The sequence below is a fragment of the Flavobacterium sp. SH_e genome (assembly GCF_025717045.1).
Taxonomy (GTDB): domain Bacteria; phylum Bacteroidota; class Bacteroidia; order Flavobacteriales; family Flavobacteriaceae; genus Flavobacterium.
In genome coordinates, this window is record NZ_JAOVZN010000003.1 from 318,680 (window position 1) to 434,022 (window position 115,343).

Annotated in this window: 78 protein-coding genes (1 of these 78 cut by a window edge); 27 read left to right on the forward strand and 51 right to left on the reverse strand. The window is 33.7% G+C overall.

Annotation, left to right across the window (positions count from 1 at the left end; genetic code table 11):
* Positions 1–36: 36 nt before the first annotated feature.
* From OD917_RS06300 to OD917_RS06335, 8 genes are all read left to right on the forward strand, one after another.
* Positions 37–1,668 carry a DUF4955 domain-containing protein gene (locus OD917_RS06300; RefSeq protein ID WP_263522704.1) on the forward strand — a complete coding sequence of 544 codons (1,632 nt, stop codon included), beginning with the start codon at positions 37–39 and terminating at the stop codon, positions 1,666–1,668.
* Between the two features lie 427 nt (positions 1,669–2,095).
* Positions 2,096–6,190, forward strand: a complete 4,095-nt coding sequence (locus OD917_RS06305) for a two-component regulator propeller domain-containing protein (RefSeq protein ID WP_263522705.1) — start codon at positions 2,096–2,098, stop codon at positions 6,188–6,190.
* Positions 6,191–6,585: 395 nt separating this feature from the next.
* Positions 6,586–9,588 carry a SusC/RagA family TonB-linked outer membrane protein gene (locus OD917_RS06310; RefSeq protein WP_263522706.1) on the forward strand — a complete coding sequence of 1,001 codons (3,003 nt, stop codon included), beginning with the start codon at positions 6,586–6,588 and terminating at the stop codon, positions 9,586–9,588.
* A gap of 12 nt (positions 9,589–9,600) precedes the next feature.
* Positions 9,601–11,121 (forward strand): RagB/SusD family nutrient uptake outer membrane protein, encoded by a 1,521-nt coding sequence (locus tag OD917_RS06315; protein WP_263522707.1) that lies wholly within the window; start codon positions 9,601–9,603, stop codon positions 11,119–11,121.
* Between the two features lie 260 nt (positions 11,122–11,381).
* Positions 11,382–12,557, forward strand: a complete 1,176-nt coding sequence (locus OD917_RS06320; protein WP_263522708.1) for a glycoside hydrolase family 88 protein — start codon at positions 11,382–11,384, stop codon at positions 12,555–12,557.
* Positions 12,558–12,624: 67 nt separating this feature from the next.
* Positions 12,625–15,033, forward strand: a complete 2,409-nt coding sequence (locus OD917_RS06325; RefSeq protein WP_263522709.1) for a glycoside hydrolase family 2 protein — start codon at positions 12,625–12,627, stop codon at positions 15,031–15,033.
* Positions 15,034–15,179: 146 nt separating this feature from the next.
* The gene (locus tag OD917_RS06330) at positions 15,180–16,985 is read left to right on the forward strand and encodes a glycoside hydrolase family 2 protein (RefSeq protein WP_263522710.1); all 1,806 of its coding nucleotides are present in this window, start codon (positions 15,180–15,182) and stop codon (positions 16,983–16,985) included.
* A 98-nt stretch (positions 16,986–17,083) separates the two neighbouring features.
* Positions 17,084–17,647 carry a DUF2911 domain-containing protein gene (locus OD917_RS06335; RefSeq protein WP_263522711.1) on the forward strand — a complete coding sequence of 188 codons (564 nt, stop codon included), beginning with the start codon at positions 17,084–17,086 and terminating at the stop codon, positions 17,645–17,647.
* Between the two features lie 51 nt (positions 17,648–17,698).
* Here OD917_RS06335 and OD917_RS06340 read toward each other — a convergent pair whose 3' ends face one another.
* Genes OD917_RS06340 through OD917_RS06350 form a run of 3 tightly spaced genes read right to left on the reverse strand, consistent with a single transcriptional unit; the run spans position 17,699 to position 21,526 of the window.
* Positions 17,699–19,903: a xanthine dehydrogenase family protein molybdopterin-binding subunit gene (locus OD917_RS06340; RefSeq protein WP_263522712.1), complete on the reverse strand. Its 2,205-nt coding sequence runs from the start codon at positions 19,901–19,903 to the stop codon at positions 17,699–17,701.
* A 7-nt stretch (positions 19,904–19,910) separates the two neighbouring features.
* On the reverse strand, positions 19,911–20,891 hold the full coding sequence (locus OD917_RS06345; RefSeq protein WP_263522713.1) for an FAD binding domain-containing protein: 981 nt from the start codon (positions 20,889–20,891) through the stop codon (positions 19,911–19,913).
* Positions 20,888–21,526, reverse strand: a complete 639-nt coding sequence (locus OD917_RS06350; protein ID WP_263522714.1) for a 2Fe-2S iron-sulfur cluster-binding protein — start codon at positions 21,524–21,526, stop codon at positions 20,888–20,890. Before OD917_RS06350 ends, OD917_RS06345 begins: the two co-directional genes overlap by 4 nt.
* A gap of 317 nt (positions 21,527–21,843) precedes the next feature.
* Here OD917_RS06350 and OD917_RS06355 point away from each other — a divergent pair, with 317 nt between their 5' ends.
* Positions 21,844–22,995, forward strand: coding sequence for a cysteine desulfurase family protein (locus OD917_RS06355; protein WP_263522716.1), 1,152 nt, complete (start codon positions 21,844–21,846; stop codon positions 22,993–22,995).
* A gap of 331 nt (positions 22,996–23,326) precedes the next feature.
* Here the strand turns inward: OD917_RS06355 and OD917_RS06360 are convergent, their stop codons facing one another.
* The 4 genes from OD917_RS06360 to OD917_RS06375 form a co-directional block, all read right to left on the reverse strand.
* Positions 23,327–23,944, reverse strand: coding sequence for an NTP transferase domain-containing protein (locus OD917_RS06360; protein WP_263522717.1), 618 nt, complete (start codon positions 23,942–23,944; stop codon positions 23,327–23,329).
* The gene (locus OD917_RS06365) at positions 23,919–25,043 is read right to left on the reverse strand and encodes an XdhC family protein (RefSeq protein WP_263522718.1); all 1,125 of its coding nucleotides are present in this window, start codon (positions 25,041–25,043) and stop codon (positions 23,919–23,921) included. Before OD917_RS06365 ends, OD917_RS06360 begins: the two co-directional genes overlap by 26 nt.
* 146 nt (positions 25,044–25,189) lie before the next feature.
* The gene (locus OD917_RS06370) at positions 25,190–25,660 is read right to left on the reverse strand and encodes a copper resistance protein NlpE (protein ID WP_263522719.1); all 471 of its coding nucleotides are present in this window, start codon (positions 25,658–25,660) and stop codon (positions 25,190–25,192) included.
* A gap of 61 nt (positions 25,661–25,721) precedes the next feature.
* Positions 25,722–26,498 carry a response regulator transcription factor gene (locus OD917_RS06375; RefSeq protein WP_263522720.1) on the reverse strand — a complete coding sequence of 259 codons (777 nt, stop codon included), beginning with the start codon at positions 26,496–26,498 and terminating at the stop codon, positions 25,722–25,724.
* Positions 26,499–26,599: 101 nt separating this feature from the next.
* Between OD917_RS06375 and OD917_RS06380 the strand changes: the two genes are divergently transcribed.
* Together OD917_RS06380 and OD917_RS06385 are read left to right on the forward strand one after the other, a co-directional pair.
* Positions 26,600–27,343, forward strand: coding sequence for a DUF1349 domain-containing protein (locus tag OD917_RS06380; protein ID WP_263522721.1), 744 nt, complete (start codon positions 26,600–26,602; stop codon positions 27,341–27,343).
* Between the two features lie 159 nt (positions 27,344–27,502).
* On the forward strand, positions 27,503–27,835 hold the full coding sequence (locus tag OD917_RS06385; RefSeq protein WP_129748184.1) for a YegP family protein: 333 nt from the start codon (positions 27,503–27,505) through the stop codon (positions 27,833–27,835).
* A 79-nt stretch (positions 27,836–27,914) separates the two neighbouring features.
* Here the strand turns inward: OD917_RS06385 and OD917_RS06390 are convergent, their stop codons facing one another.
* From OD917_RS06390 to rhaT, 17 genes are all read right to left on the reverse strand, one after another.
* Positions 27,915–29,849, reverse strand: coding sequence for a family 43 glycosylhydrolase (locus tag OD917_RS06390; protein WP_263522722.1), 1,935 nt, complete (start codon positions 29,847–29,849; stop codon positions 27,915–27,917).
* A 36-nt stretch (positions 29,850–29,885) separates the two neighbouring features.
* Positions 29,886–32,363, reverse strand: coding sequence for an alpha-L-arabinofuranosidase C-terminal domain-containing protein (locus OD917_RS06395; RefSeq protein WP_263522723.1), 2,478 nt, complete (start codon positions 32,361–32,363; stop codon positions 29,886–29,888).
* A 77-nt stretch (positions 32,364–32,440) separates the two neighbouring features.
* Positions 32,441–33,811, reverse strand: coding sequence for a glycoside hydrolase family 27 protein (locus OD917_RS06400; protein WP_263522724.1), 1,371 nt, complete (start codon positions 33,809–33,811; stop codon positions 32,441–32,443).
* Positions 33,812–34,021: 210 nt separating this feature from the next.
* A complete protein-coding gene (locus OD917_RS06405) occupies positions 34,022–36,445 on the reverse strand; it encodes a sugar-binding domain-containing protein (protein ID WP_263522725.1) in 2,424 nt (807 codons plus the stop codon).
* A gap of 126 nt (positions 36,446–36,571) precedes the next feature.
* Positions 36,572–38,155 carry a glycoside hydrolase gene (locus tag OD917_RS06410; RefSeq protein WP_263522726.1) on the reverse strand — a complete coding sequence of 528 codons (1,584 nt, stop codon included), beginning with the start codon at positions 38,153–38,155 and terminating at the stop codon, positions 36,572–36,574.
* 120 nt (positions 38,156–38,275) lie between these two features.
* Positions 38,276–39,913 carry a glycoside hydrolase gene (locus tag OD917_RS06415; RefSeq protein WP_263522727.1) on the reverse strand — a complete coding sequence of 546 codons (1,638 nt, stop codon included), beginning with the start codon at positions 39,911–39,913 and terminating at the stop codon, positions 38,276–38,278.
* A 1-nt stretch (position 39,914) separates the two neighbouring features.
* On the reverse strand, positions 39,915–41,516 hold the full coding sequence (locus OD917_RS06420; protein ID WP_263522728.1) for a RagB/SusD family nutrient uptake outer membrane protein: 1,602 nt from the start codon (positions 41,514–41,516) through the stop codon (positions 39,915–39,917).
* 12 nt (positions 41,517–41,528) lie between these two features.
* Positions 41,529–44,540 carry a SusC/RagA family TonB-linked outer membrane protein gene (locus tag OD917_RS06425; RefSeq protein ID WP_263522729.1) on the reverse strand — a complete coding sequence of 1,004 codons (3,012 nt, stop codon included), beginning with the start codon at positions 44,538–44,540 and terminating at the stop codon, positions 41,529–41,531.
* A gap of 46 nt (positions 44,541–44,586) precedes the next feature.
* Entirely contained in the window at positions 44,587–45,984 is a 1,398-nt protein-coding gene (locus tag OD917_RS06430; RefSeq protein WP_263522730.1) for a hypothetical protein, read from the reverse strand.
* 633 nt (positions 45,985–46,617) lie between these two features.
* Positions 46,618–50,649: a two-component regulator propeller domain-containing protein gene (locus OD917_RS06435; protein WP_263522731.1), complete on the reverse strand. Its 4,032-nt coding sequence runs from the start codon at positions 50,647–50,649 to the stop codon at positions 46,618–46,620.
* 200 nt (positions 50,650–50,849) lie between these two features.
* Positions 50,850–51,437 (reverse strand): lactate utilization protein C, encoded by a 588-nt coding sequence (locus tag OD917_RS06440; RefSeq protein ID WP_263522732.1) that lies wholly within the window; start codon positions 51,435–51,437, stop codon positions 50,850–50,852.
* Positions 51,430–52,830 carry a lactate utilization protein B gene (locus tag OD917_RS06445; RefSeq protein ID WP_263522733.1) on the reverse strand — a complete coding sequence of 467 codons (1,401 nt, stop codon included), beginning with the start codon at positions 52,828–52,830 and terminating at the stop codon, positions 51,430–51,432. Before OD917_RS06445 ends, OD917_RS06440 begins: the two co-directional genes overlap by 8 nt.
* Positions 52,831–52,995: 165 nt before the next feature.
* A complete protein-coding gene (locus tag OD917_RS06450) occupies positions 52,996–53,736 on the reverse strand; it encodes a (Fe-S)-binding protein (protein WP_263522734.1) in 741 nt (246 codons plus the stop codon).
* Positions 53,737–53,832: 96 nt separating this feature from the next.
* The gene (locus OD917_RS06455) at positions 53,833–55,194 is read right to left on the reverse strand and encodes an FGGY-family carbohydrate kinase (protein WP_263522735.1); all 1,362 of its coding nucleotides are present in this window, start codon (positions 55,192–55,194) and stop codon (positions 53,833–53,835) included.
* Between the two features lie 130 nt (positions 55,195–55,324).
* Positions 55,325–56,599, reverse strand: coding sequence for a TIM barrel protein (locus tag OD917_RS06460; protein WP_263522736.1), 1,275 nt, complete (start codon positions 56,597–56,599; stop codon positions 55,325–55,327).
* 416 nt (positions 56,600–57,015) lie between these two features.
* Positions 57,016–59,160: a bifunctional aldolase/short-chain dehydrogenase gene (locus OD917_RS06465; RefSeq protein WP_263522737.1), complete on the reverse strand. Its 2,145-nt coding sequence runs from the start codon at positions 59,158–59,160 to the stop codon at positions 57,016–57,018.
* Between the two features lie 27 nt (positions 59,161–59,187).
* Positions 59,188–60,237: an L-rhamnose/proton symporter RhaT gene (rhaT, locus tag OD917_RS06470; protein ID WP_263522738.1), complete on the reverse strand. Its 1,050-nt coding sequence runs from the start codon at positions 60,235–60,237 to the stop codon at positions 59,188–59,190.
* A gap of 387 nt (positions 60,238–60,624) precedes the next feature.
* Between rhaT and OD917_RS06475 the strand changes: the two genes are divergently transcribed.
* Complete coding sequence (locus OD917_RS06475; RefSeq protein ID WP_263522739.1) at positions 60,625–61,665, forward strand: GntR family transcriptional regulator; 1,041 nt, start codon at positions 60,625–60,627, stop codon at positions 61,663–61,665.
* 130 nt (positions 61,666–61,795) lie between these two features.
* Here OD917_RS06475 and OD917_RS06480 read toward each other — a convergent pair whose 3' ends face one another.
* The 4 genes from OD917_RS06480 to OD917_RS06495 form a co-directional block, all read right to left on the reverse strand.
* Entirely contained in the window at positions 61,796–61,972 is a 177-nt protein-coding gene (locus tag OD917_RS06480; RefSeq protein WP_008467640.1) for a histone H1, read from the reverse strand.
* 418 nt (positions 61,973–62,390) lie between these two features.
* Positions 62,391–63,674, reverse strand: a complete 1,284-nt coding sequence (locus OD917_RS06485; RefSeq protein WP_263522740.1) for a DUF4861 domain-containing protein — start codon at positions 63,672–63,674, stop codon at positions 62,391–62,393.
* Between the two features lie 183 nt (positions 63,675–63,857).
* Positions 63,858–64,295, reverse strand: coding sequence for a hypothetical protein (locus tag OD917_RS06490; RefSeq protein ID WP_263522741.1), 438 nt, complete (start codon positions 64,293–64,295; stop codon positions 63,858–63,860).
* Positions 64,296–64,394: 99 nt separating this feature from the next.
* On the reverse strand, positions 64,395–64,871 hold the full coding sequence (locus OD917_RS06495) for a hypothetical protein (RefSeq protein ID WP_263522742.1): 477 nt from the start codon (positions 64,869–64,871) through the stop codon (positions 64,395–64,397).
* Between the two features lie 403 nt (positions 64,872–65,274).
* Between OD917_RS06495 and OD917_RS06500 the strand changes: the two genes are divergently transcribed.
* From OD917_RS06500 to OD917_RS06515, 4 genes are all read left to right on the forward strand, one after another.
* Positions 65,275–66,366 (forward strand): sensor histidine kinase, encoded by a 1,092-nt coding sequence (locus OD917_RS06500; RefSeq protein ID WP_263522743.1) that lies wholly within the window; start codon positions 65,275–65,277, stop codon positions 66,364–66,366.
* Between the two features lie 7 nt (positions 66,367–66,373).
* Entirely contained in the window at positions 66,374–67,693 is a 1,320-nt protein-coding gene (locus OD917_RS06505; protein ID WP_263522744.1) for a sigma-54-dependent transcriptional regulator, read from the forward strand.
* 396 nt (positions 67,694–68,089) lie between these two features.
* Complete coding sequence (locus tag OD917_RS06510) at positions 68,090–69,070, forward strand: helix-turn-helix domain-containing protein (protein WP_263522745.1); 981 nt, start codon at positions 68,090–68,092, stop codon at positions 69,068–69,070.
* Positions 69,071–69,103: 33 nt separating this feature from the next.
* Entirely contained in the window at positions 69,104–70,117 is a 1,014-nt protein-coding gene (locus OD917_RS06515) for a helix-turn-helix domain-containing protein (protein WP_263522746.1), read from the forward strand.
* Between the two features lie 11 nt (positions 70,118–70,128).
* On the opposite strand, the gene OD917_RS06520 is transcribed toward OD917_RS06515, so the two are convergent.
* From OD917_RS06520 to OD917_RS06560, 9 genes are all read right to left on the reverse strand, one after another.
* Positions 70,129–70,872: a rhamnogalacturonan acetylesterase gene (locus tag OD917_RS06520; protein ID WP_263522747.1), complete on the reverse strand. Its 744-nt coding sequence runs from the start codon at positions 70,870–70,872 to the stop codon at positions 70,129–70,131.
* 191 nt (positions 70,873–71,063) lie between these two features.
* Entirely contained in the window at positions 71,064–72,419 is a 1,356-nt protein-coding gene (locus tag OD917_RS06525; protein WP_263522748.1) for a glycoside hydrolase family 28 protein, read from the reverse strand.
* A gap of 49 nt (positions 72,420–72,468) precedes the next feature.
* Complete coding sequence (pelA, locus tag OD917_RS06530; RefSeq protein WP_263522749.1) at positions 72,469–74,469, reverse strand: pectate lyase; 2,001 nt, start codon at positions 74,467–74,469, stop codon at positions 72,469–72,471.
* A 7-nt stretch (positions 74,470–74,476) separates the two neighbouring features.
* A complete protein-coding gene (locus tag OD917_RS06535) occupies positions 74,477–76,066 on the reverse strand; it encodes a glycoside hydrolase 43 family protein (protein ID WP_263522750.1) in 1,590 nt (529 codons plus the stop codon).
* 144 nt (positions 76,067–76,210) lie between these two features.
* Complete coding sequence (locus tag OD917_RS06540; RefSeq protein ID WP_263522751.1) at positions 76,211–77,437, reverse strand: glycoside hydrolase family 105 protein; 1,227 nt, start codon at positions 77,435–77,437, stop codon at positions 76,211–76,213.
* 20 nt (positions 77,438–77,457) lie between these two features.
* On the reverse strand, positions 77,458–78,681 hold the full coding sequence (locus tag OD917_RS06545) for a glycoside hydrolase family 105 protein (protein ID WP_263522752.1): 1,224 nt from the start codon (positions 78,679–78,681) through the stop codon (positions 77,458–77,460).
* Between the two features lie 12 nt (positions 78,682–78,693).
* On the reverse strand, positions 78,694–79,659 hold the full coding sequence (locus tag OD917_RS06550) for a DUF4861 domain-containing protein (RefSeq protein WP_263522753.1): 966 nt from the start codon (positions 79,657–79,659) through the stop codon (positions 78,694–78,696).
* 12 nt (positions 79,660–79,671) lie between these two features.
* Positions 79,672–80,607 carry an alpha/beta hydrolase gene (locus tag OD917_RS06555; RefSeq protein WP_263522754.1) on the reverse strand — a complete coding sequence of 312 codons (936 nt, stop codon included), beginning with the start codon at positions 80,605–80,607 and terminating at the stop codon, positions 79,672–79,674.
* Positions 80,608–80,734: 127 nt separating this feature from the next.
* Positions 80,735–82,171 (reverse strand): glycoside hydrolase family 28 protein, encoded by a 1,437-nt coding sequence (locus OD917_RS06560; RefSeq protein ID WP_263522755.1) that lies wholly within the window; start codon positions 82,169–82,171, stop codon positions 80,735–80,737.
* A gap of 289 nt (positions 82,172–82,460) precedes the next feature.
* Between OD917_RS06560 and OD917_RS06565 the strand changes: the two genes are divergently transcribed.
* Positions 82,461–83,489 carry a LacI family DNA-binding transcriptional regulator gene (locus OD917_RS06565; RefSeq protein WP_263522756.1) on the forward strand — a complete coding sequence of 343 codons (1,029 nt, stop codon included), beginning with the start codon at positions 82,461–82,463 and terminating at the stop codon, positions 83,487–83,489.
* A gap of 270 nt (positions 83,490–83,759) precedes the next feature.
* Here the strand turns inward: OD917_RS06565 and OD917_RS06570 are convergent, their stop codons facing one another.
* The 8 genes from OD917_RS06570 to OD917_RS06605 form a co-directional block, all read right to left on the reverse strand.
* A complete protein-coding gene (locus OD917_RS06570) occupies positions 83,760–85,382 on the reverse strand; it encodes a UxaA family hydrolase (RefSeq protein WP_263522757.1) in 1,623 nt (540 codons plus the stop codon).
* Between the two features lie 40 nt (positions 85,383–85,422).
* A complete protein-coding gene (locus tag OD917_RS06575; protein ID WP_263522758.1) occupies positions 85,423–86,871 on the reverse strand; it encodes a tagaturonate reductase in 1,449 nt (482 codons plus the stop codon).
* A gap of 221 nt (positions 86,872–87,092) precedes the next feature.
* A complete protein-coding gene (locus OD917_RS06580) occupies positions 87,093–87,761 on the reverse strand; it encodes a bifunctional 4-hydroxy-2-oxoglutarate aldolase/2-dehydro-3-deoxy-phosphogluconate aldolase (RefSeq protein ID WP_263522759.1) in 669 nt (222 codons plus the stop codon).
* 12 nt (positions 87,762–87,773) lie between these two features.
* The gene (locus tag OD917_RS06585) at positions 87,774–88,796 is read right to left on the reverse strand and encodes a sugar kinase (RefSeq protein WP_263522760.1); all 1,023 of its coding nucleotides are present in this window, start codon (positions 88,794–88,796) and stop codon (positions 87,774–87,776) included.
* Positions 88,797–88,972: 176 nt separating this feature from the next.
* Positions 88,973–90,373 carry a glucuronate isomerase gene (gene uxaC / locus OD917_RS06590; RefSeq protein WP_263522761.1) on the reverse strand — a complete coding sequence of 467 codons (1,401 nt, stop codon included), beginning with the start codon at positions 90,371–90,373 and terminating at the stop codon, positions 88,973–88,975.
* A gap of 24 nt (positions 90,374–90,397) precedes the next feature.
* Entirely contained in the window at positions 90,398–91,189 is a 792-nt protein-coding gene (locus tag OD917_RS06595; protein ID WP_263522762.1) for a gluconate 5-dehydrogenase, read from the reverse strand.
* 1 nt (position 91,190) lies between these two features.
* On the reverse strand, positions 91,191–92,030 hold the full coding sequence (kduI, locus tag OD917_RS06600; protein WP_263522763.1) for a 5-dehydro-4-deoxy-D-glucuronate isomerase: 840 nt from the start codon (positions 92,028–92,030) through the stop codon (positions 91,191–91,193).
* Between the two features lie 98 nt (positions 92,031–92,128).
* Entirely contained in the window at positions 92,129–93,595 is a 1,467-nt protein-coding gene (locus OD917_RS06605; RefSeq protein WP_263522764.1) for an MFS transporter, read from the reverse strand.
* A 406-nt stretch (positions 93,596–94,001) separates the two neighbouring features.
* Here OD917_RS06605 and OD917_RS06610 point away from each other — a divergent pair, with 406 nt between their 5' ends.
* Complete coding sequence (locus tag OD917_RS06610; RefSeq protein ID WP_263522765.1) at positions 94,002–94,940, forward strand: alpha/beta hydrolase; 939 nt, start codon at positions 94,002–94,004, stop codon at positions 94,938–94,940.
* A gap of 87 nt (positions 94,941–95,027) precedes the next feature.
* Here the strand turns inward: OD917_RS06610 and OD917_RS06615 are convergent, their stop codons facing one another.
* The 3 genes from OD917_RS06615 to OD917_RS06625 all read right to left on the reverse strand — a co-directional run bounded on the left by OD917_RS06615 (position 95,028) and on the right by OD917_RS06625 (position 100,164).
* The gene (locus tag OD917_RS06615; RefSeq protein WP_263522766.1) at positions 95,028–96,440 is read right to left on the reverse strand and encodes a PepSY-associated TM helix domain-containing protein; all 1,413 of its coding nucleotides are present in this window, start codon (positions 96,438–96,440) and stop codon (positions 95,028–95,030) included.
* A 73-nt stretch (positions 96,441–96,513) separates the two neighbouring features.
* Positions 96,514–97,746, reverse strand: coding sequence for a DUF4374 domain-containing protein (locus tag OD917_RS06620; RefSeq protein WP_263522767.1), 1,233 nt, complete (start codon positions 97,744–97,746; stop codon positions 96,514–96,516).
* A gap of 24 nt (positions 97,747–97,770) precedes the next feature.
* Positions 97,771–100,164: a TonB-dependent receptor gene (locus OD917_RS06625; RefSeq protein ID WP_263522768.1), complete on the reverse strand. Its 2,394-nt coding sequence runs from the start codon at positions 100,162–100,164 to the stop codon at positions 97,771–97,773.
* A 107-nt stretch (positions 100,165–100,271) separates the two neighbouring features.
* Here OD917_RS06625 and OD917_RS06630 point away from each other — a divergent pair, with 107 nt between their 5' ends.
* The 7 genes from OD917_RS06630 to OD917_RS06660 all read left to right on the forward strand — a co-directional run bounded on the left by OD917_RS06630 (position 100,272) and on the right by OD917_RS06660 (position 108,138).
* Positions 100,272–101,303 (forward strand): helix-turn-helix domain-containing protein, encoded by a 1,032-nt coding sequence (locus OD917_RS06630; protein WP_263522769.1) that lies wholly within the window; start codon positions 100,272–100,274, stop codon positions 101,301–101,303.
* Between the two features lie 547 nt (positions 101,304–101,850).
* On the forward strand, positions 101,851–102,165 hold the full coding sequence (locus OD917_RS06635) for a hypothetical protein (RefSeq protein ID WP_263522770.1): 315 nt from the start codon (positions 101,851–101,853) through the stop codon (positions 102,163–102,165).
* Positions 102,166–102,270: 105 nt separating this feature from the next.
* The gene (locus tag OD917_RS06640; protein ID WP_263522771.1) at positions 102,271–104,532 is read left to right on the forward strand and encodes a CocE/NonD family hydrolase; all 2,262 of its coding nucleotides are present in this window, start codon (positions 102,271–102,273) and stop codon (positions 104,530–104,532) included.
* Positions 104,533–104,547: 15 nt separating this feature from the next.
* Positions 104,548–105,105: a 2'-5' RNA ligase family protein gene (locus OD917_RS06645; RefSeq protein ID WP_263522772.1), complete on the forward strand. Its 558-nt coding sequence runs from the start codon at positions 104,548–104,550 to the stop codon at positions 105,103–105,105.
* Positions 105,106–105,271: 166 nt separating this feature from the next.
* Positions 105,272–106,195 carry a helix-turn-helix domain-containing protein gene (locus OD917_RS06650; protein WP_263522773.1) on the forward strand — a complete coding sequence of 308 codons (924 nt, stop codon included), beginning with the start codon at positions 105,272–105,274 and terminating at the stop codon, positions 106,193–106,195.
* 303 nt (positions 106,196–106,498) lie between these two features.
* Positions 106,499–107,224 carry an SDR family oxidoreductase gene (locus OD917_RS06655; RefSeq protein WP_263522774.1) on the forward strand — a complete coding sequence of 242 codons (726 nt, stop codon included), beginning with the start codon at positions 106,499–106,501 and terminating at the stop codon, positions 107,222–107,224.
* A gap of 149 nt (positions 107,225–107,373) precedes the next feature.
* Complete coding sequence (locus tag OD917_RS06660; protein ID WP_263522775.1) at positions 107,374–108,138, forward strand: SDR family oxidoreductase; 765 nt, start codon at positions 107,374–107,376, stop codon at positions 108,136–108,138.
* Between the two features lie 301 nt (positions 108,139–108,439).
* Here the strand turns inward: OD917_RS06660 and OD917_RS06665 are convergent, their stop codons facing one another.
* The 3 genes from OD917_RS06665 to OD917_RS06675 all read right to left on the reverse strand — a co-directional run bounded on the left by OD917_RS06665 (position 108,440) and on the right by OD917_RS06675 (position 110,775).
* Positions 108,440–108,844, reverse strand: coding sequence for a hypothetical protein (locus tag OD917_RS06665; RefSeq protein ID WP_263522776.1), 405 nt, complete (start codon positions 108,842–108,844; stop codon positions 108,440–108,442).
* Positions 108,845–109,036: 192 nt separating this feature from the next.
* A complete protein-coding gene (locus tag OD917_RS06670) occupies positions 109,037–109,741 on the reverse strand; it encodes a LytR/AlgR family response regulator transcription factor (protein ID WP_263522777.1) in 705 nt (234 codons plus the stop codon).
* On the reverse strand, positions 109,738–110,775 hold the full coding sequence (locus OD917_RS06675; RefSeq protein ID WP_263522778.1) for a sensor histidine kinase: 1,038 nt from the start codon (positions 110,773–110,775) through the stop codon (positions 109,738–109,740). Before OD917_RS06675 ends, OD917_RS06670 begins: the two co-directional genes overlap by 4 nt.
* Positions 110,776–110,949: 174 nt before the next feature.
* Between OD917_RS06675 and OD917_RS06680 the strand changes: the two genes are divergently transcribed.
* Positions 110,950–112,335 (forward strand): TolC family protein, encoded by a 1,386-nt coding sequence (locus OD917_RS06680; protein WP_263522779.1) that lies wholly within the window; start codon positions 110,950–110,952, stop codon positions 112,333–112,335.
* A gap of 12 nt (positions 112,336–112,347) precedes the next feature.
* Positions 112,348–115,343 carry the 5' portion of an efflux RND transporter permease subunit gene (locus tag OD917_RS06685; RefSeq protein WP_263522780.1) on the forward strand. The gene runs 289 nt beyond the window's last position, so 2,996 of the gene's 3,285 nt are visible here — the first part of the coding sequence; it begins with the start codon at positions 112,348–112,350; its stop codon lies beyond the right edge, outside the window.

Below are 115,343 nucleotides of genomic sequence, written 5' to 3' on the forward strand. Positions count from 1 at the left end.
ACTAACTAACTAACTAACTACAAAACCACAAAAACCATGATTCGCCAAGCCATTATTCTCTCCTGTGGCTTTTTTATGAATACCATATTGGCGCAGGAATTACCTAAAATTATTACTTCAAAAACAAACTATTTACCTGATTTTAGTTATGCAGGTTATCACTTCGGCGAAAGCCAGATTCCTGAAACTAATGGAAAAATCATTAATGCAACAGATTTTGGCGTTAAAGCAAACGATGAGTTAGATGATTCTAAAGCTCTTTTAAAAGCTTTCAAAGCTGCTAATTCAGTTGAGGGAAATGTAATTTTACAATTACCCGCAGGAAAAATTATTCTTAGCGATATTCTCTATATCGAAAGAAGCAATTTTGTACTTCGCGGCGCTGGTTCTGCTCAAAACGGAACAGAAATCTATTGTCCAAGACCGATGATGTATCTTAAAGACCCTGAAGTTCTGGCAGAATTACGTGAATATTTAACCACTTTCGATAAAAGACAACGAGAAGCTGAAAACAATATTGATCTTCCTTTTTCGCAATATGCTTGGTCGGGAGGTTTTATCTGGACACAAGTTCCTGGCGAACGCGTAAAATCGTATTTGGATAAATATGAACCCGAATCTGCTCCATTGGCGAAAGTCAGTTCTGGGAAAATAGGTGAACATATTATCAACGTTTCAGATATTAAAGGCTTGAAAGTCGGCGATGTTGTCGAATTGCAATTGTTTAATAAAGATGGTGAAAACGGAGAAATCATCAAAGATTTATATCAGGGAGCTAAAGTAAAACCGGGTTCTCATCACTGGAAATTTCCAAAACTTCCTATTGTGAGACAACAAGTTCAGATTATTAAAATTTCAGGCTCAAAAATTACTTTAAAAACACCTTTAACCATTTCGATTAAACCAAGTTATGAAGCTCAATTCGTGGAATGGAAACATTTGAATGAAGTTGGAATCGAACATCTTCGCTTTACTTTTCCTGACATTCCGAGAGTTGCACATCACGTTGAGCCTGGAAATAACGGTATTTTCTTAACTCGTTTATTTAATAGCTGGGTTAAAGATGTAAAAATCACTAACGCCGATAGCGGTATTCTAGCTGAAGAAGTTGCCAATGTAACGATTCAAGATATTACAACTGACGGGGCTCATTTAGCACATTATACCGTAACTTTAGGCGGTGTTCATAATGTTTTGGTTAAAAATCTAAAGATTTACAATTCAGCTGTTCATCCTTTGAGTTTCAATACTTTTTCAACTAAAAATGTATATCAGGATTGTGAGATTTTTGCAGATCCGCTTTTAGATCAGCATTCGGGTGCCAATCATCAAAATTTATTTGATAATATTACTGTTCATATTACTCCAGATAAAAATAATAGTTATCTTTTATTTGGTGGTGGCGGAGCAGATTATTGGAAACCTTCACACGGACCTTTCAGCACGTTTTGGAATTTAGATGTACAAGTCGAAAATCCAGATGCATCAAAATCGGTTTTATTATACGGAATGAAAGATGGTGCTTTGGCTAGAATTATTGGTGTTCATGGAAATACTAAATTTGAAATCAAATACGACGTTGATCCGTATATTGAGCTTTTGAATATGCCTATAGAAAAAATTCCGTCTTTGTACGATTATCAATTGAATAAACGTTTGAAAAAATAAATTTAAACACATAGAAACATAGTTTTTAGGAGCGCAAAAAAAGGCGTTTCACTTGCATTAACAATCATAGATTTTACGTAAAGCTATGTGTGAAAAACTAGTTTTTTTCAATAGAACTAAAAAAAGAAAAATTCTATGTTCCTATGTGTTTAAAAAAATAATCTCGCAAAGACGCGAAGTCGCAAAGTTATATTTGTTTATATTAATAAATTAAGTGTAGTTTGTCATTTCGACGAAGGAGAAATCACACTAGAAACTCCACAAAGTGAATTGCCAATCTTTGTCAAATCCCGCGTGTGATTTCTCCTTCGTCGAAATGACAAAAATGAGAAACCTTTGCGTTTTAGCGACTTTGCGAGATTACATTATAAGTTAAAAACCTTTGAACCTCTGCTCCTCTTCAACTTTGAACCTAAAATCAAACGCTATGAAACTCAAAATAGCTCTTTTATTATTTGTATTTATTTTCGGAAACTTATTTTCCCAAAATAAATATCGTCTTAAAAATTTTTCTACAACCGACGGACTTTCGCAGAGTTCTGTGATTGCTATACATCAGGATAAATTTGGGCAAATGTGGTTTGGAACGCGCGACGGTTTGAACAAATACGATGGTAGTCGATTTACGATATTTCGAAATGATGCTTCAAATAAATTTTCTATCAGTAACAATGATATTTTGGCAATTGAAGAAGATAATTCAGGAAAAATCTGGGTTGGAACATACAACGGATTAAATTGCTACAACCCAATCTCTAACCGTTTTACAAGATACCTTCATACAAAAGCCAATCATACCATAAGCAATAATGCAGTGTGGAGCATTAGAGAAATTGGTGGCGAAATGTGGTTCGGAACTTCAAAAGGATTAACGATTTTAAATAAAAAATCAGGCTTATTTACTTCCGTTTTTCATTCTGATGATGATGTTTCTACTCTTCCGAGCAATAATATTTTGACAATTTTAAAGACAAAAAAAGGCGAAATCTGGATTGGAACTACCAAAGGTTTATGTCAATTGACAAATAGAAAAAATGGCAAATTATCCTTTAAAAATTACGCTTTAAATACTACTGATTTATTAAATGTACAATCGGTTATTGAAGATAAAAATGGTGATTTATGGATTGGAACAAAAAACAAAGGTCTTTTGAAATTTGATCAGAAAGAGAAAGTTTTTGTTTCTTTTTTATCAAATGAAAAGTATAGCGAAATCAATACTGATATTCGATCTTTAATAATTGACAATCAAGGTTCTTTATGGGTTGGAGCTTATGATGGAATTTATATTTTAGGGCAAGATAAAAGTCTTCAAAAAATAAACAACAGCAATAATAGTAACGGAATTGATAAGGTAAAGTCTGTTTTTATGGACAAAAAAGGCTCTATCTGGATTGGATGTTATTACAAAGGGGTAAATCTTTGGGATGTTTCTAATGTTAATTTTTCTAATTACAATCAAACCTCAAAAAAAATTCCGATGAGTTTTGATGTTGTAAGTTCTATTATTGCAGATCAAAACGATAATATTTACTTTGGAACTGAAGGTGGAGGAATTACCATTTACAATAAAAAATCTGAAGCCGTAAGTTACATCAACAGCAAAACGGGGCAAACTCATAAAAATGATATCAAAGCCATGTCTTTATCAGAGGATCATATTTTATGGATTGGAACTTTCTCTAAAGGATTATCGGCATATAATACCATTTCTAAAAGAATTGAAGACAACAGAATTGCACCAGATTTAACCGATTTATTAAAAGAGAGCGGTGTTTATTCGCTTAAAGCGGAAAACAAAATCTTATGGATTGGAACTTTTGGCAAAGGTTTAATTCGTTATAATACATCAGACAAAACTTTTCAAATTATTGGAAATGACATTTCTAAACCTACTTTTCTAACTAATAATATGGTTCGCAGTATTTTGATCGACAAACAAAATTCAATTTGGCTTGGCACACAAAATGGTTTAAATCGTATTTCGCTTCAAAATTTTAATCCTAAGAAATATAAAATACAGCATTTCTTTTACGATCATTCGGCTTTATCAGGCGATGATATTTTGACTTTATTTGAAGATTCTCAAAATAAAATCTGGGTCGGAACAAAAGCAAAAGGTTTATATTATTTTGATGGGAAAAAATTCAATCAAACTAGTCTTAAAGTCGGAAATACCGTTATCACTTCTATTCATTCCATTTTAGAAGACGATTCCAAAAACTTATGGATCAGCACCAATCAGGGAATTATAAAATACAATCAATCTAAAAAAACGGTTGTTATTTATGATCAGAAAGATGGTTTGGCAAGTAATGAATTTAATGATAATTCGGCTTTAAAATTAAACTCGAATCAGTTTTACTTTGGAAGTCCGTCAGGCGCTACATTTTTTGATGCCTCAAAAATCTCTTTGAACAATTATGCTCCACAGCTTTTAATTACTGATTTGAAAATTAAAAACGAAATTATTAATGCGCATGATAAAGATGGTATTTTAGAGAAAAGCATCGGTTTTACCAACACGATTACTTTAGATTACGACAAAGCCAATTTCTCAATCAATTTTGCAATTCCGAATTACATTCGATCAAAAAATAATCAATACAGTTATCGTTTGGTTGGTTTGGAAAATAACTGGACAACAACTAAAAATAGCGAAGCCAATTTTGCGATTCAAAATCCAGGAACTTATACTTTTGAAGTTCGTGGAGCAAATAACGATGGGGTTTGGAATAAAAATCCGACAACATTAACTGTTATTGTAAATCCAGCTCCTTGGCGCAGTATTTGGGCATTTTTATTGTACGGAATTATAATTGGTTTAGGATTATACGGCTTGATTTGGATTATGAAATCGAAAGCCAGATTGAAGCAAAAATTAGAATTAGAATATCTGGAAACACAGCGAATTGAAGAAAACAACAAACTAAAATTGGATTTCTTTACCAATATTTCGCATGAATTCAGAACGCCATTGACTTTGATTTTAGGTCCGTTACAGCAAATTTTAGCCGATTATAATGGTACAAATGAAATGTACAAAAAGCTTTTGGTTATTGAAGGAAGCGCGAATCATCTTCTAAGTTTGATTAACCGTTTAATGGATTTCAGAAAATTAGAAAATCATCAAGTTTCGCTAGAATCAGCAAATGGAAACATTGTCAAATTTACCAAAGAAATCTTTTTATCTTTTATAGAATATGCCAAAGACGGAGATTACGATTATACCTTTGAAACTTCCGATGAAGAAATTTTGGTTTATTATGATCGCTACAAACTCGAACGTGTTTTTTATAATTTGATTTCGAATGCTTTTAGATATACTCCAAAAGGCGGTTCTATTCACATTAAAATCAATCACGATCAGCAAAATCTTTTTATTGAAATTGAAGATTCAGGTGTAGGAATTTCAGAAGAACACATTGATAAGATTTTTGATTTGTTTTTTGAAATTCCGACGCATAATCAAGTCCAGAAAAATTACAATAAAGGAACCGGAATCGGTCTTTCGATTGTGAAAAATATTGTCGAGCTTCATAAAGGAAAAATCGATGTTACCAATAAAACAACTGGCGGTGTTATTTTTAAAGTGACTTTACCGCTTGGACGCGAACATCTTTTGGATAGCGAAATTATTCCTGACTTTAAAATCAGTGATGATATTGCGCAATATTCTGCACAATTAGAATCTACAGAAATCATTGAAAATGATGATATTGAAGACCTAATTGTAAACGAAGAAAAACAAACCATTTTATTGGTTGAAGATCATAAGGTTTTGAGAAAATTCATGAAGAATCTTCTCAAAAAAGATTATAACATTATTGAAGCCGAAAATGGTAAAGTCGCTTTAGAAAAGGCATTAAAATTTGTTCCGAATCTAATTATAAGCGATGTTATTATGCCTGAAATGGTTGGAACTGAATTGTGTTCTAAAATTAAAGAAAACATCAAAACTAGCCATATTCCGGTTATTTTATTGACTTCTCGATCTTCATTGGTTTATAAATTTGAAGGATTAGAAAGCGGTGCAGACGATTATATCAGTAAACCATTTAATTTAATGGAATTCAGACTTCGAGTTAAAAACCTATTGAATACAACAGAACGTTTAAAAATTAAGTTTTCTAGTGGAGACAGTTTTATTCCATCAGAAATTACGGTTTCTTCTTTAGACGAAGAATTGTTGAAAAAGGCTTTCAAAATTGTAGAAGAAAACATTTCCAACGAGCAATTTGATATTCCGTTTTTCTGTTCCGAATTAGGTGTAAGCCGAACCATGTTGTTTTTAAAAATTAAAGCTTGGACCAATTGCACTCCAAACGAATTTATTCATGAAATAAGATTAAAACGCGCCGCTCAATTATTAGAACAAAACAAATTAACCGTTTCTGAAATTAGCTATAAAGTCGGTTTTAATAATCCGAAATACTTTAGCAAATGCTTTCAGAAAAAGTATGGAGAAACTCCTTCTCAATACGCCGACAAATTTTATAAATCTTTAAATTGTGAAATGTGAGATGTCAAATGTGAGATGTCAAATGTAAGATGTCAAATGTAAGATGTTAGAGGTAACTAATCTTTCTACTTTCTACTTTCTACTTTCTACTTTTCACTTTTCACTTTTCACTTTTCACTTTTTACAACTCACATTTTACAACTCACATTTTACAACTCACATTTCACATCTTACATAAATAATCCACTGTTTTAAAAGGCTTCAAAAAGGGTATCTGTATTTTTAGATACCCTTTTTTGTATTTCTATTTCTTTTTTGGCTTCTACATTTGCGATATGAAAATCAAAAAAACAAGTTTCCTTTTACTCCAAATTTTGTTTGCCATTATCATAATCGGAATGAGTTTATTGCTTTTCTACTTTATCTAACTTATTAACCTTAAAACCAAAAAATGAATGTTTACAAACCACAAAAACAAATCGTTTAAATGGTGTTTGCTGGTATCTTTTTTACTAGTAAATATCGTGATACATGCGCAAGAACGAAAAGTGACTGGAAAAATAACTTCCAGTGATGATTTACTCGGACTTCCTGGCGCAAATGTTTATATCAAAAATTCCTCTGTTGGCGCAGCTGCCGATATGGACGGAAATTATACTGTAATTGTTGGAGAGAAAAATGCTGTTTTAGTTTTCAATTTTGTTGGATTTCAGACTGTTGAAATTCCTGTTGGAACAAAAAGTGTAATCAATGTAAGTTTAAAACCAGATACGAAAGCGCTAGATGAAGTTATTGTAGTAGGTTACGGAACTCGTAAAAAAAGTGACATAACTGGTTCTGTTTCTTCTGTAACGGCAAAAGAATTGACTGCTTTTCCTCTTTTAAATGCCGAACAAGCTTTACAAGGCCGTGCAGCGGGTGTTTCCGTAATGACAAATAACGGTGGTGAACCTGGAGCTCCTGTAAAAATCAGAGTTCGTGGAGGGACTTCTATTAACGCAAGTGGCGATGCTTTAATTGTTGTTGACGGATTTGCGGGTGTTTCTATGCCAGCACCACAAGATATTGCTTCTATCGAGGTTTTAAAAGATGCCTCAGCAACTGCAATTTATGGATCTCGCGGATCAAATGGAGTTATCATGGTTACTACTAAAAAAGGTAAGCCAGGAAAACCAGTAATTGAGTTCAGCAATTCAACTTCTGTACAATCTGTAAACAATAAATTGCATTTATTGAACGCTGACCAGTTTGCTGCCTACAGAAAAAGTTTTACTACGCATACACAAGGTCCAGCAGATACAGATTGGCAAGATGTAATTTACCGTGAAGGAATGATTTCAAACACCCAATTATCATTTTCCGGCGGTTCTGAAAATGTGAAATATTATGTTTCTGGAACGTATTTCAATCAAAATGGGGTTGTAATTAATTCGGGAATTGACAAATACACTATCGTAGCCAATCTTGAAGCAGATTTATCTCCAAAGTTAAAAGTTGGTTTGAATACTTTCACAAGCAAACAAAACAAAGAAGGAATCGTGAGCCAGACAAGCGCTGGAGGAACTGGAGCCGCAGGTGTAATTGCATCGGCTTATCGTTTTATGCCAGATAAAGGAATTTATAATGCAGACGGAACTTATACTACAACTGCTCCAATTGGAGACGACATTGATAATCCGTACGCAACAGCAATGGAAAATATTTTAGAAACTGTTTCTATCGTAAACCGAAATAATTTCTTTGCTCAATATCAAATTACTAAAGATTTAGATTTTAAAACTACTTTAGGTTTAACCGATAATAATTCGCAAACAGGAAGATTTATTCCGTCAACTTTAATTGCGGGAAAAAATATTAAAGGAGAAGCTTCAGTAAACAACACAAGATTCTCTTCTTTCTTGACAGAGAATTATTTGACTTTCAAACGTGAGATTATCTCAAAAGGAATTTTGACAGTTTTGGGTGGTTATTCATACCAAAAAAATAAAAACGAAAGTTCATATGCTGCTTCAAGAGGATTTTTAACGAATACCAACTCTTATAGAAATTTAGGCGCTGGAACAGTTTTCTTAAAACCTGATTCTGGATTGTCTGAAACAGAATTGATTTCTGCTTTTGGAAGGTTGAATTTTGATTTTGACGATAAATATCTGTTTACGTTTACTGCTAGACGAGATGGTTCTTCAAGCTTTAGTCAAAACTACAAATACGGAACTTTTCCTTCAGGAGCAATTGGATGGAACATTAGTAAAGAAAATTTCTTAAAAGACAGCAAAACGGTTTCAAACTTAAAATTAAGAGCTAGTTACGGAGCAACAGGAAACCCATCAATTGGGGCTTACTCTACTCTTTCGAGATTTTCTGAAATCTATTATGTAAGCGGTGATGTGATTACAAATGCGGTGCAATTAACTTCATTAGATAATCCAAACTTAAAATGGGAAACTTCGTATCAGCAAGATTACGGAATTGATTTAGGTTTATTTGATAACAGAATCAGTATTACAGCAGATTATTATAAAACAATTACCAAAGATTTATTGTTTAACAGACCGCTTCCAGGAATTTCTGGCATTGCTTCTCAGCTTCAAAACGTTGGAGAATTGGAAAATAAAGGATGGGAATTAGGAATTAATACCAGAAATTTTATTGGCGCTGATTTTACTTGGTCAACAAACTTTAATATTTCTTCTAACAAAAACAAAGTTTTAAAATTGGCTGATAATAAAGATCTTTTGATCAACTCTGCTCCAGGACATTTCTTAGCAACTGAATCGCAGATTTTGAGAGTTGGACAGCCAGTTGGTTCTTTCTTCGGATTCATTTATGATGGAGTAATTCAGCAAGGTGAAACGGTTTTACCAGGAAACTTTGAAACGGCTCCAGGAGGAGAAAAATTCAGAGATTACAATGGCGATGGAAAACTGGATTCTCAAGATAAAACAATCATCGGAAATCCAAACCCAGATTTCATCTTCGGTTTCAACAATGATTTTACCTATAAAAATCTTGATCTAAACATTTTCTTTCAAGGTTCACAAGGAGGTCAAATCTTAAACTATACTTTGATGGAATTGGCTTCTGGAAATAACAATGCTACCACAGAAGTTTTAGATGCTTGGACACCAACCAATACTGACACCAATGTTCCTGCAAATGCAGCCAGAACCAAAAGAATCACTTCAAGATTTGTTTATGATGGAAGTTACATCCGTTTAAAAAACATCTCTATTGGATACAGTTTAGATGAAAAAATTGTTTCGAAAATGGGATTAAGCAAAGTTCGTTTTTACATCAGCGCTCAAAACCTTTGGACAATTACAGATTATCCAGGAACAGATCCAGAAACGAACTACTTAAACGACACGAACTCAAGAAGTAATACCAATTTAGGATTGGATTATGGAGGATATCCAAACGTAAAAACATTTACAGCAGGATTCAATTTAAAATTTTAATCTAAGACAATTATGAAAAAATATATAGCTCTTCTTTGCTTCGGAACATTCGCTTTTTTCAGCTGTTCTGATCTGGAAGAAAAACCAGTAGGAATTATTCGCCCAGCAAACTTTTTCAACAATACAGACGATTTACAGGCTGCTGTAAATGGCGCTTTTGCTAACATTGGTCACAATAATTATTGGGGAAGAGAATTTACAATTGCCCTTATGCTTCGTGATGATATGGCCGATATTGGAGACAGAACAACGCAAGCAGCTCGTATTGATGTAAACGATATGTCAATGAATGATACTAATGCGCTTGTCTCAAACTTTTGGCCTCAGTCGTATGTCATTATCACAGCAGCAAATCAGGCTATTGAAGGTGCTAAGAAAACACCTGGAGATCCTGCAAAAGTCAATGCTATTGTGGCTCAAGCACATTTTGCAAGAGCTTTTGCATACTATCATTTGGTTCGTCTTTTTGGTGATATTCCGTATGTAGATTTTGTTGTGAATGATGTGTCACAAGTTAATTCTTTAAGTAAAACAAAAGAAGCTGACGTTTACCCAAAAATCATTGCCGATTTAGAATTTGCCAAACAATGGTTAGATGACAAACCAAAAGTAAAAGCTGTTCCGGGAAAAGGTACTGCTGCTGGATATTTGGCTTCTGTTTACCTGACTTTAGGAAATTTTCAAAAAGCCTATGATGAAGCCAAATTTGTCATTACAAATGAAGTTAAGTTTGGTTTAGGTTTAGATGCCGATTTTCAGGATCTATTCAACGCTACAAAAGCAGCTTCATTAAAAGAACCACTTTTTACAATTGATTTTAATAACTTAACTTCAGGAAATTACGGTCAGGATTATACAGCTTTTTTCACTGGATCTTTAAAAGATGACAGTTATAGCTATGGACAAGGATTTTCGGTTGCTGTTCCTTCTTTAAAAGTATTCAATACTTGGGATCAGAGAGATTACAGAAGAGCGGTAAGTTTTGATACAATTATCAGAAAGAAAACTGGACCAGGCGGATCTCTAGAAATTTATCCTTCAAGTGATAACGAAAAAGCGCCTCGCCCACATATTGCAAAATATTTCCGTTTTCCGGGAAAAGCTGGCGCGAACGGAAGAACTTCTCAACATAATTATATCACAATGCGTTATGCAGAAGTTTTATTAACTGCTGCCGAAGCTTTAAATGAAATTAATCCTGGAACTATAGAAGCTGACGGATACGTAAATCGCGTTCGCGCAAGAGCAAGAAACAAAGCTGGAAAATTGGTTTCTTTTCCTGCAAATGTAACACCAGGACTTTCTCAAACAGACTTTAGAAAAATGGTTATTGATGAAAGAAGATTAGAATTAGCTTTTGAATACATTAGATGGTACGACATTAAGAGACTTAAAATTGGGCCAGAAGTATTCGGCGCAAATGGTTTAGAACCACATGCTAATTTTGATCCAAACAGAGATTATTTATGGCCATTGCCAGGAACTGAGTTAGCTATTAATCCGAATTTAAAACCAAATAATCCTGGTTATTAATAATACGGAACGAGGATAAAACGGGTTTGCTATCGCAAAAGCGCGGATTTACACTGATTTTTATTACTTAACGCGTTATTTGGTTTCACGCAGATTTAAAAATATTTAAGCTTATTAAAAATTGATTTAAAAAAAATCTGCTTTATCTGCCAAAATCCTTTTAAATCTGCGTGAAATAAAAAATCCGTGTAAATCAGTGTTTTTGCGATAGCGAATCCGTACAATCCGCGTCTAAAAATCACGATTACAAAATATTTATTATGAAGAATGTCAGTTCCATTTCTTTAATTCTTGGTTTTGCATCGCTGGTAACAGCATGCAAATCAAGAATTAATTCTCAATCAAAAAATACCTTAGCTGCGACAGAAAAATTGGAAACGCGTTATAAAATGCTATTAGATTATCCAGCCGATTCGATGTCGATGCCAAGAAGTATGAATATTAAAACTCTTGAGATTCGCAAAGTGCCTTCAAGAGATTGGACAAGCGGTTTTTTTGCTGGAAATCTTTGGCAATTGTACCGATTAACAGGCGATTCAAAGTATAAAGAACAAGCTCAAAAATGGACACCTTTTAGCAAAAAAGAAAGTGTCAACAGTAATTCGCATGATGTAGGTTTTAAAGTGTTTTGCAGTTTTGGAGAAGCGCTGAAAGTGGAAAACAAAAAAGAATACGAAGCGGTAATTATTAAAGGCGCAGAAACTTTATGCACGAGATTTAATCCAAAAGTGGGTTCTATTCGTTCTTGGGATTTCAATAAAGAAATTTGGGATTATCCTGTCATTATCGATAATATGATGAATTTGGAATTGCTTTTTGAAGCTTCAAAATTATCTGGAAATCCAAAATATCGCAACATTGCCATCCAACATGCCAACACCACTTTAAAAAACCAATTTAGAGAAGATAACAGCTGTTATCACGTTATCGATTATAATCCAACAACAGGAGAAGTTAGAAAGAAAACAACACTTCAAGGTTACAATGACGATTCGGTTTGGGCGCGTGGTCAAGCTTGGGCAGTTTATGGATTTACAATGTCGTATCGATACACAAAAGATCCCGCTTATTTAAATCAAGCCGAAGGAACAGCTCTTTATTTTATGACAAATAAAAATCTGCCAGAAGACGGAATTCCGTATTGGGATTTTAAAGATCCTAGTATTCCAAATGCGGCACGAGATGTTTCTGCTGCAATGGTTATGGCATCAGGATTATACGAATTGTATAGTTATACCAAAAATAAAAATTATTTGGCTTTCGCCGATAAACTGATGGCATCAGTACAAACAGATCAATATATTTTAGATACTAAAATTAAAGCACCTTTCTTATTCGATCACAGTACCGGAAACTGGCCAAAACATGACGAAATTGATGAACCAATAATTTACGCCGATTATTATTTTCTAGAAGCACTTCTTAGAAGAAAGTAACAAAAGGACAAAGTTACAAAGGTGCAAAGGCTCTCTACCTTTGAACCTAAAAAAGCCTTATTATCCTATGAAGAAATTACACTTTAATACATTTTCAATTTTTGCGCTTTTTGTTTTGTTTCAGATTTGTCTGGGCAGTTTTGCTCAGACAAAAATGAACATTAACGACAATTGGCTTTATCTAGAAAATCATACTACAAACCTCAGCGAAGCACAAAAAGCTTCAAATTGGATTACTTTAAACTTGCCTCATACTTGGAATGCCGAAGATGCTACCGATTTAAATCCAGGCTATAGACGCGATGCGAGTTGGTATCAAAAGAAAATCAATATTACCAAAATAGATCCTAATCAGGTTTATTCTTTATATTTTGAAGGATCAAATGTAACGACTAAAGTGTATGTGAATGGCAAAGAAGCTGGTTCTCATATTGGTGGTTATATTGGTTTTTCGATTGATATAACCAATTTCATTAAAGAAGGAAACAACGATATTTTTGTTCGTGTAGATAATAGTTATGATATTGAAATTATTCCGTCTCAAAAAAGCGATTTCTTTATTTATGGCGGAATTACTCGTGATGTCTGGTTAGTTTCTAAATACAAAAATCATATTGAAAATTTAAAAATCACGACTCCACAAGTTTCAGCAAAAAAAGCTACGGTTCAGATTGTTTCTTCTTTTGTAAATTCTGAAAACTCAAAAGATTTATCATTAACTGTGACGCTTCAAAATCCGAAAGGTAAAAAAGTAGCAAGCAAAACCATTTCGGTTGCAGATAAAACGGCAACAATTACTTTTGAAAATATTAAAAACCCAGAACTTTGGGATACAGAAAAACCTAATTTATACAAACTGACAGCCGTTTTATCAGAAAAAAATCAAATCAGAGATAGCCTGTCTGAAAAAGTAGGTTTCAGATGGTTTGAGTTTAAAGACCATGGTCCGTTTTATCTTAACGGAAAGCGTTTGCTTATTCGCGGAACTCATCGTCATGAAGAACAAGCCGGAGTTGGTGCAGCAATGAGCAACGAGCAACATTGGGCAGATATGAAATCAATTAAAGAAATGGGCGCAAATTTCGTTCGGTTGGCGCATTATCCGCAAGATCCAGAGATTTATAAAGCTTGCGACGAATTAGGTTTGTTGGTTTGGGATGAATTGCCTTGGTGCCGTGGCGGGATTGGAAATGATGCTTGGAAAACCAATACCAAGAACATGCTGAAAGAAATTATCAATCAGAATCATAATCATCCGAGCATTATTATCTGGTCTTTAGGGAATGAAATAAACTGGCTTCCTGATTTTCCCGATGGCGATAATGCAGATAGAACCAATGCGTTTTTAAATGAATTGAATGATATTGCACACCAACTCGATCCGACCAGAAAAACGGCTATCAGAAAATACTATGAAGGTTCGCATATTGTCGATGTTTTTTCTCCTTCAATCTGGTCTGGCTGGTATTCAGGAAGTTATAAAAGTTATCAAAAAGCAATTGATGTTTACAAGAAAGAATACAAACATTTTATTCATGCCGAATATGGCGGAGATAGTCATGTTGGACGTCACAGTGAAAATCCAGTTACGGGCGAAAATGTCATAAAAGCTGAAGGTTGGGAAGAAGCGATTGTTCAAACTAAAATTGCAAACATTGCTCAAATTGGCGACTGGAGCGAAAATTATATAGTCGATTTATTTGATTGGCATTTGCATGTATCGGAAAATGATCCTGATTTTGTGGGTAATATTCAATGGGCATTTAAGGATTTTGCAACTCCGTTACGTCCAGAAGATGATATTCCGTACATGAACCAAAAAGGACTTACAGACAGAAACGGAATTCCAAAAGATGCGTATTATGTTTTTAAAAGTTATTGGGCAAAAGCCCCTTTCGCTTACATCGAATCGCATACTTGGACAGAACGCCAAGGTCCAGAAAATACACCGAGAACAATTAATGTTTTCAGTAATTGCGAAAAAGTGACTTTATCTCATAACGGAAAATCGCTTGGAGAGAAACAACGAAATCTTTCTCTTTATCCTGCAAATGGTTTGACATGGGATGTTAATTTCAAAAAAGGAGAAAATGTTTTATTAGCTGTTGGAAAAACAAAAGATGGTAAAACAGTTTCTGATACGTTGAAAGTGAATTATCGTTTTACTAAAAATGATACGGCGGTTTCGTTACAATTATCATCAGAAAAACTAAAAAATGGTAATTATCTGGTAACTGCAATTGCAATTGACAACAATAATTTGCGCTGTCTAGATTATGAAGCTAGTGTCTATTTTCAATGTTTAAAAGGCGGTAAAACTTTAAAAAATCAAGGAACACCAACTGGAAGCGAATCGATAAGAATGGCAAACGGAAAAGCTTCTATCGAAGTAATTCCTGATGGTTCTGGAAATCCGATTGAAATGACAGCTTTGAATCAGAGCTTTAAAGGGGAATATTTGAAGATTGAGCCTTGAGAATTTAACCGCAAGGTTCGCAAAGGTTTACGCAAAGGACGCAAATTATTTATGCTTTGCGTAAAAAAACTTAGCGAACCTTGCGTAAACCTTTGCGTCCTTTGCGGTTAAGCCACACACAATTACAAAAACAAATTAATACAAAAATGAAAAAACTATTAATCGCATTACTCCTAACCTCTTCTGTTCTGGGATTTTCACAAAACCTAATCTCCAACGTTCCCAATCGAAATACCACTTCGTTAAACGGAGTTTGGAATTACATTATTGATCCGTATCAAACTGGCTTTTATAGTTTTCACTTGGATCAATACGACAAACAGGAAAAACCTGCAAAAGGAGCTTTTTTCAGTAATTATCATGCTCAAAACAAACAGGAATTGGTAGAATATGATTTTGATAAATCGCCTACAATTAATATTCCTGGAGATTGGAATTCGCAAGTACAGGAACTAAAATATTACGAAGGAAATGTTTGGTTCAAAAAGTCTTTCGATTATAATTTAACAGCTAATAAACGCCTATTTTTATATTTGGGTGCAATCAATTACAAAGCCGATGTTTATTTAAACGGAAAAAAGCTAGGAACACATGAAGGCGGTTTTACTCCGTTTAATTACGAAGTGACTTCGATTATACAGCCAAAAGATAATTATTTGGTTATAAAAGTTGATAATACGCGTCACAAAGAAGATGTTCCGACTGTAAATACCGATTGGTGGAATTATGGCGGAATCACGCGCGATGTCACTTTAATTGAAGAAGAAGATTCATTTGTTGAAGATTACACGATTCAACTGAAAAAAGGCAATGCAAATGTTGTTTCTGGTTTTATTAAAATCAATAATTTAGAAGCTTCACAAAATAATATTTCGATTTCAATTCCTGAATTAAAAATCAACTTTAAAGGAAAAGCTGATAATAAAGGAATTTTAAACTTCGAAATTCCAGTTAAAAAGATTTCATATTGGTCACCAGAAAATCCAAAATTATATGAGGTTATAGTTGACTTTAACGGAAAAAAATTAAAAGATCAAATTGGTTTTAGAACTATTGATACGAAAGAAGATAAAATTCTACTAAATGGAAAACCAATCTTTTTACGTGGAATTTCCATTCACGAAGAAAATGCAAAAGGCGGACGCGCGAATTCTCAAGAAGATGCTTTGCGTTTGCTAAATTGGGCAAAAGAATTGGGTTGTAATTATGTTCGTTTAGCACATTATCCGCACAACGAAAACATTATCCGTGAAGCTGATAAAATGGGATTGATGGTTTGGGAGGAAATTCCCGTTTATTGGACAGTTGAATTCACCAATAAAAACACCTATCAAAATGCCGAAGATCAGTTAACTGCTTCTATTAAAAGAGATAAAAATAGAGCGAGTATTATTATTTGGTCAATGGCAAATGAAACTCCAATTTCTGATGCTAGAAATACGTTCATTAAAAATTTAGCATCACACACGAGATCATTAGACAACACCAGATTAATCAGCGCTGCTTTATTAACCAAAAAAGAAACTATTGATGACCCGATTGGTGAAGTTTTAGATGTTGTGGCTTTCAATCAATATTTGGGTTGGTACGGCGGAAATTTGGAAGATGCTGAGAAGATAACATGGAAATCGAAATACAATAAACCTATTGTGGTTTCTGAATTTGGCGGTGATGCTAAAGCTGGTTTTCACGGAGAAAAAAACGAACGCTGGACAGAAGAATATCAAGAATATTTATACATTCAAAATTTAAAAATGATTGAAAAGATTCCACATCTAAGCGGAACTAGCCCGTGGATTCTGGTTGATTTCAGATCGCCAAAAAGATTGCTTCCAGGTATTCAGGACGGTTATAATCGTAAAGGTTTAATTTCAAATGACGGCGAAAAGAAAAAAGCGTTTTACATTATGCAGGATTGGTATGCTAAGAAGAAAAAGGAATATCAGAATTAATTCATTATTACCAATTCATTAACAAAAAACAGGCTTCAAATTATATGATTTTTCTTCATTATTAATTTACTTTGTAGTTAATCTAAAAATTGTAAACCATGAAAAAATTCTATTTACTAGCAGTTACTTTGTTTGCTGCTTTTACAGTTCAGGCTCAAGACATAGTAAAATTTGCTCCGCTTGATGCAAGTCCGGTTGATATTTCGTATTTCCCAAACAAAGCGGTGAAATTCAAAAAAACGGATAATCCAAATCCTGTTATTAAGGTGCTTTACGCAAGACCTTCTGCAAAAGGAAGAACAATTTTCGGTGATGTGGTAAAGTTTGGCGAAGTTTGGAGAGTTGGTGCTAATGAAAACACAGAGATTAAATTCTACAAAGATGTAACAATTGGCGGGAAAAAAGTTCCTGCAGGATACTATAGTTTATTTGCTATTCCTGAAAAAGATAAATGGACGATCATTATCAACAAAGAGTTGGATTTATGGGGCGGTTATGCTTACGATGAAAGCAAAGATGTAGTTAGAGTTTCTGTTCCTGTTAAATCTGTGGGAGAAACTATTGAAGCTTTATCTATTGCTTTTACAACTCAAGGCAACCTAGCAAACCTTGTTATTGGCTGGGATAAAACAACTGTTGAATTACCAATTACGGTTAAATAATTAATCGGTTTTAAAACAAAAAAGAGGCATTAAAAATGCCTCTTTTTTGTTTTAAACCTTAACAGTTTCTATAATTTTATCCAACGTAATTGGTAAATCTCTAACACGTTTTCCAGTAGCATTAAAAACAGCATTTGCAATTGCAGGCGCCATTCCAACCAAAGCCGTTTCACCCAGACCTTTCGTTCCCATTGGATTACTGATTGGATCTTTTTTATTCACGAAGAAAACTTCCTGTTTTTCGATATCTGCATTTACAGGAACATGGTAATCAGCGAAATTATTATTGATTGGACGGCCAAAACGATGATCAATTTCTAGTGCTTCCATCAATCCCATTCCGATACCTCCTACTGCTCCACCAAACATTTGTCCCGCAGAAGTTTTCTGGCTGATTACAGTTCCAATATCAGCGCAAGAAACGACATGAGCCAATCTTATTTTACCCAAATTCGGATTCACTAATACTTTTACAAAATGAACCGAAAACGAGTAGATTGAATATTTTTTTGCTTCTTCAGCAGCTTTAGAAAGATTTTCAACTTCAAAATCTTCTAATTTATTGCTGCTCAAAAGTGCTGCTAACGTAACCGACTTCGATTTGTCTTTTTTAGAAGAAACCGCACCATTTTCAAAAGTTAAATCAGTGAGAGCGATTCCTTTCAAAACAGGATTTTTACTTCCCAATTCAATTATTTTATTTAATAATAAATTACAAGCATCATGAACCGCAGAACCAACAGATGAAGTCGTCGCCGAACCACCTTGCGTTGGGCCTTTTGGAAGTCCGCTTTTACCCATTTCGATAATTACGTTTTCCGCAGGCAAACCTATTACTTCAGCTCCAATGGCAGTCATCATAGTTGCCGTTCCCGGTCCCATATCGTTTACACTACATTGCAAAACTAAATCACCATTGGCCAATAATTTTGCTTTTACAGAAGTTGGACTTCGATAACAGCCGAAAGTTCCTGTTCCCATTCCGTAGCCCACCAGCCAATTTCCTTCTTTAACAGAACCTGGTTCATTTTTACGGTTTTTCCAGCCAATGCGTTCCATTCCGCCTTCGTAACATTCCAAAAGATATTTACTGCTCCACGGTTTATTTTGTTCTTGATCTTTTTCGGCATAATTCAGTTTACGGAATTCAATCGGATCTAAGTTTAATTTATATGCCATTTCATCCATTGCACTTTCTAAGGCAAAAGAACCTGTTGCTTCACCTGGCCCACGCATCCAGATTGGTGTACAAGTATCCAAAGGCACAATTCTGTAACGTGTTGAGACATTAGGACAATCATAAATAAATCGCGACATGTTTACGGTTCCTTCCATGAAATCCTCGTAACTCGAAGTCATCGCAACAGCTTCATGTGTTAAACCTGTCAATTTTCCATCTTTAGTTGCACCAAGTCCCATTTTCTGAATGGTGTAAGGTCTAAACCCAACATTGGTAAACATCTGTTCGCGATGCAACACTAATTTCACAGGACGATTTAATTTTTTTGCTCCAATTAAAGCTGCAATTTCATACGGCCAAGTGTGCAATCCCATTCCGAATGCGCCTCCAAGATATTCAGCATGAACCTCAACATCTTCTACAGGTACTCCAAAAACTCCCGCTACACTTCGGCGCGTTCCCTCTACACCTTGACTTTTTGTATATAAAATTGGTTTGTTTCCGTCCCATTTGGCAATGATATTGGCCAATTCCATCGGGTTATGCACCTCGGTTGGAATTGTATATTCGGTTTCCAGAATAACCTCAGCATTTTTATAGCCGTCATGTTCACCGCGATGATAATCATTTCCTTTATCGGTTTCGACTTTCTTTTCTTTTTCAGCTGCTTTTTTAAGTTCTGTAGAATGTTCTTCCTTAAGATAATCGGCTTTAATTAGACTCGCCGCATATCGCATACGTTCAAAAGTATCGGCAATCACCAAAGCAATTGGCTGATCGTAATACAAAACCGAATCATCTTTGAAAATCTGCAATGGCTGACCAAAATTGTGCTTGTCCTTTGCTTTTTCATAGCCAGACGGTTTATCTACATTCAAATGCGTAATTACTGCCAAAACTCCTGGCGCCCATTCTGCTTTTTTTGTGTCAATGGTTTTGATTCTTCCTTTTGCAATCGTACTTCCCACCAAGCAGGCATAAACTACACCAGATGTTTTATATTCAGCCGAATAAGTTGCAGAGCCTGTTACTTTAGCAAATCCGTCAACTCTATTAATATTACTTGTCTTGCTCATAATCTAATTATTTTGATGCTGCTATTGCAAGTGCTTCTGCTACCGCATTCTCTCCAAGCGTTTGTTTAAAGTTATTGTCGCCGTATCCTTTTGCTCCTTTCATAGACAAATGACCAGCTTGTTTAAATAGATCTTCTGAAATTGTTTTTCCTTTCAGGAATTTTTCTGTTTCAGTCAATCTCCATGGTTTATGTGCCACACCGCCCATAGCAAGTCTCGCATCATTGATGGTATTGTTTTTTATATCTAAAGCCACTGCAACAGATACTAATGCAAAAGCATAACTCGTTCTGTCACGAACTTTTAGATAATGCACATTTTTAGTAAAATTATTATCTGGAATTTCAACAGCCGTAATCAATTCTCTACTGTCAAGTGTATTGTCTTTTTCTGGTGTGTTTCCTGGAAGTCTATGAAAATCGGTGAAGTTAATCTCTCGTTTTCCTTTTGGACCTTCTACCAAAACTGTTGCATCAAGTGCTGCCAAAGCCACACACATATCACTTGGATGAACTGCAATACAACTATCTGAAGCTCCAAAAATTGCCGACATTCTATTTGCACCCCCAATTGCGCCACATCCGCTTTTTGGTGTTCTTTTATTACATGGCATATCAGTATTGTAATAATATGAACAACGTGTTTTTTGAAGCATATTTCCGCCAACCGTTGCCATGTGTCTGATTTGCTGAGAAGCTCCAGCCGCTAATGCTAATGCCAACAAAGGGTGTTTTTCTTTAATAGCAGAATCTTCTGCAACCTGACTATTTTTTGCTAAAGCGCCAATTGAAACTTTTCCCTTTAAAAATTCTATTTTCTTTAAATCCAATCCGTTGATGTCAACCAGTTTGTCTGGAGCTACAACATTTTTCTTCATTAAATCGACCAAATTAGTTCCTCCAGCAATAAACATGGTAGAATTATCTTTGGCTTTCCCTGTAACTGCCGACGAAGAAGACAGCGCTTTAATTATCTGAAAATTTTTCATATCTCCTTTCCTCCTTCCTTCACTTCAGTTATAGCGTCAACAATATTATGATAAGCTCCACAACGGCAGATATTTCCGCTCATGTATTCGCTGATTTCTTCTCTGCTGTTGGCGTGACCTTCTTTAATACAAGCAATTCCCGACATAATTTGTCCCGGCGTGCAATAACCACATTGAAAGCCATCATGCTTGATAAAAGCTTCCTGCATTGGGTGCAGTTTTTTTCCTTTCGAAAGTCCTTCGATTGTTGTGACTTGTGCGTTTTGCTGCATCGTTGCCAGAGAAAGGCACGACAAAATTCGAGTTCCGTTTACGTGAACTGTACACGCACCGCATTGACCGTGATCACAGCCTTTTTTCGTTCCTGTAAGATGCAGTTGCTCGCGAAGTAAATCAAGCAAAGTGGTTCTTGGCTCGATGTTCAAATTGTGTTTTGTGCCATTTACTTCAATAGAAAGCGGTACAGTTTCTAAATACTCCGCTATTTTTTCATCCCATTTCTTTTCTGATGCCATAACCAATGAAGGCGGCGTCAGAGCAAGAGCGGTAAAAAGTCCTGATTTCTTTATAAAGTCACGACGGGAACTAGCATCTTCCTGTGTTACTTTATCCTGATTTGTTTTTTTAGAAGCCATTCAATCTATTTGTTAAATTAGCAAATTCACTTTTGTCATTCTAACAAATTTAGCGATCTTATGTAAGAAAAAATTATAAAATTCAAACATTACTCTTATTTAGAATAATTACAATTTCTTTCTTTTTTTTAACCGCAAAGAACGCAAGGATTTTTACTTTTTGAACTTTTATAAAATCGCAAAGTTCGCAAAGCTTTATCAATTCCAACTTTGCGAACTTTATATTTATTTAGCATAACTATAATTAAAAACTTTGCGCTCTTTGCGGTTAAAATAACTCATACAAAATTGTATTTTTACCATATTAAGCCTAAGCTATGCCACAACCAAAAATCATTTATCTTGATAACAATGCCACAACTCGTGTTGATGAACGAGTTGTGAATGCAATGCTTCCCTATTTTACTGATTTTTATGCCAATTCAACAAGTACACATTTGGCTGGATTAACAGTAAAAGAAGCCATTGAAAACGCAGCTTGGCAAACGGCTGATTTAATAAATGCTGATGCTGATGAAATCCTATTTACTTCGGGCGCTACTGAAGCTATAAATCTGGCAATAAAAGGTCTAGCAGATCAAGACAGAAAACATATCGTTACCATTCAAACCGAACATAAAGCTGTTCTGGAAACTTGCCGTTTTATGGAAAGCATTGGTTTTGAAGTTACTTATCTTCCAACTGATTTCGACGGGCTTTTAAATCTTCAACTTTTAGAAGAAATAATTACAGATAAAACACTGGTTTTCATAGGAATGTTTTCTAATAATGAAACTGGTGTCATACAAAATATCAGTGCGATTTCTAAAATATTGAAAGCCAAAAATGTGCTTTTTATGTGTGATGCAACACAGGCGGTTGGGAAAATTCCTATTGATGTAAAAACTTTAGAAATTGATCTTTTGACTTTGTCTGCTCATAAATTTTACGGACCAAAAGGAATTGGCGCTTTATATATTTCGGCAAAAGCCAAAATAAAATTGTCTCCTCAAATTCTTGGAGGCGGACAACAAAGAAAATTAAGAAGCGGAACGTTAAATGTTCCCGGAATTATCGGTTTAGGAAAAGCATCGGAAATTGCTGTAAATGAATTAGAAAAAGATCAAAATAGAGTTTCTTTATTACGAGACAAACTTGAAAAAGGTTTGCTACAATTTGAGGGTTCTTTTGTAAATGGAAATACAGAAAACCGAATTTACAATACTTCTAATATTTGTTTTCCAAACATAAATTCAGAACAACTAATTTTAGCTTTAGGAAATATTTCTGTTTCAAATGGCGCTTCGTGTTCGTCGGTAATTTCTGAGCCTTCTCATGTTTTAAAAGCAATGGGTATATCTGATGAAGAAGCTTTGAGTTCAGTTCGTTTTAGTTTGGGAAGATTTACTACTTCTGAGGAAATTGATATTGTTGTTGAGCGTGTTTTGAGTTTAGCTAGACAGTTTGTCACTAAGGCGCTATCCCGATAACTGTCGGGACTAAGCTTTTTATTTTTTAATCTCGCAAAGTCGCCGAAACGCAAAGATTTTTATGAATTGGCTCCAGTTTTAACTGGAGTTTTTGATGGATTACAAATTAAAAGGCTTTAGCCAAACTAAGTCTTGTTTGGCTAAAGCCTTTTCTGTACGCTCTCTTTCTTAATCCAGCTAAAGCTGGACGCAATTCAAATTAAGTTTCATGAATAATCTTTGTCGATTACCGCGTGTGATCCTTCCTTCGTCAGGATGACAAACTGGATCTAGAAAATCTATGTAAAAAAAACTTTGTCACTCTGCAACTTTGTCCCTTTGTCCCTTTTGCTTAAGAAATCAACTTAAAATAATCTTCCTCTGTATCAATATCAATATTCCCTTTTTCGAAAAGAACTGAAACCACATCGTGAGTATATTTTTTAATGAGTTTTTTAGCGCCTTCCTGCCCTTTTAATTCCAGAAGTTCTTGGAAGTATTTTTTATGAAATAAAACTGGTGTTCCTAAAGTTTCTGCATACGCTGAAGCTGCAATTCCTTTTTTGGTTTTATTAGATTCAAAAATTAAATTTTCAAAGACAGAAACCGTTACAAAAGGCTGATCGCAAACTGCTAAAATGCATTGTTCGCATTCTGGATTTAAAAGCAATAATTCACTAATTCCTTTTACGATTGAAGATGACATTCCATTTTCCCATTCCGAATTGAAAGAAAATGTTATTTCAGGCAAATTAAGCTCTTTTTCGATTAAATCATGATTTGAACCTGTCACCACTATTACAAACGAATTTTTGGCCTTCAAAGCTTCTGAAATGGTGTTTTTCAGCAAAGTTGATTCTTTATATTCCAGCAATTGTTTTGGCCTGCCTAATCTGGAAGAATTACCCGCAGCCAAAATAATAATGCCTGTTTTATTTTGAAATCTATTCTCCATAATGAATTTCATCATGTATTTTGCCTTCTTTATATTTCAGCGAAGTTCCTATTCTTCCTGAAGCCACAGCTTTTATTTCGGAAACAATCGATAAAGCAATTTCTTCTGATGTTTCTGCCCCAATATCGAGCCCAATTGGAGTATGAATTCTTTTTAGCTGTTCTTCGCTTACTGTAATTCCTTCGTTCAAAAGATCGTCCAGCATTCGGTTAAATTTTGATTTTGGGCCAAGAATTCCAATATAATGAAAATCGGTTTTTAGCAACTCTTTTAAAACTGCTAAATCATATTTGTAATTGTGCGTCATCAAAGCAAAATAAGTCTGATCGTCAATAACAATATTTTCTAAAAATTGTTCTGGTTTTACAACTGAAACTTGGCTTGCTTTAGGAAAACGCTTTGCTGTGGAATGTGTCGCTCGTCCTTCGCCAATAGTAATTTTCCAACCTAAAATTGAAGCCATTTTTACTAAAGGCTGAATATCGTTTCCTGCGCCAGCAATTACCAGCGAAATAGAAGGTTTTATGTATTCGATTAAAGCTTCGTTGTCGTTTTCTTCCTGAAGTTTTTTCACTACAGAAGTTTTAGTTTTCAATACTTCTTTTACATCAGAAATTAAACTTAAAGCTTCATTATTATGGTTTAAAACAGGACTGTCTTTTCTAAAAAACAAAGTTGTTCCAATCTGAAAAGCATTTCTTTTTAAAGAAAAAACGGTTACAATTACGGCTTCTTTTCTTTCTAATTCCAATTGCTGCAAAAGCTGAATTGGGTTATTTGAAACCTCTTCGTCAATATATTCAAAAAGAATATGAACTATTCCGTTGCATCCAAGCTGTAAACCAACTTCTGCATCATCTTCGTTATTCGTATTGTAAGTAACTAATTTATTTTGCTTTTGATTAATTGATAGAAGTGCTTTTCGCAGTGCATCGCCTTCTAAACAGCCACCGCTTATTGCGCCTGTCAATTGTCCGTCTTCTGTAACCAGCATACGTGCACCAGGCTGCCGATACGACGAACCTTCAACTTTAACGACCGTTGCTAAAGCTGTTTTTTTTCCTTCGGATTCTGCTTGCGAATAGGCTTTAAGAATTTCGTTGATTTCTTTCATAGGTCCTCTTCATCAATACAAATTAGAATTGATGATTTTTTTTATTAGCCTAAAAGTAAAAAAATATTACAAACTTAAGCGCTGGAAGGTCATTTAAGTTTGTAATATTCTTTTTGAAAAGTCCTATTTAAACTGCCTAAATTATTTTATTCATTTAATTCTAAAAAATAATTCAGCTTAGATTTTATTATTTTTTTGTTTCTGTCTAGCAGATATAGTTTTTCAGGATTTTTACTGTAATAACCATAATAAACCTGATCTTTTTCTGGCTTGTCCCAGTTTAAAATATAGATTGTTCCATCAGGGTCTTTTTCTAAACCTCTTTCGGTATTGATATTACCTTTTTCCTTAAAGTTTTTTTCAGACTGTTTCCCTTTGTATGTACTAGATAATTCAAATTTATTATCTAAAACATCAATTTTTAGAATCGTTTCAATTCCTTCGCAATCTGCACATGGCAGCGTTCCTTCGTAAACAGAAATACTATCGGCGGGTTCATTTTTTTCATTACTAACAATAGTATCTGTCAAGACAACATTATTTTCAACTTTATTATTTTTAGAATTGCAGGACGCAATAATAGCTGATGTAAAAGCAAGAATAAGTATTTTTCTCATGATATTTTTTTTGTAAATATAAAGAATATTCTTACCTAAATAATAAGTTTAACTTTTAAATCTACAGCGATATAACTCCCATAATAATGGCAGTCTGAACAGCTTCTGCAGTATTGGTCACTTTTAATTTTTCTATAATGTTTTGTCTGTGGCGTCTTACTGTATAAACCGAAATATGCATTTCTGCTGCAATTTGTTCGCTTTTATTTCCTTTTGCTACACTGGTTAGAACTTCTATTTCTCTTTTTGAAAGTATATTTTCTGTATTGTTTTTATACTTTTCTGATTCGATTACTTCACCTGTTTGAATATTAAAAATTTTCCCGTCAATTCCTGTTCGAGGCTGTAAATCTGTTGAAGGCAGGTATAAACATAATGCAAGAGAAATGCTTCCATTATTAAACGTATTGAGATAAATAGTTCTATGGTTTATGAAAGTATTTCTGTCATTAGAATCTTTCATTCTAAGACGGCTCAAAGTGCTGTAATTACTGTATTCTTCTTTTGGAATTCCTTTTAAAAACTCATAAAAATTAAGTTCTAAAACATGACGTTCGATCAAATCATTTGAATTGATTTTAGTAAAAATGCATTCTTCAAAAGCAGAATCAATAACGGAATTTTCATCAGGAAGTCCGAAAACTGAGCCAAAACTTCCTACATAAATGTAACTTTTGTCAGATTGATAATCGGATAAAACAGCCACACATTGCTCAATTTTGACATAATTGATGACGAATTGTTTGTACATTTCGATATTATTTGATTCTCCAATGTCAAACTTTTGTTCTAAAAATGTGGACATTAATTGGTTTTCGATTGAAGAATTCTGTGGCATTGGAAAGTGTAATTGGTTAATTTTACGTATTGCCCTTTTCTTCGAGCAATTTTATTTTTGGAACATTAAAAATATCACTTTCTATCCCAAAAAAATAATTTATGAAAACAATTTTTTACAACGCTATTGTTATCCTTAGCCTTTCTGTTTTATCAAGCTGCAATAACAAAAATGAAACTGCAAAAACAATGAAAGAAGAAACAAAAATAGATTCAGTCGCAAAAGGTTCGCCAATTGATGTTAAACTTTCTAATATTCATTTTACTAAAGGAATAAACAACGCTGAAAAACTTATTACGCTGGGAACCAATGGAAAACTTGTTTTTAAAACAGGCGAAAAAACAGATTATTTTTCTGATCCAGACGGAAAACTTTCGAATACTACAGCGCCTATGCTTTTATCAAAAGTAGATAATACGAAACCTTTTACGCTTACTGCGAAAGTTACGCCCGGGTTTACAGAAAAAGGTTTATACAATGCAGGCGTTTTATACATTTATGTGAATGATAGTTTTTATCAGAAATTCTGTTTTGAGCAAGACGAAAGAGGCAATCACAGAATTGTAACGGTTCGAACAATGGGAACTTCTGATGATAATAATCATGATGTGGTGAAAGAGCCTTCTGTTTACATGAAAATTTCTTCGGATACTAAAACAGTTGCAAGTTATTATTCGTTAGACAAAAAGACTTGGCAGATGGTTCGTTTATACAAAAACAATTATCCAAAAGAAATCTGGATGGGAATTAGCACACAATGCCCAATGGATAAAGGAACACAGAGCATTTTCGAAGAAATTAATCTGGAAGAGAAAAGTGTTTCTGATTTTCGTTTAGGAATATAACTTTTTCTTTAAGATCTGCCTGTTTCGAATTTACTAAATGTATATTTTTTTTATTGTTTAGGTAATCATTTTTTTAAATTGATGTATGATTTATATTACCAAGTTTTGTATTTTTATCAATAGCAAAATTTATATTACCTAACTTTAAAAATAAACTACATGGGAAAATTTGTAATTACTACTAGAGCCAACGGAGAATTTCAATTCAATTTAAAAGCTGGTAATGGTCAGACCATTTTAACAAGCGAAGGTTACACTACAAAAGCGGCATGTAATAATGGTATTGAATCTGTTAAAAAAAATGCAGCAGACGATGATCGTTATGATAGATTAGAATCTAAAAGCGGAAAACCATATTTCAATTTAAAAGCTGGAAACGGTCAGATTATCGGTTCAAGTGAAATGTACGAAAGTGTGTCTGCTAGAGAAAACGGAATTGAATCTGTAAAGAAAAATGCTCCTGACGCTACTATTGACGATCAGACGGCTTAAAACATATTTATAATTATAAAAAAAGCTGTTTCTATTAATTTAGAAACAGCTTTTTTTTATTGAAAATTAAATACTGAAATTATTTCTTCAAAACCTCAATTCCAGTATGAGTTGGAACAACTTGTTTGATCGTTCCGTCTGCATTAAATTCTAATTTATCAATGCAAACTTCACGATGAAAACCTCCTGCGTCTCCCATTTTTATTCCTGTTGGATAAGAGAATCTATGATACGTGATATACCATTCGTCTTTATTCGGAATTTGTAAAACTGAATTGTGTCCTGTTGCATAAATTCCTTCTTCTGGTTTTCCTTGAATTACAATATTGTTTTCTGGAATTTCAAGCGGTCCTGTTGGAGAATCTGAAATTCCGTATCTTACTTTGTATTTCGGACTTCTTGTGTCGTCTTCGCTCCAGAAGAAATAGTATTTTCCGTTTCTGTAGATTACATAAGTTCCTTCACGGAAGGATTTATTTACAGCAATGACTTTCTGCGTTCCAGGTTTTAAAGAAACCATATCAGGATTTAACTCAGCAACGCCCATATACATATTTCCCCAATACAAATAGCTTTTACCCGTTTTTGGATCTGTAAAGACATCTGGATCAATTTCTTGTCCGTCATGTATTCCTTCTGGTCTTGAAGCTACAATTGCTTTTCCGCTGTCTTTAAAAGGTCCTGTTGGATTATCAGAAACCGCAACTCCAACTTTTTGTGCTGCAGTAAAATAGTAGAAATATTTGTATTTCCCTTTGATTTTTTTCTCTACAATACAAGGCGCCCAAGCGTTTCTATTTGCCCAAGTTACGTCTTTTTTAAGATCGATAATAATTCCTTCATCTTTCCAATCAACTAAATTATCTGATGAAAAAGTTTTGAAATAATATCCCGACCAGCCGTCAAATCCATCGCTTGTTGGGTAGATGTAATATTTTTTTGTTTTGTTTGAATACAAAATTTCAGGATCTGCATAATAACCTTCCAAAACTGGATTGTGGTTTACTTTTGAAAGTTTTGCTGGCGTTCCCCATTTGTCTGTAATTCTCTTTAATTCAGAACGTGTTATTGGAAGAATCGTTCCGTGACGCGGATTAAAATCCATTGAAATATCATTGTCAATTACACTGAAATTTTCTAGGTCTTTCGTTTTTGTGAATTGATATCTTCCTTTGGTATAAACATCGTACATTAAAATATATTCGTCGGAATTGTTCAGTTTGAAAACGCTCGAACCTTCTACTCCATCTTTTGTCTGCTGCAGATAATTATCATTTTCAATCCATTTTCCAGAAGTCAAATCTTTTGTAACCGCCACTTTGATTCCAGGCGTATTGGTTTCTGTTTTATAAAAAAGATGATATTCTCCATTTTTCTCGATGATATCGCCATCAATACAAGCGTTTCCTGATTTTGGAACAAACAATAGTTTTGGTTCTCCTTCTAAGGCAGTAAAATCTTTATTCGCGTAAGCATAATAAATTTTATCTGGACCTCCAGCATACTGCATACTAAAGTAGATCATGTATTTACCTGCTTTTGCATCATAAATAGTTTGTGGCGCCCAAACACGTTTTAGGTTTTCATTTCCTGGAAATGTCGTCTGGATGTTGACAATACTACTTTTCCAATTTACTAAATCGGTGCTTTTCAATAAAACCATTGCGCGGTTGCTATCCCAACCTTTTGAAGAAGTCATATCTGTCAAAACCATATAAAATGTTTTGCCATCGTCTCCGCGTAAGATATGCGGATCGCGAACTCCTCCAGTTGAACTGATTGCTTTACTGTCTAAAATTGGTTTATTATTGTTAAGCGCATAATAATGATATCCATCATTACTTACGGCGTAATTAACTGCTTCTTCTTCGACTTTATTTCCAATGAAATAAACGAATAAATATGCTGTTAAATCCTTTTCGGCAATAACGGGCGGAACTCCATTGTCTTTTTGCCCTTGCACTACATTCAAAAATGACAGCAGCGCAACAAAACTTAATTGTAATTTTTTCATTCTTTCTTTATTTTTAATTACTGTGAATTCTCACAGCTATTTTGTTTTAACACGCATTACAACAAACGAATACGGTGGCAATTCTTTAGAAAATGCTGCTGCAACTGATAATTGCTGTGTTACTGGTCTTGCTGTTGTAAGTTCTGGATTTCCTGACAAAACAGTATAACTTATATTTTTTGCTGGCGTAAAATTATCGAAACTTATGGCCGGAGCAACTGAAACAGGAAGCGCATTTACCATTTTGATAATTAAATCTCCCGAAGTCTCATCTGACACAATCGAAACTGAAACACGTTTTCTAACTTCATCATTACTATCCGAAAGTTTCAAAGTACTTTCTATATAACGATTTCCAGGGTTTTGCCCGTAAAGTTGTTGCACAAAATAATTTACTGTTGGTTTTACCTCATTTCCTGTAAAATAGATCAAATCTGGATTCCATTGTGTATGTTTTTCTCTTGCTAATAATGGCGCATAGGAAGCCATTGTCACCACATCTCCATTACGCTCAACTCCAGTCAGATATAAAGCTTCTGCCAAGGCATTATAAAATTTATTTCCCCAAGAAGCATATTCTCCTAAATAGACTTTCGATTTTGTACGATCATAACTATCGTAAAAATTCTGATTATTAATAAACCATCCTGGCGATTGATAATAATGTTCGTCAACGATTGGCAATTTCAAATCATCAGCAATTCTCCAGCCTTCATTGTAATCTGTTCCTTCAAAAAATGGTCCAACTGTACCAATAATCATAATCTCTGGATATTTTTGCTGTACCGCTTTTACAATCATTTTGTAACGCTCTTCAAAAACATCGCTGATCAAATCCTCATTTCCAATCCCGACATATTTTAAATTGAAAGGTTTTGGATGACCAGCTTCAGCACGCTTTTTACCCCAAACGGTATTTACGTTTCCATTAGCATATTCAATTAAATCCAAAACATCTTGAACATATTGGTCCATATCTTCCATCGGAATTCCGAATTGCTGCCCTGAACCTCCATCAGATGAATTCTGACACGGAACTCCTGCAGCTAAAACTGGAACAGCTTCAGCACCTAAATCTTCACAAAACTGGAAATATTCAAAATATCCCAATCCCATTGATTGGTGATAATTCCAAATATTTCGCATTGGAATACGGCTTTCAAGTGGTCCAATGGTATTTTTCCATCTATAGATATTATGCAACCCATCTCCGTGCGCTACGCATCCGCCAGGAAAACGCACAAATTTAGGATGCATATCTGCAATAGTTTCTGCTAAATCTGCTCGAAGACCGTTTTTACGATTTTTAAATGTTTTTTGCGGAAAAAGCGAAACCATATCAACGGCAGTTTCTCCGTTGGTGCTAATTTCTAAATGAGCATCATTTACTGTTTTAGAAGGTTTTAAAACTAGATTAAACTTCTTCCATAAATTTGAAGGAGAAAATGCCGCTTCCGCTAAAGTCTCTCCGCCTGCCGTTTTCAGACGAACAACTGCTTTTGTTCCTTTAGCAAAAATACTAAAATCGTATTTTTCATTCGCTTTAAGCGCAATTCCGTCAAAGCCCGAATTAGTAATTTTTCCGTTTTTAATTACAGCATAATTTGGATTGTTAGGATGAATCGGATTTTCTTTTTCAATTTTAAAATCACCGCTCCACGCCATTGAAGAATTCCATTTTTCATCGCTTCCTTTTTTGTCATGAAGCGAATATTCAAAATCACGGTTTTGAATCAGTTCTCCATACAAACCGCCATCAGCTGCATAATTGATATCTTCAAAAAAAACACCCGTAAGCATATTGCTAATTTTCTTCGCCTTTTGAGTATTAATGGCAATATCTGCTTTTACCGATTTTAAACCCAGAAATAATAAACTGTCGCTTTTTGGAGAAGTATTGTCTCTTTTATCTCTAAACTTTACCGATTCCATTTTTCTTGTCATATTTTCAACTAAACTCCAGTCTACAGTAAAAAGAGTTCCCTGAAAAACTTCACCGTTTACAGTAAATTCTTTTCTTAATTTTAAAGAAGTATTGGTATCAATTTCTGACGGACTGTAAGATTTAAAATCTTTAGTTGTTGAAAAATAGTTTTTTCTGCTTTCGCTAAAGTGAATCAGGTACTGATCTTCTTTTTGATCGACCTGAACATTCGAAATAACCGATTTATCTTGATTTTTTCCAACAAAATTCTTCATTCCTTGAATGTAATTTTGTCTTCCCCAAATGACTAAGTCCTTACTTTCTGAATGAGCAAAAACATTGTCTTTTACACTCCAGAAACAGTGGAAAATTCCAGCCTTGTCTTGAACCAAAAAAGGGTCTGACATGCTTTTCCCTGTTGGTCCCCAACTTCCAAAATCTGATTTTAAAAAGCCAAATTCTGGGCCTATTGCAAACCAATTTTGCTGATCTGTACTCCATGCAAAATGAAGTCCATTTTTTCCATTATTTTTTAAAGTAGAATAAGCGAATAAATATACTTTATCTGGCTTTTCTGATTTGGGTTTCATACCGAATCCAAAGACTAAAAAAACAAATAGAAAAAATGAAATCAGTTTTAATGGTTTATATTTTAAAACCATTTTCATTATTTTTTCCCTTTTAACTGATATAAAACAGAACTATGAGGTTTTAAATCTGCTCCAATTTCTTTTGAAGTTGTTTTTGATTTCTCGCCTGTCCACATATTTAAAATTTCTGCTGAACCTGAAATTCCTAAATCAGAAAGATTAACTGAAACCTTTTGAGAATCCTTGTCTGAAATATTAAACAAAGCCAGATAAACACTTCCATCTTTTGGATTTTTTGAAGTTACAGCAATTTTTCCATCTTTTTGAAAAAGCTGTTTTACATCAGTACTTTCGTTATGCATTTTTACAACATTTTTGTTTGTTAACAATGACACTGTAAAGGCATCATTACTTGGCAAATCTCCTCCAAAAAACAATGGTGATTTGAATATATTGAAAAATGTAATCAAAGTATATTGTTCGTCTTTTGTTAAACGCGTCATACGATCTTCTCCTCTTTCTCCTCTGATCGAAATACGTCCTAGAGGAATCATATCACAATCTGGCCACGTTCCTGGTGCAATGTGCGGATACCATTTTTGCGCCACATCCATTAAATGTGTAATATGAGGCCATGTATCCCAAACATCGTCAACCATACGCCACATATTAGCATGTGTTGTTACGTGAGGCGCTGCTTCGATTGGTGTTTCTCCTGGCGAAGTACTTAAGACAATTTTACGACCACATTTGTCAATCGCATTCCTGATTAAGTTGATTTCTCCTTCGTGATAAGGTCTTGATAAATCATCAATTTTAATAAAATCTACTCCCCATTGTGCGTATAATTCGAAAATAGAATCGTAATATTCTTGTGCTCCAGGTTTGTCTGCTAAAACAGTATAATTGTCTCTCAGCCATTCACATTGTAATGCTGTTGAATAAACTTGATCAGCGGTAATTCCGTTCGCTCCTTTAATTGGCAATTTATCTTCAACTGCTTTTTTAGGAATTCCGCGCATAATATGGATTCCGAATTTTAATCCTTTTTTATGAATATAATCCGCTAAAGGTTTGAATCCTTGTCCGTTTTTTGCTGAAGGAAAACGGTTAACAGCTGGCAAATATCTTCCGTACTGATCGATTACGTAACGCGGATCTGTTTGATTGTAACCTCCTGCTTTGTCGTTTTCAACAAACCATCTGATATCGACAACGATGTATTCCCAACCAAATTTCTTCAACTCTTTTGCCATGTAATCGGCGTTGGCTTTTACCTCATGTTCCTCAACTGTTGGACCATAACAATCCCAGCTGTTCCAGCCCATTGGCGGAGTTTGAGCCCATTGTTTGAATTCTTCTTTTTGAAATGGTTTGGTTTGTGCATTAGATGCGGCTGATAGAAAAAAAGCTCCTATCGCCATTGTAAGTAAGTTTGTAATTTTCATTGTTTTGTGGTTATATGTGTATTTTTTACACTTTAAATATAATGAAAAAATTTAATCTCATCTATTTTATTACCTTTCAAAGGATTAAATAGCAATTGTTTTATGAATATCCGTACAAAAACGGTTGTTAATTGGATGTCCCGATGGATTATTTAACTGAGTATTTTTTGCATTATTATACTAAAGAAAAGCCCCTTTACGGGGCGTTTTCTATTTTACATTTATCGTAACCTCAACAGGCTTTAACCATTGACTAGTAAATTTCACTTTTATAGGCGCTGTCGAATCTCCATTTGCCTGAATATACGCTGCAATATGTCCGTGGAATACTCGCTGAATATTATCTGTATAATCTGTCATATCGCTGTTGTTTCCAGCTTCTAACCCTAATAAAGTTCCTGCGCCAGTAATTGTACAAGTTATTTCGTTGTCTGAAAGCATTACTGGAAGTCCGTTTTGGTCTTTAACCTGAACCATAATTTTCGCCACTCCTTTGTCTTTACTGATTGTGATATCTTTATCAGCAATTGTTAATTCAACTGGCTGTTGTGTTGAGTTAATAGCGTAACGGCTCACTTCTTTATCATTTGAATCCAAACCAACTGCTTCTAATTTTCCTGAAGCAAATGGAATATCCCAATAGATGATTCCTGTTTTTTCGTCGTATAATTTAGTTTCTCCTACAACTTTTCCGTTCAATTCTAAACGCGCTTTTGCAGCATTTGTATAGCAAACCACACGAATTTTTTGTCCGTTTTCGTAATTCCAAATCGCCCAAGCATCTTTAGAAATATCTTTTTCGTTTGTCAACGGATAAGTTCCTAAATAAGCCATTGGTTTATCTGACCATAATGATTGACGGAAATATCCTCTCGGTTTGATAACGCCAGCAAAATCAACTAAACCTGAATAAAACCCTCTTGAAGGCCATCTTCCTGATTCTCCCAAATAATCGATTCCTGTCCAAAGGAACTGACCAAAAATATGTTTGTTGTTTTTTACAGCTAGCCAAGGTTCCATATCATGAACATTTTCACTTCCGTAAATTACTCTTTTTGGATATTTAGCATGATCTGTCTGGTATTTACTTTCTGTATAATTGTAACCTGTAATATCTAAAGCTCCTGGATATTCTGTTTCGTTAGACATTGCAACTCCTGCTAAACCAGCTGTTGTCGGACGTGATTTGTCGTATTTTTTAACCGCCGCAACCAAACGTTTTGCAATTGCTCCAAGTCTCATCGCATCTGGCGCATCTGGCTTATAACCACCGTAAGCTGCTTGCCCGAAACCGTCTTTTCCTTTGTCTAAAACTGGGTGAGAATATGGATCGTTTGGATAATCTACTTCGTTACCAATACTCCATCCGAAAACTGAAAGATGGTTTCTGTCACGGCGAACAAAATCTTCTAAGTCTTTTTCTGCCCAATCCGCAAAAATATCAAATGAACCTTCAAATCCTGGTGTTCCGTAATTCCAGCCTTCTAACCATTTACGTTTTGGGAATTCCCATTCGTCATAAGCTTCGTTTAAAACCAATAATCCTAATTCGTCGCAAAGTTCATAAAAATCTGGTGCTTGCGGATTATGACTTGTACGAATAGCATTGACACCAATTTCTTTCAATGTTTGTAATCTTGTTTTCCAAACTTCTCTTGGAACTGCAGATCCTAAAACTCCAGCGTCATGATGCAAACAGACACCTTTCATTTTCATCCATTTCCCATTTAATGCAAAACCATTGTTTGGATCGAATGTAAAATTTCTGAAACCTGTTTGAGTTACTGTTTTATCAATTTCTTTTCCATCTTGTAAAACAGTAGTTTTTAACTCATATAAATTTGGATTCTCTAAATCCCATAATTTAGGGCTTTTAATGTTGATTTTTGTCGAAATTTTTCCGTTCTGATTTGTAGCAACATCAACCTTTGAAGATGATTTCGCTACAGATTTTCCGTCTTTTGAGAAAAGTTCATTTACAATTGTCAAACTTGCTTTTCCTTTTGAACCATTTTCAACAGCAACCTCAACATTCAAAATTCCGTTTCCTTTGTTTACTTCTGGATAAGCGTAAACTCCCCATTGTGCAATATGAACTGGATTTGCATAAACTAACCAAACGTTTCTATAAATTCCAGAACCAGTGTACCATCTTGAATCGGCACTTTGACTGTGGTCTACACGAACTGAAATTGTATTTTCTCCTCCAAATTTTACAAACTCAGTTGCATCATAAGCGAAAGAAATATATCCGTTTGGACGTTTTCCAAGAGAATGCCCGTTGATGAAAACTTCGCTTCTGTTGTAAACTCCTTCAAAGTATAAATACACTTTTTCACCAGCTTTGCTTTGCGGAATATTGATTGATTTTCTATACCAGCCAATTCCACCTGGAAGATATCCTGTACAACTTGCCAACGTTGGACTCAATTGCCCTTTTACGCTCCAATCGTGTGGTACATTTACCTGTTGCCATTTACTGTCGTCAAAAGCATTGTTTTTTGCTTCTGGAGTTTCTTGAAGATTGAATTTCCAGTTATCATTTATTTTTTTTGAATCTCCAAATGATATCTGACTGAACGCAGATACGCACGAAAAGAGAAATACAGGTAGTAAGATCTTTTTTGTAAACATTTTTTTTAAGGTTCTAAGACGCTAAGAATCTTAAATCTCAGCTTCTTTTGTTTATTTAATTTTTTTTGTTTCAGGTTTCAGGTTTCAGGTTTACTTTGAACGTGAAACTTGAAACTAATTTCATTCTTATTGCAATTCTCCCACAAACGTCACTACAGACTTTGCAGGGATTTCTAGATTACCATTTTTTTGAACTTCAGCTCTTTTTAGGTTTGATGTATCAGAAGTTATGTAAGGCGTGAACTCGTTGTTCTTCAAAGTTCCTTTTGATAAATCAAATTTGTATTGCTGAGCTGATTTTCCACAGTTTACTGCTACTACAATCAGTTTTTTATTTTGAGCATCTTTGTAAGCGGTTAGCATTACATCGTTGGCTTTGTCCAATTCATTTTGGTTTGGAATATCAACTCTCAACATTCCTGGACGAACAAAAAGTGAATAATTCCCGAAAGCCCAAAGCAGTTTTGAATCGTGAAATTCTCCATCATTTCTCACATAATCTGGAGCAGTTCCTCCGTTACTTTTTCCGTCATCCAGATAGATCAAGCCGTCTTTGTAATCTACTCTTGTTATTGAGGTCCACCATTGCCACGAAGCTGCATTAGCCACTGCAATATCATTATGAATTAAACGCGCTACAAATAAAGCAGTTTGCATTCCTAAATCTCTTCCTCCGCCAGAACCTCCAGGGATTTCTGCTTCTCCCGGATTTTCTAAAATACAATATTCCGATTGCCAGTATTTTAATCCTGGTTTTTGTTTAATTTCTTTAGCAATTAATTTTCTGCTTAAAACTTGTCTTTCAACTGGCCATGTCGTAAAATAACTATGCCCAAGAATTAAATTTTTTACATTTGAAAACTTAGTCACATTTGTTTTGGTGTTTCCAAAGAAATAATCAATTTGATTGTCACGGTTTTCGGCATTTACATTTTCATACAAATAATCAATTTGAGCAGCTTCAGCAATTACAATCTCGGTGTTTATTTTTTTAGCTTTCAATTTTTCTGAAAGTGATTTGGTCAAATCATATATTTCCTGATTGGTTGCTGGTGTTCCTTCCTGACTATTGGTATCTCCATGTTTTGGCATCCATTCCCATTGCGGTTCGTTTATCGGACTAACATAATCGAATTTTATTCCCTCTTTTTTCTCCAATCCTTGAATACTTTGAACTAAGAAATCGGCAAATTTTGGAATCGCACCATCTTTTAGATTCAGTTTATTCTTTTGAGAGGCAAAAGATAATCCGTTGTTAGTCATATAAACTGGAGGACTATTGGTAAAAATAAGAAACTTTTCTACTCCACGTTTTTTAGCCGCCTGCAAAAACCATCTTTGTCCTTCTTGTTTTGAGAAATCATAAGTCCCGTCAGCATTCAAAAAACATTCGCTTCTTCTCCATTCGTCCGAAACTTTACTATTTTCTCCTTGCTCTGTACTTCCTGCGCCAAGATTGAATCGCCAGATCGAAAGTCCGATTCCTTTTGGATTTCCTTGTGCATCGATTTCTTTACTAAAAAGCAAATCTGCAATGGCATTTTTTTTCTGTTCAGGCCAATTTTTACCCACAAACTGTGTTCTCCAGGCATCAGAACCTCCAAAACCGTCCATGGTTTGCACTACATTATCTGTGCTGATAGTAACCGTTCGCTGCGCAAATGCCAGTGAAGTTGTTACCAATAAAAGCGAGATATATATTTTTCTCATTATTCTTTTTTTATTTTTTAACCGCAAAGACGCTAAGTTTTCGCAAGGCACGCAAAGTCTAATTTAAGCTTTGCGCTCTTTGCGACTTTTCTTTGTGTCTTTGCGGTTAATTTCATATTCTTACTTATAATTACCTACATAAGTTATCACAGACTTCGCTGGAATTTCCAAATTCGAAGCATCTACCGCAGTTCCTTTTTTCAAACTTAAAGTTTCAGAAGTGGTATAAGGAGTCAGTTTATTATCGGTAACCGTTCCTCCTGAAAGATTCAATTTGTATGCTTTAGCTGATTTACTGATGTTTACCGCAACAATTACCAGTTTTTTATTTGCAGCATCTTTGTAAGCTGTAACCATAACATCATTTAAAGCAGTTGAATTATCAACACTCGGAATTTGAACTCTTACCATTCCCGGTTTTACGAAGAACGAAAAGTTGCCCAAAGCCCAAAGCGTTTTAGAATCTCTGATATAACCATCGTTTTTACAATAATCAGCGTTTCCTGCTCCATTGCTTGCTCCATCATCAACGTGAATTAATCCATCTTTATAATCACCACGGCTTATTGCTGTCCACCATTGCCAAGACGTAACGCCTCCAATTGCAATATCGGTGCTGATAATTCTTGCTGTCCAAAGTGCTAGTGACATTCCTAAATCTCTTCCTGAACCAGCTCCGCCTGGAAGTTCATCAGTTCCTGGACTTTCTAAAACACAATATTCTGATGACCAAAGACTAACATTTCCAACTGATTGAATTTTTGATGCTGCTGATTGTCTTGATGAAATCATTTCGCTCAAGGGCCAAGCTTGCCAATAACTATGTCCAGAAATTGTCTTTTTAACATTACTTAAACCACCAATATTTTTAGTAGAATTAGCTGCGAAGAAATAATCAATTTGGTTAGATCTGCTTTCCTTTCCTGAAACCGTTTTGTACAATGGTTCATAAGCTCCTGCTTCTCCTACTACAATTTTAGCATCCAATCCTTTTGATTGCAGTTTTGGAGAAAGAACATTTACAAAACTGTAAATATTAGCATTGGTTGCTGGAGAACCTTCCTGTCCAGTACCGTCCCACTCGTATTGCGGTTCGTTAAACGGACTCACATAATCGATTGTCAAACCGTGTTCTGTTTTAAGTTTGTCTAATGAAGTTGCCCAAAAATCTGCTAAATCAGGCATTTTATCATCTTTTAAATTGTAAAATTCTTTAATTGAAGCATATGCTTTTCCGTTTCGAGTTAAATAAACCGGAGCACTATTTGCAAATGCTAAAAGTTTATCTACACCACGTTCTCTTGCAGCTTTCATAAACCAAACCTGACCCGCTTGTTTTGTCATATCGTACGAAACTCCGTCTGTAGTAAAACATTCTGATCTTCTCCATTCATCCGTAATATCGCTTGCGTCACCTTGTTCTGCGCTACCAGCTCCAAGATTAAATCGCCATAATGATAATCCGATTCCTTTTGGATTTCCATCGGCATCTAAACCTTGGCTGAAAAGCAAATCAGCAATTTTATTTCTTTTATCTGTTGGCCAGTTTTTTCCAATAAAATTACATTGCCAAGCATCTGAAGCTCCGAAACTTTCCATAGTCTGAAGATTCATGTCTAGATTTACGTTTAAACTAGCCACTGTAGAATCTTCTGAATTTGAATTATTTGGTTCAGAATCACAGCCTACCAATAAAGTGTTAGCTAAAAGCAAGCCTGCACACAGCAGACTTACTTTTGTTGCATTAAAGATTCTCATCTTAATAATTTGGGTTTTGTTTGATTAAACCGTTACTTAAGTCAATTTCTAATTGCGGAATTGGCCATAATAAATGTTTAGACGCATCAAAATTGATTCCTTTGTCTTGTGGCTCTCTCAAGTTGGTTGTTTCATAAGGATCTGTAGAATTCAGGTTATACTGAACAAAAGTTCCATTTGGTCCCATTAATGATTCGATTACCGGTCTTCCTGTTGTTGGATCTTTTTCACGACGAATATCATATAAACGAAGTCCCTCAAAAGCCAATTCTAAACGACGTTCTTTATAGATTTGTCTCAATAAAGTAGGTCCTGAAATTCCTGTTTTTGGATCTAATTTAACACGAGCTCTAATCACATTGATGTCTGCTAAAGCATCTCCTCCTAAATGATAATTTGCTTCTGCTCTTGTTAAATACATTTCAGCCAAACGAATCAACGGAATGTTTAGTGGTAAGTGACCATCTTTTTTATCTAAAGAACGACGCGTTGCAATTGGAATATAATATTTACGGCAAATACGTCCTGATTTATTATCATTTAAACTGAATTTATGTGTTGGGTTTAAAACTTCATCTCCGTAAGCTGCTTCTCCCCATTTTGTAATCGTGCTTCTTCTACGAATTTCGTCATTTTCAGAAAGATATGCGTTTTCTAAATCACTTGTTGGCATACACCATCCCCAACCGTCAAGAACGTCTCCTGCATCATTACTTGGAAAGTTCTTTTTGTCTTCTCCTCTTGCTCCTGATAAAGTTGGAAGAGCAGATCCTAAAGATTTATCTTGTACAGATGATGATTGCGCTTCAAGAATAGATTCGATTCCGTTATGATTGTTTACATCCCAGATCTTTAAGAAATCTGATTCAAGAGCAAAAGGTCCTTCTGTAATAACTTTATTCGAATATAATTTAGCTTCAGCCCATTTTTCTTGAAATAGAGATACTCTCGCTAATAAAGCATAAGCAGCCCATTTGTTGATTCTTCCGTCTTTAGCTACTGGAGCATTTTCTAATTTCGCAGCCGCTTCTTTAAGATCGCTTTCAACTTGAGCATAAACTTCTTCAGCTGTACTTCTTTCTAAAGTTAAATCTCCAGTTCCTAATGATTTTGTGTAAACTGGAACTCCTCCAAAAAGATTCACTAATTCGTAGTAGCAATATGCTCGAACAAATAATGATTCTCCCATATATTGGTCTTTCTGAGCATCTGTAATTGGCGATAATGCCATTTTCTCTAAACCAATATTAGCCGATTGAATGGTATAATAATGTGCCGTATAAATACTATTCATGTCTCCCATGTTATCTGGAGTAATAAGATATTGCGAGCACGGTCTGTGAGCACCACTATCTTGCCCTGTATTTCCCATCCAAGCATCGTCTGTTGACATTTCGTTGGTAACTCTTGGAGCAATTAATGTCCACCAATCGCTAGGAAGTAACAACCTTTTTGTTAATTCGTTTGTATAATTTTCACACTCTTGTACAGTCTGAAAATAGTTCTCTAAAGTTTGAGTTCCTCTTTCTTCTTTTTCAATAAAATCGCTGCAAGAAACTGCTAATAGAGAAAAAGTTATTATTGATACTATTATTTTTTTCATGATCGTTTTTTATTAAAATGCTACATTAAGACCCATCAAAATTGTTGGCTGTACCGGATAGTTCCATCCTCCAAATCCTGATCCTAAAACTCCACCACCTACTTCAGGATCAACTCCTGTATAGTTTGTCCATGTCCAAAGATTTTGTCCTGATAACGAAAGTCTTAATTTATCTAGTCCGAATTTGTTGTAGAATGAATATCCTACTTGTAAATTTTTCATACGAACATAAGAACCGTCTTCAACATAAAAAGAAGAGAACTTTGTAAAGTTTTCGTTGTTATCATCTTTAGACAAACGAGGTATGTAGTTTGAAGTTCCTTCACCATGCCAAGCCATTTGATCTAATCCGCTTACTTTGTTTGTTAAGCTTGCACCATTGTATAAATCTGAAATATTCTGGTTTATAAGATCGTTTCCAATACTTGAATAGAAATTAGCTACTAAATCAAATCCTTTGTAAGCAAAATTTAAATTTAAACCAACATTATAATCTGCCCACGGACTTCCAATTTTTGTTCTGTCTTTATCATCTAATTTTCCATCGCCATTAACGTCTTTAAAACGAATATCTCCAACTTGTGCGTAAGGCTGCAATTTTGTACCATGTTCATCTGTGTGAGAATTCAATTCTGTTTGATTTTGGAATAATCCATCAGCGACATATCCGTAGAAATATCCTGGCTCGTCACCTTCAACTGTTAATGTTCTGTTGCTTGAACCGTATAGTTTTTCGCCATCAGCAGATAAAGTCAACATTTTTACATTTACAGTTGTAAAAGTCACATCTGCACCCCAAGAGAAATCTCCTTTTTTATCTTTATATGAAATCAATAAATCGATACCATTAGATTTCATAGAACCTACGTTTGTCCACATTGTTGAATATCCAGGGAATCCGCTATAAGTTGGGAACTGTTTCAAGAACAACATATCCTTTGTTTTCTTTTCGTAGTATTCTAAAGATCCTGAAAGTTTGTTTTTCCATAATCCGAAATCAAGTCCAAAACTCACATCTTCAACCGTTTCCCATTTAATATCTTTATTCGCCATTGTTGATGGATATGATGTATCAACTACTTCTCCATTTATGATATAAAATCCTTGTCCTATATTTGATTGATAAACCGCACTTGGTAAATTTTGATTACCCACTTTACCCCAACCAGCTCTAAATCTAAGATCACTAAGAACATCTTTTGTAGATTCCATGAAACCTTCATTTAAAATTCTCCAAGAAACAGAAGCCGAAGGGAAGTTTGCCCATTTGTTGTTTTCCATGAATTTTGAAGAACCATCACGTCTAAAAGTACCTGTGAAATAGTACTTTCCGTCATAGTTATAAGAAAGACGAGAAATGTATGACATCAAAGAGCTTGATGTTTTGGTACCACTACTGTTACGATTCTTAGTAGCCGCATTTAATTCTCTCATCGAATCAGAGTTGTTTGGAACTCCCTCACCATATCCCCAAAGTGTACTTTGGTTGTATTCTTCCATGGTATTACCAATCATCAAAGACGCGTTATGTTTTTCTGCGAATGTTCTATTGTATGTAGCTGTATTTTGCCAAGTCCAGTTAACATCTGTAGTATTCCATTTTTCGACACTGTTAATTTCTGCTTTTTCGTGTGCAGCATCAATTACAAAATCCGGACTGAATTTATCTCTTACGATATCACCTACTTCAATCGATGCTTGAGAACGAATTACCAAACCTTTAATTGGTGTATATTGCAAATAACCGTTTGTGTTTAAATTGTACTGATCTGTATAGTCATCATAACGTTTTACAGCTGCAACTGGGTTCCAAACATACGATGGAGATCTTGCATAAATACTGTACTCATTTTCTAAACCAGTTAATTGATCTGCTGGTTTATAGATTGGTGTAATTGGATCAATTTTATCAAAATCTGCCCAGTTGCTTGGCGAACCATAAGTTTCATAACGTGGGTTTAAAGTAATTCCAGCTGAGAATTTATCAGAGAATTTAAAATCATTTGCAATTCTCATCGTGATTCTCTCCCATCCGCCTATGCCGTACATAGATTCTGAATCGTAATAGTTTAAACTAACTGCATAAGTATGTTTATCAGAACCTCCTGTTACTCCAAGAGAAGCATTTGTTACAGGCGTACCAGTTCTAATTCCTGCTCTCCACCAATCTGTTGTTTTTCCTCTGTATTGAGAAGGATTTGGCAAATAATCTGAATATCCTGAATTGTTATATGCTGTATTCATAATCGTTGCATAACCTTCGGCATCAGCCATATTGTATGGATTATTCATAATTTGCATACCAGAACTCAAATCAAAATTGAATCTTGTTTTTCCAACTTTACCTTTTTTAGTTGTAATTAAGATAACTCCATTCGAAGCACGAGAACCATAAATTGCACTTGCAGACGCATCTTTAAGAACCTCCATAGATTCGATCTCATTATTGCTCAAAAAGTTAATACTTGTTCCCATTGGAATTCCGTCAACTACATAAAGCGGATCTGTACTTAAATTGATCGTAGAAATACCACGAATCAAAACTCTTGGCTGTGCTCCCGGACCTCCAGCTCCTACAACCTGAACCCCAGAAACTTTACCTTGTAATGATTCTGTCACATTACCAACAGTCATAGTCTGTAGTTCTTTTCCTTTTACAGAAGAAATAGAACTCGTTACGTCACTCTTTTTTACGGCAGCATAACCCACAACTACAATCTCGTCCAATGCCTGACTCGCTTCTTGCATCACTACACTAATCTCTGTTTTATCTCCAACTGGCACAACTTGAGAATTAAAACCTACGAATGAGAATTCAATCTGCGCATTTTTATTTGGAACATTAATGCTGTAATTTCCATCAAAATCAGTTGCAGCCGATGTTGAAGTTCCTTTCACGATCACATTTACTCCTGGAATCGGCACATTGGCTTTATCCTTAACAGTACCTTTTATTTTTATTTGTCCAAAGGATACAGCAGTACACATAAGGGCAATAAAAAATCCTATATATTTAAATTTCATATTAAGCTGTTTTATTTGTTAAATGTTACAACAGGGTTATAACCAACTATTTTTTTGTGATAAATACTCTTTCTAATTCTGTATCTAAAACTACTTTGTAAACTCCAGCAGCTGCAGGATATTTAGCATTACCATTTTCTCCTGGTGACATAGTTGCGATACCGTTTTTAATAAGTCTCCATGATGGACTCCACCACTGACCTGTAAATGTTGCTTCCATTGTTCCAGTTAATGTGTATTCTCCAACTAATTGGTAAGGATTACTTGCATTATTCGCTAAATGAAGTTTTGTAACTACCCATGCATTCCATGTGTCCCAGTTAGCACCGTCGATTCCGCCACCACAAACACTCACGAAAGGTTTTCTCAATGCTTCATCATCATGCCATAAACCATTTGCAACATCAGCCCAAACTTTGCTTGTTGGCGTGTATTTCTCGGCTGTATATTTAAGTGTGTTTGGATTTACTTTTATGATATAATATCCTTTTGTTGGTAAAATAATTGGAGTTGAAGCAACATCATCAACCAATTCTCCAGATGTATTTAGACCAAAACAGTGTGGTGCAAAATCTGATTCCTGACCTAAGAAATAAACCTCTTTATTGTCTGTATCTGCATAATATTTGAACTCGAAATCTTGTCCATTTTTCTCGTGGAAATACATTGGAACTCCAACCGCGTCTGTTGTAAGATTAGTGCCTTTTGGCTGATCGCATAAATAAATTGCAGGATATTCGTTTGTTGCAACAATGTTAACATCTAATGATCCTGTATTTGGAATTGCAAATTTATCTTTAGCCGTAATTGTTAAAACATAATTGGCCGCAGTAACTGGCAATGTATAAGTCTTATTGAATGTATAAGATTGTGGAGAACCTTCTAACTGAATCGTTTCATCGATACCTAAATCTTCACATTTTACATTAATGTAATCAATTCCCGAATCGTCATTTACCACAAAATTTACTGGCATTTCGTTACTTGTTGATAATAAAATAACTGCTCCTTCTTTTGGCGTGACCATTGTTATAGTTGGAGCTGCAAATTCTCCATCAAGGCGCAAATTGATTTCTTCGGTTACAACATTTCCTGAAACGTCTGTAATTAATAATTTAATTTTGAAAGCTTCTGATGTTCCTCTATCTGAAGGAATTTCAAAAAAGTAACTTAAATCGTAAGATTTTAAAAGCGGATTTGTTGCGAAAGTAATTACTTTATCCAATGATAATTCTGGAATCTGAATTTCTACACTTTTCAATCCTAAGTCATCTGCAAGAGCAGCTTTAATTTCAAATTTTCTACTCGGAGCTCCATAAATCTCTTTTGTAGAAACTACCACCGTAGGGTTATCAGAACTTGGATATCCTGAATCATTATTTTGGCATCCGGTTACAAGAAAGCCAAAAAGGGCAAGAAAAAATAAAAATACATTTTTTTTCATTTCTTTAATTTTAAGGTTAGGTTAGTTAGTTTTCTTTCTAAAGCGAAAGTTTGTTTTATTCTCGTAGGTTATTCGAGGTTGTGCTATTTTTTTTCTGAGGCGAGGAAAACAGCATTACATCATTATGTGGTCATTTTCATATTATATTGAGTTTGGTTAATTGTTAGATATTTCCTTTTTTTATTTTCTTTCAAATCGTATAAGTGTCTTTTTTAATTAACCCGCAGTTTATCTTTTTTAAACTGCGGGCTGATAAGTAATGTAAACCAACCATTACTGATCTAAAATTTAAAGAGTGCTCAGCTCTTTAAACAGATAATAAACTATCTTGAAATTAACACTTATAACTAACAGCAATAACCTAATTATCGATTGCTATTACTGCAAAGAAATGTTTAAATAACACTTTTAAGGAGGGGTAAATTGGAAAAAAAAGGAGGTCAAAATCGCAATTAACTATTATTTTGGAACAAATTTTACAGAGTATTAAAAATTATGGATGATTTTTTACAAAATATACAATTATTGAAAAAACAGCAGTTTTTCAACTAAAACGTTTAAGTTGAATAAAAGATTTCTCTTCTTCATTAAAAAAAGAAGCAAATTATGCAGCGTTAAAACTGAAGCTATTGATTATTTAATGATATTCAAGTCAGAATTGAATGACGTTTTATACTTTTTAATGTATTCTGAAGGAGTCATTCCAAAAAGTTTTACGAATTGCTGTCTAAAATATTTTGGATCTTCAAAACCAACTTCAGTAGCTGCTTGAGTGATATTCATATCTTCTGTCAGCATTAACATCGCCGCTCTTCTAATTCGCAAGGAACGAATAAAAGCATTTAAGGTTTGTCCCGAAATAATTTTGATTTTGGTATAAAGCGTTCTATGGCTCATTCCCATTTCAAGAGCAAAAGTTCGAATCGTAAAATCTTTTTTATGAATATTAGCTTCAACAATCTCGATACATTTTTTCAATATTTCTTGATATTCAACAGGGACTTTCTGAGTATTTTCTTTTAATGTAATACTGTCTAAGAAATAAGTCCGCAAATTATGACGGTTTCTCAATAACGACTCTACTCTTGCAGTAAGAATATCGTCATCAAATGGTTTTGTGATATAATCGTCTGCGCCTTCATTAATTCCCTGCAAATGCGTTTCAGGATTTTTAGATGCCGTTAATAAAATAACCGGAATATGTGATAAAGCACTGTCCTCTTTAATTTTTCGGCACAATTCCAAACCATCCATTTCTTCCATTGTAATATCACTAATGACAAGATCTGGCATATGTTTTTTAGTCAATTTTAAACCTTCCTCTCCATTTTCAGCGCTATATACAATATAATTATCAGCAAACAATTTGATCAGATACGCGCGAATTTCTGCATTATCGTCAACTATTAAAACTGTACGTTTATCGGTCAACATGGTCTTTTTAAAATCGCTGTCTGCAATTGAAGTTGTTACTGTTGAAATTGGTTCTTCAATTTCATCTGGAATTAATTCGTCAAACAATTGGCTTCGTTGTGGTTTTTCATTCGTGATTTCAATATCTTCAAAATGACTGTTTCCTTTTAAAAACGTCAATTTAAAAGTGCTTCCTTTTCCTGCTTCACTGCTGCAGGTTACAGAACCTTTGTGTTTATCAACGAAATATTTAACAATATAAAGTCCGATACCAAAACCTGTTCCTACCGAAACTTTCGAATTGATCTGTTTGAATTTTTCAAAAATAACATCAATATCTTTTTTATCGATTCCGTCTCCGTTATCCGATATTTCAAGAAAAACCTCTTCATCACTTTCTGTCACAATCAAATTAATCTCACCTCCAATTGGCGTATATTTAAAAGCATTTGACATTAAATTGAATAGCGAAATTTCGATCTTTTCATAATCGCCAATAATGGTAATTTCGTGATCAGGAATTGTAAAATGATAATTGATATTTTTATCTTTCGCCTGATTTACAAAACATTGATACACTTCATTCGAAAGATTATTTACATTGATTGGCGATAAGCGAAGAGAATCGGCATCATTTTCGGCTTTTCTCAATAAAAGCAATTGATCTACCAAACTTAAAAGTCTTCTTGCATTTCGATGTGCAATTGCCAAATCGCTTCCCGAAGAACCGTTTTCTACAATTTCTTTTTGAACCGCTTTTTTTAATGGATTAATAATCAGCGAAAGCGGTGTTCTAAATTCATGCGAAATATAAGTAAACATAGACGACTGCTTTTCGGCAATCTCTTTTTCTTTTTTACTTTCAAGCTCGGCGATTTTTACCTTATACTTTAATTTTTCTTTGTTTTTATTGTAATCAAGATATAAAAATAAAAGTCCGCCAATTGCTGCTAAATACAACGTATACGCCCACCAAGTTCTATACCACGGCGGCAAAACTTGTATAGAAACCAAACTCACTTCTTTATTCCAGCCACCTTTAAAATTGGTAGTTTTGACTTTAAAAGTGTAATTTCCTTCTGGCAATCTTGAATAATTTGCTTTTCGGGCTTGACCCACATAATTCCATTGCTGATCCCAGCCCTCTAGAAAATAAGCGTAATTTATTTTATCTGCATTATTGTAGTCTAAAGCAACAAATTCTAATGATAAAGTCGTTTGATCGTATTCCAGACTAACTTCTTTCGTTTTATCTGAATCAATATCAACCTCAGCTTTACTTTCTTCAATCAGCTGATTATTAACATAGAAATCTGTTAACAGTACATTATTTTTTTGATTAAAACCTTTTATAGCTTGCGGATAAAAGATATTGAAACCATTTATGCCTCCAAAAAGAAATTCTCCAGAAGAAAGTTTGATTCCCGCATTAAAACTAAATTGATTACTCTGAAGTCCATCATTCACAGAAAAATTACGAAATGTCTTGCTCTTTTTATCATAACGGCAAATTCCGTTATAAGTGCTCATCCATAAATTTCCATTTTTATCCTCTAATAACCTTAAAATAGTGTTTGAAGGCAACCCATCATCGATTGTTAATCTTTTAAAAGTATTTATTTTTCGGTCAAATAAAAGCAAACCTCCTTCTTGTGTTCCAACCCAAAGATTTTTGTCTTTGTCTTCGTAAATACATCTGATAGGATTTCCAATTGCTTTTTTAGTGATTTTTCTAGTATTTTTTTCAATAGATAAAATAGAAGTATAATTTCCTGCCCACAACTTTCCATCTAAAGTTTCAGTCATGCATTGCAGATTATCGATTCTTTTATCAAAAAGTTCAAAAGTGTCTTTATCTCGGTCCAAAAGATAAAGCGTTCCCTCATTTGTAGCACTTGCCCAAATATTTGATTTTGAATCTTTAAACACAAACCAGATATTTTTTTCTGTTTGTTTCGTATGCGGATTATAACAAGAATAATGTTTTACACTATTATTACTCTTGCTTATTTTGTTGATTCCTCCCGCCCAAGTAGAAATCCAGATGTCATTATTATTATCACGAACTATTCCCGTTATAAAACTGCTTGAAAACGAGTGTCCATAATTTGTGTACGTATTATTTTTTCTATCCCAATACTTTAAACCTGCTCCATCTGTACCGACCCAAACGTTCTTTTTTTCGTCTTCGCAAAAAGATAAAATAAAGTTATCTGCTGGATCTTTAGCATTATAGCGAACACTTTTGAAATATTTTGGCGTATCGCTCAGCATACTAATTCCGCCACGAAGTGAACCAAACCACTTATTCCCTGATTTGTCTTCGTATAAACTCCAAACAGAATTACTTTTGGCTAATTGTTCATTATAAGAAAGAAGATTTTTAGTGCTTGGATTGATATAGAAAATTCCGCAACCGTCTGTCGTGACCCAGGTTTTACCTTTTTTATCTACCAAAACATCAGTAACACTGCATTTATTTGTGAAATAATTTTCGGAAATAGAACCTGTTTTGGTATTCATTAAAAATAGACCTTCATCTGTTCCTAAAAGAAGATTTCCATCAGAAGAAAGTTTCATGGCTTTTACTCCAATCGAAAGTGGGAAAACAATTTTTAAGTCTTTCGCTTTGTAATTATAAGCGCAAACTCCAACATTGCGAACGTATATCCAGCATCCCGATTTCTCTTTATTTTCTTGAATTGCAATTGCATCATAATTAGAAATCGTAATTCTGTTCCCTAATGCATTTAGCGGAATATGTTTTCCTGTGAAAGAACCGTTTTCAAAAGCTAATAATCCTAATTTCTGTGAAGCGACCAAAACCAAATTATCTGATACGGAGCGCATCTGATGTATAATATCTTGAAGCACTTTTGGTTTATCATCCCACAATGTATATTGAACGGTATGAAATGATGCTTTTGTTTTATTGTAAATGCAGATTCCGCTGGTTCCTCCTACCCAAATATTGTTTCTAGAATCACCTTCAATATTGTAGATTGTATTGAATAAAAGTGATTTTTTATCGTTGATTCTGTTTCTAAAAACCTTAAAATTATATCCGTCATATCGGTTTAAACCATCGTAGGTTCCAAACCACATATAACCTTCTTTATCTTGATAAATTGTTATAATGGAATTATTAGACAAACCGTCTGATATGTCAAGAAATTTGACGGGATAATCCTGCGAATATCCTAAGGAAGAAAACCCTATTAGCAGTAGAAGATTTAGAACAAAATGCTTCAAAATGTACTTTTTTATATTCTTGTAATAAGTACAATTATAAGCTAATTTTAGGGAAATTTTATAAAAAAGAATGCAGAAGTCACAAACTTTCTGCATTCTAATTGAGATTTTATCTTTACGCTTATTTTTTAATAAAGTATTCCCTACTGTCATTAAATTCTATGGGAATATTTTCATAAATAAAAAACCGAAAAAAGTCCTTAATCCAATAAAAACACGATCAATCCGCGCGCACCATGAGCTCCAAGAACTAAAGACTGTTCGATATCAGCCGTTTTTGACGGACCTGCGATGAAAGTTCCGAAACCGTATTCCATGTTTCCAATTCTATCATAAGCTTGCTGCATCGTTGGCAACAGATCTTTTTTATTTACTACGATTGCTAAATATTGTGCAATAAAAGGCGCAACACGCTGACCTAAAATATCATCCGTAACCCAAAGTCCGCTGTTTTCTGCTACTCCAAAATGTGCTTTTACAACCGTTAACTCAACATCTTGAAGCGAATGCGGATCAACGGTTTTCCAATCTAATGAAGCAATTTCTGAAAGTTCTGGAAGTGTCGTAATCAATCGTTTCTCTAAATTATAATTGGATTTGATGTAATTGATTATTTCATCATAATTCGCAACTTCAACAGGATCTCCACCGATTCCTTTTAAAACCGTTTTATACGTTTCTAAAACATCAAATTGTTCAGAACCTAAAAGATTTAAATCTGGTAGTTCTGAAACTAATTGGGGCTGATTTGCTTTTATTCTTTTTAAAATTTCGCCTTTACTACTCATTTCCTTTTTCTTTAGATTCTCGCGAATTTTTCTTGTACCATTCTCTAAAAGATTCTTCTGGAACATCTGGCATTTCACGCTGATCGTACCATTTGTTCATTTTATTATTAACCATTCCTGGAATATTCTTCATTACAAATCGTCCAGATTTTCCAGCAATATTAAAAACTGTCGGATTTGCCAAAACAGTAGCCATTGTTTTCATCGCAATAGTTTTAGCTTTTGGCGTATGACCTTCTTTAACCAAAACTTGACGCCATTTGTATAACTGATCGTGAATATCAATTTTTACTGGACAAACGTTCGTACATGAACCACAAAGCGTGCTGGCAAAAGGCAAATCGGCATTTTTGCTCATATCTAAGTTTGGTGCCAAAATAGACCCAATTGGTCCCGCAACCGCATTATGATAACTGTGTCCGCCGCTTCGTCTGTAAACTGGGCAAGTGTTCATACAAGCACCACAACGAATACATTTTAATGAATTTCTAAAATCTTCTCTTCCTAATTGTGTACTTCTTCCGTTGTCAACAATTACGATATGCATTTCTTTTCCGTCTCTTGGCTTTTTAAAATGGCTTGAAAAAGTCGTTATTGGTTGTCCTGTTGCACTTCTCGCCAATAATCTCAGAAAAACACCTAAATGTTCTCTTTTCGGAATCAGTTTTTCGAATCCCATACAAGCGATGTGAACATCCGCTAAATGCGCGCCCATATCGGCATTTCCTTCATTCGTGCAAACTACAAATTCACCAGTTTCTGCAACTGCAAAATTAACTCCAGTTAAAGCTACTTTTCTTGTTAGGAAAGTATTTCTCAAACTATGACGAGCAGATTCTGTTAAATATTGCGGGTTGAAATTTCCTTTTTCTGTACCTAAATGTTCGTGGAAAGTTTCACTTACATCTTCTTTCTTCAAGTGAATCGCCGGAAGTACAATATGACTTGGCGGCTCTTTCCTAAGCTGAACAATATATTCTCCTAAATCAGAATCAATTACTTCTATTCCTTTTTCGGCTAAATAATCATTCAAATGGCATTCTTCTGTAAGCATCGATTTGGATTTCACCATTTGCTTTACATCATGTTTTGCCATGATTGAATGCACAATTTCGTTGTGTTCTTTGGCATCGGCAGCCCAATGTACAATTATTCCGTTTCGTTGCGCATTAGCTTCAAATTCAACTAAATAATCGTGAATATTAGAAAGCACATTAAATTTGATTTGAGAAGCCGTTTCGCGAAGCAGTTCCCAATCTGCTATTTGGTGCGCTGATTTATCTCTTTTAGAGCGAACAAACCAAAGTGTTTCATCATGCCAATTGACACGTTCTACATCTTTATTAAATATTGTTGCGGCTTCGCTGTGCGGTATTATTTTTTCTGATGACATTTTTAATTATTTAAAAGTCAATTTTGAAATGTTTATAGTAATTTATTTAACCGCAAAGTGCGCAAAGAAAAAAACGCAAAGTGCGCAAGGATAAAAAATAACTTTGCGAACATTGCGTAAAACTTTGCGCACTTTGCGGTTAAATTTTATACTCAACATTTATTTTTAGTTTTCGAGTGAATTTAATATTTCAGCAATGTGAATGGTTTTGATTCTGCTTTTTTGTCTTTTAAGAATTCCATCCAAATGCATTAAGCAAGACATATCACCTCCTGTAATATAATCCACATTGTGACTTTCGTGATCTTTAATACGATCTTGTCCCATTTTTACAGAAACAGCTTCTTCAGTCACGCAAAATGTACCTCCAAAACCACAGCATTCGTCTTTTCTAGTTAAAGCAACCAGATCTAGATCTTTTATGCTATGCAATAATTGTTCTGGTTTAGAGAAAAACGGCGCATTTAATTCTGACATCTGCGAAAGCTTCAATCCACGTTGACCGTGACAGCTTACGTGCATTCCTACTTTAAACGGAAATCTTCCGTCTATATGATCGATTTTTAAAACGTCAGTGATAAACTCGGTAAGTTCGTAAACTGTATTTCGAATTGCTGTTGCTTTTTCTTCTTGTTTTTCGTCGTGCAAATGGTCTTTCACATGCAAAACACAACTTCCAGAAGGGCAAACGATATAATCAAAACCTGAGAAATTAGCGATGAAGTTAGTATCACATCCTTTAGTTAAATGAGCATAACCGCTGTTTGCCATTGGTTGTCCGCAGCAGGTTTGCCCCATGGGAAACTCGACATCACAACCTAATTTTTGTAGTAATTCGTAGGTTGCAATTCCTACTTTTGGGTAAAATTGGTCGACATAACAAGGTATAAAAAGTCCAATTTTCATATTGTAATATTTAGTGTGTTGTTCATTAGGCGTGTAAGGTAAAAAATGTAAAAATTACGTTTCTCAGCAAATTTACAACATACAGACCGTTTTTACCTAATGTTTATAGAATTTCAAGTCAATTAAATCGTTCTGAATTGGTTTTGGATTCCAGTTTTCATGAATCGCTAATGCTGCTCCCAAAGCACTTGCTTGAGCCATAGAAGCCGCGTAAACTTCCACATCCGGAAAAGCTTCTGCTAATAAATTCATGTAAATTGAATTTTTACTGAATCCGCCATCAACAAAAATCTTTTTTACTGGGCTATTTTGAATAACCAAATTAGTAGAGAAAAACTGCTGTTCTACCAAATCCAACATTAATTGATGATAAGCAGTTTCGTAATCTTTAAACTGTGATAAGTCTCTCTTCTGGAACGGACATTCTTTCAGAATATCAAAATCGTATTTCTTTGGATAGAAAATCTGATAATTCAGTGAACGTAAATTTGCCGTAATTTTTTTATCAAAATAAACCTCTTTATAAGTATCAATTGGCACTTTAAAGTGTTCTGCTAATCTTTTGGTTTGTACTTCATGCTCATTTCCTGCAAACAAACGTGCTGCCTTAACAGGTTTGTTTGTGTATTGCATATAACACAAACAGTCATGCTGTAACTCTTCAAAGGTTAATGGTTTATTATTAAAAGGATTTAGAGAAATACTCCAAGTTCCAGTTGATAATAAAACGAAAGGCTCTGTAAAGTTTATCGTATAAGGAATTATTGCTGAAGAACTGTCATGAAGTCCTGTACCAATAGACAATCCTTCTTTTGTTCTTATAACATCTTTACCGTAATAAATTGGAGGTAATTTAGCATCAATTCCTTCATTTTTTAACCATTTATGATATTTCATTTTTTTGAAATTCCACAAATTGGTATGACAACCAATACTTGTAATATCAGCGTAAGCTTCATTGGTCAAAAGAAAACTCAAAAACTGCGGTAAATGCAAACAATATTTAACCTTTTGAAACAATTCAGGTTTTTCTTCTTTTAATCTGTAAATCTGCATTCCGGAATTCAGGCTCCCTAAAACTGGAGAAGCTGTTTTTACGGCAAACTTTTCTTCTCCCTTATACTTTTTATAAAAATCAGATTTTAATTCCTCTGGATAATCTTTTAAATAATTATACAGAGGAGTTAAAACTTTTCCGTTTTCGTTTATATAAACAAAACTGGCTCCGTAAGTGCTGAAATTGATGGCTTTTAAAACATAATCAGTTAATTCTTTTATTTCTTCTAATCGATCTAAAATCCATTTCTGAAGAACGTTTATGTCTTCGCAAGGAAAACCATCTTCGTCTTTTGTTTCCTCCAGATTAACTGATTTTTCCCAGACAATTTTATAATTTTCATTAAATAAAAAAACCTTTTTGTTTGTTTTACCAATATCAAAAATCGCAACTACATTCATTTTTTTAATTAGAAGTTAGGAGTTATGGGTTATTCGTTAAGAGTTATTCGTTAGGTATGCTGAAAAGTTCAATATTCTGTGCTTAAAACTCCTAACGAATAACTCGTAACTAATAACTTAATATCTCAAATTATAATCCCGTTGCCATTGTTTTTAAACCTCTTTCTTCAATAAGATTTTGTCTTACCTGAATAGAACGATACAATGCTACTGGATTTAAAGCCGCTCCAGAACGAAGACGAGCTTCAGCAACAAGTGCACGAACATCTGTACGGAAAGCATTTTGAAGAATTTCCTGTGCTTTTACTACGTCATTTTCTTCTTGAGCTTGTACTAATGCTTTTCTGTCAACAGAAAGTGCCTGTGCATAAGCAATCATAATTGCTTCAACAGATTGCAATAAATCTTCCAATGGATCTTTAATATTGTGAGAAGCATCAATCATCCAGCCTAAATCTTTGGCGTGATTCATTCCTCTTGCATCCATTCCTTCTACTAATTCATTAAAAATTAAGAATAATTGGTATGGTTTTAATGCACCAGCTGTTAAATCGTCGTCTCCGTATTTTGAATCGTTAAAGTGGAAACCTCCTAATTTGTTTTCCATCAACAATAAAGAAACAATCTGCTCGATATTAGCATTTGGAAGATGGTGACCTAAATCTACCAAAGTCTGTGCTTTGTCACCTAATTTTTTCACATAAGAATAAGACTGTCCCCAATCAGCTACAGTAGTTGAGTAAAAGTTTGGCTCAGCGCATTTATATTCTAAAAATAATTTCCAGTTTGATGGCAATGCATCGTAGATTTCTTCTAAACTTTCTAATGTATTTTGGTACGCTTTTCTGAAGTTTAATTGTCCTGGGAAATTAGAACCATCAGCCAACCAAACTGTTAAAGACTCAGATCCTAATTCGATTCCGTGTTTAATTACTTCAATGTTATGTGCAATTGCTTGTTTACGAACAGCTTTGTTTACGTTTTGTAAAGAACCGTATTTGTAAGTGTGTTCAGCGCTTGCCTGATCTTGAAATGTGTTCGAATTCATCGCATCAAATTTCAATCCGTGCTGTGCCGCTAATGTTTTTATTTCATTATAATTTGTTGGAATATCCCACGGAATATGAAGTGAAATAGCTCCTGAAGCATTATTTAATTTGTGAAGCAATCCAACGTCTTCGATTTTTTCTTCTAAAGAACGAGGTTCACCTCCACCTGCAAAACGTCCAAATCTTGTTCCTCCTGTTCCTAAAGCCCAAGATGGAATTGCGATTTGAAAGTCGATTAATTTTTGAATAATCGCTTCTGTTTCATTTATTTCTGATGCTGTAAAAACTAATTTATTTTGGTGTTTTTTGATTAAATCTTCGTTATGAGATTCGATGTGGTTTGATGAGATTAACATAGTTATTGATATTTTAATAGAGTTTACAAGATATAACTTTTATATTTCTAGTATATTTTTTTAACAACATAATACCGAAATTTTTGACACTGATTCTACGGATTCGCTATCGCGAAGACGCAGAAAAAAAACGGATTTTTAAAAAAGGTAATTAAAAAAAATCTGTGTCAATCGGCGTTTTCGTGATAGCGAATCCGCGTCATCCGCGTTCTATGATTTTCATATGTTTACTATTTTTCAACTTAAAAATTTTATAGCAACTAAACTCTGGTTTTACTTCACTTTTTTGATAAGTTTTCTTTGTTAAAGCGAATTGTTATATGCTAAAAAAATCTAACGTTCGAAAGAATTCGAACGCTAGACCACAAAAAACCACTTTTGCTTAAACAAACTTATATAAAAAACCTAAACAATCTTTATCTATAAAAGCCCATGCCTACGCCGCCGTCTACGTTTAATGCGTTCCCTGTAGATTTACGTAGTAAACCTCCAACAAAAGCATAACAAGCATTGGCAATATCATCTGGCAATATGATTTCATTTAATAACGTACGTTTTGCATAGTAAGCCGGAAGTTCTTCAACTGTGATTCCGTATGCTTTTGCACGACCTTCTGCCCATCCTCCAGACCAAATATTTGAATCTGAAATTACTGCATCAGGATTTACTGTATTTACACGAATTTTGTCTGCTCCAAGTTCGGCAGCCATTAAACGTGTTAAGTGCGCTTGAGCAGCTTTTGCCGAACCGTAACCAGGATTGTTCGGACCTGCAACAACTGCATTTTTAGAAACGATATTTACGATATCTCCTCCAAAACCTTGTTTACGCATTACTTCGATTCCGGCTTTAGAAACAATAAATTGTCCTTTTACCAAGATATCGTATAATCTATCCCACTCTTCTAAAGTATGTTCTGCAATAGATTTTGAAATACTGATTCCTGCATTATTCACCACAATATCAACACCTCCAAAAGCTAAAGAAGCTTCGTCTAAGGCTTTTTCTGTGCTAACTTCATCAGTAACATTCAATAAAGTACTTGAAACTGCATCTTTTCCAAATGCTTTTACAAACTCTTCAGAAGCACCTTGCAAACGTTCTTCGTTAATGTCATTAATTACAACACAAGCACCTTCTTGAGCAAATTTCTTAGCGATAGCTTTACCAATTCCACCCGCAGAACCAGTGATCAAAGCTACTCTTCCAGATAATGCTTTTGGTCTTGGCATACGCTGTAATTTAGCTTCTTCCAATAACCAATATTCAATGTCAAAAGCTTCTTGGTGCGGTAAAGAAGTATATTCTGAAACTGCTTCAGCGCCTTTCATTACGTTTACGGCATTGATGTAATATTCAGATGCTAAACGTGCCATTGTTTTATCTTTAGCAAAAGTGAACATTCCCACTCCAGGATATAAAATCACAACAGGGTTTGGGTCACGCATTGCTGGTGAATTAGATTTTTTACATGCATTGTAATAGTCTTTGTACATTGCACGGTATGCTTCAAAAGCTGGAGTTAATTTTGCTTTAACTGCCGCAACATCTGATAAATCTTCGTTTGGATCTAATTCTAAAACCAAAGGACTAATCTTAGTTCGTAAAAAGTGATCTGGACAAGATGTTCCTAATGGAGCTAATTTCGATAAATCATTAGAATTAATAAATTCTAAAACTCTTTCATCGTCTGTATAATGCCCAATCATTTGACGTTCTGATGAACAGAAACCTCTTAAAATTGGAGCAACTTTTGCTGCTTTTAATTTACGGTCTGCTTCCGGAAGACTGTCAATTTTCTTTCCTCCAAAAACTGGACGTTTTTTTCCGTAATTATCTTCCAAGTAAGAAGCACATTTCTCGATTACCTCCAGCGTATTAATATAACTATCAAACGCAGTATCTCCCCAAGTAAATAAACCATGAGAACCTAACATGATTCCGCGTAATTTTTTACCGTTTTTCTCTGCTTCTTCTAAACAAGCTCTCAACTGAAGACCAAGATCAAATCCTGGACGCTGCCAGCCCACCCAACCGATTTCTCCGTTGAATAATTCTTCTGTGATTTTCTTTCCATCTTTCGCAGCAGCGATAGCAATTGCAGCGTCTGGATGTAAGTGATCAATATGTTTGAATGGAAGAAAACCATGCAAAGGCGTATCGATAGAAGGCGCTTTTGAAGCTAAATCAAAAATACAGTGGTTGAATAATTCTACCATTTCATCTTCAAATTCAATACCTCTGTAAACGTTTTCAAGATTACGAAGTCTGTCCAAATACAAAGCTGCACAACCTGATTTTGTCAACGTTCCAATATCACCACCAGAACCTTTAATCCACATTACTTCAGAAGATTCTCCAGTAAGAGGATCTTTGTCTGTAATTTTTACAGAAGTGTTTCCACCGCCGTAGTTGGTCAATCTTAAATCAGCTCCTAACAAGTTAGAACGATAAATAAAAAGCGCTACTTCATCACCTGCTAATGCTGCTGCCTTAGCTTCATCCCAAAGGTAGCTTACATGCTTAAAATTCATATTATTAATTGTATTTGTATTCGACATATAGTATTTTAAAATTATTTCTTGTATTTATAATGAGTTACCAATTCCTACCAAAACGATCGCTAGCATAATAAGCCCGATTCCCCAGAAAAAAGTCCTTAATGTTTTTTTAGAAACTCCTTTCCATTCTTTCAAATAAAAACCCCAAAAATTTGCTGTTAAAATGATGGTTGCCATATGAAGAATCCATGAACTGGCACCATTTCCTAGTTTGCTCTCTCCCATTCCGTAAAAGAAAAACTGTAAAAACCACATAGTTCCTGCAAGAGCAGAAAACAAAACATTTTTGGTTATTGGAGTAGATTTATCAGTATAATTTTTAATTGATTTGTTTTTAAAATTCAAATAAAGACACCAGATAAAGTTGGTTGTAAGTCCTCCCCAAAGCAAAACAACATAAGTCACGTTGTTTTGAAATAACGGATTTGCGCCATTTATAACAGCATGTTCTGCCATTGATTTCCCTGCTTCAATTCCGTAATTAAAGAATGAGCTTAAAATCCCTGAAATCACCGCTACAATTAAACCTTTTACCAGATTGAAGTCTTTGTCTTTATCTTCGTGACCAGTGGCAAAATCTTTTTCTTTTAGCATTCCAGCTTTTCCAGAAATTGCAATTCCAATAAGATACACCACAACTCCCAATAAAACGATCTGACCGCCAGTATTAGTAAGCATGTGAGAAAATGAAATTTTTCCTTCTGTTGGAACGATATCATAATAAATTGATGGAACTAAAGCTCCAAATGCAGAGCAGAATCCTAATGTAATTGAATTTCCCAATGACATTCCCAAATAGCGAACACCCAAACCATAAGTTAAACCGCCAATTCCCCAAATTAATCCCATTAAAAAAGTAAAAGATTTTATTGATGGAGAAGCCGTTGCGATAATTTCTGTAAAATTTGGAATCGTTAAGTAAGCGGCAACTGGAGGAACAATTAGCCAAGAGAAAAATCCTCCTACAAGCCAGTAGCTTTCCCAAGCCCAGTCTTTCACTTTTTTAAAAGGCATATAAAAACTACCCGAAGAAAATCCTCCGATAGAGTGAAAAATGATTCCTAATAATGATTCCATATTATTGTTTTTGGTTTAGGTTAGGTTTGTTAGTGATTTGGTTTTGTAAAATAAGAGAATGTAAAAAAGAAAACTGTCCTGTACTATCCTTTATGGTTTTCGTATTTTTTGTTAAAACTAGAGATTATTAGAAATAACAACCAGCAATTTTTGGGTAAATAAATTTAAAATGGCTATTTTAGCAATCGATTTCGTAATTATTGAATCCGCATTCGGGTTAAAATTTAGAAATTATAAAAAAAAGATTACAAGCCTTAGCAAATTCTCTTTTTTGATAAGTAAAATAATTTTGCTCGTAAGATTATTTGATTAAAGAGATTTTTTTTAATAAAAGTAGATTTTAAAGTGAGTTTCGTTGCAATACGAAGCAGATTTCCTCAAATGAACATGATTAAACTTATTAAAATAGACGAAGATTCGAGAGTTCCTAAATACAAACAAATTGTTGACTCTATTCTTCAGAACATCGCCAACGGAAATTTAAAAATCAATCAAAAAATTCCTTCTATAAATAGTTTCAGCGAAGAATTTTATATGTCTCGCGATACTGTAGAAAAGGCATATAATATTTTAAAGGAACGAAAGATCATTTCTTCGATTAGAGGAAAAGGCTATTATATTACCCGAACTAAACTTGAATCTAAAGTCAATATTTTGTTTTTGACCAATAAGCTGAGCTCGTATAAAATGAAAACTTATAGTTCATTTATTAATACTTTAGGAGCTAATGCACACGTTGATCTCCAAATTTATCATTGTGATGAAACTCTGTTTTTGAATATTTTAGACAAATTTGAGGGCGCTTATGATTATTATGTGATTACAACGCATTTCAAAACAGACGAACTGAAACACTTAAGTTTTACTGATGAAGTTGTTGCTGCGATAAAAAACATTCCGCAAGAGAAATTAGTGATTTTAGATAATATCAAATTGGGCGCTGGTGATGAAGTAATTAAAATTTATCAGGATTTCGAAAATGATATTTATAATGCTTTAAAAGAAGGTCTTTCTAAAATAACAAAATACAAACGATTAATTCTTGTTTATCCAGATAAAGCGGTTTACCCGTATCCGAGAAGAATTTTACACGGATTTAGAAAATTTTGCGTCGAACACGAAATCAATTTTGAGATTCTGAGTGAAGTTTATGATGATATGATTTTGAAAAAAGGCGATTTGTTTATCACAATCGAAGAATCTGACCTTGTAAATCTAATGAAGCAAATTCGCGATGAGGAATTTGTTTTAGGAAAAGAAATTGGAGTAATCTCATACAACGATACACCTCTAAAAGAATTATTAGGAATTACAGTAATGTCAACTGATTTTAATATCATGGGAGAAACCGCTGCTCGAATGATCTTGAATAAAGAAAAAGGTCAGGTAAAAGTGCCTTTTAATTTTATTGATAGAAATTCTATTTAAGAGGGACAAAGTTACAGATGTTCATAGGAACAAAGGTTTCTTCTCTTTGGGAATAATGAAACTTTCTTATATTTCTTTTTAAATAAAAAACTATAAAAAAACCTCGTCGATTGACGAGGTTTTAGTTGTATTATTTTTTTGATTCTTCGATAGAAACTTTTCTAAACTCTTTTAAAAGTTTTTCAATTTCCAAAGTCGATTTACGTGCTCTTGGTCCAGCAGCTTTAATTCCTTTCTCAGTTAAAGATTCTGCTTCAGCTTTGAATGTTTCAATTTCGGCGTTGATTTTTACTAATAAATCTTTCATGCTTATATATTGTTAAATTAAGCCACAAAAATAAAAGTTTGTGTGATAGTTACAACAATTTTGCTGTTAAATTTAATGCAGTTTTTCATTCATTTTCTTTACAATAAATTGACTTCTTGTTTTTCTAAAACATCACAAAACACAATACATTAACAATCAAATACTTATTATCACAACTTTCAAAACATTCCTGTTTTAAGGCTTTGTAGAAAGTGTTGCAATGAATAAAATTTTCTTTCACATATTGTCTGAAAGTACTTCTATTTGTTAATTCCTGTAGAGAAAAATTACCCCAAAAAGGGAAAAAATCCCCAACAGACTGTTTAAAATGCTTCAATTTTAATCTTGATATGGGGAATTTAGAAGGCTAAAATTTTACTGTTTTACTTCTCTCTGTCTTTCAGTTTATCAAGTCCAGTTATCTAATTTCAACTTTTACTTTAACAGAAAGCTGTTTTGCCAAATTCGTCACATAATTTGTAAAAAATGCCGAATCATTAAACCCTTTGTCTGCACTAAATTCCCAAGCTGCAATTGCATAATAGCTAATTTCTTTATTATCTTGAACTGTTAATTTAGCCAAATAAGAATCTGTCAACTGCCCTGTTTTCGGAGCTTCAATATAACCCTGATAAATAGCTGCAGGAACTAAAATTGCCGTACCTAATATCCATTGACGTTCGTAAGTTAAATAGTCATGCTGAATAAGGCAAATCCAATCTCCAGACTCAATCACCTGAAGCGGATTTCTATTATTTAAGTTAGAAATTGCTGCTATAAAAGTTTCCTTTCCTTTAATCCCTTTAATCGAAACTGTATTTTTATAACCGTACATTCCTGGCCAGATAGAAGTAGTTTCTTGAACTTGATATAAATTATTGGCCGCTTTCCAGTTTTCGTAATGATAGCTTAAAACAGAATTTACAGGGCCTTCGCTTACAATTTTAAAAGTTGTTTTTTCGATATTATTAATGGTATCATTTCCTAAAATTCCAAGTCGGTTAATTTTATTATCAATCCATAAAGCATAACCTCCTAATCCAACTGAATTTCCGACAGGAAAAATATCACGGCCCCAATCGTACATTACATGGTAATTGTCTTCAACTGCACCTTTATCATTTATTCCAACATTTTCTGGTGTTATGCCTGGAAGTTTTTTACCGAAAACATCTTTTGAGTTTCTTCCATCCAAATAATGTCTAAAACCTACTTTATCATTTTCCCAAGTTGGTCCATCTGTTTGATATTTTTGATAACCTAACTTTTTATGAACTTGATCTGCCATTAAAACTTCTTGTGTGTCTGGATGAACTGGAAGATTCTTCCCTTCTCTTTTACCAAAACGAACACTTGTTTTAACTGTAAATTTCGGATCTGTATTTGACCATTTTAATTGTACCGTTTTCTCTTCATTTGGCAAAAAATCAGCAGTAAAAAAAAGTTCATCCCATTTTCCATCTCCATTTAGATCATTTATTTGTGCTGGAATTGTATCTGTTTTAAAAAGCAAAATTGGAAAAGTTCCCTTTTCGTTACCAAGAGCATCTTTTTTTATAGAAATTGCCTTTTGCGATAAGGTTAAAGAACTGCTGTTTTTTAAAACAATTGTTTTTTCTGAAACTTTTTGAGAAACTCCACAACTAGTTAAAAAGGCTGTTATCAAAGTAATTGGAAGATAAAATAATACGGCTTTTTTCATTCTTTATTTTTTCAGAACAATTTAAGAGTTTTAATTGTTATAACAACACTTAAATTCAAAAAAATGTTTTAGAATTCTTACACCATTATAATAAAAATGCAGGATAGAGAAAAAACTATCCTGCAAAAAAAGCATAAATTTTATAAAATATGCATGTGAAAAAATATAAAAAAATAAACTAAATTACATTAAAAAATACATTGTTTTGTAGTAATCCTGAAATTTTGTCTTAGAAATTTTAGATGGTATAAAAGGTTTATTTTCTGTTTTGTTATCGAATTTCTTTCTGAAAAAAGCATTCAATTCTTTCAGAATTTCATTTCGAGTTTTAGATTCATCAATTAGAACAAATTTATTTGATACTTCTAGAAATGAGATACTTCTATAGAATTGAACATTAAATAAGCAAACCAAAACATTTGGTTCTTTTTTTTCCTGTGATAAAAAGCTGAGCAACTCTTTCCTATCATGTATTGCATAAACTATATGATCAAACTCTTTTTTTTCGTTTTCAAATGATAAAGATTCTTCAAAGAAATCAAACTCTTCTTTAAATCTTCTTTTAAACATTTTTAAAAAGACTCCATTGTTATCGTACACTAAAACCTGTTTCTTTTGCATTTTGATCTATTAAAAACATATTGCAAAATTAATTAGGCAACAAAAAAACAACTACCTTAATAAGTCAGAAAAATAATATGATAAGCCATTTTTTTCATTTTAGACTTTTATAATGTGGGTTACATTCTTTTCAACAAATAACAATAGTTCTTCCATTTTTCTAAAATCATAGTCTTTATTAGAAATTGAGATAATATAATTGTTTCTACCTCTTACATATAGGAATAAAAAATTTTTAGTCAAAATTGCTTTTTCAATCGATGTCCATCTATGAGTAAGTTCTCCTAATGGAGATTTGACATAAATTTCTAAGCTTGTAAATGTAATTTTATATCTGTTGTGAAATCTATCTGATTTTAGCAATCTCTTGGTCAGCTGAAAACCAATTTTCGAAATTGTATTTATAAAAGAATATTCAATTACAACAAAAAAAACAATTAATGCTAAGCTTCTTATCAGCCAAGCAGAAATATCTTGATCTTCATTGATATAAGCAAAATCAAAAAAGATGAGAATCAATAAAAAGAAGAGTGATATATATATGAATCGCTCTCTAAACAAATGCTCAAAATACATTTTGTTTAATTTTCTGATCTCAGAAATATTCAATTCAAACACTAGTAAAAAATTAGTGGCATTCATTTTTATACGTTCAGATATATTTTATAACAAAAGTAGTTTCATCCTATTTTAAATTGGGATAATAAAGTTTTTAAACTATTAGAATAAGACTTTTTTTAATACGATTCTTTATTTACTTTTTTCTTTCTTCTTATAGATAAAACAGAAGCGATTTTGTAAACAAAACTTTTCTTTTACTCTGCCTTAAAAAGTCAAAAAAATAACAAAATAGGACGTAAAAGCAAATGTTATTTATTTTGTTTTCAAATAGTTAACTAAACAATATGTTTTATTCTAAGTGCGAAAATATTTACTTACTTTTGAATCAAATTTAAAATAAAGAAAATATTTTCCTACAATGAATTTACTGTCAACTGAAGAAATTTTAAGAGAAAAAATCAAAGAACTTACTTGTCTTTATGAGATTTCAAAGATTATTTCAAAATCAAATTCGATCAACATCCAAACCCTGCATGATATTATCATGAGCATAAAAAATGCGTGGAGACATAGTACTGATAGCATTGTCGAAATTCATGTTACAGATTATCATTTGTCTACTTCAGAACAAATGAAAGAAAGTATTTCACAATCTAGTTTTATACAAGTAAATAAAATAGACTGTGGCCATATTACAGTGCATTATCCCGCTAAAAAATATACACAAAATGACTTCGACGATGATGAACAAAAACTTCTTGATACGATTGCAATTGAAGTTGGAAATTATATTGAAAAATATCAAACATTAGAACGAAAGGCTTTATTACGCAAAACTATTGAGCGAATGGAACGCCTTACTCTGCTTGGAGAAATGACGGCTGGAATTGCTCATGAACTAAATACACCTTTGGGTAATATTTTGGGTTTTGCTGAATTGATAAAAGAGCATAATACTGATTCTGATATTGATGCAGACATTTCAATCGTTATTAATTCGGTTATATATTCGAGAGAAATTGTCAAAAAATTAATGTTCTTTTCTTGCGAAATGCCACAAAAATTAGAATCACAAGAAATAAAACCAATTATAGTTTTTGCTTTATCATTCCTAAAGTCGAACTTTCAAAAAAAAAGCATCAAAACTGAATTGATTTTTAAAGATGAAAATATTATTTCAAAAGTAGATTCAGTTCAAATTACTCAAGTTCTCTTTAATCTGCTCATAAATGCAGTTTATGCATCGCCAGAAAAAAGCGTCATCAAGATTATTGTCAATCATGATGAGAACAATTTATATCTGAAAATTGAAGATCAAGGAACTGGAGTTCCTGATGCAATTAAAGAAAAAATATTTGAGCCTTTTTTTTCAACTAAGCCAGTTAATTATGGCTGTGGATTAGGCTTAAGCGTAGTTCATGGAATAATTAAAAACCATAATGGAGAGATCATTTTACAAGACAATTTTCCAAACGGAACCATTTTCATAATCAGAATCCCATTAAATTAAAAGCAAAATGAATTCTAAAAAAGAAAATATATTGGTTGTTGATGATAACAACGATATGTTAGATCTCATTCAGAGACAATTAAAAACTTTTAATTATCGCACTTATAAAGCTTCTTCTGTAAACGAAGCTATCGAAGTCTTAAAAAATACAACCATCGATTTATTAATAAGTGATCTTAATATGCCAGAAATTAATGGCATGGAGTTATTAAAATATACTGACGAACATTATCCTGCTATACCAAAACTAGTGATATCAGGTGTTCCTTCTATTCCAAATGTTGTTTGTGCAATCAAATCTGGCGCATTAGATTATTTAACAAAACCATTTACAAGCGAAGAACTATATAAAGCAATTAGAAGTTCACTGGTAAAGAACAATCTTCTTTCCTATGATTTTAAAAATTCAAAAAATGAGAATTTATATAGCAATATTATAGGCAAATCTGTCCATTCTAACAATGTCGTTGAAATAATCGAACGTGTTAAAGACACTAAAGCAACTGTTCTCATAGAAGGTGAAAGCGGAACAGGAAAAGAGCTTATTGCCAGAGCTATTCATTTTACAAGTAAAATCGCTCACAAACCTTTTATTGTTGTAAATTGTGGCGGAATTCCCGAAAATTTGGCTGAATCTGAATTATTTGGTCATATTAAAGGTTCATTTACAGGAGCTATTGAAACCAAAACTGGTTTATTTCAGGCGGCTTCAGGCGGCACAATCTTTTTAGATGAAATTGGCAATACTCCTTTATCACTGCAAATTAAACTTTTAAGAGTCATTCAAGAAAAGGAAATTCTGAGAGTTGGCGCCACAAAACCAGAAAAAATTGATGTCAGAATCATCTCTGCAACCAATAGCAATCTGGAGGAAATGATAGCAAAAGATCTCTTTAGAGAAGATTTTTATTACCGCTTAAATGTTGTTAATATAAAAACCACACCATTAAGAGAGCGAAAAGAAGATCTTCCTTTATTAATAAAAACTTTTATTGATAAATATTCTAACGAATACAATAAACCCGGAATAACGATAAGTGAAAAAGTAACAGAAGTTTTGTTGCGATATAACTGGCCTGGTAATATAAGAGAACTTGAAAACATTATTCAGAGAATGATTATTATGAGCGATGATCTTATTACTTTAAATCAAGTTCCCGAAAACTTGAAATATCATATTCCTATTTCACCTGAAATTATGAAATCTTTAAAAGAATACGAAAAAGAGCAAATCTTAAAAGTTTTGGCATTTGTGAACCATAATAAAACAAAGGCAGCTCAAATCTTGCAAATTGACCGTAAAACCATAAATCAGAAAATAGCTTAAACTGAGTATTTTTTCCCCATAAGATCATAAACTACCTACCTAATTTTATACAAAAAATGACAGTCTGTTTTTAATATACTGATTTACAATATAATGTTTTTCGAGGCACATTATTTGCCCTTAAAAGACAAAAAAGTATTAAAATAAATCAAATTAATTAAAAACGTATTCTGTATGAAATCGACAGATTGTCAAATTGCTTTTAGTATCTCTCATTTTTTTTAAGAAAGAGAGATCGATTCTATATGTCTAAATTTTTATTATTCTTTTTGAAGAAAATTGGTTAGCAAATTCACAAAAAAATTCATTTAAACCTAAATATCAAACACTTACAAACAAAAAAAATCAAAAGTTTCGTTAAAATAACTTAACTTTAGGTACAAAATCCACATTTCCATGAAAATAATAGAACATTATTATGGTGCAGATCTAAGTTGGGTAGAACATTATGCTGCTCAAATTGGAGGAAAAATTGAAGGGAATTTTATTATTCTGCCAGAGGATTCTCAAACTGGTATTAGATACTTTCTAGATTGTGGTGATGGAATAATAGCCTATTACATAGATGTAGAATATCATAGAAATTTCCAATTAATACAAAAAAATTTAAATCAAGATTTTGTCGGCTTTTACTACAATCTGACAGAAGGAGACGCATCTGTTAGCAGCGGACATTTTATGTACAATGTTGGGCGATGGCAGTATAATTTAGCAGTTATAGACGGTTCTCTAGAATCAAAATATGATGTTGTAAAAGGAAGCAAAACTTTTGCTCTTTGCATTTTTATCAAAAAAAGCATGATTAAAGCATATGCTAAAAAAAATAGCATTGTCATTCAAAATATAGACAGCATAGTCAATTCAAAAGAAAATACAATTGTTCGTTTTGACCGAATGAGTAACGAAAGTTTTCATTTGTTAAATGATTTAAGAAAATTAGAAGTTGGAGGAGCCATTTTTGATTTAAATCTTAGAGGAACTGTTCATCTTTTAATTTCAAATTATCTAAAAAAGATTGCAACAAAAAGACTTATAGTGCAAACAGTAAACGATAGTGATTTGAGCAATATCATAAACATTCAAATGTATTTAATTAATCATTTAGATGACCACTTTCCTAGCATTCAATTTATGGCAAAAATGGCAAATATGTCTGAATCTAAATTTAAAAGTTTATTTAAAAAAATAACTGGAGATACTGCAAATGTTTTCTTTATGGAAAATAAATTGCTTTTTGCAAAAGAACTTCTAGAAAAAAAACAGCTTACCATTTCTCAAATCTCAGATCAACTTCATTTTACCAACAATTCTTATTTCGCTTCAAAATTTAAAGAACATTTCGGAGTATCTCCCAAAGCATTTAATAAACAATTGTGAAAATTGCACTAATGATCAGAAACAAATTAGCCTATGAGAAAAGTTACACATTATTACAGTCTAACACCAGAATGGCAATTGGATGTAGTCGAACAGTTAAATACAAAATTGATTGATAACAAAATTATTTTTATACCAAAAGAAATTGGGGAAGGTTTTTTTTATTTTTCTCAGGTCATGGATGGAATTTCTGTTGTTTATGCCGATCTAACTGCAAAAGAGCCATTGAAAATTACCCGTCTTAGATCAGATAATGAATTGTATATTTTTCATTTTGATTTAAGTGAACATATTAATCTCATTAAGATTAACAATATTGATTACCAAATAGGAGCGTTTAATCAATTAGATTTGGCAATTCTTGACAATCAAATAGAAAGTTCTTTTAAACCTGCTGTAAATGAAAGAACTATTGCATTACGTATATTGATAGATAAAAAACTACTGCATGATTTTATCCAAAAAATCTCTTTGCCAGAAAATTCATTTTCAGCAGATACTCCAGGAAAGAAAGCTTTTTACCATTACGGCAATATTGACAGTAATAGCATTTTATTAATTCAATCCTTAAAAACAAAACCTGTAGAAGACTTATCTTTTGATTCTTTCTTAAAAGGAATTTCATTGAAAGTCCTTGGTAATTTTTTTAATAAGTTTTATGAAACAAAAGACAATAGTGCAGAGATTACAGATCTTGAAAGTGAAGCGATTGAAAAAACAAAAGATTATTTAATGAACAATTTATATGGACCATTTCCTTCTTTAACTGTTTTAGCCGGAATGGCTGGTATGTCGGCATCTAAATATAAAAGTTTGTTTAAAAAACATTTTAATAATACCCCGAAAAACCTATTTATAGAAGAGAAAATAAATTTAGCGCAAAAACTTTTAAAGAGTGGTGAATATAGTACTCTAACAGCCGTAATGTATGAACTTAATTATACTAAACTCAGCTATTTTTGCACTAAATACTACGAACAGCTCAAACGAAAACCAACAGATGATTTCATAAAAAAACTCCATCGTAAAAATAAGAAAGTGACTTAATTATCACTTTCTTATTTGATTGCTTTTTTTAGTTTTTCTAAAGATGGAGCTTTCAATTCTTTTAATTGATTAATAGCTATCTGAGCTATTTCTGTTGCTCCTTTAAGAGATAAATGTGTATCATCTGCTTTATCTTTATCATAATACGGATTTTCTCCTGCCTTAAAATGCAAATGCAATTCTTTAGATTTATCAGGTCCGTAGGATTGTTCTAATAATTCTGTGTAATATTCCAAATCAATAAATGGTACATTGTATTGTTGTGCAACTAAACGCGTTTCTAATGGATAATCGCCATGTGTTGGAACTAACACACCTTTCTCGTTGAAATTACGTCTTGAAATTGATGTCAATAAAACAGGAATTGCTCCTTTTGCTCTGCTTTCGTTTACAAATTTGATTAGATTGTATCTATAAGCCGTATGCGGATTTGTATATCGGCTTGGATCTTCAATTTTAGCATCATTGTGTCCAAATTCGATAAAAACATAATCTCCTTTTTTAAGTTTATTATAAATAGAATCCCAACGTTTCTCGTCTATAAAACTTCTGGTGCTTCTTCCGTTTACAGCTTTGTTAACAACAATTATATTATCTGTAAAAAATGGTTGTAAAACTTGTGCCCATCCATGTTCTGGATTCTTTTCGGGATCTTTTTTGTTTGCCATTGTTGAATCTCCAATACAATACAAAGTTGTTTTTTGTGCAAAACAAACTGACGTAATTAGGAATGTTAGTAATAAGTATTTTTTCATTCTTTAGTAATTTTGTTTTATTTTTTTATCGCAAAGAGCGCTAAGATTACGCAAAGGTCACAAAGTCTTTTTTTGTTTGCTTTAGCGAAAGAACACAAAGCTTTATGTGTTTTTCGTTTGTAAGATACACTACAAACATCTCAACAAAAAACCTTTGAACCTTTGTTCCTCTGAACCTTTGCAACTATAATTTAAGGTTTCGAAACCGCTGTAGGCACACTCGCTCTTTGCCCAATAAAAACATCTGTCATTAGAACATTTTCAGCATTTTCATTTGACAAAGCATTTTTAGCCGATTTAATCTCAATGTTTTTCAAAGTGATATTTCGGATTTTTTTGTCCGGAAATCCCTGAATTACAATACCAGATTCTGATGCTTTATTACAGGTAATATTTGAAAAATATACATTTGATATATCCGATTGATACCCTTTTCCTTCTCCGTGATAATTAGCCGTAATATACAAGCAATCTTCTACTTCGTCCAATTGAATATTTCGAACAAATATATTTTTAATAAATCCTCCTCGATCTGCATTGGTTTTTAAATAAATTCCTCTTTTTAAATATCCAGCTGTTTTACAATTTTCAACAAAAACATTCTGCACACCTGCTGACATTTCGCTGCCAATTACAATTCCGTGCAGTCCTTTAAAATTACAATTTCTAATAACAATGTTTTGACTTGGTATTGCTGTATTTGCTCTACCTTCGTGATCTCTTCCTGCTTTTATAGCAACATTGTCATCTCCATTATCAAAAGTTACATTTTCAATTAAAACATCTTTTGCATATTCAGGATCAATTCCGTCATTGTTATGGTTTAATGATTTGTAACTTATTCCTCTAACGGTTATACTTTCTGATTTTAAAAAATGAAGACACCAAAACGGTGAATTTTCTATTCGAACATTTTCAACCAAAACGTTTTTGCAGTTTAGAAACTGAATCATCTGAGGTCTTAAAAAATAAGCTTCTCCAAATTTTCTTTCGTTTAATGGAACGTTATTGTGATTCATTTCACGGCTGCGGTTTTTACCTTCATTTTCTTTTGCTTTAAAGGTCTTCCAGATTTTTCCTCCTTCTCCATCAATCGTTCCTTCGCCAGAAATGGCTATATTGGTGCAATTATTAGCGTAAATAAGTGGGCTGTAATTATAAAGCATTGTTCCTTCCCAACTGGTTAAAACCATTGGAAGATAGTCTTTTGGATTATCGCTAAACTTTATTTTTGCTCCTTTTTCAATTTTTAAATTTACATTGCTTACAAAATGAATTGGCCCGTTAATTTTATAAATACCTTTTGGAACAATAATAGTTCCTCCGTTATTCTTTTTACATAAAGCCATTGCTTTATCAAAGACCTTTTTATTGTCTGTAATTGAATCTCCTTTTGCTCCCAAATTCAAAATATTTATTTGATAAGAAGGAATTACAGGAAGCTGAATTCTTTTTACAATAGAATCTACTTTAGCTGAAGGAAAATCATTGTTTTGTGAAAATGAAGCCCATGAAAGAAATAGTAGAAGTAGATATTTAAGATTCATGTTTTCTTATTTTTAATTTTCAGTCGCAGTTTTCAGTAGAAACTGAGACTTATTTCAAGTACCAATTTACATTCTTATCTTTTAAAATATTTTCTATCGAATATTGACCAACTTCTTTTTTAGAAAGTTGATGCGCCCATTTTACTCTTTTTAATGGCTGAAAACCTTCACCAGTACAATTGTATTCGGCGTAAAAAGCTTTTTTTTCTGCTTCTGGTTTCGACCAATTTTCCCAGCCTTCTGGTTTAATCTGTTTTCCCATTTCACAATTAATGAAGACGGTTTTAGCATAAATACGCCACGGACGACCTAAATAAACCTCTTTCGCATCTGGATTTGCGGTTAGTTTACAACCTATAAAAACAAATCCGAATGGAGTTGCCTCTGGAGTTGAAGCTGCAGTAATGTATGAGCTTTTTATGCTGTGAATGGTACAATTTTCGAATAAAGCAGTTGCACCACCAAAAATAAAATCTGTAGTTCCCTCTATATAACAATCTTTAAAATATTGCTTTGCTTCTTTTCCAGACAAATACAACGTATCTTGATTTCCTAAAAGATTGCAGTTTGAAATCTTAGCGCGATTAGCGACAACTGATAATGCAATCGCTTGTCCGCGTTCTCCCGAAGTATTTTTGATGGTTAAATTTGAAGCTGTAAAATCATCACCTTCAACCAAAACTGTATACGTATAAAAAGTGCTATTTCTTCCTAAGCCAATTTTCGAGAAATTATCATCAAAAGTAATGATGGTGTTTTCTTTGCTTTCGCCTTGTAAAACTACATTTGTATTCCATTCTGGGACTCTCACTTTTTCATTGTAAATGCCGTTTTTTATAAATATCGTTACCTTCTCATACGGAAATGCTGGAGTTGCATAAATTGCATCTTGAATTTTAGTAAAATCTCCTGAACCGTCCTGCGCAACCGTAATGTAAGTCACGTTTTTTTTTTCAGATGAACCTACTCTTGTTCCGTTTTTAACCGCCCAATCAGGAAACTTTTTTAAAACTTCTTGCGGAGCTTCAGAATACCACGAATAACCATTTCTTCTTTCTGAACCAATTTGATCCAAAGATTTTTTTCTAATTCCATCACGGTCGCAGAAAAATGGTTCATTGGTTTCCAAATCCATAAATCTTGCCCAAATTGGTGTTGCATTAGTTGCAGGAATCATCTTTTTATCTACAATTTTTCCCGCATCATTCAAGACTCTTTTCTCTTCTAAATTGGTGATTTTTGTTTTTTCAAACCATGCTACAGCACTTTTTACTGATGTAACAATTTCTGGTGATGGTTTATCGATCGACATTAAAAGCAAAACAATTTTTGTCGATTCATATCCGCTTAAAGAAGCCAATTCAAAAGCTCTTGCATTTGCTGGAGCCAAAGTAACTTCGTCATGTTGCGCACACCATGCGGTTAAAATTCCATTTTGCTTGTATTGCGTTTTTAAAATACAGTCAACTCCTTTATCAAAGGCTTTTTTACATTTTTCGACAATTTCACTAGAAGGTTTTATGCTGTAATAATCCGTTTGATCGGCAACTGCTTTTATCACATTCATAATATTTACCATCGAATCGTCATTATAGGTAATATGCGTATAATACCCTTTTTTCAACGGATAAAATTGTGGCCATCCGCCGTTTGCATATTGTGCTTCAAGAAGATAATTCAATCCTTTTAAGAAAGATGCTGCGTAACGTTCGTCTTTTACTTGAGCATACATTTTAGACATAAAAAGCATTTCCTGACAAGTTGCTCCGTTGTCTGTTGTTGTTTCTACAGCCGTTTTTTTAAGCGCAATTAAATCTTTCTTTTGCTTTTCTGTCAGTTCATCCTGCATTTGAATATTTTTTGGCCATCCGCCAATATCTCTTTGATAAAGTAAAACATTCTCTGCTATTTTTTTGGCTTCCGCCGAAGCAAACCAAGAAGCATCATTCTTACGAATAATTTCTGACCATCTTTTGTATGTATTTTGAGCTTTTACAGCAAAACTGCAAAGACAGAAAAAAAGTATTATTTGTTTTTTTAACTGCATCATTTCCTTCTTATTTCGTTACTCTAAACCAATCTACTGCAACATTTCCAGAATCGTTTTTCACTTCTTCGCCCAAAGCAAAAAGTCCGACCTTGGCACCAATCCATTTTCCCTCTTTTGCAGTGAAATCACTTCCAATGGTTTGATAATTTTTATCATCTAAACTATAGAAGAAACTGCAAATTCCACCTATTTTAATTTGTACTCTTAGGTAAATAGTGCTGTTTTCTATTAAAATAGGTATTGTTTCTTTTTCTGAAACCGTTTTGTCAAAAGTTCCTGTTTTCTGGCTTAAATACAGTTTTCCATTATCATTTTTAAAAGACAAATAACTATAATCTAATCCCATAACAATCAAACCCGTAGATTCCCCTTTTATTCTAGAATTAAAAGTCAGTTTTGTTGTTGCTGTAAATTCTTCAGCAGGAAATTTTTGAAGTAATAAATTTGGAGCATTAAAAATATTTTGAGTTGTTGTTGCACAAAATAAATTCAAGTATCCTAAACTTGTTGGAAATCCCCAATTGATTTGTTTATTGGCTTGCCATTGCCATTGTAAACCTAATTTTGGTGAATTAAATTCATCTGATTCTGCTGGAGTTTCTATTGGATATTTTTTACCGACATTTGGCTTTCTGAAAGTTGTAACCGGTTCTCCAACTCCATTATTATCAAAATCTTGTCCCATCACTGGCCAATCATTTACCCATTTCATTGGCTGTAAATGCACAATTCTTCCATAAGCTCCTTTATCTTGAAAATGAAAAAACCAATCTTCTCCCGTCTGCGTAGTGACCCAAGCACCTTGATGCGGTCCATTTATGTTTGTTGAACCTTGTTCTAAAACCTTTTTCTTTTCATATGGCCCAAAAACATTTTTCGATCTTAAAACAGTCTGCCAACCAGTTGGAACTCCACCTGCAGGAGCAAAAATGTAATAATAACCATTGCGCTTATAAAACTTTGGACCTTCAATTGTGCCTTCACTTTCATGTCCGTCAATCACCATTACTTCATCATGATTTACAATAGTTCCTTCAGGATTCATTGTACAAACTACCAACAAACTTTTAATCTGAGCGCGACTTCCGGCAAAAGCATGAACTAAATATGCTTTTCCATCATTATCCCAAAGTGGACTCGGATCTATCAATCCTTTTCCTTCTTTTACCAAAATCGGCGCAGACCAAGGTCCTTCGGCTTTTTTTGATTTAATCATATAAATTCCAAAATCGGGATCTGGGTAATAAATATAAAATTCATTATTGTGATAATTAATGCTTGGCGCCCAAACTCCATTTCCGTGCTGTACTCTATCGTAAGTTTCAAATGGAGGCTGTTTTGCTAAAGCATATCCAATAATTTTCCAGTTTACCAAATCTTTAGAATGCAAAATCGGCAAACCTGGAATACAGTTAAAAGAAGAAGCCGTCATATAATAATCATCGCCTACGCGAACAACATCTGGATCTGAATAATCAGCATGAAGAATCGGATTTGTAAATGTTCCGTCTCTATTATCTGATACCCACGCTTGCGCGTTATTCTTCTGAAAACAAAAAATGGAAAGAAGAAAAAGGATGATTTTTATATTTTTCATTTTTGTACTGATTAACCCTTTTAGTTAAACCCAACAGATTTTAAAAACCTGTCGGATTTCTAACTTGCTTTTCTTTGCAATGCTTCGACTTCGCTCAGCAAGACAAACTATATAATTGATAATTAACAATTCACAATTAATCAATTATCTGTTTAGCTCAATCGCTGCCAAGATAAAAGGCCCTGTTGCTTTAGGATCGTTGTCTTTTTTTCTTTCGTTTACATAATATTCGTAAGATCCATCACGGTATGGATTTCCTCCTAAACCAGCAACTTGACAGCAGTTTGTTAGCGTGATTCCGCCATCTTCATCTACTTTTTTGATTAAAACTGTAGATAATCCATCAAAAGCTTTATTGGCTGCTTTTTTAAATTTAGATGGTAAGTATCCTTTGTTTGCACCTTTTGCAAAAGCATAAGAAAACATAGCAGATCCAGAAGCTTCTAAATAATTTCCTTTTTCACCGCCTTTATCTGTAACCTGATACCACAAACCTGATGGTTTATCTTGGAATTTAAGTATCGCTTCAGAAGCATTATTTAAATATTGGATCAACTCTTTTCTCTTTGGATGATCTTTTGGCATATAATCTAAAACATCAACCAAAGCCATTACATACCAGCCTAAAGATCTTGACCAGAAGTTTGGTGAATTTCCTGTTTCTTTATTTGCCCAAGGCATTTGTTTGCTCTCATCCCAACCGTGATATAATAATCCCGTTTTTGGATCTGTAGCTTTAAGCTGAATTAATTCGAACTGTTTTGCGATATCGTCGAAGCTTTTTCCGTTTTCAAATTTAGCAGTGTATTCTGCATAGAATGGCTCTCCCATATACAGACCATCTAGCCACATTTGGTTTGGATAAATTTGTTTGTGCCAAAATCCACCGCTTTGAGTTCTTGGCTGTTCTGAAAGCTGTTTACGAATTAATTGCATCGCTTTTAAATACTTATCTTCTTTTGAATAGGCATAAACATCAAAAAGCAAACGCCCTGGTAATACCAAATCGATATTGAATTTATCAAATTCGTACGTATTAATACTTCCATCAGCTTGAACTAATTGATCTACATAACCTTTCACGTAAGCTTTGTATCTCGGATCTGGATTTTTCTTGTACAATTCTTCTATTGAATGCAAAACTAAAGCATGAACATAATCCCACTTTGGCTTTTTAGCATCGTCAAGCATATACGATTCTGGATGACGTTTCATCAATGTAAGAGCCATTTTATCAGACCATTTCAGGTTTTTCCCGATTACGATATCATTTTTTGCAGGCTCTTGAGAAGTTACTTTACAACTTGTAATGGTCATAACGCAAATCATCAAAACCGACATAAAATAACTATGCTTTCTATTATTTTTCATTTCAAAATATTTAAATTCTACTATTTTTCTAATTCAATTGCGGCCAATAAAAATGCTCCAAGACCTATTGCGCCATTTTCTTTTGTTTTGGAAGACAGATAATAATTGTTTGTGCCATCTCTGAAAGGTTTTCCTCCTAAACCAACATTAGATGAAACATTCAAAATATTGATTTCTCCTTTTTTATCCACTTTCACAAACTCTTTAACAAAACTGTCAAATGATTTTTTAGCTGTTGTTTTATAGCTTGAAGACAAATACCCTTTATTGGCTCCTTTTGCAAAAGCATAAATAATCATTCCAGAAGCTGATGGTTCAACGTAATTTGCATACAATTCAGGCTTATCTGCTACTTGATACCATAATCCAGATTCGCTTTTGTATTGGTTTACACTTTTTGAAATCTGTTCTAAATAGCTTACCAAAACTTTATACTTGGGATGAGATTTTGGGAAATAATCTAAAGTTTCAACCAGCGCCACCATATACCATCCAATACCGCGTCCCCAAATTGTTGGCGAAGTTCCCGTTTGTTTATCTGCCCAAGCAATCTCTTTACTTTCGTCCCAAGCTTGGTAAACCAAACCTGTTTTTTTATCTACAAAATGATTCTGAACTAATCCGAATTGTTTAGCAATATCATCTAAACTTTTTCCTTTTTCGTACTTAACCGTAAATTGCGCATAGAAAGGTTCTGCCATATACAAACCATCAATCCACATTTGGTTTGGGTAGATTTGTTTGTGCCAAAAACCTCCGCTTGGTGTTCTCGGCTGACTTTCTAATTGATTTCTCAGCTTTCCAATAATCTGTAAATAGCGCGAATCTTTCGTTTCATCATACAGATTAAAGAGCAATTTCCCTGGACTTAAATAATCGATATTGTATTCTTTTATATCGTATTTTTTAATATTTCCAATGCTGTCAATCATTCCATCAACATAATCTTTAATGTATTTCTGGTATTTTTTATCGTTTGTTTTTTGATATAATTTTTCAAAACCAGACAATACAAAACCCATTTTATAATCCCATTTTGGTCTGTCATTTCCGTCCAGTTGCCAAGCATTTGGATATTTATTTAAAATGGAAAGCGCTATACGCTCCGACCATTTTAAATCATATGAAATAACAGTGTTTTCGGAATCAGCTTGATTTTGAGCATTGATTTTATTTCCAAAAAACAACAGTAAAATCAATGTCGCTTTAAAAAAATTGAACTTCGCAGAAAGAGATTTACGCATAAAGATTACGTTTTACATTTTACCTTTTTTATTTAGCACTTCTAATTGTTTATCTAAATATTTAGCAAATTCTTCTTTTGTTTTAATTCCGTTAACTTCTTGTTCCCAAGCTCCTAAAAGGTAAAAAGTAACTGCTTTTGTGGTTGGTTTGAAAACTAAAAGATAATCTAAATCAGTATCTGCTACATTTTCGATACTACTAATTTCATAAAAAATTGCCATACCTAACTTATCTGGAACCAAAGATTGTTCTCCATAAGTTGCCAAATAGGCCCATTTTTTATTTTTACTTTCTTTTTTAAGAAGCTCAGCCGTTTTTTGTTTTACAATTCCAGTACAGATTCCTTTAATTGCTTGTGAAGCTTTAATAGTGTGCTGCGTATATAATTGATCTGGTTTTATCGTTAATTCTGAAATAAAATCAATTTTATCTGAAGCGGTTTTCCATCCATAATAATTCACTTTTACCACAGATTCATTCGATTTATTAGCAACTGTAGCAATAGTTGAGTCTACTTCACGGAAGTGTAATTTTTCATTATTTAAATAACGATCTATAGAACCAATTCCGATTCCTTTTCCTGCTTTTAGAATATCGGCGCCCCAATCGCTCATATTGTGATACGAATCGAAACCATCTTGCCCAACTATCGGAAGAATATTTTCAGAAGTCTTTTTCCCGAAAATATCTATCGCATTTCTCCAATCTAAATACAAACGATAGCCAATTCTGTTATTTTCCCATCCTGGCCCTTCATAACGAATATCAAAAGAGTGATCTGTATGCTCTGGAGCCAGTTTTAATCGGTCCACATTTTTAAAAACCGTTCCGCCTTTATACTTTCTGCCTTCCCATTTTCCGTCTGTTTTTGCAGATATTTCGGCATAAGTCTTATTGGTTTTAATATCGTATTTCTGCGCATTTACGGCAGTTAAACCCGCGAAAAATAAAATTGCTGTGGTGATTTTTGCTTTCATTTGTATTCTAAATTATTTAAAAATTTTATCTAAAAATCGTACGCTGTACGAAATTGTCTGTCCAAACCAAGGTTCGTAAAACCAAAATGAATGAGGCGAATCTGGAAAAGTCTGCACTTCATTGTAAATTTTATTCTCATTCAAAATCTTGATCATATCGTCTCTTCCAGCATGAAATCTTGGAATACTGCTGCAGATATACAAAACTGGCGGCGTATTTTTATCGGTATGATTTAGCGCCGAAGCGTTTTTCCAGTTATCAGGAATTTCATCTGATTTTCCTCCAAGCCAAAAAGCAGCCATATCTCCTTCTGATGATTCTGGATGTTTGAATGCTAAAACTCCGTCTACATCAATAATCGCATTTACTTTTGATGAAGATTTACTTTTAAAAGAAGGATCTTCGAAAAGAGAATTATTATTTGTCGTTCCTATTAAAGTTGCCATTTGTCCGCCAGAAGAACAGCCTAAAACCGCTATTTTATTAACATCGACATTAAATTTTGCGGCATTGTCTTTAATAAATTTTATAGCATTTTTTACATCTATAACTCCCGTTGGATATTTTGCTTCCAATGACAATCTGTATTCAATTGAGAAACACGAATATCCTTTTGCCGCAATTTCTTTTCCCATAAACTGCATCTGATTTTTATTTCCAGATCTCCAGCCTCCGCCGTGAATCAATATTACAGCAGGATTTTTTTTCTTTTTGGTATTAATGAAAGCATCAAAATGTAAAATCCTATCTTGTTCTTGATTGTAAACCAAATCGAAGCTTTCTTTAACATCTGGATTTGGCTTAATTTCTGGAATTGTGATGAACGGATATTTCTTAACTAATTTCGTAAAAGTACTTTTGATTGTATACGATGTATCAACCTTATATTGCTGGCTGTGAACCGCAATCACATTCAAAAACACTATTAAAATTAATTTATTTCTCATTTCATTTCTGACTTTTCAGTTAAGAAAGGAGTCCAACATTTGCCAAACTCCTTTTTAACTCCTTCAAAAAACAAATTATCTCAAAAATTAATCAAATTACTAATTACCAATACTTTGAAGACAATTATTACTTAATAGATTCTACTTTTTTGTTGTTTACGTAGGTATCTATAAAATTTATATTTTTTACATTTTTCAATAAATAAACCGAATCGACTTTCTGTATTTTTACATTTTTCAGTGTGATATTTTCTACTGGCGACTCTTTGTAACCTTCAGCCCAAACACTGTATTTTCCGCCATTTTTCACATTGACGTTTTCTAAACTGATATTTCTGATTGTCGGAATAAAATTTCCAGTCTGCGAACCATAAACATTGTAGAACATGTTCAGTTTTAAAACACATTCTTTTACTGTTCCAACTTCCAGATTTCGTACATAAATATCTTCAATGACTCCGCCTCTTTTTGAATTGGTTTTGATACGAATGGCGCGATCCAAATTTGGACTGTCCATCACACAATTTTCGACAAAAACATTATTCACTCCTGCTGAAATTTCGCTTCCAATTACAACTCCTCCGTGACCATCAATCATTTTACAGTTTTGCACGATGATATTTTTACTCGGAATTCCAACTCTTCTGCCATCTGCGTCACGTCCCGCTTTAATTGCTATACAATCATCACCAGTATTGAAAGTGCAGTTTTTAATTAAAATATTTTGAGAATATTCAGGATCACAGCCATCATTATTCGGGCCGTGACTGTTTACGGTTACACCGTCAATAATCATATTATTAGTTTTAATTGGATGTAAAATCCAAAAAGGAGAATTGATTACTTTGACATCTTTTATTAAAGCAGTATTGCATTCGAAAAATTCAATGAAATTTGGTCTTAAATAACGTCCTTCTCCAAAAACTCGTTCAGAAACTGGAACTCCTTTTTCAGCCATCTCAACCAAAACTTCACGATTTGTTGGATCGTTTTGAGATGGAATTCCTTTTTTCCAACCGTAGTTTTTTCCTCCAGACCAAATCCACCAATTTGTACTGTCGGCCTGACCATTTAATGTTCCTTTTCCTGTAATGGCAATATTGGTTTTATTCTTCGCATAAATCAGCGGGGAATAATTCATTACTTCTGTTCCTTCCCAAGAAGTATGAACGATTGGATAATCGTTTGGATTTAAACTAAAAAGAATCTCAGCATTATCTTCTAAATGCAGATTTACATTGTTTTCTAAATGAATTGCTCCGCTCAAATATTTTCCATTTGGCACCAAAACCTTTCCGCCTCCATTTGCGGCACATTCTTTTATTGCTTTTTGAAAAGCTAAAGTGTTTAATGTTTTGCCGTCTGCAACAGCTCCAAAATCATTTATATTATAAACCTTATTTAAAAAATGAGTTTGCGGAATACTTTTTACAACCAAATCCATTTTTTCCCACGGATTATCAGAAGAAACTGAAGAAGTATGTTTTGCGCACGATGTGATTAACAAGCCAAAAAAGGCTAAAAAAAGAATCTTTTTAAATATGATGCTCTTATTTGTAATCATTTGCACAGTATTTTCTTGTTTAATACCGAAAACATTGAAAAATTATGTAATCGATTACACGAAAGTAGAAAAATTGTTCTAAGAGACCAAATTAATTTAGAAAAAAATTATATATTTAATTTTTATTAGAAATTATAATTACATTTAATGCAAAAATTTAGATAATTTATTATCATTGTAGAATCTAAAACGATTTAGTTTTTGGTTATGGTAATCGATAACAATTTTTATTACATAATGAAAAAAAATGTACTTTTGTCTAAAAATAATCTGAAAAACTTTTTTTTGAATGAGTGAAAAAGTAACTATTTACGATATTGCTGAAAAATTAAACATCACAGCTGCAACGGTTTCCAGAGCGTTAAACAATAATCCTAAGATAAAAGAGGCTACACGCGAACTTGTTATTAGGACTGCGGCTGAGATGAATTATAAGCAGAATAAACTGGCGCTAGCACTAAAGAGTGGTCGCAGTAATAATATCGGAGTTATTGTTCCGCGTATTGACAGCAACTTTTTCGCCTCTGTTATTAGAGGAATTGAGGAAGAACTTTATCCTCATGGCTATCAGGTTATTATTTGCCAAACTCATGAAAGCATCAAAAGAGAAAATGAAAATCTTCATACTTTAGTAGATGCGCAAGTTGACGGAATTATAATGTCTGTTACTGGTATTTCAAATGAGAACGATGGCGCTTTTAGAAATGTGTTAGATAAAAATGTACCGCTGATATTTTTCGATAGAAGTAAACATATTGACGGTGTTAGTTCTGTAACGATTAATGACTTTAAAGGAGGTTATCTAGCTACCAAACATTTAATTGATGAAGGCTGCAGAAACATTGCGCATTTCTCTGGAAATCAATCTTTGGATATTTTTAAAAACAGGTTTTTAGGATATAAACAAGCGTTATTAGACAGCGGATTAACTTTTAAAGAAGAATATGTTATTCACACAAAAAGTAGCGTCGAAGCTGGAAAAGAAGCTGTGGATATTTTATTGGACTTAGAAACACCACCAGATGCGATTTTTTCTGCTAGTGATTTTGCTGCTTTAGGTGCTATCCAAGAACTTCAATTTAGAAATATCAGTATTCCAAATGAATTTTGTGTAGCAGGTTTTAGTAACGAGCCTTTTACAAAATTTATGGAGTTATCAATCACATCTGTAGATCAGTCACCGTTAGAAATGGGAAAAATGTCTGCTCGCGTTTTCTTGGAACAGGTTGCCAAAACTGACACTATTAAAATTGAAAAAAAGGTAGTCCTTGCGCCAGAATTACATATTCGTAAATCTTCTACAAGAACTAATTTTTAATTTTCTTTTTTTTCATCATATAAGTTATATAAGCTCATTTTAGAATGGGCTTTTTTTTATGCAAGCTTCGGAGAAGCGAGATATTTATAGCAAAGGATAAATGGTTACAACATACAGCTCCGGCGGAGCGACATATATTTAGATTGCAGTAAAAATATGTCGCTCCGCTGGAGCTTTCTCAAAAAAAAAAAAAAAAAAGACGCACTATATTGTGCGTCTTCTATATAAACCTTTGTCACTTTGCATCTCTGTTCCTTTGCACCTAAAAAATTACAACGAAACCCCTCTTTTCCAAGGAATAAAATCGTTTTGGTTTAAAATTGCAGCTTTGGTTTTTATTGTACCGCTGGCAACATCAATAATAAATTCTAACATTTCGTCAGCCATTTCCTCAATAGATTTTTCACCAGTAATAATGCCTCCAGTATCGATATCTATAATATCAGACATTTTGTTTGCTAACTGTGTGTTTGATGAAATCTTTACAACTGGTGCAATTGGGTTTCCTGTTGGAGTTCCTAAACCTGTTGTAAACAATACCATATTTGCACCAGAACCTACCATTGCAGTTGTACATTCTACGTCGTTTCCTGGCGTACATAACAATGTAAATCCTGGTTCGTTAATATACTCTCCATAATCGAAAACACCTGTAATTGGTGATGTTCCACCTTTTTTGGCAGCACCAGCCGATTTCATAGCATCTGTAATCAAACCGTCTTTAATGTTACCTGGAGAAGGATTCATATCAAATCCTGAACCTGCATCAACAACTGTTTTTTCGTACCATTGCATTAAATCTAAGAAACGTTTTCCATCCTTATCATCTACACAACGATTTACTAATTCCTGTTCTACTCCACATAATTCAGGAAATTCAGAAAGAATTGTAGTTCCTCCCAAAGCAACTAAATGATCGGATAACACTCCCAATGTCGGGTTAGCAGAAATTCCGGAGAATCCGTCAGATCCACCGCACTCTAAACCAATTCTTAATTTAGACAATGGAGCTGGCTGTCTCTTAATTTCGTTTGCTTTTTTAATAGCCTCAAAAGTATCTTTAACCACACTGCTCAACATCGTTTCGATTGTTCCTATTGATTGCTGATCGTAGATTAAAACAGGTTTTTTACTATTTGGATTAATCGCATCTAAAGCTTCTTTAAAAATTGAAATCTGAAGATTTTGACATCCTAAACTCAAAACAGTTGCTCCAGCCACGTTTGGATTATTTACATAACCAGCCAAAAGCTTCGCTAAACTGTGAGAATCCTGACGAATTCCGCCACAACCACCTTGGTGCGTAATGAATTTTACCTCAATATTGTTAAATAAATTAGCGTCGTTTGAAGCTTCTTGATTTCCTGCCCCACCCGTTTCTGATTTCACCAAAGAACGCAACAATAATTGATAATCGTTTTCTTTAGGTTTCATTAACTCCTTCTCAAAAATATCTTTTAAGATTTCAATGTTTCTGTTTTCACAAAAAACCAATGGAAAAAACAGCCATACATTTTCTGTTCCAACCTGCCCATCTTCTCTGTGATAGCCCTGCCACGTTCTGTCTTTCCATTTATCTACATTTGGAGCATTCCAGCCAATAGTTTCTGTTTTACCAGTAACTTTATCACTCTCGTGCTTTACATTTGCTGTAGAAAGTAAACCGCCTTTTTCGATTCTAGCGCTTGCTTTTCCAACCAAAACACCATACATAATGATTCTGTCCCCTACATTAAAAGGAACCATTGCAATCTTATGTTTCATTTTTACATCAGACTCTACGGTAATTGATTGTCCTTCAAAATCAATCACTTCGCCTGCAGTAAGATCCACCAAAGCAACCGCAACATTGTCGGTTGGGTTTACTTTTATTAATTTTTTCTGCGTTGCCATAATTAACCTTTGTTCTTTGTTCTTTTTGTTGTGTTTTTTTTTATTTTATTCTTTCTTGAAACTTAGCAAAACCAGCTTCAATTCCGTTTGAATCTATTTCTTCTAAAGCAATTGTAATTGCTTTTGTTAAACCTGGAATTTCTGTTAAATCTTCCTCCCAAAAACCTTTATTTTGTAATGTTAAACGAGCAATTTTCTCGTAATCATCAGACTTCCAAAGTCCGTTGAAGAATGTTGTAATATCTTCGCTGTCGTTCACTGGCAAATCTTGTCCATTCCAAGTTCCTTTGTAGAAACGAATTAAAGCCGCAAAAGCGAAAGTTAAATGAACAGGAAGTTTTCCGTGAACATCAACATAGCCTGTTAAACTTGGCAATACACGAACTTTAAATTTAGAAATTGAATTTAAAGCGATCGAAGACAATAAGTGCTTCACGAATGGATTTCTAAAACGGTCTAAAATCTCTTCAGAGAAACTAGCCAATTCTTCTTTATCCATGTTTAAAGTTTCATTGATTTCTTCAAATAATGCTTTATTGATAAAATCACCAGTAAAAGCATTATCAACAGTTTCTTTTACAGTTTCGTTTCCGTAAAGCAAAGAAAATGGAACCATTGCAGTGTGCGCTCCGTTCAAAATTCTAACTTTACGAGTTCTGTAAGGCTGCATATCAGAAATGATTTTGACATCTAAATCTGTTTTATGAAATGGAAGTTTTGCTTTTAATTCATCATCCCCTTCAATAACCCATAAGAAGAAAGTTTCTGCACTTACAATCAAATCATCTTTGTATGAAAGCTGTGCATTGTATTCTTCGATTTGATCTTTTGGATAACCTGGAACAATTCTGTCAACCAAAGTATTATGGAAAGAACAATCGTTTAGTAACCAAGAAACAAATTCTTGTTCCAATTTCCAATCTACACAATACTTCAAAATAATTTCTTTTAAAGTATCTGAATTATAATTGATTAATTCGCAAGGAATAATCGTTAAAGCTTTATCTGAAGCCCCCTTAAAGTGCTTGAATCTTTCATGTAAAAGTACAGTCAATTTCGCTGGGAAAGAAACTGGCGGCTGCATAGTTGGCAAATCTGAAGCAATGTACTCAATTCCTGCTTCTGTTGTGTTTGAAATAATAAAAGCCAATTCTTCTTCTTTAGCTAAAGCTAAATAATCTTGAAAAGAAGCATAAGGATCAATCGCTTTTACAATATTAGTGATCAATTCTTTTTCTTGAATTTCTTCACCTTTTTTAACTCCTTTCATGAACAAAGTATACAATCCGTCTTGCGCATTAATCATGTTCACCAAACCTTTATCGATTGGCTGAACCACAGCAATACCCGCATTAAAATCAGCTTCCTGATTTAATTTTTGGATAGCATATTCAACAAAAGCTCTTAAGAAGTTTCCTTCTCCAAATTGTACGATTTTAATCGGAAGTTTCTCTGTAAGTCCCGCGTTTGATCTGTTTATTTTTTCCATTTTGAATTCTAAGTTAGTTGTGTTATAAATAACCATTTACAAACCCTATTTCTTCATTTCTGCCTTTAAAATTGTAAAAGAAACATCACACCCGATTGAGTAAAATAGAGCCCGCTGTGAGGAATGGCGAGCTAAATTTTTCAAGCGTAATGTTCTATTACAATCTCTAAAAATCTAAAAAAAACTTATTAAAATAAGGGGTTGGCATGATTACTCCTTATTTATTTTCGAATGTTTTTTATAATATCAAGAACCTGTTTCACTTTTGCAGTTAGTCCGTCGAAGTCTTTATTTTCTAATATGTCTTTTGAAATCAATTGTGAACCTAAACCAACACAGGTTGCTCCGGCATTCAGCCATGAACTCAAACTTTCTACTGTTGGATAAACTCCGCCCGTAGGCATAATGTTTGTCCACGGACATGGGCCTTTTATTGCTTTAATAAATTCTGGGCCATAAGTATCGGCTGGGAATAATTTTACGATTTCACAGCCTAATTCTTCTGCTCTTGCAATTTCTGTCAGAGTACCGCAACCAGGCGACCAAAGTACTTTTCTGCGATTACAAGCTATAGCTATATCTTCTCTAAAAACTGGTGTTACAATAAAATTTGCTCCTAAACTCATGTACAATGAAGCCGAAGCCGCATCTGTCACAGAACCCACTCCTAAAATCATTCCTGGAAGTTCTGCTAAAGCGTATTTGTTTAAAGCTCCAAAAACTTCATATGCAAAATCACCTCTGCTTGTAAATTCCATCAATCTGGAACCTCCGTCGTAACATGCTTTTAAAACTTTTTTACTTAGCTCAATATCCGAATGAAAAAACAACGGAACCATCCCATTATCTTTCATTGTTTGAGCTACTTCAATTCTTGAATATTTTGCCATTTTTATTTAAAATTATCTTGATACTAATGCAGAACCATCACCATCAATCATATTTTCTACTTCTTTTAAAGTAACCAAGTTGTAATCTCCTGCAATTGTATGTTTTAGACAACAAGCTGCAACTGCAAAATCTAAAGCTCTCTGATTGTTATTTTGATATTCTAACAAACCATAAATTAATCCGCCCATGAAAGCATCACCGCTTCCAACACGATCAACGACCGGAGTAACTTCTTTAACGGCTGCACTGTAAATTGCTTTTCCATCGTATAAAATTCCGCCAATTCTTTGATGTGAAGCACTAACAGAATAACGAAGCGTTGTTGCAGCAATTTTTAAGTTCGGAATCAATTCAAACAATTTATCGTAAACTGCTGGAAGTGATTTTTCGTCCTGATAATTCGGATTTACTTTTGGGATTCCAAGCATGAAATATGCTGTGTCGATATCTCCTAAAATCACATTACTGTACTTTAGCATTTCTGGCATAACCTCGCTTGGCGTTTTTCCATATTGCCAAAGTTTCGATCTATAATTTAAATCACATGAAATTTTAATTCCCAATTTATGAGCAACTTTAATAGCTTCTAAACAAGCTTCTGCTGCACTTTCTGAAATCGCTGGTGTAATTCCGCTCCAGTGAAACCATTCAGCTCCAGCTAGCACTTTTTCCCAATCAACCATACCTTTTTGGATTGTTGACATGGCACTGTGCGAGCGATCGTAAACAACATTGCTTCCGCGAGTTCCTGCGCCAGTTTCTAAGAAATAGATCCCTAAACGCTCCCCTCCGTAAACTATATTCTTAGACTCGACATTCATTTTTCGCATTTCTTTTAATGCCGAAAAACCAATTTCGTTTTCAGGTAATCTGGTTACAAATTCAGCGTTGATTCCATAATTTGCTAAAGAAACACACACATTGAATTCTCCACCACCGTACGTAGCACCAAATGCTGTAGATTGCGAAAAACGCAAATGTCTTTCTGTCGATAAACGCAGCATAATTTCTCCAAATGCAACTACTCTACTCATTTCTTTTATTTTTAAATTTACCATTAAGGCATTAAGAGAATTAAACTTTACTTTATGTTCTCTTTGCTATTAAAGGTTAAGTTTATTAAGCCTACTCGCTTAATTATCTTTATTATTTAAGTAACTATTTATTAAATCAAAAACTTAATTTTCTTAATATCTTAATGGTTAAAAAATTAGAATTTGAAATATTCTTTTGCGTTGTTGTATGAAATATCAGAAACTAATTTTCCAATCCATTCCATATCATTTGGAAGCTCTCCTCTTTTAATTTCATCTCCCAAAAGATTACATAAAATACGTCTGAAATATTCGTGCCTTGGGAATGATAAGAAACTTCTAGAATCTGTCAACATTCCAACAAAACAACTGATTAGCCCCATATTTGAAAGCGCATTCAATTGTTTTGTCATTCCATCTTTCTGATCTAAGAACCACCATCCAGATCCAAATTGTACTTTTCCGCGAACGCTTCCGTCGTTGAAATTTCCAATCATCGTTGCCATCACTTCGTTATCAGCAGGATTTAAGTTGTAAATGATTGTTTTAGTCAATTTATCTTTACTGTCTAAAGCATTTAAGAAAGCAGACAATTTTTGTGCTTGAGGATAATCTCCAATAGAATCCCATCCTGTATCTGGACCTAAGATTCTATGCATACGAGCATTGTTGTTACGCAATGCACCTAAGTGAAATTGCTGTACCCATCCAAATTCATGATATGTTTCTGATAAGAAAACTAAAATGGCACTATGGAATTTTAAAATCTCTTCTTGAGACAACGTTCCATTTTCTCTTTTCTTTTTGAAAATCGCATTGATTTCACTTTCTGTAAAGCTCTCAAAATCAATTTGATTCAATCCATGATCACTTAATTTACATCCGTTCGCATTAAAAAATTCGATTCTTTTTCTTAAAGCAGACTGCAAATCAGCGTAAGTGTTAATTGCAACTCCGGACACATCCCCTAATGTGTCCAGATATGCATTATAACCATCATTAGCAATTAAGATGGCTTTATCAGGTCTGAAAGCCGTACTCATTTTAATTCCAGTCGAATTATTCGCGAATTTTTGGTGAAATTCTAACGAATCAATTGGATCTTCTGTCGTACAAACTAATTCAGCGTTTACTTTTTTAAGAAGGTTTTGCGTGCTGTACGCTTGAGAATTGATTTTCTCCGAAGTTTCGATATAAATTTTCTCGGCAGATTTCTCATTCAATAAATCATAAATATCAAAATAACGAGCCAATTCTAAGTGAGTCCAGTGGTACAAAGGATTACGCATTGTGTACGGAACTGTTTTTCCCCAGTTTAAGAATTTATCTTTATCTGAACCATTTCCTGTTACAAACTGCTCGTTGATTCCCAAAGTACGCATTGCACGCCATTTGTAATGATCTCCATTAATCCAAACTTGAGTAATATTGTCAAAGATTTTATCTTCAGCAATAAACTGTGGATTTAAATGGTTATGGTAATCTATAATGGGCTGATTTTTTGAGTAATTGTGATATAACTCCTCAGCATATTTATTTTCTAATAAAAAATTATCGTTTATGAATGTCTGGCTCATGTCTTTTAAAATATAATTTGAGAATTATTCTTCGTTTGAAGGTTTTCCTATTGTAGCTAGGATTCCACCATCTACATATAAAATGTGACCGTTTACAAAATCACTCGCTTTTGATGATAAAAATATCGCCGCTCCAGCCAAATCGCTTGGATCACCCCATTTTGCTGCAGGAGTTCTGCTGATGATGAAATCATTAAACGGATGTCCATCAACTCTAATTGGTTTGGTTTGTTCTGTTGCAAAATATCCAGGACCGATTCCGTTAATCTGAACATTGTATTTTGCCCATTCTGTTGCCATGTTTTTAGTCAGCATTTTCAAGCCTCCTTTTGCAGCAGCGTAAGCAGAAACTGTATTTCTTCCCAACTCACTCATCATTGAGCAAATGTTGATGATTTTTCCTTGACGTCTTTCGATCATTCCTTTGGCAACATGCTTGGAAACGATAAACGGACTTACAAGATCAATATCGACTACTTCTCTGAAATCTGAAACTTCCATATCGAGAAGCGGAATTCTTTTGATAATTCCAGCATTATTGATTAAGATATCAATTGATCCAACTTCGCTTTCAATTTTCGCAACAGCAGTTTTTACTTCCTGCTCTTCTGTTACATTAAATTTGTAACCAACTGCATTAATGCCTTCACTTTTTAGTTCTGCTACAGCATTATCAATTTTTTCTTGAGATGAATTTCCGTTTACAACGATTGTTGCACCTGCCTGACCTAATCCTTTTGCCATTGCCATTCCCAGTCCGTGCGTACTTCCAGTGATAAGGGCAACTTTTCCTTTTATATCAAATAAATTTGTCAACTTATCTTAAATCAGTGATTTTACAAACATCCATATCTCCATAATCTAAGTTTTCACCAGCCATACCCCAGATAAAAGTATAATTGCTAGTTCCTGAACCTGAGTGAATAGACCAAGGCGGAGAAATTACTGCCTGATGATTGTTCATCCAAATATGTCTTGTTTCTTGCGGTTGTCCCATAAAGTGGCAAACTGCTTGATCTTGTGGAATATCTAAATAGAAATAAACTTCCATTCTACGATCGTGAACGTGTGCAGGCATCGTATTCCAAACACTTCCCGGTTTTAATTCTGTCATTCCCATTTGCAATTGGCAAGTTGTCACCACGTTTCCAATAATCATTTGGTTTACGGTACGGTGATTTGCTGTTTCCATCGTTCCCAATTGTAATTTATTAGCTTCAGCTAAACTTACTTTCTTAGTTGGATAAGTGGTATGTGCCGGTGCAGAGTTCAAATAGAATTTAGCAGGATTGTTTTTGTCGTCACTTTTAAAAACCACCTCTTTATTTCCAGCTCCGATATACAAAGCATCTTTAAAACCTAACTCATAAGTTGTTCCTTCTACTACAACAGAACCGCTTCCTCCAACATTGATGATTCCCAACTCTCTACGCTCTAAAAAGTAAGGTGCTTTTAAAGGATCGATTGTTTCTAAAGCTAAATCGCCTTTTACAGGAACTGCAGAACCAGCAATGTATCTGTCGTAGTGTGAATAAACCAATACAACTTCGTCCTCTTGCATTAAGTCATCAATTAAGAATTCTTCTCTCAATTGCTGCGTATCATATTTTTTAACTGCTTCTGGGCTTGACGCGTATCTTGAACTATATTTTGTCATAATTTTAAATTAATGTAATCGATTGCACAAAATTATATTTTTATATTTAAATAGCATAATTGAAAACGAAAAATTATTTCAATTATCCTAATTTTTCTTTATAGATCAGTGATTGGAGCATATTTAGGAACCAGTGATTTCATTACAATCCAACCAGTTAAGTAACAAATTGCACAAATTGAAAAGATAATAAAATAACCCGCTTCTATTCCTTTAAATCCCATAAAAACCATTTCTGTTTCTTTAGCATAATCAAACAAAACTCCTGAACCTTTATTGATTACTGTAGATCCAATTCCACCTGCTAAACCGCCGATTCCTGTAATTGTTGCAATTGCTTTCTTAGGAAACATATCTCCAACCGTTGTGAAAATATTTGCCGACCAAGATTGGTGCGCTGCCCCTGCAATTCCAATAATAATTACTGGAACCCAGTAACTAATGTAACCAAGTGGCTGTGCGATTAAAGCTAATAATGGGAAAAATGCAAAAATCAACATCGCTCTCATTCTTCCTTCATAAGGATTCATTCCTTTTTTCTCAACGAAATACGTTGGAAGCCATCCTCCAATGATTGATAATAATGTAATTAAATAAAGTACAAATAATGGAAAAGCAGCTTCTGTAGAATCCATTCCGTAAACAGAACTTAAATAAGCTGGAGTCCAGAATAAAAAGAACCACCAAACTCCGTCTGTCATGAATTTACCAAACGCAAACGCCCATGTCTGTTTGTATTTAAAACAATCTGCTAAAGAAACTTTTCCTTTAGCTTCAGGTTTGAAACCAATTTTACTATCCTCAATATCATCTTGTTGAATATAAGCCAATTCTTCTGCTGTAACTTTAGAATGTCTTTCTGGCTTATCGTACATAAACATCCAAAATCCCATCCAAACAAAACCTAAAGCTCCGATAATGATAAAAGACATTTCCCAACCAAAAGATTTTGCAATAAACGGAATTGTAATTGGCGCCGCTAAAGCTCCAACTGTTGCACCTGCGTTAAAGATACTTGTTGCAAATGCTCTGTCTTTTTTAGGAAAATATTCTGCTGTAGTTTTAATAGCCGCAGGGAAGTTTCCTGCTTCTCCAACTGCTAAAACGAAACGAGCAAAAATAAATAGCGCCACACTTACATTGATTACCAAAGCTGTATCACTTATTGTACTGATTATTTCTTTTGAACCATGAAACCCTACAAACCATTCTCCTGTAATAATTCCTGAAGTAGCAATTCCGCAAAAAGCGTGAAGACAAGCTCCCACAGACCATATTCCGATTGCCCAAAGAAATCCTTTTTTAGTATCCAACCAATCCACAAATCTTCCAGCAAACAATAAGGAAACTGCATAAAAAATAGAAAACAAAGCAGTGATATTTCCGTAGTCATTGTTTGTCCAGTGAAATTCTGGCGCAATAAAATCACTCCAAGTTAAAGAAAGCACTTGTCTGTCCAGATAATTGATCGTAGTTGCAAAAAATAATAATGCGCAAATACTCCAACGGTATTTACCGGTTGTCTTAACACTCTGATTTACTGCAACGGTTTCGGTTTGATTCATAGTAAGTTGAAATTATAGTTTTGTAATTTTTGGTAAGCGTGAGATAGTTCTATTTACATCTTTCTAAAAATATTAAAACCAACAAATTAACATTCTACGAAAGAAATAATGTAATCGATTGCACAAATATAGTTTTTAATCTGTATAATCCAAATAAATTATATATAAAATTATTTAAAGTGGCTAAATAAACATATTAAGCAAAAAAAATAATACAAAATTACACATTAAACAATATATTTGTTAAAAGCCAATAGACAAAAATCATCCTTTTTATGGTATAAAATTGTCCAAAACTTGATACTTTTCGCGCTTATTTTACCTATTTTTATTAAACAATTTTAGTTCTCTTATTTTTAGAACCAAAATAAAATAAACAATTGTAAACCAAATAATTATAATTAAATTGAAAAATACAACAACACAATCTTTAAGAAAAATTACATTAAGTTTTTTTCTGTTTTCGGGAATATTTAGCATTAACGCGCAAAATCAGGTAATTCCGTTGTGGAATAAAATTCCTGATGAAATAAAAGCTACTGATTATAAAGAAAAACCAGAACTGAAAGATGGAAAAATGCAAAGTACGAGTCAGGTTTCTGTACCTACTTTAAGCATTTTTATTCCGAAAGAAACAAAAACTAATCAAACTGCTGTTGTAATTTGCCCTGGAGGCGGCTACACGCATTTGGCTTTTGATAAAGAAGGAACCAAAGTAGCTGAATGGTTCAATAGCTTAGGAATTGCAGCTTTTGTATTGAAATACCGCATGCCAACTGATTTAACGATGAAAAATAAAAATGTTGGTCCGTTGCAAGATGCGCAAGAAGCCATTCGCTATGTAAGACAAAATGCAGCAAAATGGAATATTGATCCTAATAAAATTGGAATTTTAGGTTTTTCAGCTGGAGGACATTTAGCGTCTACAGCTTCAACACATTACGATGACAAAGTTTATGAATCAGCTTTTAAAGTAAGTGCTCGTCCAGACTTTTCGCTACTAATTTATCCTGTAATTTCGATGGAAAATGAAATAACACACAAAGGCTCGCAAATCAATTTACTTGGAAACAATCCTTCAAAAGAGTTAATAGATTCGTTTTCAAACGAAAAGAAAGTTACTTCGAAAACACCTCCAACTTTCTTAATTCATGCTACAGATGACACTGTTGTAATTCCAGAGAATAGCATCAATTACTATTTAGCCTTAAAGAAGAATGGCGTTTCTGCAGAAATGCATATCTACGAAAAAGGCGGTCACGGATTTGGCTTAGGAATTAGCGACACAAATAAATTCTGGACTAGAGACTGCGAAGAATGGCTTAAAGCAAACGGTTATAACTAAAATAAAAAAAGGCAAAACTTTTACAAGTTTTGCCTTTTGATCAAAAAAAAAAAAAAAACAAGGGATGAAAAAACCTTTTCAATATCTTTAAGCAGTAACTTCTTGTTCTGCTGTATTTTTCAATTTAGGAACAGGAATTGCTTTGCTTGCAACTTTTGGCTGAGCAGTCGGTTTCTTTTTACCAAATTTCTGTTTTCCCCACCAAATAATAAAACCTGTAATTGGTAAGCTCGCCGAAATTAAACTGGCAAAAAATGCAATAAATTTCCCTGTTAATCCAAGAACGCTTCCTACATGAATATCATAATTCATACGTCGGATTTTATCTGGAATATTGGCCTCAGTATACTTTCCCGAAAAAGGTGTTTTAATTGAGATTTCTTTCAAACTCTGCTGATCAAAACTATATCGATCCATATTATAAAAAGTGTGTTTTTGCTTATATACAAAAGCACCAATTGGATCTGCAGGTTTCGCTGGAATACTGATTAAAATTCCAGCCGCTTGCGGATTTTCTTTTCTTAAATTCAATAAAACTTTATCGGCAGTTGTGATATTGAATTCCTTCACATGAGTTGTATCAGATTTTGGAGATTCGCGATTTTCAACCAATGGTTTTCCTCCAGATGTGACCCAATACAACGATTTACTCCACCATCCAAAACTCCATACTAAACCTGTCACGGCTATGAAAAACAGAAATATACAACTGTAAAAACCAAGCACATTATGCATATCATAATTGACACGTTTAAAGCTCGCATCCCATTTAATTTTAAAACTTTTATCAATAATAGATTTAATCCATTTTGTTGGCCACCATAAAACGATACCCGAAATTAATAGTACCACAAAAATTAAAACTGCAACTCCAACAATTGGCCTTCCAATATCATAAGGAAGCCATAATGCGCGATGTCCGTTTAATATCCATCGGAAAAAATCGGGTGATTCACCTCTTGAAAAAGTTTTTATATTTAATATTTCTCCTGTATAAGGATTCATATAAACACTAATAAAAGTTCCAGATCTTCTGCCTCCTTTCGGTTTTTCTCCCTTTCCTTTTCCTTTGCCTTTTTCAGCAAGTTTTCCTTTTGCGTTTTCGTTTTTAGCAAAATCTTTTTTTCTTTCTCCTCTTTTCTCTCCGCGCCCTCCTTTTTCACCTTCTTCTTTTTTCTCCACAAAATAACCAACAATAGCTGCTTCATCTTTTGCGCCAAAAGTGACACTTGTAGCTTTTTTGTCTTTCATTTTTTTATCAGCAATCGAGACCAATTGCGAAGGCAGTAAAAATGCTTCATTCTGAGGTTTTACAAAACGCCAGTCTTCAATAAAATCTTTAATTTCATTTTCAAAAACATAAATACAGCCTGTAAGACTGACAATTACTACAATGATTCCAGATGCCAAACCGAGCCACAAATGCAGCCAGGCCATAATACGCTTAAAAAGCGACTTTTTACTTTTTTTCTTATTATTCGGTTTTGAAGAAGAAAACATAATTGGATAGATAAATAGGATAAATGAAAAAACTGTAAGCCCTCATAAAATAAGGACTTACAGTAAAAAAATATTAGTATTTCAATTTTTGAATTGCAGTAATTTGTCCGCCTTCAACTTTCATACCTTTTGTTGCAACAGCAGTTGTACCGTTGATTGAGTAAATCCAGTTTCCATCAGGAGTATTGATACCTACAATTGCAGAACTTCCGTCTTCAGAAGTAATGTTGTAACGGCTAGTTACAGAAGTTAATGTTTCTGGTGCATTTGTTACCCAAGTAAATGTTTGGTTGTAAACATCTGCAATTGCCATTTTTACAGTTCCGCTATTTTTTCCAACATTTCCGTACATTAACAATAAGAATTTACCTTTTGAAATATAAGTTGTAGAAGAAATTTTATATCCGCCAGATTTTTCTTGAACGTTAAAGAAGTAAGATTGATCAAATTCTGTAGTTCCTTTTTTAATTTTAACAACAGCAGAAGGTTTGGTAGAAGTCATTACAGAATTGCTTGTAGCGATTGCACCTGAGAAACCGTAAGCATCTCCATTTTCATCCTGAAATAATCCGTTTGTGAAATAAGCTCCTAAATAACTTGTTCTGTTATCTTTGATTACTTTTTCTAATTTCAATTCTGGGTAGTTGTAAACCGCAACCCAGGTACTATCTGGATTTGCAGTTCCAAAGTTATCTACTCCATCTCCTTTAATACTCATATAAGGCATATATACTTTTTCTCCAACTTGAGTTGCCCAAGTAAAGAAAGCTCTTTCTCCATTCCCTGCTAATACTTTAGTATCTTGTTGAGCTTCACCAGTAATAAGTGAATTTACAGCATCAATTTTATACATTGAAGCAATTGAAGCACCGCTTCTTGGAACTTTAATTGTCAAAATATCAGTATTTACAGCCGCAAAAACGTGTACAGTTTCTGCTTGAAAATCAGATTTCTTAACTAATTTTCCTTCTGAATTTAAATTATAAGTTGTTACAGCTCCCGGATTTCCTTGTCCGTAAAGCAAACTGAAGAAATTATTTTGTGCTGTAATATAGTAACGATACGTTCCGTCTTGCTCCAATCCGTTTCCTGTAGTTGTGATTGTTCCTGTTGAAACATCGTCTGCAGTCAATAAATAATCTGCAATTCCTGCTGCTCCAGTTGTTGCAGTAATAATATATTTCGTTTTCCCTGTATCAGTTCCTCCGCCAGTTTCTTCTCCTGATTTATCAGAATCACTGCTGCAAGAAAAAGCTGTAAAAGCTAAAACAGCTGATAATAAAGCTAATGTTGTACTTTTTTTCATTGTATTATGTATTTGTATTAAAAATTAATTGTTTGATTTACTGAAATAATATCTAAACTTGATGTAAAAAGCTCTGCTTGGTTTTTGCAATGAAAAATTATCGTAAAGCTTATTATCTAAAAGATTTTTACATTCTAAAGCGATATTGTATTTTCCGTTTGCCATTGTATAAACCGCATTTAAATCGTGGCTGAACTGCTGCGGAATTTCTAATTTACTGTCCTTGCTTCCCATACTTGGCCATGACAGATAATAAGTGTGAACATATAGCAGATTATAGCCTACAGACAAATTGTTACCTTTTTTCCAAACATTATTAAAGAACATTGTAGCATCTGCATTACCAAAGAGATAAGGCATGTTTGGAATTCTGTCATTATAAAAAGGAGATACATAATTTTGATTTGGCTCGTACATTGTTTTGTTTCTAATGTTCTGATATGTTGCGTTGAAACCAGCCGTAAAACGATTCCCATAAGAATATCTTACCTCACCATCAATACCATAATTGGTAACTTTTCCCTGATTCACATTTGTGGTCATGGTTTGATTATTGTTTAATGTTGCACGAATAAAGTCTGTGGCATTTCTATGCAAAAGATTCACATCAAATGACAAGGCATTTTTTTCATTAAAACTTGTCTGATAACTTGCTCCTAAATTGTAGTTGTTACTTGTTTCAGGTTTTAAAGAAAGGTTTCCTTCTAAATTGTCATTGACATTACCAAAGATTTCCTCTGGAGTTGGGAGCCTATACGTCTTTTCATAAGAAGCCTTAATTTGAAGATTATGCCTTAAATAATAACTCGTAGCTGCGCCATATCCAGTTGTAGAAGTATGATCTACATATTTTTGATAAGCTATATCTCCTGTAGCTCCCGACGGATTATAGCTTCTTGAATAAGTAGTTTTTAATGAATAATCTTTTAGAAAAACAGAAGTACTCCATTTTTCATTGTAATCTAATTTATAACCCAATCCTAAAACATTCTTTTGCGTTTTCTTAGGCTGTTTATACACCAAAGATTCTGGAACTAATTCGTCACTTTCTTTACGATCAAACGTGTTAAACGTATTATTGACCATAAACGAATGTCTGTCATTAAGTGTGTAAGTAGCATTGGCCGTCGCTACTCCATTATTATTGTAAAACTTGCGCAGAGTTCGGCTTCTTTCTCCTCCGTCACCATCATATTCTTTATAGTCGCCAAACCAATTGTATCTTCTAAAAACAGTATCTATATTCTGTTCGTAACCAAAATTGTAATTTCCAGTAACATTTACATTCAGACCTTTTGTAAATAAATCTCTAACCTGATATTTCAAAGTAGGCATTACAATACTTCCTTTTCTGTAAATCTGACCAAAAACGCTTACCATTCTGGCTCCCGTTTGAATATCGGCTTTGTTTTCACCACCAGTAAATCCGATCATTAACTTATCAGCGTATTTTTTTCCTGTTACACCAATATTGAAAATCACGGTTTCATTACGATATTTATCGTGAAAACGTCTCACTCTTTGGTTAGGGAAATATGCTCCAGTATTTAAATCTGCGACATCGACATTTACCCAATAATTATTATCTGAATAGTTTTGAAAAGCATTAATTTCTGTTGTAAAACCGCTTTTTGCAGTATATCCAGCATTAATACTTGAACGATGCGTATTAAAAGATCCGAACGAATAAGAAGCATCAATAAAAGTTCTAGGTTTACTGTTTGTTACAATATTGATTGCTCCGCCTAAAGCATCTCCACCCAACCAAATTGGCACAACACCTTTGTAAACTTCCACGCGATCAGCTAAATTGATTGGAATATTATTTATTTGAAAAGAAGAACCAAAATTATCCATCGGAACGCCATCAATAAATACTTTAATTTGATTTCCTGAGAATCCATTGATCGAAAGTTCTGATCTTGAACCTACTCCGCCTGCTTCACGGTTTCGAACTCCCGAAACGCGATCTAATGCATGAGATAAATCTAAAGTTGAATTGTGAAGCTTTCTAGCATCTATTGCAGTTACACTGTAAGCTTGTTTATTTACTTTTTCTGTTTGAGATCTTCCTAGTACAGTTACACTTTCTAACTCTTGCAATTCATTTTCCATTTTAATCGAAACATCTAAATTACTTGCTGAAACTTCGATCTGTTTTTTCTGAACTGCAAACCCAACTGCGGAAACTTTTAGAACATATTTTCCTGGAGCTACATTTTTGAAAATATAATTCCCATTTTCATCTGAAATCACACTCAAATCCGTTTTTTCAATAATAACCGTTGCAAACGGAATTGTCTCTCCAGAATTTTCAACAACTTTTCCAGACACCAAAAAGCCCTGATTTTGCTGGGAAAACGATAAGAACGTAAATAAAAAAGACAAACAGGCAAATAAAATTTTTTGAGTTGACATATCTTTAATTAGACTAATTATAAATAACTTTGCTGCAAAAGTACCATCAACGTCTTAAAAAAAGATAGGGAAAAACGGATTATTATTTTGTAAAAACGGATTAAATTTTGAAAATCAAAGCCACTCTTTTAACGCCAGAAATGCCTATAATTAAAATTCAAATTGGAGACAAATATTACCCAAAGAGCATTTTAACCGAAGAAAACATCAATATACAAAATGGAGATTCAGAGAAAATTATAAGTCACCATTTGATAACTGAAGGATTAGTTCTTTTGGATACTGAAATGTATTTCTCAACTCCTAAAACCGTTAACTTTGAAATTAATGAAGAATCTGTAGTAATGAATTTTATTTACAGTAGTAATGTAGAAACCCAAATTGATCAATTAGAAGGCGAAAAATACTCCAAAGAAAACACTCATAACATTTTTTATACCAGTGATTTCAAAGGTTCATTTAAAATTCCTGCTTCTACTCCTACAAACTATCTTTCTATCATTCTTTCCAAAGAATTTTATTATAATATTATCAATGAAGACTGGCAACTTCATGAAAAGTTTTCAAAAAAAATACTTCAAAAGCAATCTAGTTATTTAACTACAAAATATCTTCCTTTTACACCAGCTATCCAATGGGTAACACACGAAATAAAAAACTGTTCAAGACAAGGTGTTTTAAAAAGAATTTATATTGAAAGTAAAATAAAAGAACTTTTAATTCATCAACTTGAAAGCTTAATTATTAAACCTTTAGCAACAGATAAAATTGACGAAGAAGATTACAACAAATTATTAGAAGCAAAAAAAATATTAGACAACGATTATAGAAACACACCTACTCTACCTGAACTTTCCAGACTTATTTCGCTAAACGAATTCAAATTAAAAAAAGGATTTAAAACTTGTTTTGGCACAACCGTTAAAAGTTATATCATCAAACTAAGAATGGAGCATGCCAAAGAATTGTTTCAAAATAAAAAAGCAACAGTAACTGAAGCTGCGTATAAATGTGGTTATAAAGATGTTTCGCATTTTTCGGCGGCATTTAAAAACTATTATGGATTCTCACCTCAAAAGTTTAAAATCAATACCGATGTAATTCAATTCTGGCTCGTTGGTCTTTCATTTTTTATATAAAAAAAGGGTTTTAAAATTATGTCCGTCGACCTAATCTTAAAACCCAAAAAAAAATTAGACATTAATGTATAATGCAAACTCTTATACAAGTACCCACGATCAAATGAATATGTCAAATTCGTTGTAAAAATGTTTCTCCAAAAACAGCTCTAGAAACATTACATGACATTTAAAAAGGTAAAAATGCCAATAGTTTCAAGATTTCTACAGCCCAAAAGTATAAAGCTTAAAAGAGAATACATTACGGTTTTCCTCATTAAATAAAAAATAATGGAACCAAACTCATCTCCAAAGAGCTAATTAATTGTACAGCAGAATATTTCATTTTTTTATTTAACAAAACTTTCGCAAAAGAAAATTCTCATTTTTTTTTAAACTTTCTTTAGAAGAAGCGAAAAAACTACATTTCTTGTCCTAGATTAAGTCTTGATTTTCTAAATCCTATCTACATTTGTAACCAATGTTAATTAGATAAAGAAAGAATTTGTCAATTAGATAATGAAAAGCTCAGAAACTTAGTACCTTAGTATTTTAGAACCTTAAAAAAATGAAAACTTTACAATTCTTATTACTTGGAAAAAACGAAGCGATATTGACAATTTTACTTCGTCTTGTTAATGCAGATGAAAACTGGAACGGAGTTGCTTTTAATAACGAAAAAGAAGCTCAAGAATACTTTCAAAACAATAAAATCGACATTGTGCTTTTAAGTTCTGCAATTGAAGATCATGTGGAGAAAGAATTCACTTCTTTCTGCTTAAAACATCAGCCAGACGTAGAAGTCATTGAACATTTTGGAGGCGGAAGCGGATTGTTAAAATCTGAGATTTTGCATCGATTACATTTAAAAGGAAAAATTTAGCTATTACATATTTATCTTTAAAAATCGATTGTCGACTATAAGAAATTTATGCTACTTTTGAGAACACAAATTTAAACCAACACCTCAAAAAGTAAGTTTCTTAAGATGAAAAAAAGCATTGCTCTATTATTAATTTGTTTTTCCTTTCAAATAGGAACTTCACAAAAAATCTATTTCGAAAAAAGCAATTACAAAGACAGTCTGACTCTAAGCAAGAACATGCCTCTTCTTGCCAAAAAAATACTGCCTCTTTATAAAAACCCAAGCAGGGCTTCTTACTTAGATAATTATGCGCGAATACAATCTGTTGCAGGAGATTTTAAAGGAATGCGTCAGACCTTTGAAACCTATTCTCAGGAAATTTTAGGAGACAGTATTGCCAACAGACCTTTAGGATTTATTTATAAAACTTATGGAAAAACAGCTTTAAAAGAACCTAAAACAAAATCTGATTTCGAAAAAATCTACAAATCTGAATTCTACAAGTTATACAATACATTAAATACAGAAGGAAAAAGCTGGGCCGAAGGGTATTATGAATTAAAACTGGCCGACATTAAAAACGATTATGAAGAGCAACTTAAAGCTGTTCAAAATAGTGATAGCATTAGTGTAGAAAATGCCGCGCAATTATGCAGACAATATGCTCGCTATTCTATTATAAGCAAAACATTTTCTCTGGCTACTAAAATAATTGCAGAGATAGAAGCTAATACTTACATAATAGATCGTGATATCATTATTACATTGCCAAACGGAAGTACAATTTCTGCCACTATGGTCAAACTTAAAAATGTAACCGAGCCACAGCCCGTTGTAATGAAATATAATATCTATGCAGGAAACGAAGTCAGCGACTGTAAAGAAATTGCGAATATGGGTTATGTGGGTTTTGTTGCCAATACACGAGGCAAACGTTTAAGCAATGATCCAATAGAACCTTACGAACACGATGGCGACGATGCCTATCATATTCTAGACTGGGTTAGCAAACAGGCGTGGTGCAATGGTAAAATTGGATTATACGGCGGCAGTTATTTGGGCTTTAGCCAATGGAGCGCTGTAAAAAAAGTACATCCTGCTTTAAAAACAATTGTACCTCTAGTTTCGGTAGGAGCCGGAATTGATTTTCCTATGCAAAACGGTATTTTTATGAGTTATGCTTTAAAATGGATTCATCTGGTTGCCAATACTAAATTAACAGATCTCAACAGCTTTTTAAATAGCAAAAAATGGGATGAAGTTTTTACTCAATATTACAAAACGGGAGCGAGTTTTCGTTCTTTAGACAAAATTGAAGGCAATTCTTCTCCTCTATTTCAAAGATGGCTAGAGCATCCTGCTTACGATAGCTACTGGCAGAATATGACGCCTCAAAAAGAAGCATTTGCTAATATTAATATTCCAATTTTAAGCACAACAGGCTATTATGATGATGATCAGCTTGGAGCAATGTACTACTACAATCAGTATCAAAAATACAATAAAAGCGATAATTATTATCTAATAATCGGGCCTTATGACCATGGCGGTTCGCAGGGAACTCCACGAAAAGAATTAGGCGGTTATACTATCGATGAAGCGGCTAATATTCCAATTAATGCTATTATTTTTCAATGGTTTGATCATATTTTGAAAGGTGCAAAACGTCCTGAAATTTTAAAAGATAAAGTAAACTTTGAAATTATGGGGAAAAATGAATGGAAAAGCGTTGCTTCTTTAGACAAAATGCACAATGAAAACTTAACTTTTTATCTAAATAACAGCAATTCAAAATATACTTTACAAAAAACAGCTCCAAAAAAAGCTGTTTCTATTAACCAAACAGTTGATCTTACAGATCGATCTGAAATTAATATCTATAATGACGACTACGTAAACGGTTTTCCTAAAGTTATTGATTCGATTTTAAAACCAGAAAAACATTTATTGGTTTTTGAAAGTGATCCTCTTGAAAATTCGACCATAATCAGTGGTTCATTGAAAACATCTTTAAAAATAAGCACCAACAAAAAAGACATAGATGTCGAAATACAGCTTTATGAAAAAACAGCAAAAGGTCAATATTTTGCTTTAACCAACAATTTACAAAGAGCCAGTTTTGCAAAAGATCGAACCAAAAGACAATTACTTATTCCAAATAAAATAGAAACAATAGATATTGAACAAACCTTTATTATTTCGAAAGAATTAGAAAAAGGAAGTTCAATTGTAATCGTATTAGGAGCTAATAAAAATCCAAACTGGGAAATTAATTACGGTACTGGTAAAAATGTGAGCGACGAAACTATTGCTGATGCTAAAGAGCCTCTAAAAATAAAATGGTATTCTGACAGCACCATTACACTTCCGATTTTAAAATTGTAAATCAGTTTTTATCAAATGGAAAAAACATATTCGGTTGTATTTTATTCTAAAACCTTGGTTGAACCTGTTAAAAAATTGAAAGATTTTTTAAAAAGCAAAATCAATTGGTATAACAGCTGCAATTCTGAAGCGCATATCACAATTTGTGAGTTTATAATTGATGAATCTCAACTTGATTCTGTCAAACAAAAGCTTATTAAAATTGCAGATACTTTTACGCCTTTCGAAGTGTTTTTAAATCACTTTGATTCTTTTCCAAACAGTGGCGCTTTTTTTATTGGCGTAACTGAAGAATCAAAAAAGAATCTTGTACCCATCATGAAAAAAACTCATGAAACGCTCAAGTCTTTAAAACATAAAAGCGATAATCCGCATCTGTCGATTGGACGAAAATTAACACCTGAAAATCTTAAACTCGCTTCTGAGCTTTTCACCACAATTGATCTTCAATTTGAATGCAACGAAATTGTTTTAAGGGAATTTGATCCCAAAGTAAAACAGTTTTTTGTAATTGATTCTTTTCCTTTCGGAAGTAATCCTGAGCCAGAGTTTGTACAAGGAAGTTTGTTTTAACCGCAAAGAGCGCAAAGATTTTTCGCAAGGTTCGCAAAGATTTTACACAAAGCTTTGCGAACTTTGCGTTTTCTGTAGACTGCCTAAATCAAAAAACCTTGCGCTCTTTGCGGTTAAACTCATCAAGTTTTTTTTCGTATATTTGAATTTCGCAATTCATTACGATATGAAATCTCTAGATTCATTTTACCAAGATATTACCGAAGGCTCAGCAGTTGATCCCAATTCATTATTACCAAATGACATTCAGAAAGAAATCGGGCATTTTAATGTCTTTGATATAAAAGAACTTTTGGAACGCATGAAAGGAAAGCCTGGAATGCCTTATGACAGAAGAGCTTATTACAAAATAAGTTTAATTCGAGGTCACAACAAAGCAGAATATGCTGATAAAGTAATCGAAATAGAAAAACAGGGATTGTTATTTGCAACACCAAAAATCCCATACAATTATTTACCGCAAGACACCAACCAAGGCGGTCAATTTTGCGTATTTACGAGCGAATTCTTATCCAAAAGTAAAAGCGGAATCGATCTAGACGAACTTCCAATTTTTGCTTCAGACGGTTATCCTATTTTTCAGCTTTCTGATGAAGAAGTAGAAGAAGTTTCTTTGATTTTCAACAAAATACAGAAAGAAATCAACTCCGATTATATTTATAAGTATGATTTAATTCGAAATTATGTTGCTGAATTAATTCACTTCGGACAAAAATTACAGCCTATTACAGCATTGTATTCGAAACACAATTCGGCAGCGAGAGTTTCTTCTTTATTTGCTGAATTATTAGAAAGGCAATTTCCAATAGAATCGCCAAATCAAAGATTAGAATTAAGAACAGCAAAAGATTTTGCAGAGCGATTATCTGTTCATGTGAATCATTTAAATAAGGTTTTAAAGGAAAACACCGGAAAAACCACAACAGAATTAATCAGTAACCGATTAACAAACGAAGCCAAAATTCTTTTAAAACAAACCGATTGGAATATTTCTGAAATTGCCTATTCACTTGGTTTTGAAGAATTAGCGCATTTTTCTAATTTCTTTAAAAAACAAACTTCTTTTACGCCAGTTGCTTTTAGAGCTTAAATTTTGTTTCAGGTTTCAAAATGATATTCTTTGTGTGTTTTAACCGCAAAGGTCGCAAGGTTCTTTCTAAGCTTTATGTTATATAAACATAAAGTTCGCAAAGCTTTACGTAAAAAACTTTGCGAGCCTTGCGTAATCCCTAGCGTTCTTCGCGGTTAAACCTGAAGCCTGGAATTTGGAACTTCTAAAAATTGGATTTTCACAACACTTGATTTGAATTTCGCAAACATCTATTTGATATTTACAACTCCCCAACTCTACTTCGCTCCTACCTTTGTCTCATCAAATTAAAAGAACGAAAAGATGAATTTATCAGACAACAAAATTTTAATAACTGGCGGTGCAAGCGGTATCGGACTTGGACTTGCAGAACGATTCATTCAAGAAAAAAATACTGTAATTATTTGTGGAAGAAGAGCTTCTCTATTAGCAGAAGTAAAAGAAAAATTTCCAAGTGTAATTACCAAAGTATGCGATTTATCTTTAGAACAAGATAGAATTGCGCTTTACGATTGGATCAAAGAAAATCATCCTGATTTAAATGTTTTAGTTAACAATGCAGGAATCCAAAACTGGATGTCGATAACTGATGCTGATTTTTATGAAAACATGAAAAATGAGCTTACTACAAATATTGAAGCGCCTTTACATTTAACTTCATTATTTATTCAGTTACCATCGCTAAAAACGGTAATGAACACGACTTCTGGATTGGCATTTTCTCCTTTTGCAAAAGTTCCTGTTTATTCGGCTACAAAAGCATTTTTTAGATCGTTTACGCTTTCACTTCGTCACTTATTAAAAGCTAAAAATATTGAAGTAATCGAAATCATTCCACCAGCTTTAAACACCGATTTAGGCGGAATTGGTCTTCACGACGCACATCCAAGCGTAAGCAGTTTTATCGAAGCTATTTTCGAACAATTAAAAGAAGGTAGACAAGAATTGACTTTCGGAACCAGCGAAATGAGATTAAATGCAAGCGCAGAAGAATTAAGAAATCATTTTAATGCAATGCATTCTGTATAAGTTAAATGTTGAATGTGAGATGTGAAATGCAAAAGATTTTAGTCTTTTAAAACTTAGAAAACATGACAACTATTTCACATCCGCATTCCATTTCACAAATAACATTTCACCTTTTACAAATTCACAATTAATAATTAACAATTAAAAACATGTCAGTAAATACAAAAATAGCTCTAGTTACAGGCGGTAGCAGAGGTTTAGGAAAAAACATGGCAATAGCAATTGCTAAAAAAGGAATCGACGTAATTATTACTTACAACAGTAAAAAAAATGAAGCCGACGCTGTTGTTTCAGAAATTGAAAATTTAGGTCAAAAAGCGGCAGCGCTTCAATTGAACGTTGCAGAATCTGGAACTTTTGATTCTTTTTTTGAAAGTTTAAAAACAGTTTTAAAGAATACTTTTAAAACCGATAAATTCGACTTCTTAGTAAATAATGCTGGAATCGGAATTCATAACTCTTTCGTTGGAACAACTGAAGCTGAATTCGATCAATTGACTAATATTCAGTTTAAGGGACCATTCTTTTTAACTCAAAAAGGATTAAACGTAATGAATGACGGAGGTGGAATTGTAAATATTTCTACAGGTTTGGCGAGATTCTCTTTCCCAGGTTATGCAGCTTATGCTTCAATGAAAGGCGCAATTGAAACTTTAACTAAATATCAAGCAAAAGAACTTGGGGCAAGAAAAATCAGAGTAAACGTCGTAGCTCCCGGAGCTATTGAAACAGATTTTGGCGGTGGCGTTGTTCGTGATAATGAGCAAATGAATCAGCAAATTGCTTCTGTAACTGCCTTAGGAAGAGTTGGTTTACCCGACGATATTGGAGGAGTTGTAGCATTTTTATGTACCGAAGATGCGCGTTGGATAAATGCTCAAAGAATTGAAGCTTCTGGCGGAATGATGTTGTAAAAATTTCAAAAATCCAAAGTTGAAATTCCAAATTCCAAGTTTCTGGTTTCAAGTTTAACCGCAAGGAACGCTAAGGTTTACGCAAGGTTCGCAAAGTTTTTTAGATAGAGCTTTGCGAACTTTGCGTTTATACAACATAAAGCTTAGAAAAAACCTTGCGAACTTTGCGGTTAAAACACACAAAGAATATCAGCTTGAAACCTGAAACTTGAAACAAAAAATAAAAAAAAACAAAACCCGATAAGCATTAAAAACTCATCGGGTTTGTCATTTCAAATAATATTTGAATTAGTAAAGCTGTTTAATTTTTTTCGACAGAGACTTCAAAATCTCCTTCTGCGTCAAAAACTATATCATAAAATTTAGTGTCTTTTGTTACTCCTACTTCGTAGGTTGTTTTTTTCTTATCGTCTACCACCATTGCAATTTCTTGAATCGCTTTTGCCTTGTAATTCTTTTTTAAATAAGACTGCGCTTTTATTGGAAGCTGTTTAAACGGAATCTGCAGCTCATACGCTTTCATGTTTCCCAGATTATCGTAAATCGCCACCGCTTTGGTTCTATCGTCTACATTATATCGCGCTTCAAATCGAATCTCATCTGCATCGTCTCCAACATATTCTTCAGACCAGACTGGTACTTTTCCCGGATATTCTCTCTCAAAAGCAAATCGAACCTTTTCTGGAGGTGTGATTTCCTTTTTCATATTAGTTCCCTCTTGGGCTATTAAAAAACTACTGCATAAAAAAGTAAAAGTTAAAAACACGTTTTTCATAGTTTCATTTTTTAAAATTAAACTTTAATAACGTATTAAAAGTACTACTTTTTTATTAAGATAGCATGAAGATTTTAACATTTTTTAGCTGCACGAAAAACTCCTTCAAAATCAAGTATTAAATTACAATTCGAGCTTTTTTAATCTATCTGTCAATTCTCTTTTATAAGTAATTCCAATTGGGATTCTTTCGTTTTTAATAACCACAAAATCTTTTTCGGTTGCATCAATTTTATCCAACGCCACGATATATGATTTATGAATTCGCATAAAGCTCTTTTCTGGCAAGCATTTTTCAAATTCTGTTGTAGTAATCGAAGCGAGATAAGTTCTTTTTGTAGTGTGAAGTTTTACATAATTGCCAAAACTCTGTGCATATAAAAGCTGATCCAACTCGATATCCATCAAATAACCATCTACTTTTACACTAACCGAATTTACTGTTTCCTCTGTTTTTTGCTTTACGCTTTCGGTCGCAAAAAAACGGTCAATTGCTTTTAAAAATCTTGGAAAATAAATGGGTTTTAGCAAATAATCAATTACACCATAATCGTAGCTTTCAAGAGCAAATTCAGAATACGCTGTAGTTAAAATAGTTTTAGGATGCGTTGGAAGAATTTTAAGCAATTCCATTCCTGAAATTTCAGGCATATTAATGTCCAAAAACATTAAATCGACTGGATTTTCTCTGAGATAATTCATCGCTTCAATGCCATTATAGCCTTGAAAAACCAATTCTAACTGCGGATTCTGTTTGATATAATTAGCCAAAACATAATGCGCAGCGGGTTCGTCATCTATAATAATGCATCTTTTTGTTTCTCTCATCCTACAAACTTTTTAAGCTGTATTTGCAAATCTACAATATAAGTCTGTTTATCGTCTTTAACATCTAATTTATAGTCTTTTCCATAAATTAAATTCAGACGTTCGATCGTGTTTTTTAAACCAATTTTGGTAGAAATCACATCGTTTTTCTTCGGAATTGAATTGGCTACATGAAGATGTAATAATCCGTTCTCAACAGAAATCGTGATTTTTACAAAGCAGTTTTCAATAGCACAAGTCCCGTGTTTAAAGGCATTTTCAATAAATGCAATTAAAAGCATCGGAGAAATTTTGTACGTGTATTCAATATCTACTTTACTTTCAAAATTAATATCACATCTATAACCAACACGTTCTTTTTCAAGCTGAACATAACTGTTTATAAACTCCAATTCATCTTCTAAAGAAACACATTGTTTGCTGTTGCTTTCTAATTGATAACGCATTAACTGCGAAACTTTCATAATCAAATCAGGCGTTCTATCTGGAAATTGAAGACTTATTCCGTAAAGCGTATTAAATGTATTGAACAAAAAATGCGGATTTAATTGTCCTTTCAAAGAATTTAATTGCATTTGATTGAACAATAAAGCCGCATCGGTTTGTTTTCTGTGAATACGATAAAATTTAAACACAATTATCGGACTCAGAATGCAGACCAAAGTTCCTAAAACGCTTGCCAATTGGTAAGCATAACTTCTTTGATGTGAATTTTGATACAAATGGCATTTATTAAACATATCCATCATGGTGATTTCATACAACACAACAGAAAAGACAAAAACACCAAAAAGGGTCAAAATGATATAAGTTACTGGCTTGTTTGCTTTGAATAATATTGGAAGTAAAAAGAATCGGTTAAACTGCGCATGCATATACAAAATGCAGTAGAAAAATATACCCATTAAGATAGAAGTGAATGAACTAATTAACATCCAATCGTTTTTTAAGGTATATATAGTAAAGGAAAAAAGGATAACAGCAACTTCTTGCCACCATTTGTTATCCAGTATGTTATCAATTCTTTTGTTCATTCTTAATTTTAAAATAGTTTACAAAGTTCGAATAAAATTTTAATTATTTTTTCCATTAAATGACAAATTCAATTCGTCATTTACTAGTGCAGTACATCACTTAACCTGACTTTTATCAGCATAAGAGAAATAAATTTGTTGCATCAAAAACATTCTATTTCACACCTTGAGTTTATGTATTTCAAAAAAATTACCATTTTATTTTTATTGATTTTTGCCTCAATCGGTTACGCTCAAACCCTATCTTTAAAAGAAGCTGTAAAGATAGGTCTTGAAAACTACGGTTCAATCCGAGCAAAAAACAATTACACCAATGCATCAAAAGAGACTCTCAAACAATCTCGCCGTGATTATCTGCCCAACTTGAATTTATCGGCTCAGCAGGATTACGGAACCGTAAACGGACAAAACGGACCGCTTTATGGTTTTGGAGGTTTAGGAGTTGCTTCATCAGGACTTCCGTTGCCAGAGCAAAACTGGAATTCGGCATTTGGTGCGCTTTATTTAGTCAACATGAACTGGGATTTTTTCACTTTCGGAAAAACACAGGAAAAAATCAATTTATCTAAAATTGATGTTCAGGCTAAAGAAAAAGATTTAGCACAGGAAAAATTCCAGCAGGAAATCAAAATCTCAGCTGCTTATTTAAATTTATTGGCGAGCCAAAGATTGTTGATTTCGCAAGAAAAAAATCTTTCTCGCGCAGAAATTTTCAAGAAAACAGCTGTTGCAAGAGTTAAAAACGGATTATTGGCCGGAGTCGATTCTACATTGGCTACAGCCGAAGTTTCTAAAGCAAAAATGGCATTAAATCTTGCTAAAAACTTCGTTAAGGAGCAAAACAACAAATTAGTTGATTTAATGGGTGTTGCTCCACAAGATTTTGTTGCTGACACCCTATTTGTAACACAAATTCCAAAAGAATTGGTTACGAAAGAAACTGCTGGAGACAGTCTTCACCCTTTATTACAATTCTATAAAACCAAAATCGATTACAGCAATCAGCAGGTTAAATTGTATAAAAGATTCTATTATCCAACAATGAGCGCATTTGGAGTTTTGCAAACCAGAGCTTCTGGATTTGAGAATTCTTATTCCACAGACCAAACTGCTTTCAGCCGAAATTACTGGGATGGTGTAAATCCAGATCGCACCAATTATTTGGTTGGAGTTGGAATTACCTGGAATTTAACCACGCCTTTCAGATCAAGCAAACAAGTAAGCGCTCAGAAATTTGTATCACAAGCATTGCAAGAAGAATACAATCAGGCTGATAGAGAATTGAAGTCTCAGCTGGCTTTCGCCGAAGATAAAATCAAAATTACTTTGGAAAACTATACCGAAGCACCAATTCAAGTTGACGCTGCGCAAAGAGCTTACACTCAAAAGTCTGCTTTATACAAAAATGGTTTAACCGATTTAACCGATTTAACTCAAACCATTTACACTTTAAATCGTGCTGAAATCGATCGAGATATTGTCAATAATAATGTTTGGCAGTCGTACTTATTGAAAGTCGCTGCGACAGGAAATTTTGACTTATTTATAAATGAATTTTAATTATAAATCCTAATGAATTTAATACGTTTTGCACTCCGCAAACCCATTTCCATTTTAGTATTGGTTGCGGGTCTATTTTTCTTCGGAATTGGTGCCATCAAAGACATTAAGGTAGACATTCTGCCAAAAATGAATTTGCCGGTTATCTATATTGCGCACCCGTTTGGAGGTTATACGCCAGACCAGATGGAAGCTTATTTTGCCAAAAACTATGTAAACGTTTTACCTTTTTCGAATGGTATCAAATCGGTAGAAACCAAAAATATTCAAGGGTTAATGATTATGAAATTAACCTATTATGAAGGAACTAACATGGCTCAGGCAGCTGCCGAGTTAAGTGCGCTTTCCAACAGAATTCAAGCGGCTTTTCCTCCGGGAACGCAACCTCCGTTTATCATTCGTTTTGATGCTTCTTCACTTCCAATTGGTCAATTGGTTTTGAGCAGTAAAATACGTTCAAACAACGAACTGCAGGATTTAGCCAACGTTTATGTTCGTGCTTCGTTTACTGCGATTCCTGGTTTATTATCGCCAGCTCCTTTCGGCGGAAGCCCAAGAACTATTGAGGTAAACGTAGATCCAGATTTATTGCGTTCTCATAATATGACGCCAGACCAAATTGTAGATGCGATTCGTTTGAACAACCAAACAGCACCATCTGGAAACGTGCGTATGGGCGACAAAAACTATATTACACCAACTAATAATACGATTAAAGAAGTTAAAGATTTTGAGCAGATTCCGTTATTCAAAGGCGGAGTTCAAAACCTAAAATTAGGCGATGTTGCGTCTGTAAAAGATGGTGCCGATATTACGGCAGGTTATGCTTTGGTAAACGGAAAACGTTCGGTTTACATTAGTATTGCAAAAGCGGGAGATGCTTCTACTTGGGATGTGGTTCAAAAATTGAAAAAAGAATTGCCTAAAATTCAAAGTACGCTTCCTGAAGATGTAAACATTACGTATGAATTTGACCAGTCGGTTTATGTAATCAACTCAGTTAAAAGTTTGATTACGGAGGGAATTATCGGTGCGGTTCTAACGGGATTAATGGTTTTATTATTCTTGGGTGACCGTCGTGCAGCTTTAATTGTAATTATGACGATTCCGATTTCGATTATTTCTGGAGTTTTATTTCTAAAATTATTCGGACAAACGATCAACTTAATGTCATTATCGGGATTAGCTCTTGCAATTGGTATTTTGGTGGATGAAAGTACGGTGACGATCGAAAATATTCACCAGCATCTCGACATGGGAAAACCAAAAGCACTCGCCATTTGGGATGCCTGTCAGGAAATTGCTTTACCTAAACTATTAATCTTACTATGTATTCTAGCCGTATTTGCGCCAGCATTTACAATGGTTGGTATTCCAGGAGCGTTGTTCTTGCCTTTGGCTTTGGCAATTGGATTCTCAATGGTTATTTCATTCTTGCTTTCGCAGACATTCGTTCCCGTAATGGCAAACTGGATGATGAAAGGTCATGAAAAACATGCACACGGACCAGAAATTACTGATGACGAAGCTGAATTTAATGACTGTGGTTTAACACCAGAATCTGAACAAAATTTAATTGGTCAGAAAAAAGATTTGGTTGAAAGAGAAGATTTCAACGACGACGGAAAAGTAAGCGGTTTCGAAAAATTCAGAAATCGTTTCATGCGACTTTTAGATCGTTTGTTTGTTCACAAAAAAGCAACGACTATTATTTATTTAACAGCGTCAATTATTCTTGCGGTTTTATTTATCAGTTTTATTGGTAAAGATGTTTTCCCTAGAACAAATTCTAGTCAGTTTCAATTAAGAATGCGTGCTGTTGACGGAACGCGTTTGGAAAGAACAGAAGAACAAGCGAGAGTTGTTTTAAAAGAATTGGAAAAAATGGTCGGAAAAGAACATATCGGAATTTCTTCGGTTTATGTTGGGCAGCACCCTTCTCTATTCTCGATCAACCCGATTTATTTGTTCATGGCAGGTTCTCACGAAGCCGTTTTCCAAGTAAGTTTAAAAGACTACGAGGCAGACATGGATGATTTTAAAGATGAATTTAGAGCAAGAATTAAAAAAGTATTGCCTGATACTAAACTATCTTTTGAACCAATCGAATTGACGGATAAAGTTTTAAGCCAAGGTTCTCCTACTCCAATTGAAATTCGAGTTGCCGGAAAAGACAAAAAGAAAAACGAATTGTACGCTACACAAATTGTGGACAAACTAAAAGCAATTTCTTATTTCAGAGACGTGCAAATCGGTCAGCCAATACATTATCCAGCAATGAATATTGATATTGACAGAACCCGTGCTGCCGAATTGGGAGTTGATATGAATGATATTTCGCGTTCGCTTGTCGCTTCAACCTCATCTTCTCGTTATACAGAAAAAAATAACTGGGTAGACGAAAAAGCAGGATTATCATATTCTGTTCAGGTTCAAGTGCCATTAAATAAAATGAAAAGCAAAACCGATATTGGAGAAATTCCGGTATTAAAAAACTCGCTTCGTCCCGTTTTAAGTGACGTCGCTAAAATTACACCCGGATTTGTAAGTGGTGAAAATGACAATTTAGGAGCCATGCCATACATTACCGTTACGGCAAACATCTACCAAACCGATTTAGGTACGGCATCAAAAGATGTGGCGTCAACAATTAGTTCATTAGGCGAATTACCTCGTGGTTTGTTTATTACGCCAATCGGACTAAGTACTGTATTGACAGAGACATTAAGCAGCTTGCAAACAGGATTATTGGTCGCTGTGTTTGTAATCTTCTTAATGCTGGCCGCTAATTTCCAATCGTTCAAAGTTTCGCTTGTTATTTTAACGACAGTTCCTGCCGTAGTTTTAGGATCGTTATTAATGCTTACTTTAACTGGTTCAACATTAAACTTGCAATCGTATATGGGAATTATCATGTCGGTTGGAGTTTCTATTGCCAACGCCGTACTTTTGGTTACGAATGCCGAACAGCTTCGAAAAATAAACGGAAATGCCTTGGAATCTGCGAG

What these genes read in the sequence shown, in the direction of transcription:
- OD917_RS06585 (WP_263522760.1), bottom strand. Translation starts at nt 88,796, where the DNA reads ATGAGTAGAGTAGTTGCATTTGGAGAAATTATGCTGCGTTTATCGACA.
- OD917_RS06330 (WP_263522710.1), top strand. Translation starts at nt 15,180, where the DNA reads ATGAAAAAACTATTAATCGCATTACTCCTAACCTCTTCTGTTCTGGGA.
- kduI (WP_263522763.1), bottom strand. Translation starts at nt 92,030, where the DNA reads ATGACAAAATATAGTTCAAGATACGCGTCAAGCCCAGAAGCAGTTAAA.
- OD917_RS06345 (WP_263522713.1), bottom strand. Translation starts at nt 20,891, where the DNA reads ATGAAAAATTTTCAGATAATTAAAGCGCTGTCTTCTTCGTCGGCAGTT.
- OD917_RS06500 (WP_263522743.1), top strand. Translation starts at nt 65,275, where the DNA reads ATGAATTTACTGTCAACTGAAGAAATTTTAAGAGAAAAAATCAAAGAA.
- OD917_RS06405 (WP_263522725.1), bottom strand. Translation starts at nt 36,445, where the DNA reads ATGTTTACAAAAAAGATCTTACTACCTGTATTTCTCTTTTCGTGCGTA.
- OD917_RS06415 (WP_263522727.1), bottom strand. Translation starts at nt 39,913, where the DNA reads ATGAGAATCTTTAATGCAACAAAAGTAAGTCTGCTGTGTGCAGGCTTG.
- OD917_RS06615 (WP_263522766.1), bottom strand. Translation starts at nt 96,440, where the DNA reads ATGTTTTCTTCTTCAAAACCGAATAATAAGAAAAAAAGTAAAAAGTCG.
- OD917_RS06305 (WP_263522705.1), top strand. Translation starts at nt 2,096, where the DNA reads ATGAAACTCAAAATAGCTCTTTTATTATTTGTATTTATTTTCGGAAAC.
- OD917_RS06395 (WP_263522723.1), bottom strand. Translation starts at nt 32,363, where the DNA reads ATGAAACCCAAATCAGAAAAGCCAGATAAAGTATATTTATTCGCTTAT.
- OD917_RS06400 (WP_263522724.1), bottom strand. Translation starts at nt 33,811, where the DNA reads ATGAAAATTACAAACTTACTTACAATGGCGATAGGAGCTTTTTTTCTA.
- OD917_RS06325 (WP_263522709.1), top strand. Translation starts at nt 12,625, where the DNA reads ATGAAGAAATTACACTTTAATACATTTTCAATTTTTGCGCTTTTTGTT.
- OD917_RS06310 (WP_263522706.1), top strand. Translation starts at nt 6,586, where the DNA reads ATGTTTACAAACCACAAAAACAAATCGTTTAAATGGTGTTTGCTGGTA.
- OD917_RS06625 (WP_263522768.1), bottom strand. Translation starts at nt 100,164, where the DNA reads ATGTCAACTCAAAAAATTTTATTTGCCTGTTTGTCTTTTTTATTTACG.
- OD917_RS06635 (WP_263522770.1), top strand. Translation starts at nt 101,851, where the DNA reads ATGAAAACTTTACAATTCTTATTACTTGGAAAAAACGAAGCGATATTG.
- OD917_RS06385 (WP_129748184.1), top strand. Translation starts at nt 27,503, where the DNA reads ATGGGAAAATTTGTAATTACTACTAGAGCCAACGGAGAATTTCAATTC.
- OD917_RS06445 (WP_263522733.1), bottom strand. Translation starts at nt 52,830, where the DNA reads ATGTCATCAGAAAAAATAATACCGCACAGCGAAGCCGCAACAATATTT.
- OD917_RS06335 (WP_263522711.1), top strand. Translation starts at nt 17,084, where the DNA reads ATGAAAAAATTCTATTTACTAGCAGTTACTTTGTTTGCTGCTTTTACA.
- OD917_RS06350 (WP_263522714.1), bottom strand. Translation starts at nt 21,526, where the DNA reads ATGGCTTCTAAAAAAACAAATCAGGATAAAGTAACACAGGAAGATGCT.
- OD917_RS06665 (WP_263522776.1), bottom strand. Translation starts at nt 108,844, where the DNA reads ATGAAAAAGGAAATCACACCTCCAGAAAAGGTTCGATTTGCTTTTGAG.
- OD917_RS06540 (WP_263522751.1), bottom strand. Translation starts at nt 77,437, where the DNA reads ATGAAAAATAATAGAAAGCATAGTTATTTTATGTCGGTTTTGATGATT.
- OD917_RS06355 (WP_263522716.1), top strand. Translation starts at nt 21,844, where the DNA reads ATGCCACAACCAAAAATCATTTATCTTGATAACAATGCCACAACTCGT.
- OD917_RS06340 (WP_263522712.1), bottom strand. Translation starts at nt 19,903, where the DNA reads ATGAGCAAGACAAGTAATATTAATAGAGTTGACGGATTTGCTAAAGTA.
- OD917_RS06580 (WP_263522759.1), bottom strand. Translation starts at nt 87,761, where the DNA reads ATGGCAAAATATTCAAGAATTGAAGTAGCTCAAACAATGAAAGATAAT.
- OD917_RS06430 (WP_263522730.1), bottom strand. Translation starts at nt 45,984, where the DNA reads ATGAAAAAAAATGTATTTTTATTTTTTCTTGCCCTTTTTGGCTTTCTT.
- OD917_RS06550 (WP_263522753.1), bottom strand. Translation starts at nt 79,659, where the DNA reads ATGAAAGCAAAAATCACCACAGCAATTTTATTTTTCGCGGGTTTAACT.
- OD917_RS06370 (WP_263522719.1), bottom strand. Translation starts at nt 25,660, where the DNA reads ATGAGAAAAATACTTATTCTTGCTTTTACATCAGCTATTATTGCGTCC.
- OD917_RS06570 (WP_263522757.1), bottom strand. Translation starts at nt 85,382, where the DNA reads ATGGCAACGCAGAAAAAATTAATAAAAGTAAACCCAACCGACAATGTT.
- pelA (WP_263522749.1), bottom strand. Translation starts at nt 74,469, where the DNA reads ATGATGCAGTTAAAAAAACAAATAATACTTTTTTTCTGTCTTTGCAGT.
- OD917_RS06390 (WP_263522722.1), bottom strand. Translation starts at nt 29,849, where the DNA reads ATGAAAAAATTACAATTAAGTTTTGTTGCGCTGCTGTCATTTTTGAAT.
- OD917_RS06555 (WP_263522754.1), bottom strand. Translation starts at nt 80,607, where the DNA reads ATGAGAAATAAATTAATTTTAATAGTGTTTTTGAATGTGATTGCGGTT.
- OD917_RS06655 (WP_263522774.1), top strand. Translation starts at nt 106,499, where the DNA reads ATGAATTTATCAGACAACAAAATTTTAATAACTGGCGGTGCAAGCGGT.
- OD917_RS06575 (WP_263522758.1), bottom strand. Translation starts at nt 86,871, where the DNA reads ATGGAAAAAATAAACAGATCAAACGCGGGACTTACAGAGAAACTTCCG.
- OD917_RS06640 (WP_263522771.1), top strand. Translation starts at nt 102,271, where the DNA reads ATGAAAAAAAGCATTGCTCTATTATTAATTTGTTTTTCCTTTCAAATA.
- OD917_RS06605 (WP_263522764.1), bottom strand. Translation starts at nt 93,595, where the DNA reads ATGAATCAAACCGAAACCGTTGCAGTAAATCAGAGTGTTAAGACAACC.
- OD917_RS06450 (WP_263522734.1), bottom strand. Translation starts at nt 53,736, where the DNA reads ATGAAAATTGGACTTTTTATACCTTGTTATGTCGACCAATTTTACCCA.
- OD917_RS06520 (WP_263522747.1), bottom strand. Translation starts at nt 70,872, where the DNA reads ATGAAAAAATACTTATTACTAACATTCCTAATTACGTCAGTTTGTTTT.
- OD917_RS06545 (WP_263522752.1), bottom strand. Translation starts at nt 78,681, where the DNA reads ATGCGTAAATCTCTTTCTGCGAAGTTCAATTTTTTTAAAGCGACATTG.
- OD917_RS06375 (WP_263522720.1), bottom strand. Translation starts at nt 26,498, where the DNA reads ATGCCACAGAATTCTTCAATCGAAAACCAATTAATGTCCACATTTTTA.
- OD917_RS06680 (WP_263522779.1), top strand. Translation starts at nt 110,950, where the DNA reads ATGTATTTCAAAAAAATTACCATTTTATTTTTATTGATTTTTGCCTCA.
- OD917_RS06300 (WP_263522704.1), top strand. Translation starts at nt 37, where the DNA reads ATGATTCGCCAAGCCATTATTCTCTCCTGTGGCTTTTTTATGAATACC.
- uxaC (WP_263522761.1), bottom strand. Translation starts at nt 90,373, where the DNA reads ATGAGCCAGACATTCATAAACGATAATTTTTTATTAGAAAATAAATAT.
- OD917_RS06565 (WP_263522756.1), top strand. Translation starts at nt 82,461, where the DNA reads ATGAGTGAAAAAGTAACTATTTACGATATTGCTGAAAAATTAAACATC.
- OD917_RS06420 (WP_263522728.1), bottom strand. Translation starts at nt 41,516, where the DNA reads ATGAAAAAAATAATAGTATCAATAATAACTTTTTCTCTATTAGCAGTT.
- OD917_RS06650 (WP_263522773.1), top strand. Translation starts at nt 105,272, where the DNA reads ATGAAATCTCTAGATTCATTTTACCAAGATATTACCGAAGGCTCAGCA.
- rhaT (WP_263522738.1), bottom strand. Translation starts at nt 60,237, where the DNA reads ATGGAATCATTATTAGGAATCATTTTTCACTCTATCGGAGGATTTTCT.
- OD917_RS06510 (WP_263522745.1), top strand. Translation starts at nt 68,090, where the DNA reads ATGAAAATAATAGAACATTATTATGGTGCAGATCTAAGTTGGGTAGAA.
- OD917_RS06670 (WP_263522777.1), bottom strand. Translation starts at nt 109,741, where the DNA reads ATGAGAGAAACAAAAAGATGCATTATTATAGATGACGAACCCGCTGCG.
- OD917_RS06380 (WP_263522721.1), top strand. Translation starts at nt 26,600, where the DNA reads ATGAAAACAATTTTTTACAACGCTATTGTTATCCTTAGCCTTTCTGTT.
- OD917_RS06465 (WP_263522737.1), bottom strand. Translation starts at nt 59,160, where the DNA reads ATGTCGAATACAAATACAATTAATAATATGAATTTTAAGCATGTAAGC.
- OD917_RS06480 (WP_008467640.1), bottom strand. Translation starts at nt 61,972, where the DNA reads ATGAAAGATTTATTAGTAAAAATCAACGCCGAAATTGAAACATTCAAA.
- OD917_RS06485 (WP_263522740.1), bottom strand. Translation starts at nt 63,674, where the DNA reads ATGAAAAAAGCCGTATTATTTTATCTTCCAATTACTTTGATAACAGCC.
- OD917_RS06495 (WP_263522742.1), bottom strand. Translation starts at nt 64,871, where the DNA reads ATGTATTTTGAGCATTTGTTTAGAGAGCGATTCATATATATATCACTC.
- OD917_RS06675 (WP_263522778.1), bottom strand. Translation starts at nt 110,775, where the DNA reads ATGAACAAAAGAATTGATAACATACTGGATAACAAATGGTGGCAAGAA.
- OD917_RS06460 (WP_263522736.1), bottom strand. Translation starts at nt 56,599, where the DNA reads ATGTTAATCTCATCAAACCACATCGAATCTCATAACGAAGATTTAATC.
- OD917_RS06320 (WP_263522708.1), top strand. Translation starts at nt 11,382, where the DNA reads ATGAAGAATGTCAGTTCCATTTCTTTAATTCTTGGTTTTGCATCGCTG.
- OD917_RS06440 (WP_263522732.1), bottom strand. Translation starts at nt 51,437, where the DNA reads ATGAGTAGTAAAGGCGAAATTTTAAAAAGAATAAAAGCAAATCAGCCC.
- OD917_RS06560 (WP_263522755.1), bottom strand. Translation starts at nt 82,171, where the DNA reads ATGATTACAAATAAGAGCATCATATTTAAAAAGATTCTTTTTTTAGCC.
- OD917_RS06525 (WP_263522748.1), bottom strand. Translation starts at nt 72,419, where the DNA reads ATGAATCTTAAATATCTACTTCTACTATTTCTTTCATGGGCTTCATTT.
- OD917_RS06360 (WP_263522717.1), bottom strand. Translation starts at nt 23,944, where the DNA reads ATGATGAAATTCATTATGGAGAATAGATTTCAAAATAAAACAGGCATT.
- OD917_RS06645 (WP_263522772.1), top strand. Translation starts at nt 104,548, where the DNA reads ATGGAAAAAACATATTCGGTTGTATTTTATTCTAAAACCTTGGTTGAA.
- OD917_RS06455 (WP_263522735.1), bottom strand. Translation starts at nt 55,194, where the DNA reads ATGAATGTAGTTGCGATTTTTGATATTGGTAAAACAAACAAAAAGGTT.
- OD917_RS06365 (WP_263522718.1), bottom strand. Translation starts at nt 25,043, where the DNA reads ATGAAAGAAATCAACGAAATTCTTAAAGCCTATTCGCAAGCAGAATCC.
- OD917_RS06505 (WP_263522744.1), top strand. Translation starts at nt 66,374, where the DNA reads ATGAATTCTAAAAAAGAAAATATATTGGTTGTTGATGATAACAACGAT.
- OD917_RS06315 (WP_263522707.1), top strand. Translation starts at nt 9,601, where the DNA reads ATGAAAAAATATATAGCTCTTCTTTGCTTCGGAACATTCGCTTTTTTC.
- OD917_RS06620 (WP_263522767.1), bottom strand. Translation starts at nt 97,746, where the DNA reads ATGAAAAAAAGTACAACATTAGCTTTATTATCAGCTGTTTTAGCTTTT.
- OD917_RS06425 (WP_263522729.1), bottom strand. Translation starts at nt 44,540, where the DNA reads ATGAAATTTAAATATATAGGATTTTTTATTGCCCTTATGTGTACTGCT.
- OD917_RS06660 (WP_263522775.1), top strand. Translation starts at nt 107,374, where the DNA reads ATGTCAGTAAATACAAAAATAGCTCTAGTTACAGGCGGTAGCAGAGGT.
- OD917_RS06515 (WP_263522746.1), top strand. Translation starts at nt 69,104, where the DNA reads ATGAGAAAAGTTACACATTATTACAGTCTAACACCAGAATGGCAATTG.
- OD917_RS06535 (WP_263522750.1), bottom strand. Translation starts at nt 76,066, where the DNA reads ATGAAAAATATAAAAATCATCCTTTTTCTTCTTTCCATTTTTTGTTTT.
- OD917_RS06475 (WP_263522739.1), top strand. Translation starts at nt 60,625, where the DNA reads ATGATTAAACTTATTAAAATAGACGAAGATTCGAGAGTTCCTAAATAC.
- OD917_RS06410 (WP_263522726.1), bottom strand. Translation starts at nt 38,155, where the DNA reads ATGAGAAAAATATATATCTCGCTTTTATTGGTAACAACTTCACTGGCA.
- OD917_RS06490 (WP_263522741.1), bottom strand. Translation starts at nt 64,295, where the DNA reads ATGCAAAAGAAACAGGTTTTAGTGTACGATAACAATGGAGTCTTTTTA.